The organism is Marinobacterium litorale DSM 23545, assembly GCF_000428985.1.
Taxonomy (GTDB): domain Bacteria; phylum Pseudomonadota; class Gammaproteobacteria; order Pseudomonadales; family Balneatricaceae; genus Marinobacterium_D; species Marinobacterium_D litorale.
The window spans coordinates 167,698-283,040 of record NZ_AUAZ01000003.1 but is presented as its reverse complement, the minus strand read 5'-3'; the positions used below and the strand labels follow the sequence as shown (position 1 = coordinate 283,040).

The 115,343-nt window shown below is 57.3% G+C and carries 115 protein-coding genes (2 of these 115 only partly in view); 47 read left to right on the top strand and 68 right to left on the bottom strand.

Translation table 11 applies throughout. From position 1 onward, the window contains the following. From G403_RS0104415 to G403_RS0104400, 5 genes are all read left to right on the top strand, one after another. Positions 1–1,022 carry the 3' portion of a DASH family cryptochrome gene (locus G403_RS0104415; protein WP_027852923.1) on the top strand. The gene continues 307 nt to the left of window position 1, outside the view, so the window shows 1,022 of its 1,329 coding nt (coding positions 308–1,329); the start codon falls outside the window, past its left edge; the stop codon is at positions 1,020–1,022. Positions 1,023–1,039: 17 nt separating this feature from the next. After that, complete coding sequence (locus G403_RS24825; protein WP_211232636.1) at positions 1,040–1,204, top strand: DUF2256 domain-containing protein; 165 nt, start codon at positions 1,040–1,042, stop codon at positions 1,202–1,204. Continuing rightward, on the top strand, positions 1,201–2,754 hold the full coding sequence (locus G403_RS0104410; RefSeq protein ID WP_027852922.1) for a cryptochrome/photolyase family protein: 1,554 nt from the start codon (positions 1,201–1,203) through the stop codon (positions 2,752–2,754). The genes G403_RS24825 and G403_RS0104410 overlap by 4 nt, the downstream gene beginning before the upstream one ends. A 62-nt stretch (positions 2,755–2,816) precedes the next feature. Beyond that, a complete protein-coding gene (bioA, locus tag G403_RS0104405) occupies positions 2,817–4,106 on the top strand; it encodes an adenosylmethionine--8-amino-7-oxononanoate transaminase (RefSeq protein ID WP_027852921.1) in 1,290 nt (429 codons plus the stop codon). 71 nt (positions 4,107–4,177) lie between these two features. Then, positions 4,178–4,615, top strand: coding sequence for an acyl-CoA thioesterase (locus G403_RS0104400; protein WP_027852920.1), 438 nt, complete (start codon positions 4,178–4,180; stop codon positions 4,613–4,615). Positions 4,616–4,651: 36 nt separating this feature from the next. Here the strand turns inward: G403_RS0104400 and dnaB are convergent, their stop codons facing one another. The 10 genes from dnaB to G403_RS22145 all read right to left on the bottom strand — a co-directional run bounded on the left by dnaB (position 4,652) and on the right by G403_RS22145 (position 12,995). Beyond that, the gene (gene dnaB, locus G403_RS0104395) at positions 4,652–6,031 is read right to left on the bottom strand and encodes a replicative DNA helicase (protein ID WP_051298545.1); all 1,380 of its coding nucleotides are present in this window, start codon (positions 6,029–6,031) and stop codon (positions 4,652–4,654) included. A 173-nt stretch (positions 6,032–6,204) separates the two neighbouring features. Continuing rightward, a complete protein-coding gene (rplI, locus tag G403_RS0104390; protein ID WP_027852918.1) occupies positions 6,205–6,651 on the bottom strand; it encodes a 50S ribosomal protein L9 in 447 nt (148 codons plus the stop codon). Positions 6,652–6,804: 153 nt separating this feature from the next. Continuing rightward, on the bottom strand, positions 6,805–7,035 hold the full coding sequence (gene rpsR, locus G403_RS0104385; protein WP_027852917.1) for a 30S ribosomal protein S18: 231 nt from the start codon (positions 7,033–7,035) through the stop codon (positions 6,805–6,807). An 18-nt stretch (positions 7,036–7,053) separates the two neighbouring features. Then, the gene (rpsF, locus tag G403_RS0104380) at positions 7,054–7,470 is read right to left on the bottom strand and encodes a 30S ribosomal protein S6 (RefSeq protein ID WP_027852916.1); all 417 of its coding nucleotides are present in this window, start codon (positions 7,468–7,470) and stop codon (positions 7,054–7,056) included. A 171-nt stretch (positions 7,471–7,641) separates the two neighbouring features. Beyond that, positions 7,642–8,049: an OsmC family protein gene (locus G403_RS0104375; protein WP_027852915.1), complete on the bottom strand. Its 408-nt coding sequence runs from the start codon at positions 8,047–8,049 to the stop codon at positions 7,642–7,644. 20 nt (positions 8,050–8,069) lie between these two features. Next, the gene (trpC, locus tag G403_RS0104370) at positions 8,070–8,879 is read right to left on the bottom strand and encodes an indole-3-glycerol phosphate synthase TrpC (RefSeq protein WP_027852914.1); all 810 of its coding nucleotides are present in this window, start codon (positions 8,877–8,879) and stop codon (positions 8,070–8,072) included. 10 nt (positions 8,880–8,889) lie between these two features. Continuing rightward, positions 8,890–9,918, bottom strand: a complete 1,029-nt coding sequence (gene trpD, locus G403_RS0104365) for an anthranilate phosphoribosyltransferase (protein WP_027852913.1) — start codon at positions 9,916–9,918, stop codon at positions 8,890–8,892. Positions 9,919–9,937: 19 nt separating this feature from the next. After that, positions 9,938–10,516: an aminodeoxychorismate synthase component II gene (locus G403_RS0104360; protein ID WP_027852912.1), complete on the bottom strand. Its 579-nt coding sequence runs from the start codon at positions 10,514–10,516 to the stop codon at positions 9,938–9,940. Positions 10,517–10,644: 128 nt separating this feature from the next. Next, complete coding sequence (locus G403_RS24340) at positions 10,645–12,462, bottom strand: diguanylate cyclase domain-containing protein (RefSeq protein ID WP_051298523.1); 1,818 nt, start codon at positions 12,460–12,462, stop codon at positions 10,645–10,647. After that, complete coding sequence (locus G403_RS22145) at positions 12,462–12,995, bottom strand: histidine phosphatase family protein (RefSeq protein WP_169719882.1); 534 nt, start codon at positions 12,993–12,995, stop codon at positions 12,462–12,464. Before G403_RS22145 ends, G403_RS24340 begins: the two co-directional genes overlap by 1 nt. Before the next feature lie 304 nt (positions 12,996–13,299). On the opposite strand from G403_RS22145, the gene G403_RS0104345 reads away from it, so the two are divergent. Beyond that, entirely contained in the window at positions 13,300–13,902 is a 603-nt protein-coding gene (locus G403_RS0104345) for a DUF938 domain-containing protein (RefSeq protein WP_027852911.1), read from the top strand. Between the two features lies 1 nt (position 13,903). On the opposite strand, the gene G403_RS0104340 is transcribed toward G403_RS0104345, so the two are convergent. Further along, a complete protein-coding gene (locus G403_RS0104340; RefSeq protein ID WP_084403925.1) occupies positions 13,904–14,872 on the bottom strand; it encodes a zinc metalloprotease HtpX in 969 nt (322 codons plus the stop codon). An 87-nt stretch (positions 14,873–14,959) separates the two neighbouring features. Here G403_RS0104340 and hrpB point away from each other — a divergent pair, with 87 nt between their 5' ends. The 4 genes from hrpB to G403_RS0104320 all read left to right on the top strand — a co-directional run bounded on the left by hrpB (position 14,960) and on the right by G403_RS0104320 (position 19,333). After that, positions 14,960–17,488 (top strand): ATP-dependent helicase HrpB, encoded by a 2,529-nt coding sequence (gene hrpB, locus G403_RS0104335; protein ID WP_027852909.1) that lies wholly within the window; start codon positions 14,960–14,962, stop codon positions 17,486–17,488. 45 nt (positions 17,489–17,533) lie between these two features. Beyond that, positions 17,534–17,695: an oxidoreductase-like domain-containing protein gene (locus tag G403_RS24820; RefSeq protein ID WP_245578196.1), complete on the top strand. Its 162-nt coding sequence runs from the start codon at positions 17,534–17,536 to the stop codon at positions 17,693–17,695. An 11-nt stretch (positions 17,696–17,706) separates the two neighbouring features. Then, the gene (locus G403_RS0104325; RefSeq protein WP_027852908.1) at positions 17,707–18,618 is read left to right on the top strand and encodes a LysR family transcriptional regulator; all 912 of its coding nucleotides are present in this window, start codon (positions 17,707–17,709) and stop codon (positions 18,616–18,618) included. 115 nt (positions 18,619–18,733) lie between these two features. Beyond that, complete coding sequence (locus tag G403_RS0104320; RefSeq protein WP_027852907.1) at positions 18,734–19,333, top strand: LysE family translocator; 600 nt, start codon at positions 18,734–18,736, stop codon at positions 19,331–19,333. On the opposite strand, the gene G403_RS22140 is transcribed toward G403_RS0104320, so the two are convergent. Further along, positions 19,330–20,253 carry a LysR family transcriptional regulator ArgP gene (locus G403_RS22140; RefSeq protein WP_036232472.1) on the bottom strand — a complete coding sequence of 308 codons (924 nt, stop codon included), beginning with the start codon at positions 20,251–20,253 and terminating at the stop codon, positions 19,330–19,332. The genes G403_RS0104320 and G403_RS22140 overlap by 4 nt on opposite strands. Before the next feature lie 114 nt (positions 20,254–20,367). Between G403_RS22140 and G403_RS0104310 the strand changes: the two genes are divergently transcribed. Then, entirely contained in the window at positions 20,368–20,991 is a 624-nt protein-coding gene (locus tag G403_RS0104310) for a LysE/ArgO family amino acid transporter (protein WP_027852906.1), read from the top strand. Here the strand turns inward: G403_RS0104310 and G403_RS0104305 are convergent. After that, positions 20,969–21,688 carry a DUF3108 domain-containing protein gene (locus G403_RS0104305; protein ID WP_169719880.1) on the bottom strand — a complete coding sequence of 240 codons (720 nt, stop codon included), beginning with the start codon at positions 21,686–21,688 and terminating at the stop codon, positions 20,969–20,971. The genes G403_RS0104310 and G403_RS0104305 overlap by 23 nt on opposite strands. A gap of 114 nt (positions 21,689–21,802) precedes the next feature. On the opposite strand from G403_RS0104305, the gene G403_RS0104300 reads away from it, so the two are divergent. After that, on the top strand, positions 21,803–22,738 hold the full coding sequence (locus G403_RS0104300; protein ID WP_027852904.1) for a p-hydroxyphenylacetate 3-hydroxylase reductase component: 936 nt from the start codon (positions 21,803–21,805) through the stop codon (positions 22,736–22,738). Positions 22,739–22,809: 71 nt separating this feature from the next. On the opposite strand, the gene G403_RS25760 is transcribed toward G403_RS0104300, so the two are convergent. Beyond that, on the bottom strand, positions 22,810–23,265 hold the full coding sequence (locus G403_RS25760; RefSeq protein WP_027852903.1) for a cold-shock protein: 456 nt from the start codon (positions 23,263–23,265) through the stop codon (positions 22,810–22,812). A gap of 299 nt (positions 23,266–23,564) precedes the next feature. On the opposite strand from G403_RS25760, the gene G403_RS0104290 reads away from it, so the two are divergent. After that, a complete protein-coding gene (locus tag G403_RS0104290; protein WP_027852902.1) occupies positions 23,565–23,759 on the top strand; it encodes a SlyX family protein in 195 nt (64 codons plus the stop codon). A gap of 6 nt (positions 23,760–23,765) precedes the next feature. Further along, the gene (locus G403_RS0104285) at positions 23,766–25,550 is read left to right on the top strand and encodes a 1-acyl-sn-glycerol-3-phosphate acyltransferase (protein WP_027852901.1); all 1,785 of its coding nucleotides are present in this window, start codon (positions 23,766–23,768) and stop codon (positions 25,548–25,550) included. On the opposite strand, the gene G403_RS0104280 is transcribed toward G403_RS0104285, so the two are convergent. From G403_RS0104280 to mpl, 5 genes are all read right to left on the bottom strand, one after another. Then, complete coding sequence (locus G403_RS0104280) at positions 25,520–26,320, bottom strand: class I SAM-dependent methyltransferase (protein WP_084403924.1); 801 nt, start codon at positions 26,318–26,320, stop codon at positions 25,520–25,522. The genes G403_RS0104285 and G403_RS0104280 overlap by 31 nt on opposite strands. Beyond that, on the bottom strand, positions 26,310–27,119 hold the full coding sequence (locus tag G403_RS24335) for an undecaprenyl-diphosphate phosphatase (RefSeq protein ID WP_027852899.1): 810 nt from the start codon (positions 27,117–27,119) through the stop codon (positions 26,310–26,312). The genes G403_RS0104280 and G403_RS24335 overlap by 11 nt, the downstream gene beginning before the upstream one ends. Further along, positions 27,116–27,802 (bottom strand): tRNA (adenosine(37)-N6)-threonylcarbamoyltransferase complex dimerization subunit type 1 TsaB, encoded by a 687-nt coding sequence (gene tsaB, locus G403_RS0104270; protein ID WP_027852898.1) that lies wholly within the window; start codon positions 27,800–27,802, stop codon positions 27,116–27,118. Before tsaB ends, G403_RS24335 begins: the two co-directional genes overlap by 4 nt. Positions 27,803–27,889: 87 nt before the next feature. Continuing rightward, positions 27,890–28,513, bottom strand: coding sequence for a flavin prenyltransferase UbiX (locus tag G403_RS0104265; RefSeq protein WP_027852897.1), 624 nt, complete (start codon positions 28,511–28,513; stop codon positions 27,890–27,892). Then, positions 28,497–29,873 carry a UDP-N-acetylmuramate:L-alanyl-gamma-D-glutamyl-meso-diaminopimelate ligase gene (gene mpl / locus G403_RS0104260; RefSeq protein ID WP_027852896.1) on the bottom strand — a complete coding sequence of 459 codons (1,377 nt, stop codon included), beginning with the start codon at positions 29,871–29,873 and terminating at the stop codon, positions 28,497–28,499. Before mpl ends, G403_RS0104265 begins: the two co-directional genes overlap by 17 nt. Before the next feature lie 167 nt (positions 29,874–30,040). Here mpl and G403_RS0104255 point away from each other — a divergent pair, with 167 nt between their 5' ends. After that, the gene (locus G403_RS0104255) at positions 30,041–31,030 is read left to right on the top strand and encodes a class 1 fructose-bisphosphatase (protein ID WP_027852895.1); all 990 of its coding nucleotides are present in this window, start codon (positions 30,041–30,043) and stop codon (positions 31,028–31,030) included. Positions 31,031–31,116: 86 nt separating this feature from the next. Beyond that, entirely contained in the window at positions 31,117–31,650 is a 534-nt protein-coding gene (ppa, locus tag G403_RS0104250) for an inorganic diphosphatase (protein WP_027852894.1), read from the top strand. 64 nt (positions 31,651–31,714) lie between these two features. On the opposite strand, the gene G403_RS0104245 is transcribed toward ppa, so the two are convergent. Both G403_RS0104245 and upp read right to left on the bottom strand, forming a co-directional pair. Then, positions 31,715–33,022: a uracil-xanthine permease family protein gene (locus tag G403_RS0104245; protein ID WP_051298520.1), complete on the bottom strand. Its 1,308-nt coding sequence runs from the start codon at positions 33,020–33,022 to the stop codon at positions 31,715–31,717. A gap of 27 nt (positions 33,023–33,049) precedes the next feature. Next, positions 33,050–33,676 carry a uracil phosphoribosyltransferase gene (upp, locus tag G403_RS0104240; RefSeq protein WP_027852892.1) on the bottom strand — a complete coding sequence of 209 codons (627 nt, stop codon included), beginning with the start codon at positions 33,674–33,676 and terminating at the stop codon, positions 33,050–33,052. 185 nt (positions 33,677–33,861) lie between these two features. Between upp and G403_RS0104235 the strand changes: the two genes are divergently transcribed. Then, on the top strand, positions 33,862–34,422 hold the full coding sequence (locus tag G403_RS0104235; RefSeq protein WP_027852891.1) for a hypoxanthine-guanine phosphoribosyltransferase: 561 nt from the start codon (positions 33,862–33,864) through the stop codon (positions 34,420–34,422). A 205-nt stretch (positions 34,423–34,627) separates the two neighbouring features. Here G403_RS0104235 and G403_RS0104230 read toward each other — a convergent pair whose 3' ends face one another. Both G403_RS0104230 and G403_RS0104225 read right to left on the bottom strand, forming a co-directional pair. Next, positions 34,628–35,404 (bottom strand): ParA family protein, encoded by a 777-nt coding sequence (locus tag G403_RS0104230; protein WP_027852890.1) that lies wholly within the window; start codon positions 35,402–35,404, stop codon positions 34,628–34,630. Between the two features lie 42 nt (positions 35,405–35,446). Continuing rightward, entirely contained in the window at positions 35,447–36,493 is a 1,047-nt protein-coding gene (locus G403_RS0104225; RefSeq protein ID WP_027852889.1) for a DUF2333 family protein, read from the bottom strand. Between the two features lie 398 nt (positions 36,494–36,891). On the opposite strand from G403_RS0104225, the gene accB reads away from it, so the two are divergent. The 16 genes from accB (at position 36,892) to G403_RS0104140 (ending at position 54,632) form a co-directional block, all read left to right on the top strand. Continuing rightward, complete coding sequence (gene accB / locus G403_RS0104220; protein ID WP_027852888.1) at positions 36,892–37,362, top strand: acetyl-CoA carboxylase biotin carboxyl carrier protein; 471 nt, start codon at positions 36,892–36,894, stop codon at positions 37,360–37,362. A 36-nt stretch (positions 37,363–37,398) separates the two neighbouring features. Next, positions 37,399–38,739 carry an acetyl-CoA carboxylase biotin carboxylase subunit gene (accC, locus tag G403_RS0104215; RefSeq protein ID WP_027852887.1) on the top strand — a complete coding sequence of 447 codons (1,341 nt, stop codon included), beginning with the start codon at positions 37,399–37,401 and terminating at the stop codon, positions 38,737–38,739. Positions 38,740–38,852: 113 nt separating this feature from the next. After that, positions 38,853–39,752, top strand: coding sequence for a 50S ribosomal protein L11 methyltransferase (prmA, locus tag G403_RS0104210; RefSeq protein ID WP_027852886.1), 900 nt, complete (start codon positions 38,853–38,855; stop codon positions 39,750–39,752). A gap of 4 nt (positions 39,753–39,756) precedes the next feature. Further along, a complete protein-coding gene (locus G403_RS24330; protein ID WP_051298518.1) occupies positions 39,757–40,716 on the top strand; it encodes a DUF3426 domain-containing protein in 960 nt (319 codons plus the stop codon). A 175-nt stretch (positions 40,717–40,891) separates the two neighbouring features. Continuing rightward, positions 40,892–41,866, top strand: coding sequence for a tRNA dihydrouridine synthase DusB (gene dusB / locus G403_RS0104200; RefSeq protein WP_027852885.1), 975 nt, complete (start codon positions 40,892–40,894; stop codon positions 41,864–41,866). Positions 41,867–41,882: 16 nt separating this feature from the next. Then, on the top strand, positions 41,883–42,179 hold the full coding sequence (gene fis, locus G403_RS0104195; protein ID WP_027852884.1) for a DNA-binding transcriptional regulator Fis: 297 nt from the start codon (positions 41,883–41,885) through the stop codon (positions 42,177–42,179). 50 nt (positions 42,180–42,229) lie between these two features. Beyond that, entirely contained in the window at positions 42,230–43,813 is a 1,584-nt protein-coding gene (gene purH, locus G403_RS0104190; RefSeq protein WP_027852883.1) for a bifunctional phosphoribosylaminoimidazolecarboxamide formyltransferase/IMP cyclohydrolase, read from the top strand. An 18-nt stretch (positions 43,814–43,831) separates the two neighbouring features. Beyond that, the gene (gene purD / locus G403_RS0104185) at positions 43,832–45,115 is read left to right on the top strand and encodes a phosphoribosylamine--glycine ligase (protein ID WP_027852882.1); all 1,284 of its coding nucleotides are present in this window, start codon (positions 43,832–43,834) and stop codon (positions 45,113–45,115) included. Positions 45,116–45,204: 89 nt separating this feature from the next. Further along, positions 45,205–45,819 carry a homoserine/homoserine lactone efflux protein gene (rhtB, locus tag G403_RS0104180; protein ID WP_027852881.1) on the top strand — a complete coding sequence of 205 codons (615 nt, stop codon included), beginning with the start codon at positions 45,205–45,207 and terminating at the stop codon, positions 45,817–45,819. A 14-nt stretch (positions 45,820–45,833) separates the two neighbouring features. After that, entirely contained in the window at positions 45,834–46,631 is a 798-nt protein-coding gene (locus tag G403_RS0104175) for a tetratricopeptide repeat protein (protein ID WP_027852880.1), read from the top strand. A 466-nt stretch (positions 46,632–47,097) separates the two neighbouring features. Next, positions 47,098–49,020: a PrkA family serine protein kinase gene (locus G403_RS0104170; protein WP_027852879.1), complete on the top strand. Its 1,923-nt coding sequence runs from the start codon at positions 47,098–47,100 to the stop codon at positions 49,018–49,020. A gap of 66 nt (positions 49,021–49,086) precedes the next feature. Then, on the top strand, positions 49,087–50,373 hold the full coding sequence (locus G403_RS0104160; protein ID WP_027852878.1) for a YeaH/YhbH family protein: 1,287 nt from the start codon (positions 49,087–49,089) through the stop codon (positions 50,371–50,373). Beyond that, a complete protein-coding gene (locus tag G403_RS0104155; RefSeq protein ID WP_027852877.1) occupies positions 50,370–51,893 on the top strand; it encodes a SpoVR family protein in 1,524 nt (507 codons plus the stop codon). Before G403_RS0104160 ends, G403_RS0104155 begins: the two co-directional genes overlap by 4 nt. Before the next feature lie 60 nt (positions 51,894–51,953). Beyond that, positions 51,954–52,322 (top strand): histidine triad nucleotide-binding protein, encoded by a 369-nt coding sequence (locus tag G403_RS0104150; protein ID WP_027852876.1) that lies wholly within the window; start codon positions 51,954–51,956, stop codon positions 52,320–52,322. A 178-nt stretch (positions 52,323–52,500) separates the two neighbouring features. Continuing rightward, the gene (locus G403_RS0104145) at positions 52,501–53,448 is read left to right on the top strand and encodes a bifunctional enoyl-CoA hydratase/phosphate acetyltransferase (protein WP_245578195.1); all 948 of its coding nucleotides are present in this window, start codon (positions 52,501–52,503) and stop codon (positions 53,446–53,448) included. A gap of 2 nt (positions 53,449–53,450) precedes the next feature. Further along, a complete protein-coding gene (locus G403_RS0104140; protein ID WP_027852874.1) occupies positions 53,451–54,632 on the top strand; it encodes an acetate/propionate family kinase in 1,182 nt (393 codons plus the stop codon). Here G403_RS0104140 and G403_RS0104135 read toward each other — a convergent pair. The 20 genes from G403_RS0104135 to rpoE all read right to left on the bottom strand — a co-directional run bounded on the left by G403_RS0104135 (position 54,605) and on the right by rpoE (position 74,091). After that, complete coding sequence (locus tag G403_RS0104135) at positions 54,605–54,871, bottom strand: hypothetical protein (RefSeq protein WP_027852873.1); 267 nt, start codon at positions 54,869–54,871, stop codon at positions 54,605–54,607. The genes G403_RS0104140 and G403_RS0104135 overlap by 28 nt on opposite strands. Before the next feature lie 28 nt (positions 54,872–54,899). Continuing rightward, the gene (rlmB, locus tag G403_RS0104130; protein ID WP_027852872.1) at positions 54,900–55,649 is read right to left on the bottom strand and encodes a 23S rRNA (guanosine(2251)-2'-O)-methyltransferase RlmB; all 750 of its coding nucleotides are present in this window, start codon (positions 55,647–55,649) and stop codon (positions 54,900–54,902) included. A 123-nt stretch (positions 55,650–55,772) separates the two neighbouring features. Further along, positions 55,773–56,426, bottom strand: a complete 654-nt coding sequence (adk, locus tag G403_RS0104125) for an adenylate kinase (protein WP_027852871.1) — start codon at positions 56,424–56,426, stop codon at positions 55,773–55,775. Between the two features lie 206 nt (positions 56,427–56,632). Continuing rightward, on the bottom strand, positions 56,633–59,242 hold the full coding sequence (gene ppc / locus G403_RS0104120; protein WP_027852870.1) for a phosphoenolpyruvate carboxylase: 2,610 nt from the start codon (positions 59,240–59,242) through the stop codon (positions 56,633–56,635). A gap of 73 nt (positions 59,243–59,315) precedes the next feature. Next, positions 59,316–59,699, bottom strand: coding sequence for a hypothetical protein (locus tag G403_RS0104115; protein WP_027852869.1), 384 nt, complete (start codon positions 59,697–59,699; stop codon positions 59,316–59,318). Between the two features lies 1 nt (position 59,700). Next, positions 59,701–60,507, bottom strand: a complete 807-nt coding sequence (gene mazG, locus G403_RS0104110) for a nucleoside triphosphate pyrophosphohydrolase (RefSeq protein ID WP_027852868.1) — start codon at positions 60,505–60,507, stop codon at positions 59,701–59,703. Continuing rightward, positions 60,504–62,768: a GTP diphosphokinase gene (relA, locus tag G403_RS0104105; RefSeq protein WP_027852867.1), complete on the bottom strand. Its 2,265-nt coding sequence runs from the start codon at positions 62,766–62,768 to the stop codon at positions 60,504–60,506. The genes mazG and relA overlap by 4 nt, the downstream gene beginning before the upstream one ends. 262 nt (positions 62,769–63,030) lie before the next feature. Beyond that, positions 63,031–63,930 (bottom strand): cysteine synthase CysM, encoded by a 900-nt coding sequence (cysM, locus tag G403_RS0104100; protein ID WP_027852866.1) that lies wholly within the window; start codon positions 63,928–63,930, stop codon positions 63,031–63,033. Between the two features lie 117 nt (positions 63,931–64,047). Continuing rightward, the gene (gene acpS, locus G403_RS0104095) at positions 64,048–64,425 is read right to left on the bottom strand and encodes a holo-ACP synthase (protein WP_027852865.1); all 378 of its coding nucleotides are present in this window, start codon (positions 64,423–64,425) and stop codon (positions 64,048–64,050) included. After that, positions 64,422–65,195: a pyridoxine 5'-phosphate synthase gene (gene pdxJ, locus G403_RS0104090; protein ID WP_027852864.1), complete on the bottom strand. Its 774-nt coding sequence runs from the start codon at positions 65,193–65,195 to the stop codon at positions 64,422–64,424. The genes acpS and pdxJ overlap by 4 nt, the downstream gene beginning before the upstream one ends. Beyond that, positions 65,192–65,878 (bottom strand): DNA repair protein RecO, encoded by a 687-nt coding sequence (gene recO, locus G403_RS0104085; RefSeq protein ID WP_027852863.1) that lies wholly within the window; start codon positions 65,876–65,878, stop codon positions 65,192–65,194. The genes pdxJ and recO overlap by 4 nt, the downstream gene beginning before the upstream one ends. Next, complete coding sequence (gene era / locus G403_RS0104080; protein WP_027852862.1) at positions 65,878–66,786, bottom strand: GTPase Era; 909 nt, start codon at positions 66,784–66,786, stop codon at positions 65,878–65,880. Before era ends, recO begins: the two co-directional genes overlap by 1 nt. Then, positions 66,783–67,472, bottom strand: coding sequence for a ribonuclease III (gene rnc / locus G403_RS0104075; RefSeq protein ID WP_027852861.1), 690 nt, complete (start codon positions 67,470–67,472; stop codon positions 66,783–66,785). Before rnc ends, era begins: the two co-directional genes overlap by 4 nt. Further along, the gene (locus G403_RS0104070) at positions 67,469–67,846 is read right to left on the bottom strand and encodes a DUF4845 domain-containing protein (protein WP_027852860.1); all 378 of its coding nucleotides are present in this window, start codon (positions 67,844–67,846) and stop codon (positions 67,469–67,471) included. Before G403_RS0104070 ends, rnc begins: the two co-directional genes overlap by 4 nt. An 11-nt stretch (positions 67,847–67,857) precedes the next feature. Further along, positions 67,858–68,676 carry a signal peptidase I gene (gene lepB, locus G403_RS0104065; RefSeq protein WP_036232468.1) on the bottom strand — a complete coding sequence of 273 codons (819 nt, stop codon included), beginning with the start codon at positions 68,674–68,676 and terminating at the stop codon, positions 67,858–67,860. After that, entirely contained in the window at positions 68,676–70,514 is a 1,839-nt protein-coding gene (gene lepA, locus G403_RS0104060) for a translation elongation factor 4 (protein ID WP_211232641.1), read from the bottom strand. Before lepA ends, lepB begins: the two co-directional genes overlap by 1 nt. Positions 70,515–70,616: 102 nt before the next feature. Beyond that, entirely contained in the window at positions 70,617–72,038 is a 1,422-nt protein-coding gene (locus G403_RS0104055) for a DegQ family serine endoprotease (RefSeq protein ID WP_027852857.1), read from the bottom strand. A 44-nt stretch (positions 72,039–72,082) separates the two neighbouring features. Continuing rightward, positions 72,083–72,517: a SoxR reducing system RseC family protein gene (locus G403_RS0104050; protein ID WP_027852856.1), complete on the bottom strand. Its 435-nt coding sequence runs from the start codon at positions 72,515–72,517 to the stop codon at positions 72,083–72,085. A 4-nt stretch (positions 72,518–72,521) separates the two neighbouring features. Next, positions 72,522–73,391: a MucB/RseB C-terminal domain-containing protein gene (locus tag G403_RS24325; protein WP_051298516.1), complete on the bottom strand. Its 870-nt coding sequence runs from the start codon at positions 73,389–73,391 to the stop codon at positions 72,522–72,524. A gap of 112 nt (positions 73,392–73,503) precedes the next feature. Continuing rightward, on the bottom strand, positions 73,504–74,091 hold the full coding sequence (gene rpoE / locus G403_RS0104040) for an RNA polymerase sigma factor RpoE (protein ID WP_027852855.1): 588 nt from the start codon (positions 74,089–74,091) through the stop codon (positions 73,504–73,506). A 243-nt stretch (positions 74,092–74,334) separates the two neighbouring features. Here rpoE and nadB point away from each other — a divergent pair, with 243 nt between their 5' ends. Continuing rightward, entirely contained in the window at positions 74,335–75,936 is a 1,602-nt protein-coding gene (gene nadB / locus G403_RS0104035) for an L-aspartate oxidase (protein WP_027852854.1), read from the top strand. Here the strand turns inward: nadB and G403_RS0104030 are convergent. The 3 genes from G403_RS0104030 to G403_RS0104020 form a co-directional block, all read right to left on the bottom strand. Next, positions 75,909–76,406, bottom strand: a complete 498-nt coding sequence (locus G403_RS0104030) for a protein YgfX (protein ID WP_027852853.1) — start codon at positions 76,404–76,406, stop codon at positions 75,909–75,911. The genes nadB and G403_RS0104030 overlap by 28 nt on opposite strands. Next, complete coding sequence (locus G403_RS0104025; RefSeq protein ID WP_027852852.1) at positions 76,360–76,614, bottom strand: FAD assembly factor SdhE; 255 nt, start codon at positions 76,612–76,614, stop codon at positions 76,360–76,362. Before G403_RS0104025 ends, G403_RS0104030 begins: the two co-directional genes overlap by 47 nt. A gap of 80 nt (positions 76,615–76,694) precedes the next feature. Next, positions 76,695–77,996 (bottom strand): NAD(P)/FAD-dependent oxidoreductase, encoded by a 1,302-nt coding sequence (locus tag G403_RS0104020; RefSeq protein ID WP_027852851.1) that lies wholly within the window; start codon positions 77,994–77,996, stop codon positions 76,695–76,697. Positions 77,997–78,126: 130 nt separating this feature from the next. Here G403_RS0104020 and G403_RS0104015 point away from each other — a divergent pair, with 130 nt between their 5' ends. Next, on the top strand, positions 78,127–78,675 hold the full coding sequence (locus G403_RS0104015; protein WP_027852850.1) for a helix-turn-helix domain-containing protein: 549 nt from the start codon (positions 78,127–78,129) through the stop codon (positions 78,673–78,675). A 6-nt stretch (positions 78,676–78,681) separates the two neighbouring features. On the opposite strand, the gene aguA is transcribed toward G403_RS0104015, so the two are convergent. Genes aguA through G403_RS0104000 form a run of 3 tightly spaced genes read right to left on the bottom strand, consistent with a single transcriptional unit; the run spans position 78,682 to position 82,073 of the window. Next, positions 78,682–79,776, bottom strand: coding sequence for an agmatine deiminase (gene aguA / locus G403_RS0104010; RefSeq protein WP_027852849.1), 1,095 nt, complete (start codon positions 79,774–79,776; stop codon positions 78,682–78,684). After that, the gene (aguB, locus tag G403_RS0104005; RefSeq protein ID WP_027852848.1) at positions 79,773–80,663 is read right to left on the bottom strand and encodes an N-carbamoylputrescine amidase; all 891 of its coding nucleotides are present in this window, start codon (positions 80,661–80,663) and stop codon (positions 79,773–79,775) included. The genes aguA and aguB overlap by 4 nt, the downstream gene beginning before the upstream one ends. An 18-nt stretch (positions 80,664–80,681) precedes the next feature. Beyond that, a complete protein-coding gene (locus G403_RS0104000) occupies positions 80,682–82,073 on the bottom strand; it encodes a glutamine synthetase family protein (RefSeq protein ID WP_051298514.1) in 1,392 nt (463 codons plus the stop codon). 321 nt (positions 82,074–82,394) lie between these two features. On the opposite strand from G403_RS0104000, the gene G403_RS0103995 reads away from it, so the two are divergent. The 5 genes from G403_RS0103995 to G403_RS0103975 all read left to right on the top strand — a co-directional run bounded on the left by G403_RS0103995 (position 82,395) and on the right by G403_RS0103975 (position 88,002). Continuing rightward, positions 82,395–83,741, top strand: coding sequence for a glutamine synthetase family protein (locus tag G403_RS0103995; RefSeq protein WP_027852846.1), 1,347 nt, complete (start codon positions 82,395–82,397; stop codon positions 83,739–83,741). A 208-nt stretch (positions 83,742–83,949) separates the two neighbouring features. Continuing rightward, on the top strand, positions 83,950–85,047 hold the full coding sequence (locus G403_RS0103990; protein WP_027852845.1) for an extracellular solute-binding protein: 1,098 nt from the start codon (positions 83,950–83,952) through the stop codon (positions 85,045–85,047). A 107-nt stretch (positions 85,048–85,154) separates the two neighbouring features. Continuing rightward, positions 85,155–86,288 carry a polyamine ABC transporter ATP-binding protein gene (potA, locus tag G403_RS0103985; protein WP_027852844.1) on the top strand — a complete coding sequence of 378 codons (1,134 nt, stop codon included), beginning with the start codon at positions 85,155–85,157 and terminating at the stop codon, positions 86,286–86,288. Further along, positions 86,285–87,187: an ABC transporter permease subunit gene (locus tag G403_RS0103980; RefSeq protein WP_051298513.1), complete on the top strand. Its 903-nt coding sequence runs from the start codon at positions 86,285–86,287 to the stop codon at positions 87,185–87,187. Before potA ends, G403_RS0103980 begins: the two co-directional genes overlap by 4 nt. 23 nt (positions 87,188–87,210) lie before the next feature. Further along, complete coding sequence (locus tag G403_RS0103975) at positions 87,211–88,002, top strand: ABC transporter permease subunit (RefSeq protein WP_211232640.1); 792 nt, start codon at positions 87,211–87,213, stop codon at positions 88,000–88,002. 79 nt (positions 88,003–88,081) lie between these two features. On the opposite strand, the gene G403_RS0103970 is transcribed toward G403_RS0103975, so the two are convergent. After that, positions 88,082–88,789: a glutamine amidotransferase-related protein gene (locus G403_RS0103970; protein WP_027852841.1), complete on the bottom strand. Its 708-nt coding sequence runs from the start codon at positions 88,787–88,789 to the stop codon at positions 88,082–88,084. A 197-nt stretch (positions 88,790–88,986) separates the two neighbouring features. On the opposite strand from G403_RS0103970, the gene G403_RS0103965 reads away from it, so the two are divergent. Next, positions 88,987–90,387, top strand: a complete 1,401-nt coding sequence (locus G403_RS0103965) for an aspartate aminotransferase family protein (RefSeq protein WP_027852840.1) — start codon at positions 88,987–88,989, stop codon at positions 90,385–90,387. A 158-nt stretch (positions 90,388–90,545) separates the two neighbouring features. After that, positions 90,546–91,385, top strand: coding sequence for a response regulator transcription factor (locus tag G403_RS0103960; RefSeq protein ID WP_027852839.1), 840 nt, complete (start codon positions 90,546–90,548; stop codon positions 91,383–91,385). 22 nt (positions 91,386–91,407) lie between these two features. On the opposite strand, the gene G403_RS0103955 is transcribed toward G403_RS0103960, so the two are convergent. Further along, entirely contained in the window at positions 91,408–92,889 is a 1,482-nt protein-coding gene (locus tag G403_RS0103955) for an aldehyde dehydrogenase (protein WP_027852838.1), read from the bottom strand. Between the two features lie 396 nt (positions 92,890–93,285). Between G403_RS0103955 and hmpA the strand changes: the two genes are divergently transcribed. Next, positions 93,286–94,473: an NO-inducible flavohemoprotein gene (gene hmpA / locus G403_RS0103950; RefSeq protein WP_027852837.1), complete on the top strand. Its 1,188-nt coding sequence runs from the start codon at positions 93,286–93,288 to the stop codon at positions 94,471–94,473. A gap of 82 nt (positions 94,474–94,555) precedes the next feature. Here the strand turns inward: hmpA and G403_RS0103945 are convergent, their stop codons facing one another. Beyond that, positions 94,556–95,257 carry a FadR/GntR family transcriptional regulator gene (locus G403_RS0103945; protein ID WP_051298511.1) on the bottom strand — a complete coding sequence of 234 codons (702 nt, stop codon included), beginning with the start codon at positions 95,255–95,257 and terminating at the stop codon, positions 94,556–94,558. A 116-nt stretch (positions 95,258–95,373) separates the two neighbouring features. Here G403_RS0103945 and G403_RS0103940 point away from each other — a divergent pair, with 116 nt between their 5' ends. The 3 genes from G403_RS0103940 to G403_RS0103930 are packed head-to-tail and all read left to right on the top strand — an operon-like array spanning position 95,374 to position 98,223. After that, positions 95,374–96,144, top strand: coding sequence for a (Fe-S)-binding protein (locus tag G403_RS0103940; RefSeq protein WP_027852835.1), 771 nt, complete (start codon positions 95,374–95,376; stop codon positions 96,142–96,144). 10 nt (positions 96,145–96,154) lie between these two features. Beyond that, complete coding sequence (locus G403_RS0103935; protein WP_027852834.1) at positions 96,155–97,558, top strand: LutB/LldF family L-lactate oxidation iron-sulfur protein; 1,404 nt, start codon at positions 96,155–96,157, stop codon at positions 97,556–97,558. Then, the gene (locus tag G403_RS0103930) at positions 97,555–98,223 is read left to right on the top strand and encodes a LutC/YkgG family protein (protein ID WP_036232465.1); all 669 of its coding nucleotides are present in this window, start codon (positions 97,555–97,557) and stop codon (positions 98,221–98,223) included. Before G403_RS0103935 ends, G403_RS0103930 begins: the two co-directional genes overlap by 4 nt. Positions 98,224–98,269: 46 nt before the next feature. Here G403_RS0103930 and wrbA read toward each other — a convergent pair whose 3' ends face one another. From wrbA to G403_RS0103900, 6 genes are all read right to left on the bottom strand, one after another. Then, positions 98,270–98,869: an NAD(P)H:quinone oxidoreductase gene (gene wrbA, locus G403_RS0103925; RefSeq protein WP_027852832.1), complete on the bottom strand. Its 600-nt coding sequence runs from the start codon at positions 98,867–98,869 to the stop codon at positions 98,270–98,272. Positions 98,870–99,006: 137 nt separating this feature from the next. Then, complete coding sequence (locus tag G403_RS0103920; RefSeq protein ID WP_027852831.1) at positions 99,007–99,423, bottom strand: hypothetical protein; 417 nt, start codon at positions 99,421–99,423, stop codon at positions 99,007–99,009. A gap of 68 nt (positions 99,424–99,491) precedes the next feature. After that, a complete protein-coding gene (locus G403_RS0103915; RefSeq protein WP_027852830.1) occupies positions 99,492–99,983 on the bottom strand; it encodes a hypothetical protein in 492 nt (163 codons plus the stop codon). Between the two features lie 55 nt (positions 99,984–100,038). Then, positions 100,039–100,995: a hypothetical protein gene (locus G403_RS0103910; RefSeq protein WP_027852829.1), complete on the bottom strand. Its 957-nt coding sequence runs from the start codon at positions 100,993–100,995 to the stop codon at positions 100,039–100,041. A gap of 123 nt (positions 100,996–101,118) precedes the next feature. Then, entirely contained in the window at positions 101,119–102,237 is a 1,119-nt protein-coding gene (locus G403_RS22125; RefSeq protein WP_084403923.1) for a DUF262 domain-containing protein, read from the bottom strand. A 1-nt stretch (position 102,238) separates the two neighbouring features. After that, the gene (locus G403_RS0103900; protein WP_027852828.1) at positions 102,239–102,832 is read right to left on the bottom strand and encodes a hypothetical protein; all 594 of its coding nucleotides are present in this window, start codon (positions 102,830–102,832) and stop codon (positions 102,239–102,241) included. Positions 102,833–103,337: 505 nt separating this feature from the next. On the opposite strand from G403_RS0103900, the gene G403_RS0103895 reads away from it, so the two are divergent. Beyond that, entirely contained in the window at positions 103,338–103,541 is a 204-nt protein-coding gene (locus G403_RS0103895; protein WP_027852827.1) for a hypothetical protein, read from the top strand. Positions 103,542–103,561: 20 nt separating this feature from the next. Here G403_RS0103895 and G403_RS0103890 read toward each other — a convergent pair whose 3' ends face one another. The 10 genes from G403_RS0103890 to G403_RS0103840 form a co-directional block, all read right to left on the bottom strand. After that, complete coding sequence (locus tag G403_RS0103890; protein ID WP_027852826.1) at positions 103,562–104,089, bottom strand: retropepsin-like aspartic protease family protein; 528 nt, start codon at positions 104,087–104,089, stop codon at positions 103,562–103,564. A 50-nt stretch (positions 104,090–104,139) separates the two neighbouring features. Further along, the gene (locus G403_RS0103885) at positions 104,140–106,464 is read right to left on the bottom strand and encodes a DNA polymerase II (RefSeq protein WP_027852825.1); all 2,325 of its coding nucleotides are present in this window, start codon (positions 106,462–106,464) and stop codon (positions 104,140–104,142) included. 2 nt (positions 106,465–106,466) lie between these two features. Next, positions 106,467–107,462, bottom strand: a complete 996-nt coding sequence (gene mvaD / locus G403_RS0103880; RefSeq protein WP_027852824.1) for a diphosphomevalonate decarboxylase — start codon at positions 107,460–107,462, stop codon at positions 106,467–106,469. A gap of 5 nt (positions 107,463–107,467) precedes the next feature. Beyond that, on the bottom strand, positions 107,468–108,418 hold the full coding sequence (locus tag G403_RS0103875) for a mevalonate kinase family protein (RefSeq protein ID WP_027852823.1): 951 nt from the start codon (positions 108,416–108,418) through the stop codon (positions 107,468–107,470). Beyond that, complete coding sequence (locus G403_RS0103870) at positions 108,396–109,400, bottom strand: mevalonate kinase family protein (protein WP_036232459.1); 1,005 nt, start codon at positions 109,398–109,400, stop codon at positions 108,396–108,398. Before G403_RS0103870 ends, G403_RS0103875 begins: the two co-directional genes overlap by 23 nt. Continuing rightward, entirely contained in the window at positions 109,400–110,566 is a 1,167-nt protein-coding gene (locus G403_RS0103865) for a hydroxymethylglutaryl-CoA synthase (RefSeq protein ID WP_027852821.1), read from the bottom strand. The genes G403_RS0103870 and G403_RS0103865 overlap by 1 nt, the downstream gene beginning before the upstream one ends. Before the next feature lie 15 nt (positions 110,567–110,581). Then, positions 110,582–111,610, bottom strand: coding sequence for a type 2 isopentenyl-diphosphate Delta-isomerase (fni, locus tag G403_RS0103860; protein ID WP_027852820.1), 1,029 nt, complete (start codon positions 111,608–111,610; stop codon positions 110,582–110,584). Then, on the bottom strand, positions 111,610–112,647 hold the full coding sequence (locus tag G403_RS0103855; protein WP_027852819.1) for a hydroxymethylglutaryl-CoA reductase: 1,038 nt from the start codon (positions 112,645–112,647) through the stop codon (positions 111,610–111,612). Before G403_RS0103855 ends, fni begins: the two co-directional genes overlap by 1 nt. 676 nt (positions 112,648–113,323) lie before the next feature. Next, a complete protein-coding gene (locus G403_RS0103845; protein ID WP_027852817.1) occupies positions 113,324–114,895 on the bottom strand; it encodes a tetratricopeptide repeat protein in 1,572 nt (523 codons plus the stop codon). 151 nt (positions 114,896–115,046) lie between these two features. Further along, on the bottom strand, positions 115,047–115,343 hold the 3' end of the coding sequence (locus tag G403_RS0103840; RefSeq protein ID WP_027852816.1) for an argininosuccinate synthase. The gene runs 930 nt beyond the window's last position; only the last 297 of its 1,227 coding nucleotides appear in the window; its start codon lies beyond the right edge, outside the window; it ends in the stop codon at positions 115,047–115,049.

Sequence of the window (115,343 nt, the reverse complement as noted above, 5' to 3'; positions counted from 1 at the left end):
GCAGCCATGCGGTAGCGAGCGATGAGCAACAGCAGCTGGAACAGATACGCGAGCGCCACCCGAGGCTCCATATCGCCCAGTTCTGGACCCACACTCTATTCTCTCCGGATCATCTGCCCTTTGACCTTCAACACCTGCCAACCACCTTTACTCAATTCCGCAAAGCGGTTGAATCTCTGCACATCTCTACCCCGCTGGCAGCACCGGGTCAGCTGCCACCACCGCCGATCGCCGTGGAACCCAGTCACTGGAATGAACTGCCTGACGCAACAGCAGATATAACGCTTTTCAGCGGCGGCGAAAGCGCTGCCCATGCTCGGCTTGAGTACTATTTTGCTGATCAGTTACCCGCCCATTACAAGCAGACCCGCAATTCACTGTCCGGTGGCGATACCAGCACTGGACTGAGCCCCTGGCTGGCCCATGGCTGCTTGTCGGCACGACAGGTTATCGATCGCCTCAAGCGCTACGAACAGGAACGGGTGCGCAACGATTCAACCGAATGGATCAGTTTTGAACTGCTCTGGCGCGAGTACTTTCAGTGGTATGCGCAAAAATTCGGTGTCGGCCTCTACCGGTTTCGCGGGATCACCTCAAAACCACCACTGACCAGTTTCTATCCCGGGCGTTTCCGCAAATGGATCGAAGGCGAAACCCCCTACCCCATTGTCAACGCCTGTATGAAACAGCTCGCCAGCACTGGGACGCTCTCCAACCGCGGACGCCAATTGGCCGCCAGCTGCCTCGTCAACGAGCTGTCACTGGACTGGCGCTATGGTGCTTCCTGGTTTCAGCAGCAATTGATCGACTACGACCCCGCCTGCAACTGGGGGAACTGGCAGTATATCGCCGGTGTCGGCGCGGATCCCAGGGGTGGCCGTCATTTCGACCTGGAGTGGCAAACCCGGCAGTACGATCCACTGCACCAGTACATTCAACACTGGGCCGGAAACAGCGAGCTGAAGCTGCTCGACCATGTGGATTATGTGGATTGGCCCATCGTTCCCGAACACCATGACTAAGCGACCAACAATCAAGGATGCGTATTTCGGTGCATGCTAAACCACACCTGCCTGAGAAAACCTGCCCTGTGTGCCAGCGGCCATTTACATGGCGCAAGCGCTGGGCACGCTGCTGGGATCAGGTGATCTACTGCTCTGAGCGCTGTCGCCGCTCGCCCGGTAAAAGGACCAAGCCGATTTGACCCAAGCCAAGACCCTGCGCCTGATTCTCGGCGACCAACTAAACGCCAACCACGGTTGGTTCAAGGAACTCAATCCAAACCGCCTCTACCTGATCGCCGAGCTGAAACAGGAAACCGGTTACGTCCGCCACCATGTGCAAAAGGTCTGCGCTTTCTTTGCCGCCATGGAACGCTTCGCCAAGGCGCTGGAACAGGCCGGCCATAAGGTGCTCTACCTTACCCTCGATCAAACAACCGAGTACGCCGATCTACCCGCCCTGCTTACGGACGTGATCGAAAGCCACGCAATTGGGGCCTTCGAGTTCCAACGCCCCGATGAGTACCGGCTGCTGGAGCAACTGCGCCAGTTTGCATCCCGGCTGGATATACCTGTCAGGGAGCAGGACAGCGAACACTTCCTACTCCCGTTTGATGAGATACCGCGCCACTTCCAGGCCAACAAAGCCCACCGGATGGAGATGTTCTACCGCCGCATGCGCAAACGCTTCGGTATACTGATCAAGGATGGCGAGCCCACAGGCGGGCAGTGGAACTTCGATGCCGACAACCGCCAGGCATTTAAAGCTGATGAAAGCCTGGCGGTGCCACCACCACGTCTATTCACTAATGATGTATCCGCCATACTTGAACGACTCGAGCGCCACAGCATCGACACCTTCGGTACCTCACAGGCGACACTGCCATGGCCGATTAACCGGGCTCAATCGAGGGAGCTGCTGGTCTATTTCTGCGAGCGCTTGCTGCCCGCCTTTGGCCACTACCAGGATGCGATGACCGAGAAAGGCGCAGCACACTGGAGCCTTTACCATTCCCGCCTCTCCTTTGCCCTGAACAGCAAAATGCTGCACCCCAGGCAGGTGATCGATGCCGCGCTGAACGCCTGGCAACAAAACCCGGAGCGCATTTCACTGGCGCAAATCGAGGGCTTCGTTCGTCAGATCTTAGGCTGGCGTGAGTTCGTGCGCGGCATCTACTGGGCCAATATGCCCAACTACAGCTCGTTCAACGCATTGCAGGCAGAACGCGCCCTACCCGACTATTTTTGGCACGGCGAAACAGAGATGAACTGCATGCGCCATGCTCTGGGCCAATCGCTGGAATACAGCTACGCACACCATATCCAACGCTTGATGGTGATCGGTAATTTCTGTCTGCTTGCGGGTATCGATCCGGATGAAGTGGATAACTGGTACCTGGGGGTTTACGTAGATGCCATCGAGTGGGTCGAGCAGCCCAACACCCGCGGTATGAGTCAATTCGCCGATGGCGGGCTGGTCGCCAGCAAACCCTATGCTGCCAGCGGCCAGTACATCAACCGCATGAGCGACTACTGCCGCAACTGCAGCTATCAGGTCCGCGAGCGCGTTGGCGATCACGCCTGCCCGTTTAACAGCCTCTACTGGTCTTTTCTCCACCGCCATCGTACCCGGTTCGAAAACAACCCGCGTATGGCGGTGATCTATAAGGGATGGGACAAGCGAGATGCCGAAGAGCGCCGGACGATACTGGATAGAGCCGATTGGTGTCTGAACCACCTGGAGGCGCTCTGATCAGTGCCGGCCAGTGTGCTAGACTCGCCCACCCGGTGAATAAAAGCGCACGAGGTAACCGCATGCCGATCAGCGAACAACAACTGGCCTTCGACCAACAGCATATCTGGCACCCCTACTCGTCGATGATCAACCCACCGCCCATGACGCCGGTGGACTCGGCATCCGGCGTGCGAATCAGACTCAGCGACGGGCGCGAGCTGATCGACGGCATGGCTTCCTGGTGGTCGGCGATCCACGGTTATAACCACCCGCGCTTGAACGCCGCCGCCCATGGTCAGATCGACAAAATGGCCCACGTCATGTTCGGCGGCATCACCCATGAGCCCGCCATTGAGTTGGCCAAAAAACTGGTTGCCATGACACCGGAAGGGTTGGATCGCGTCTTTCTGGCCGATTCAGGCTCTGTATCCGCCGAAGTCTCCATGAAAATGGCGATTCAGTACTGGCACGCCCGCGGTAAACCGGGCAAACACAAAATGCTGGCACTGAGGAACGGTTACCACGGCGACACCTTTGGTGCCATGTCGGTCTGTGATCCGGTCACCGGTATGCATGAACTGTTCAGCGGTGTACTCGCTCAGCAATTCTTCATCCCGCGCCCGGAAACCCGTTTCGGGGAGGCACTGCGCGATGGTGACCTGGATGCGCTTGAGCAGACACTGGCCGAGCATGGCGACGAGATCGCCGCACTGATTCTGGAGCCGGTCGTCCAGGGTGCCGGCGGCATGTACTTTTATTCGCCCGAGTGGCTCAAGGGCGCCCGTACACTCTGTGACCGCTACGAGGTACTGATGATCGCCGACGAGATCGCCACCGGTTTTGGCCGCAGCGGCGAGCTGTTCGCGTGTAATCACGCCGGTATCAGTCCCGATATCCTTTGCCTGGGTAAAGCGCTCACCGGTGGCTACATGACCCTGGCTGCCACCCTGACCACTGCCCATATCGGCGAGACAATCTCCAAAGGCGGTGCCGGTTGCTTTATGCACGGCCCCACGTTTATGGGCAACCCTCTGGCCTGCGCCGTGGCCAACGAAAGCCTGGCTCTGCTACAAGAGCAGGACTGGCAAAGCCAGGTCCGGCGGATTGAGCAACAGCTGAAAGAGAAACTGACCCCCGCCGCCAAGCTCAATAACGTTGCCGACGTTCGGGCGCTGGGTGCTATCGGTGTTGTTGAGCTGCACGAGCCTGTCTCGCTGGCCGAAATCCAGCCGCGTTTCGTTGAAGCCGGCGTCTGGGTACGCCCCTTTGGCAAGCTGGTTTACGTGATGCCGCCTTATGTGATGTCTGACGAAGATCTCACCTCGCTGTGTGGCGCAATCGTCAAGGTTTTGAGCGATCTATGTGAGTAACGCCCCTGCCCTTACGGCCGGGTTTTAAGCTACTCTATTTCCCTGGAAAGCTGTGATATCAGGAGAGGATTATGGCGCGAGTGCGGATTGATATGCCGGAGAATTACCTGTTCAGCACCGAAATTCCGGTACAGATCAGCGACATCAACTACACAGGACATTTGGGCAATGATGCGGTCCTGGCAATGGTCCATGAAGCGCGGGTGCGCTTTCTTCGCAACTATCACTACACCGAAACGGATATAGAAGGGGTAGGGCTGATCATGTCTGACTCCGCCATCATTTATAAGGCAGAGGGGTTTTATGGCGATAGTATCCAGATAGACATCGCCGTCTGTGATTTCAATAAATACGGCTGCGACATCTACTATCTGCTGACGAATAAGAAAACCGCGGTAGAAATTGCCCACTGCAAAACAGGCATCGTGTTCTTCGATTACGATACACGCAAGATCAGCCCTATCCCGAAAGCCTTCCGTGAACAAATGATAAAAGAGACTGAAGGCTGAGTCGGTTAGCTGCCTAACGGAGGTCGTTAAAGACGTTTATTCATCCGGCCCATAGTCATAGCTGTGGGCCAGGTTTTCAAAGCGAGTGTACTTACCGATAAATGCCAGTCTGGTGGTACCGATGGGACCGTTACGCTGCTTACCGATAATAATCTCCGCAACCCCCTTCTCCGGGCTGTCTTCGTTGTAGACCTCATCACGATAGATAAACATGATCACGTCGGCGTCCTGCTCGATGGCGCCGGATTCACGCAGGTCGGAGTTTACCGGGCGTTTGTTGGGGCGCTGCTCCAGAGAGCGGTTGAGCTGCGACAGCGCGATCACCGGGCACTCCATCTCCTTGGCCAGTGCTTTGAGGGAGCGGGATATCTCGGAAATCTCCTGGGTACGGCCCTCGTTCTTGCCGTTTTTCATCGACATCAACTGCAGATAGTCGACCATGATCATACCCAGTTCGCCATGCTCACGGACGATACGCCGGGCCCGGGCACGCATCTCGTTAGGGCTGATACCGGGCTGATCATCGATGTAGAGCGGCTTGTTCTTGAGCATATTGACCGCCGCCGTCAGCTTCGGCCAGTCATCCTCCTGCAGCTGACCGTTACGCACGCGGGTCTGATCGATCTTGCCCAGTGAAGAGAGCATACGGGAGATCAACTGGTCAGCGGGCATCTCGAGACTGAATACGAGGACCGGCTTCTCCGTGCCCATCAGGGCGTTCTCCACCAGGTTCATGGCAAAGGTGGTCTTACCCATGGAGGGACGCGCCGCTACGATAATAAGATCCGATTTCTGCAAGCCGCCGGTGCGATCATCCAGATCATCAAAGCCAGTGGTCACACCGGTCAGCGCATCGGCGTTATTAAACAGGGTATCGATCCTGTCCACCGCGCGCTTCAGCAACGGATTAACCGACTCCGGACCACCCTGATTAGGCCGGTTTTCAGCAATCTCAAAGATTTTCTGCTCGGCTTCGTTCAGAATCTCATCGGATGCACGCCCCTGTGGAAAAAAGGCGTTGTCGGCAATGGTATTGGCCACGGTGATCATCTGCCGCAGCAGTGCACGGTCGCGGACAATCTCGGAATAGGCGCGGATATTGGACGCGCTGGGTGTATTGCGTGCCAGTGAAACCAGGTACTCCAGTCCGCCGGCCTGCTCCAGCTCAGCAACGCGGTCCAGCTCTTCGGAAAGGGTCACCACATCGATAGGCCGCCCTTCGTCTACCAGTTTCTGCATGGTCCGGTAGATAGAACGATGACTGGCCGTATAAAAATGCTGGTCCAGCACCACCTCGGACACGGTGTCCCAGGCGTTGTTGTCGAGCATCAAGCCGCCCAGCACGGACTGCTCCGCCTCCATGGAGTGAGGAGGTATTTTCGCACCTTCCAGCGCTTCGTCGTTGAGTTCGGCCATATCCACAGCAGCAGTTCCGAGTCAGATGGGTGATCCAGCGCGACAGCCGGAAAGACGTAGTCTAATCGACGCAGGCGGATGACTGAAGAGTGCCTGCCCTATCGGTATCCAGAAACAAAAAAGCACCGCCCCTCATGTAGAGAGAGCAGTGCTTTTCTAAACCGACGAGCGGTTTATTCGCTGACGACAGTCAGCTTCATGTTCGCGATCACTTCCGGGTGCAGCTGGAGGGCGATTTCGTACTCACCGATGCTGCGGATAGTACCGGACGGCAGACGAACTTCGCTCTTGTCCACTTCGATACCGGCTTCGGTGATCGCATCAGCGATATCACGCGTACCGATAGAACCGAACAGCTTGCCTTCGTCACCGGCTTTAGCGACAACAGACAGCTCCAGATCGTTGAGCTGGTCAGCGCGAGCGTTGGCCGCAGTCAGCTTCTCAGCTTCAGCCTGCTCCAGCTCTGCACGACGCTCTTCGAAACGTGCGATGTTGATCTCAGTAGCCGGTACGGCTTTACCCTGCGGGATCAGGTAGTTACGGCCAAAGCCGCCCTTCACCGCAACCTTGTCGCCAAGCTGACCCAGCTTGCCGATGCTCTCGAGCAGAATTACTTCCATCTCGTAAACCTCATCATATCTGCAGCCCTGGCTGCAGGTTTAATTCCTATCCGGTTGACGGGCATGCCCCGTCTCACCTCTAACCTGTTCATCCGCGCGACTCACCTTGCGGGTTTATCGCGCCGGGCAGATCCGGCTCTGGCCGGACGAACCTTAGATGTCGTGGCTGTCAGTGTACGGCAGCAGAGCCACGTAACGCGCACGCTTGATGGCGGTGGCCAGCTGACGCTGGTAACGCGCTTTGGTACCGGTGATGCGGCTCGGAACGATTTTGCCAGTTTCGGTGATGTAGCCTTTCAGGGTGTCGAGATCCTTGTAATCGATCTCTTTAACGCCTTCAGCGGTGAAACGGCAAAACTTGCGACGACGGAAAAAACGTGCCATCTGAACTCTCCTTAATAATTACTCTTCGGCAGCTGCTTCGGACTTCTCTTCAGCAGGTTTTTCCTGCTTCTGCTCAGAGCTACGCTCTTCGCGGCGAGGCTTACGCTCTTCACGAGCTTCAGCGGCCTTGATCGGAGAGGCTTCAGTGATTGCTTCTTTACAACGGATAACCATGTTACGCAGCACAGCATCGTTGTAACGGAACAGGTTGGACATTTCGTCCAGGACTTCCTGGGTGCACTCAACGTTCATCAGCACGTAGTGTGCCTTGTGAACATTGTTGATCGGGTAAGCCAACTGACGACGGCCCCAGTCTTCCAGACGGTGGATCTGACCGTTATCGCCTTCGATGAGGGCTTTGTAACGCTCGATCATAGCCGGAACCTGTTCGCTCTGGTTCGGGTGAACCAGAAAGACGATTTCGTAATGACGCATTATTGCTCCTTACGGGTTAATAGCCTTCGCATCGGGTCGTTGCAAACCGCAACCACACCAACCGAAAGCAAGGAGTTAAGTAACTTTCAGTATGTGCCGAAATTATCGGACGCAAAATCATACCCGCCAACAGCGGTATTTACAACTACCGACGAGCATTAAAGACGGGACTTACTCAGCTTCAACAATCTCGAAACTGTGGCTGATCTCAACGCCGCCCTTTTCCAGCATCAGCGATGCCGAGCAGTACTGCTCGGCGGAGAGCTTTACTGCTCGCTCTACAGCTGCAGGCTTCAATTTACGACCGGTGACAACAAATTTTACGTGGATCTTGGTAAATACGGAGGGGACGGTGTCCGCACGCTCGGCCTCGATCTGTGCCACACAGTCGGTTACATCCTGGCGCGCCTTACGCAGAATGCTCATGACATCCACGCTGGTGCAACCGCCCAGGCCGGCCAGCAGCAGCTCCATGGGGCGGGGGCCCTGTTTCAGATCACGGTCGATCATTACATCAAAACCGGAGTCAGTGACCGCCTTGAAGCGCTCGTCACCATCCCAATGTACGTTGACGTTCATCGTCATGTCTGCTTGATTCCTTATGCAAAAAGTTCGGCCAGCTTCTGACCGGGTTCCGGCGCCCGCATAAACGCCTCACCCACCAGAAAGGCATTTACGTTGCGACTGCGCATGGCGGCCACGTCGGCCGGCGTCAGAATGCCGCTTTCGGTCACCACGATCCGATCAGCCGGAATGCCCTCAAGCATCCGGTAGGTATGATCCAGTGAGACCTCAAACGTATGCAGATTACGGTTATTGATCCCCACCAGGCGATTACCCAGCGGCAGCGAGCGCGCCAGTTCCGCTTCGTCATGTACCTCAATCAGCACATCCATACCCAGGCTCTGCGCCAGCTCGTTGAGTTCAGCCAGTTTAGCGTCACTCAGCGCTGCGACAATCAGAAGGATACAGTCCGCACCAATCGCCCGCGCTTCGTAAACCTGGTAGGGCTCAACGATAAAATCCTTACGAATCACCGGCAGCTCGCAGGCGGCCCGCGCTTCCATCAGGTATTCATCCGCGCCCTGAAAAAAATCCACATCGGTCAGTACCGACAGGCAGCTCGCACCGCCCTGTGCGTATGACCGTGCGATCTCCGCCGGATGAAAGGGGTCACGAATCACGCCCTTGGAGGGACTCGCTTTTTTAATCTCCGCGATAACAGCGGAGCGCCCTGCGGTCAACGAGGCTTCCAGCGCCTGAACAAAACCGCGTGGTTCCGCCGCGCTGCCCCGCGCCTTCTCGATACGCTCACTCAGCTGATCGATGGACACTTGAGCTGAACGCTCGGCTATCTCTTCATACTTACGTGCGATAATCTTCTTCAGCACGGTGGGGGTATCGGTCATGGGTCACCCGTCAAAGCTGCTGACTGAACTGGGCCAGCTGATTCATTTTCTCCAGCGCCGCACCCGAGCGGATCGCCTCCATCGCTTTCTCAACTCCGGCCTTGTGGGATGCCGCCTCACCGGACAGATAGATCGCGGCGCCGGCGTTCAATGCCACCATCGCCCGGGCTTTCTCCGCTTCTGCACCTTCGCCACCACTCAGCGCAGCCTGAATCAGGCCCAATGACTGCTCGGGGCTATCGACCACCAGACCAATCAGGCTCTGACTTTCGACACCCAGCTCCTCCGGCGTAATCCGATATTCGGTGATCTGGCCATCTTTCAACTCAGCCACATGCGTATGCGTGGCCAGGCTGATCTCATCGAGACCATCTTCCGCATGCACCACCATGATGTGCTCACCACCAAGCTGTTGCATCACCTCTGCCATGGGGCGGCACAACTTCTGAGTAAACACGCCGATCACCAGTCGTTTTGCGCCAGCCGGATTCGTCATCGGCCCCAGGATGTTGAACATTGTCCGCACGCCCAACGCACGCCGTGCACCGATCGCATGCTTCATCGCGCCGTGGTAACCTGGCGCAAACATGAAGCCAACACCGACCTCATCGATACAACGCGCCACCTGCTCCGCACCGAGATCCAGGTTGATACCTGCCTTCTCCAGCAGATCCGCACTGCCGCTGCTGGAGGACACACCCCGGTTACCATGCTTGGCAACGTGCACACCGCCTGCAGCCGCCACAAAGGCACTGGCCGAAGAGACATTAAACAGGTTGGCACCATCACCGCCGGTACCCACAATATCCACCAGCGGACCGCTGGTTGCATTTACTGGTGTGGCAAGCTCACGCATCACCTGAGCAGCCCCGGTGATCTCATCAATCGATTCGCTTTTCATTCGCAGCGCGACCAGAAAACCGGCAATCTGGGATTCACTGCACTGGCCGGTCATGACCTGACGCATCACATCGACCATCTCTTCGCGGCTGAGATCGATATGTTCGACCACTTTGGAAAGTGCCTGTTTGATATCCATGTTCTGTCCCTTATCTGATTCAGCGACTGAGAAAGTTCGCCAGCAGTTCATGTCCCTGCCGGGTCAGTATCGACTCTGGGTGAAACTGCACCCCTTCCACATCGAGCGATCGGTGACGGATGCCCATCACCTCATCCCGAGTACCATCCGCCCGCCGGGTCCAGGCCGTTACCTCGATCTCCTCGGGGAGCGAATCCGGTGCCAATACCAGTGAATGGTAGCGGGTGACTTCGAGCGGGTTTTCCAAACCGGTAAAAACGCCAACCCCATGATGATATACCGGAGAGGTTTTGCCGTGCATCACCTGTCGCGCGCGTACCACATCGGCGCCGAACACCTGACCGATCGCCTGGTGCCCCAGGCACACGCCGAGAATCGGTAACTGGCCAGCAAAGTGCTTCACCACCGCGAGGGAAATACCGGCCTCATTCGGCGTGCAAGGCCCCGGCGAAATAAGCAGATGGCTGGGCGCGGCCCGCTCGATTCCGTCCAGGTCGATCTCGTCATTGCGGTGAACCACCACCTCAGCTCCCAACTCGCAGAGGTACTGTACGATGTTGTAAGTAAAGGAATCGTAATTATCGATAACCAGGACCATGGCATTCGCTCCTGGCTGGCAACTCGGAAGGTATGTACATCGAGGTTGTCTTGCGCTTTAAGTTAAACGCGAAGCTTAACATAGATTTTCTGTGTTCGGTGGCGAGCTAATGAGGCGCGGTTCACTATTTATGGCGCGGAGGTTGGATCACCAAAATCGGCAAATTCAATACATCCCCGCCCCTGCCCTTTTGCGGCGTATAAAGCACGATCAGTCCGCTTCACCAGCGCCTCTCCCACTTCACCGGGCTCCGCCACAGCAATGCCGGCACTGGCTCCAACCCGAAGCGGTTCGGGCAACCCCTCCACCTTAACCGGGCCGGACAGGACCTCAACAACACGCTGGGCCAACAGACTGAGGGTGGCATCATCGTTAACGCCAGAGAACAGCAACGCAAACTCATCCCCCCCTAGCCGATACGCCGTATCGCCATCGCGAAGACAGTTGCCCAAGCGCCGGGCTATCTGAACCAACAGCTCATCACCCACCGGATGCCCGTAACGATCGTTGACCGGTTTAAAACGGTCCAGATCCAGCAGCATCAAAGCGAACCCACTGTTATTCGTTACCCCGCAGAGTTCATCAAGATCGGCATAAAACCGCCCGCGGTTACGCAACCCTGTCAGGGGATCACTGTAGGCAAGTACTTCAAGGCGCGCTTCCGTCTGCTTGATGAGGGACATATCCCGGAATACACCCACATAATAACGACGCACCCCCCGATCTTGTCCTTCTGCCAGCTCCAGCGCGTTAATCGTTAACCACTTGGGGTAGATTTCGCCATTTTTTCGCCGATCCCAAATCTCGCCCTGCCAGGCCCCCCGTTCGGTCAGGTCGGCCCACATTTTCTGATAAAAATCGCGGTCATGCCGACCGGACCGAAACATACGCGGGTTACGGCCCAGCACTTCATCGGCCCGATAACCGGAAAGCAATCGATGAGCTCGATTCACAAAACAGATTTCGGCATTATCATCGGTAATCAGGATCGCGTCGTCCGTGCATTCAAAGGCCTCTGCATAGAGGCGCAGGGTTTGCTCAGTCTGACGCCTGACTTCAACCTCCTTACTCAAGGCCTGAGTGCGATCAACCACCCGCTGCTCCAGTTCTTGGTTAATACGAACCAAAGACTGGGACGCCTCAGCCAACTCAACCTGGGTGTCGCGGTAGTCGATCAATGCCCTGCCCATTTCGTTGATCTCGGGGACATCGGCTGTGACTTTAAAACTATCGGGGAAAGGTTTACGTCTGGCCAAAGCAACCATGGCGCGCTGAATCTCATGCAGGGTGCGAACAATGCCGCCAGTATGGGCCAGTGAGATCAAAAACATGAACACAAGCAGGGCCATGATACTCAGATACACCCAAATCGCCTGGCTATGCAGCTGCGCAAGCATTCCATCCGATTCCAGCTTAACCTCGTGCGTGATCTCCTGGTTACGCTGGGTTATCAACTGCATCACCTCCAAAATAGCCAGCTCAGCCTCACGCTGGTACCGGGTAACCGCCTTCAAATCCACCGTTAACATCGCGATCACATCCGCTTGAGCCCAGTAGTAGCGGTCCAACGCATCATTCAGCTGCTGGCGATCCACCGCGCCCCCTTTAGGCGCCCAGGTCGTTTCGAACCCGCCGCCTTTGATCTCATTGATCAGATGATTGAGTCGGTCTAAATTCGCCTGTGACTGCTCGTAGAGATGCTCTGGGTCCTGATGCTCACTGGCATGGCGGATGGTATTCACGATATCGGCATGGGCTTGGTTGAGTTGCCCGCCATACTCGGTAAGCTGGTGAAGGACAGCGATGTCATCATCCACCAGATGGGTAACGATCTCGCCGTAGCGGGTGTTGAGGATTATCATCGTGACTACGGAGATCAACACCACGACCATGGCGCTGATTATCGGGAACAACAGCCGGGCCCGCAGCCCATAGCGCTTTCCCATTAGAGATCCCCCTCGATTCCGGCGGCTGCAAGCCGGGCCCAGTCGGCCGGAGAGAGCTCGCCAAACAACTCGGGCGCCGCACTGGGTTCAAAGACCACCATCAGGCCCTCCTGTCCGGGCCAGAAGCCGGTACTTTCCTTCAGGTTTGCCGTGTGCGATACGATAACCCGATTACCTGAAGGAACCGGCTGCGCGAGCAACTGATTCAAAAATTCCGTATTGGTGTCACGTTTGGCTGGCTTCTCGCCGAGAATATAGGAAAGACGTGGATCGACTATCGCCGTGATATCGGTAAATGCCAGGTCAGCCGTATCAATACACCGGCAGTAGGGACTTGAGTAGAGCTCCCCGACTGGCACCCCCAGCTCGCGAATCGCCTCACCCACCAACCGCGCGTCTTCTCGCCCCTGTGCCGACAGGTTCCGTTGCGCACTACAGTCATCATAGTTAAGGGGCCGTCGATCCCGCTGAGACCGGTCGGTATGCGCGTGACGCCAGTATATGACCAGCCCTCCCTCTCGCAGGGCTGACAAAACCTCGTCCGCCGATCTTTCCGCGGCGATTGGCTGCGCCGTACAAATCACCGACAAAATAAGCACAAGAAAGCCAAACAGGATCATCCGCCATCGGCGGGATGAGCCTGCCTCTCGAGCAAAATGGTGTGCCGGTCGCAAGGTGTCGCACACTTCTCGGAAAACCCTCATTTAACCTAGACACTATTCATACTCGATTGGAGACAAAAGTGCCAACCCGTCACAGACATCCTCGCATGGATCTGCCGATCCGATTATTCTCCCTGTGCGTAAAGGATTAACTTGATCGATAGAGAGCTGTGCCATGACCCCCGTAGAAAAGCCCTTTTCACAAGCCTGTGAAAACAACAAGGAGCCCATCCTGGCGATCCTAAAAACGGCATTTGCCGGATCGACCCGGGTTCTGGAGATCGGCAGCGGGACAGGCCAGCATGCCGTGCACTTCGCCGGAAACCTGCCCCATCTCCACTGGCAAACCAGTGATCTGCCCGAAAACCACGCGGGGATTGAACAGTGGCTACTGGACGCATCTCTATCCAATCTTTCAGCCCCGGTCGCGCTGGATGTTAGCCAGCAGGCGTGGCCCGTGGGCTTTGATGCGGTATTCACCGCCAATACCACGCATATCATGCCCTGGCCGGCGGTTGTCGAGATGATTGCCCGTATCGGCAGCCGACTCCCGGCAGGCGGCGTGTTCTGTCAGTATGGCCCGTTTAAATACAATGGCGATTACACCAGCCCGAGCAACGCGAGCTTCGACCGCTGGCTCAAGGAGATTGACCCGGCCCGTGGCATTCGTGATTTTGAAGCGCTCCGGGAACTGGCAGACCATGCCGGCTTGTCCCTGGTTGAGGACCACGCCATGCCCGCCAACAACCAGCTTTTGCACTGGGTAAAACGGGGCTAAGCTACCACCAGACACCCCATATCCGACGCCGCGGTGGACGTTGCGCCTCTGGCAGATCAAGCCGATGCAGCAGCTCCGCCAGGGGCAGTTTCGCGGATTCTCCCAGCTCCGCCTCAATCGCCTGAAGCCTCTCAACGCGCTCGGCGGTACTCGGATGGGTGCGTAGCAATGAGGGCTCAGGCACTCGCCGCCCCGGCATCAGAATATGCTCAAGCCACCCACCCTGTTCGCGCTCTATGCGCTGCAGCGCCAACGCAAGCCCCTCCGGGTCGCCGGTCAAGCGAGCGCCCTCCAGGTCGGCTGCATATTCGCGGGTACGTGACAGAGCCAGCTGGGCCAGGGCACTGACCAGCGGTGCGATAATCAGCAGCGCGATGATCCCCCAGTTGATCACGACCTCGCCCAACAGCAGCAGGGGCAGGTTGATAAACAGCAGCAACTGGCCGGTAAACGAAAGCAGGCTGGTTAGACGGCTGAACAGATCGGCAAGCCCCATCACCCAGAGATCATTGTGGCGGATATGGCTGATTTCATGCCCCATAACACCCACCAGCTCGCGTAGCGACAACCGCCGAATCATCGCATCGCTGAGCGCGATGGCGGATCCGCCGCGCGTCCCTACAGAAAATGCATTCATAACCCGGCTCGGTATCAGATAAAGCGTGGGTGTCCGACTCAGGCCTGCCTGCTCAGCGAGCCAATCCCGGACCTGATCCAGCGCCGGCACCCGACCGCGAGTCAGCTTTCGCGCTCCGTACAGACGCATCACCCAGTCCGGTGACAGCGCCGGATTAAACAACGTTGCCAAGGCGCCCAGAACCAGCAGGATCACGAGCCCACCGGCACCCCAGATCAACCAGCCCAAGAGAGCCAGAAAACTACCCATAAAGCCGATTAAAACGGCCGACTGCATCGCGTTGGAGAGCAAGTGCATCCTCACCGGATGGGCGTTTTTCCCGTCACCGTTCATCGATCTCTCCTGTCCACCATCTAACCGGGGTAGCGGACTTCACTATGATAGAATGCGGGGCTTTGAATCAAGCCCGCGGTTTGTATGATGGATGCGCTACCGATCGACCCACTCTTACCCGCTTTGGCCGAGACGCTCGCCACCCGCAACGAGGTGGTACTGGAAGCTCCGCCGGGCGCGGGTAAGACCACCCGAGTTCCCCTGACGCTGCTCGAGCAATCCTGGCTCGGAACGCAGAAAATCATCATGCTCGAACCACGCCGACTGGCTGCACGAGCAGCGGCCGAACAGCTGGCCCGGCAGCTCGGCGAACGCCCCGGCGAAACCGTGGGTTACCGTGTCAGACTGGATACCCGAGTCGGGCCACGCACCCGCATCGAGGTGGTTACCGACGGGATCCTGACCCGGATGCTACAAGCAGACCCGGGACTGGACGGGGTCGGCCTGCTGATTTTTGATGAGTTCCATGAACGCAGTCTCGACGCTGACCTGGGGTTGGCACTGGCTCTGCAAGGACGTGAGCTACTGCGCGAGGACCCGCCGCTTAAGCTGCTGGTGATGTCCGCCACGCTCGATGACACATCCATCGCTGAGCTGCTTGATCAAGCGCCCGTTATCCGCTCGGAAGGGCGCAGCTTTCCCGTCGATCTGCTTTACACCGGCCGCTATGAAGCAGGCACCTGGATAGAACCCCGCGTGGTCAGTGTTGTGCAACAAGCCCTGGCGGAGCAGCCTGGCAGCATCCTCGTGTTCCTGCCCGGCCAGGCCGAGATTCGCCGGGTGCAGAGCGAGCTGGAGCAGCAGCTGTCGAATCAGGACCGGATAACGGTTACCCCCCTGTATGGCGACCTGAGTCTGCAACAGCAGCGTGCGGCAATCGAACCCGCCCCCGCCGGACAACGTAAGATCGTGCTGGCAACCGCCATCGCCGAAACCAGCCTGACCATCGAGGGAATCAGAGTCGTGATAGACTCCGGCCTTTCCCGCCAGGCGGTATTCGACCCAGCCACAGGTATGAACCGGCTAACTACAACGCGCGTTTCTGCCGCTGCAGCCACCCAACGCGCCGGTCGTGCTGGACGTTTGGAGCCCGGCGTTTGTTATCGGCTCTGGTCGGAAGGACAGCAGGCACAACTCACACCCTTTACGCCACCGGAGATCCGGCAGGCAGATCTGGCCCCACTGGCACTGCAACTACTGAGCTGGGGTGTTAACGACCCGCATGAACTGGATTGGCTGGACCCGCCTCCGGCGGCTCACTGGCAGCAGGGGCTTGACTTACTGGCCCGGCTGGGCGCCACGGAAATCCTGGATCAAAACCGCCTGCGCCTGACTTCGCACGGAGAACAGATGGCCAGCCTCCCGACCCACCCCCGGCTGGCCCACTTGCTTCTGCGAGGGGCGCAAAAAGGACTGCTAACCCGGGCTGCTGAGATCGCCGCCCTGCTTAGCGAGCGCGACCCGTTACGCGGGGAGAACGCCGATTTAAGCCTCCGGCTGGAATGGCTACGAGGCGAGCGGGATGGCGCCAGCTCCGCTCAAAGAGCGCGTATCAGGCAGTTAGCAGAACAGTACTGCCGCCTGTTGGAGCAACACGCTGCGCCTCCGGAACACAACGCCGGTGATGAAGCCTACTGGACCGGCTTTCTGCTGGCCTGTGCCTACCCTGATCGCATTGCCCAAAGCCGTCGGCCCGGCAGTAGCCAGTATCGACTGTCCGCTGGGCGGGGCTGCCAAGTTGGAGAGCACGACCGACTCACCCGCTATGAGTGGCTGGCCGTGGCCGCGCTCAGCAGCCGCGCCCAGGATGCTCAGGATCGAATTCGGCTTGCCCTGCCGCTGGACCCGAAACTGTTCGATCATGAACTGACGGACCTGGTATCCGAGCAAGAGCGGGTTGAGTGGGATGATAACCAGCAGGGCCTGCTTGCCGAACAGCAACGCCGGATCGGTAATCTGGTTCTCACTGCCAGACCACTCGAGCAGGTATCACCTCAAGCCAGGACACAGGCACTGGTGGACCTTATCCGAAAGCGGGGCCTCTCGCTGCTGCCCTGGAATGAGGAGATTGACCACTGGCGTGCCCGGGTCGCTTTTTGTCGAAAGCACAGTGCCTGCGATGAATGGCCGGATCTTTCTGACGCGACTTTGCTTGCCGACCTTGAGAACTGGCTTTTACCCTGGCTCGATCCGGTGCGGCACATTAACCACTTCGCACGCCTGGACCTGACAGCCATCCTCAAAGCCCAGCTCCCCTGGCCACTGCCGCAGCAGCTTGATGAACTGGCGCCGGAACGAGTTCAGGTTCCCTCCGGTGCACGGCTCAAATTAGACTACAGCGAAGATCCACCGGTATTGGCCGTCAAGCTGCAGGAGATGTTTGGCTGTACCTCAACGCCCCAGATCGGCTTTGGCGTCAAACTGAAGCTCCATCTTCTATCACCTGCCCGACGACCACTGCAGGTCACCCAGGATCTGGAGAGCTTCTGGCAATCCAGCTATCAGGAGATCAAGAAGGAGATGAAGGGGCGATATCCCAAACATCCATGGCCTGATGATCCACTGGCGGCTCTGCCCACCGCGAAGACCAAGAAGTCGGGCACCAAAAACGGCTAGAATATAGAGCCCAGATGGCATTTTCGTGATTAAAGAGAGTACATAATGTTGGAGAAACCCACGCCCCCGATGGAGGGCGAATGCTGCGAAAGCGAATGCTCACCCTGCGTATGGGACACCTATTACGAGGAGATGCACGCCTGGCGAGAGGAGCAGGCGAGACTCAAAGCCCAGGCAACCCAAGCCGGCAAAAGCGGCGACGAATAAATGTGCCGGACATGGACCTCTCACGCATCAATTTGAATCTGCTCAGCGTGTTGTACCAGCTTCTGGAGGCGCGTAGCGTCAGCCGTGCTGCGCAGGCACTGAACCTGACGCAACCGGCGGTCAGCCGTTCTCTGGCGCAGTTACGTGAACTATTTGGTGATCCGTTACTGGTGCGCACCGGCAATCAGATGCAGCTAACAGCCCATGGTGAGGAGTTGAAGCGCCAGCTTCCGCCTGTCCTGCAACAACTGGAGGCGTTTTTTACCCCAGGCCAGTTCAGCCGGGAGAGCTTCCAGGGCCGCTTTAATATCGCTATCACCGACTATATCGGCGAGCATATTCTGCCCTCGCTGGTCGGCGAGCTGACACAAGAGATTCCTGGCCTGAGACTTCACTTTCATCTGTGGGAGCCGGGCATGATCACCGATCTGCGCGAGGGGCGTCTCGATATGGCAGCCTGCGTTCTGGATCAAGTGCCGGACGACATTCACGGCCGTCAGGTGGGCTCAGACGACTGGGCCTGTCTGATGCGAAACGGGCACCCGCTCCAGCATCAGCCCCTGGACCTGTCAGCCTATACCCAAGCCGATCACATAACGATCAGTGGGGGTGGCGACAAAAACCGCCTGGTGGACGAAGCTCTGACAGAGCTCGACCTGCGGCGCCGCATCCGAGTCAGCATCCCGTTTATCGAAGCCGCACTGGCATTCACCGCCCATAGCGATGCCCTGCTGACGCTACCTGCCCATATGGCGGCAAGCCTGGCGCCTTCGTTAAACCTGGTGATTAAGCCCTTACCCCTCACCCTCACGCCCGTGCAGTACTACCTTCTTTGGCATCGTCGTACCCAACATGACCCCGCCCACCGTTTTCTGCGCGAGCGCCTGTTCCGGGTATTGGAAAGCTCACCCTTCTCGCACTGACGACCACCACGGTTATAAGCTTTTGTAATAATCTAAATAACAACTCTCGATTGGAAGCCGCTAAATCTCGCCAATACACTCACTTTTCACCGCAACTCTATAAACGGAGGTTATTGTGCTGGATTGGTTGCTGTTTCTAGGTATCACACTGGGTGGCGCAATGGTCCCCGGGGCCAACCTGGCGATTGTCCTGCGCAACACCCTCAGTGGTTCCGTTCAACGCGGTTTTCTGACAGCTCTGGGCCTTGCCAGTGCGCTGCTTGTTCACGGCACCTTGTCACTGGCCGGCATTACCGCATTGATCCATCAATACCCCGCACTTTTCGAGGTCATACGCTGGGGCGGCGCCGGCTACCTGCTGCTACTCGGGTTCTGGCAGCTCCTGCACCGACAGGCCGGCAATAATGGCGATACCAACGCGCTGCACGCCGGGTCGCCCTTTCTGAGTGGCCTGCTGATCAGCCTTTTCAATCCCAAGGTCTTACTCTTTTTTATGGCGATTTTTGCCCAGGTACTAAGCCCTGAGCAGCCCCTGGCCGAGCAGGCGCTTTATGTATTGACGCCACCGCTGGCTGAGCTGATCTGGTTTTCGCTGGTGCTAACACTCCTGAGCCAGAATGGTCTGCGAGTGCGGCTTATGCGGGCGAAACGAAGTCTGGAACGTGTAATTGGCGGCGCGCTGATCGCATTGGGCATCAAACTGGGCCTGGGTTAGCCGGGACGGGTCAGCTCTGGATGACGATCGAACCCCTCCAATTGCCGGGTCGCCTCTTTAACCAAGGCGTCGGTGAGCTGGCGGATCAGCTCCGACCTCAGATTCCAGACATGCCAGTACAACGGCACCGAGAGGTATCGCCCCGGTGTCATATCCACCACGCGTCCTGCCTGGATAAGCGGCAACCCCTGCTGATCCGGCACCATGCCACAGGCCAGCCCGCGCTCGATCAGATCACAAAAAGCGGTCGATGAGGGAATCCGGTGACGGGGATACTCGTGCGGGCCAATCCCGAAAAAGCGTTGCAGGTATCGGTTCTGCAACTGATCCTTGTGACTGAACTCGGCAATCGGTGCCTGGCGAAACCTCTCCGCCTTCACCCCATCAGGGAAGTAGCGTGTCAGATAGTCCGCACTGGCCAGACAGCGGTAGGGAATCACGCCCAGGGGAACACACAGACACCCTGGCAGGGCTCGGGGGTTTGAGGTCACACAACCGATCACTTCACCATCGCGCAACAGTTGCTGAGTGGCATCCTGATCATCCACTTTCAGATCCACCAGTAACTGCGCCCGCTCCACAAGCTCGGCGATCGCTTCCGGAAACCAGGTTTCCAGGCTGTCGGCGTTAATACCGATAGCCACCCGTGTATAACCCCGCTCATCTCGCTGGGAAAGCGCCCCCAGAAGCTCCTGCTCCAGCAAACTCACCTGACGGAAATGTTTAATCACCTGATGCCCTGCTTCAGTGGCCCGAATGGGAACCGAGCGCAGCACCAGCGTCTGCCCAAGCCGCTCCTCTAGCTGCTTAACCCGTTGGGATACAGCGGATTGAGTGACATGCAGGCGCTGTGCAGCGCGCTCAAAACTCCCCTCCTCGACCACCGCCGCCAGCGCCGCCAACTGTCTCAGCTCGAGCATTATTAATTTCTCTTATTAGATATAAAAAAGATTAGTTTTACTTACCAGAGTTCAAACCGCAACATGCCGCTCAGATTCATTCACACAGACGAGGAGCACAGGGTGGGAGCAATAATGACTGTCGAATTAATGGCCTGGGGCAAGGGACTTGCCACCTCCGCAGGCCTGATCATGGCGATCGGCGCTCAGAACGCGTTTCTGCTTACACAGAGCCTCAAACGCCAGTTCCATTGGCCCATCGCTCTGCTGTGCATCCTGTTTGACGGCTTACTGATCACGGCCGGTGTTGCCGGGTTGGGCGTTCTGATCAACCAGTCGCCGGTACTGCTGGAGATCGCACGCTGGGGCGGAGCGCTGTTTCTGATCTGGTTTGGCCTGGGCGCGGCCCGCCGGGCCTTGAGTCGCAATACGCTGGAAGCCCGCGAACGCGGTGTTGCCAACCTGCGCACGGCACTGCTGACCACCGCCGCTGTGACGCTGCTTAACCCCCACGCCTGGATTGATACCGTGGTGCTGATCGGCAGCATTGGCGGACAGTATCAGGCGGATTTAAGAATCTGGTTCGCCGTCGGCGCGATCAGTTTTTCCGCAATCTGGTTTTTAAGCCTGTGCGCGGGCGCTCGCTGGCTGGAGCCGGTTTTCCGGTCTCCGCTGTCCTGGCGTGTGCTTGACGGCGCTATCTGCCTGATGATGTGGGCAATCGCCGCCAGTTTGTTCACCTATCAGGGCGTTTCTTGAGTTCCAGTTCCGCGGTTTCGCCGTCCTCCGTACGCACCATGCGGACAATCAGATGATCAAGCGCAGGGGCCAGCCAGATATGATCGATATGACCCCCGGCCTCGCCGCGCTCGAGCTTGACCGCATCAAATGTCCCCGCCTCGGTGGTCACTGATTCCGCGCCAAGCACCCGGTACCGGTACTCGCTGACATGGTCGTGCCGGGCGATTGTGTAGCGATATTCATCCTGCGGCGGCCCGCAACTCAGGTCGATGCGCATCTGAAGCTGGTGGTTGAGCAGATCAAACACGGGCGGCTCAACATCCAATACCCCATCTCCACGCGGCGAGAAATAACGAACCCGCCCAGGGCCGTTAAACTCCAGCCGCAGATTCCGCTTATCGCTCAGCCCATGGCGTTCATAGCGATAGGCTTCGCTTATCAGGTTCAACCCCTCCAACCGAAACCGGGTTTCCTCCTCAATCGACATAAACAGAAGGCTGCTGCGGTTGATCGCCTGCCAGCCCGTTTCAGTACGCTCAATGCGCCGCTCACTGTTCAGCGAAAACCCTTTCCACTGAACACCGTACTTCAGAGTCTCGCCGGCAAAGCGCTCCAGAAGCGCAAGTGAACAATTTGCAGCATCGGCCCGCACGGTCGCTACAGGCAACCAGAGCAGACAGCCGATAACCACCCAAGAGCCCGTTAAGCTGCGCAAATCTCGATCCTCCATGGGGACATTCTGTCAGGCAGTGCTATTGTTCATGCAAGGAAACCCTATCCGGCCATGGAACGCAAACGGGAACCAACCTGCGGGTTAAGGAGCATCGAGATGACTGATCAGCCTCTGGACTCTCACGCCTTTCGCCGGGCACTGGGCAATTTTGCCACCGGTATTACCATTGTTACTGCGCAAGCACCCAACGGTGACAAAATCGGACTGACCGTCAATAGCTTCAATTCGGTCTCACTGGACCCACCTCTGGTGCTCTGGAGCCTGGACAAACGCTCCGCGGACAGCCTGAGCGTTATCCAGAGTGCAGACCATTTTGCCATTAATGTGCTGGCAGCTAATCAGTTGGACCTCTCCAACCACTTTGCTCGTCCGCAAACAGACAAATTCGCCAACATCGATTACAGCGAGGGCCCTGGGCGGGCACCACTACTTGACGCCTGTGCCGCGCGTTTCCACTGCGCTCTGCATGAAACCATTGATGCCGGTGATCACTGGATTCTGCTGGGCCGTGTACTGGCGTTCGATGATTTTGGGCGATCGCCGCTGCTCTACCATCAAGGGGCCTACTCACTGGTTCTCCCTCACCCCCGGGTCGAGAAAAATCTGGCTGCGCAAGCGACGCTGCCCGGCCTTGAAAAATACCTTGAGAACAATCTGCTATACCTGATGCTGCAAGCCGTAAACGCTTATCAAACCAGCTACCTGCCCAAACAGCAGGCACTGGGCCTCAGCGTCAGTGAAGCGAGAGTACTGATTTTACTGAGTGTGATTCCGGATGCCGGCCTGGAAAGGTTGCAGCGCGAGTCCAGCCTACCGGGGTCGGAGATTCGCGAAGCGGTTGAAAATCTGCACGCAAGCGGACTACTGGAATCGACCACGGCCCCCTTTTCTCTGACCGCCGATGGTGCGCTGCGAGCCAGTGAGTACTGGGCACTGTCCGAGCAGGAACAGCACAAGGTGTTCGATGAGTTCAACGACAGTCAAATCCAGTTATTCAAAAAGATGTTAAACCGGGTTATCCAGAAAGCTTGATGTTTGCTCACTGTAACCGAGACAAAAACGGGAGCCACCTGGGCTCCCGTTTTTACTGCAGTCCGACCATGTCAGCTGCGTACCACAGAAACATCTTCCGCCTGCAGACCTTTTTCGCTTTGATGGACATTAAAGCGCACCACCTGACCCTCGCTCAGTGAACGATGACCTCGTCCGCGAATATTGCGAAAGTGCACAAACACATCATCACCGTTGGAGCGGGTGATAAAACCAAACCCCTTGGAGACATTAAACCATTTGACCGTGCCCTCTTCGCGATCATCTCCCTCTTCCGGCTCGTCGCTCTCCGAAGGCGCGCCACTCTGGCCGGAAGCCGGACGTGACTGTTCACCCTGGCCGCCCAGCGCGGAGATCACCGACGCTGCCAGTACAATAACAAAAGTGACGCCTAAAACCGCGACATTCAACGGGATCTCCACTGAGGTCAACTTGGATAGCACCGAAGGAATAGCAACCGCCGCAATGACACTGAGGACAATACTTTTAAAGACCTGAATACCACTCATCTATTCGATTTCTCTTCTAATTTTCAAAGTTAAAAACAGGAAACAGCCGCCGCCGAAAAGACAACGGGGCTAACCGACGAGGTATAACGCAACAAAGTTCCTTTTTCAACAACTTAGGCCGCTATTAACGGGTTAAATCCATCCCTCGCGCGACGGATTGCGCTGGATCAAGGCGCCAGTTCATGAGAGGCCCGCGCCGAAGCGGAATAAACTCCCACCGCCAACACAGAGATCAGTTTTCACTGGCCACCCCGTTAGCTATGCTTGGGACATCTATTTCATGCGCAAGGGAGGTTTCGATGACCGACAACGAGCGTTTCGCAGAACTCGAATCACGCATCACCTTCCAGGAAGATGCGATCGATAAACTCAGTGATATGGTGGCGCGACAGGAAAAGGACCTGGAACGCCTGACCCGTATGGTTCAGATTCTGGCCGGACAGCTCAAGGAAGCAGGTATTGAACCTGTCGACCAGCCACCGCCTCATTACTGATCACCCGTGAAGCCGCTTTTTTCCACCGTTCGCGGGCAACAAAAGAGCCACAGCACCCGGCGTCAGGCACTGATTACCCGGGTGCTCGCCGCGCCCAGAGTGCAGGCCGAAATTCAGCGCCAGTGCCAGGGCGGGCGAGATCGACTACAACTGGAACAGGAGGCACTGGCGGATCTGGAGGAGATCTGCAGCTGTATCGATCCGGCCACGGTTGAGCGCTTGAAGCCGCTCTTTAACCGCCTTCTCAGCCGCCTTTATCCGCGTCTTGAGGTCGAAGGACTGCAGTTCATAACCACGCTGCAGCATACCCATCAGTTGATCTTTCTACCCACGCACCGAAGTCATATCGATTACCTGCTGCTGTCGTGGATTCTGCATCGCAGGGGCTGTGACTTGCCCTACATCGGCGCGGGACGCAACTTAAACCTGCCGTTGATCGGGCCGGTTCTGCAGCGCGGTGGCGCGGTTTTCATGCGCCGAAGCTTTCTGGACGATCCACTGTACACCCAGTTGTTCAATGCCAACCTGGATGAGTTATTCGCACGCGCGCGACCCTTCGAATTTTTCCCCGAAGGCACCCGCAGCCGGACCGGTCGACTCTTACCCCCCAAGCTGGGACTGCTGGGGATGTGCCTGAGCGCCTGGCAGAACGTCGGGCAACGCCCTCTGGCTCTGGTCCCCATCGCGATTAGCTACGATCTCTGCCTGGACAACAGCCAATATCTGCGCGAACTGAGTGGAGGTACCAAACAAAAAGAAACCTTGGTCGGCACCCTGGCCTCTGCGGGCCGACTGTTACGCGATTGTGGCGGTGCCTATATTCGTGTAGCCCAGCCGCTTTTGCTCGAACAGGGAACACCCCCGCCCGATACGACCGCTCTCGCTGGCGCGGTGTCCCGGCGGCTCAACAGCGCAATTGTCAGCTCCGGTAGCGCCCGACTGGCATTACTACTGCTGGCCGGCAGCGAGCCGTCAACGCCAACAGCACGGGTAGAAGCCGGCCTGAATGCACTGAACCATCTGCTCGATCAGTTCAATATGCCGCGTCCGAATAACGACCTGGAACCCGCCACCATCATCGCCGAGACCGCCCGTCAGGGTTTGATCACCCAACAAGGCGCGACACTTTCGTTAACACAGCGTCAAGCAGCGGGGCTCTGTTTCTACCGCAACACTCTGCAGCACGGGTTGATACTGCCGGCTCTGACCCTGCTGCTGAGTGCCCGCCTGAAAACGCCCAGCAAGTCCACAGTCACCCGCCTGATCAAAGCCCTGCTGCCATACCTGGATGCGGAACTCACGCTACCCCCGGATCAACTGGATTCGGACTTCCCGGCGCGGGCCCGTCATATTCTGATCGAACAGGGTTTACTGGAGGCCAACCAGCACTGGCTAAAGACCCGCAACAACCCGCTGTGCCACGCCTTAATACACCTGGCCGAAACCCTGCTACTCAGGCAGTTTCTGCTATTAAAAGCCCTGCATACTCAAAGTGGGTGGCACAAAGGACTGCTGCTGGACACCGTCACGCGACTGGCCGTACACATCCATGGCTGGTATGGCCACCAGGCTCCGGACTACGGCGACAAGCGGTTACTGGAGCCGTTAATCGATCAACTGGAACGCCAACACCTGCTCGCTCTCACCGACGACCGGGTTGAAGTACGTCGCGACCTGACACCGATACTCCGCATCGGTGAGAAGCTGCTACCCGGTGTATTGATTCAGGAAAGCCAACGCTGGCTCAATGGGATGAGCAGTCAGTCGGCCTCCAGCCGACGCAACGCATAAATGTCGTAACGCCCGGATTTACCCTCCAGACGATATGAGGGGACGGGGCCTGCAATATCCGGCGCCTTACGCGGTCTTTTGACCACCACCCGACACTGGGCCACCTCCAGCGCTACAGCCAGTAGCTCCGCCGCATCCTCATCCGCACCCACCACGGAACGGAACGCCAGCATCTCTTTTTTAACCTGGGCACTCTTATCGGAGTGGGGAAACATGGGGTCCAGATGGATCACCTGCGGGCGATCCCGGTCCGGCAGCGAGCGCAACCAGTGACGGGCATCGCCGGAAAACAACGCCATCCGACTTACGATCTCTGCCACTTCAGGATGCTGGTGTGCCCGCATCAGGCCATCGGCAAGCAGTGCATGTACGATGGCGGAACGCTCAACCATCTGAACCTGACAGCCCAGCGAGGCGAGCACAAAGGCGTCGCGCCCGAGCCCCGCGGTGACATCAGCGATACGGGGCCGAAGCGACCCCTTTATGCCACAGGCTTTAGCGATCATCTGCCCCTTACCGCCGCCAAACTGACGCCGGTGCGCTACGGCCCCGGTCACGAAGTCGGCCATAATCGCCCCTGGACGCTTGCGTCCCGTCTCTTGCAGAGCAAGGCCTTCGTCGCCCACCAACAGGTAAAAATCGGTCGCGGTCGATTCCAGATCAGGGGATGGGTCAAACGCCAGTCGCAACTCATGGGCCAACGCCTGAGCCTGCGCCTCGTGATCAACATCCAGAGCCGCAACCTGGATTCGACTTTCATTACTGAGCAAACCAGACCCCCAGCAGAACCAGCCCCAGCACCAGGCGGTATATTACAAACGGCATCATGCCGATCCGGTCCAGCCAACGCAGGAACAGCGCAATACAGGCGAACGCACTGAGCGCAGCCAGCAAAGCACCGACACCGAGGGAAAGCCATTGCGCCTGAGCCCCGGCCTGCACCAACTCCAGGGTCTTAAGTGAACCGGCAGCCAAAATGATAGGTACTGAGAGCAGAAAGGAGAAACGGGCAGCAGCCTGACGTTCGAACCCCAGCATCAGCGCTGCGGTAATCGTGATGCCGGAGCGCGAAGTTCCGGGAATCAGCGCCACCGCCTGGGCCAATCCGATAATCCCCGCCTGACGCATATCGAGTCGGGCAAGGGTTTTATCGCGGGCCCCTCGACGATCCGCCACACCGAGCAGGGCGCCAAAAATCAGCGTCGTCGCGGCGATTACCAGTATCGACCGCCCGTATTCGTCGACCAGGCTACCGAACAGCCCGCCCACAACCACCGCCGGTAACGTAGCCAACACCACCAGCCAACCCAGTTTCGAATCACGGCTGTGATTGCCGCCCAAGGACGCCAGCGTGGACAGCGTCATACGCCACAGATCCTGACGAAAATAGGCAATCACCGCCACCAGCGTACCCACGTGGACACCCACATCGAAAGCCAAACCCTGGTCAGGCCAACCCAGTAACTGAGATGGCAAAATCAGGTGGGCTGAGCTGGAGATCGGCAAAAATTCGGTGATTCCCTGGATCAGGGCAAGTAGAACGATATGGATCCAGTCACTGAGCGTCACTGCTGATCCTTCTTCTTCCAGCTACCTTCGCGCAGGTACACCGGCGTCGCTTCAGCCGGGTCCAGGGCGCCCCCTTGATCGAGCAACGCCTGAGCCAGTGGCAGCATCGCCTCCGCGCGCGGATAGAGATCAAACTCTGGAGACTGGATCAGCTGCTGTACCTTCGACGGCATTTGCTCCCGGTAGCGCCAGCCACTGCCCACACCAATCCAGGCCGAATCTGCCGGCAGCTCAGCCTGCTCCGGTGCACGAACCGACTCCGCCATCAACGCCTCAGGCAGCACACCGGTGAGATCGAACGCCCCCCAGTAGATCTCATCCATCCGCGCATCCAGCGCCGTCGCGACCTGTTGCGCCTCAGGCATCCGCTGCTTGGCTTCCAGCGCCATGGCAGCCAGTGTGGAGACCGGTAATAGAGGAAGCTCACTCCCAAGCGCCAGCCCCTGAGCGGCGCCAGTGGCAATACGGATGCCGGCAAAGGAGCCAGGGCCACGGCCAAAAGCGATCGCATCGAGTGAACGCAGCGTAACACCGGCCTCGGCCAAAAGCTGCTCAATCATTGGCAACAAAAGATGGGTATGGCGGCGCGGCTCCACCCGGGTTTCTTGGAGAATCGTACCATCCAGCTGCAACGCCACGGAGCAGGCATCGGTGGATGTATCCAGCGCGAGGATTCGGGACATCGGGAATACCATCAAAAGGAAGTGCGGCCACATTGTAACCGCACCACCGCGTTCATCAAGCCAGGGACTGTTCGAGACAGCCTCCTCTTACAGAAGCGCCTCCCCCCAGCGCGGTACCATCGTCTGCTCAATCCCGATCTGGGATAGAATCCGCGCCACGATAAAATCCACCATCTGCTCCACGGTGGTCGGCTTCTGGTAAAAGCCGGGACTGGCCGGAATAATCACCGCACCCATGCGGGTGAGCTTAAGCATATGTTCCAGGTGAATCTCGGAGTACGGCGCTTCGCGCGGGACCAGAATCAGCTGCCTGCGCTCTTTGAGCGCCACATCCGCGGCGCGCTCTATCAGATTATTGCTGGCACCGCAGGCTATGGCAGACAGGGTCCCGGTGCTGCAGGGACACACTACCATAGTGGACGGTGCGCCAGATCCTGACGCCACCGGAGCCATCCATTGCTCTCGCCCAAAAACACGGATCTGCCCTTCGCGGGCACCAAAACACTGACTCAGATAATCTGCCTGGGCATCGGTTTGGCCGGGGAGCTGAACATCCGTTTCGGTGGCTATAACCACCTGAGCGGCGCGCGAGATCATCAGCAGAACCTGCACATTCTGCTGCACCAGGCACTCCACCAGACGTAAACCGTATTGCGCACCGGATGCACCGGTAATCGCCACCGTGACACGCCGCTCAAACTGCTCCGCCATGGCTACCCCGCTTTTCCAGACGTTCAATCAATTTGCCGTGAATGCCGCCAAAGCCGCCGTTACTCATGATCACCAGATGTGCCCCCGGAGCGACTTCATCCACCAACATCTGAACCAGCTGATCGATATCCCTGACCAAAGAGGCAGGCACGATACTTTGCGCGACAACAGAGTCCAGCGACCAGTCCAGATCGGCGGGTTGATACCAGAACACCCGATCGGCCTCCGCCGTTGAGGGCGCAAGTGCATCACGATGACTGCCCAGACGCATGGTATTGGAGCGCGGCTCGATAACCGCCACCAGCGGCGCATCACCGATACGTGCCCGCAACCCCTGCAGCGTCGTCGCAATCGCGGTAGGATGGTGGGCAAAATCGTCGTATACCCAGACCCCGTCAGCCTGACCCAGCAGCTCCATCCGACGCTTGACCCCACCGAAACCGGAGAGCGCCGCAGCACTGTGTTCCGGGGTTACACCCACATGCCGGGCGGCCAGCAGCGCATGCAGCCCGTTGGTGACATTATGTGCACCCGTGAGCGACCAACTGATGCGCGCGACTTCACGATCATTTTGTAAAACGGCGAACTCACTGCCATCGCCCTTTACCAACCGGACCCGCCAGTTGCTGCCATCACCGCTGCGTAGCACCTCGCTCCAGCATCCCATCTCCATCACCGTTTCCAGTGCGACATCTCCAGCCGGGAGAATCACCTGCCCACCACTGGGTACCGTACGGATCAAATGATGAAACTGACGCTGAATCGACGCCAGATCCGGGAATATATCGGCATGATCAAACTCCAGGTTGTTCAAGACCAGTGTCCGGGGGCAGTAATGAACAAATTTGGAGCGCTTATCAAAAAAAGCGGTGTCGTACTCATCCGCCTCGATCACGAAGAACGGCGTATTGCCCAGGCGAGCCGAGTACTCAAAATTGTTGGGGGCGCCGCCGATCAGAAAACCCGGCGTCAGGTTGGCATACTCAAGCACCCAGGCCAGCATACTGGCGGTCGTGGTCTTGCCGTGGGTCCCGGCCACGGCAAGCACCCAGCGCTCCTGCAACACTTCGTCGTGCAACCACTGAGGGCCCGAGGTGTACTTCAAACCTCGCTCCAGCACCGCCTCAACACAGGGATTACCCCGGGTCATGGCGTTACCGATGATAACCAGATCCGGCACCGGCTCCAGCTGTGCGGGGTCGTAGCCCTCCCACAACGCAATGCCGGCTCGCTCAAGCTGCGTACTCATCGGCGGATATACATTGGCGTCCGACCCGGTCACCCGATGGCCCAGCTCCCGGGCCAGCAGTGCCAGCGAGCCCATAAAAGTGCCACAGATCCCTAAAATATGGATATGCACGCAGATCTCCCCCCTGTTGGATGGAGGCATGATAACCTCTTTAACTCCAGCTGCGAACTACAGGCCCCTCCCGGCAATTTCGATGCGCCGCAACATGCAAGCGCGCGACACTTGACGTATAATTCAGCGGCCAATTTCGAGCCAAACCCTAAAGGTCAAATCACCCAATGCAGCTTCTCAGCGCCTACCTGAAACACCACGACACCGACAACGAACTGGTCGAACTGATTGAAATCCTGATGGTTGCCTGCAAGGAGATCGCCCTGCAGCTGCGTGAAGGCGCACTGGCAGGCATCCATGGCACCACCGAAGACACCAATATTCAGGGTGAGACCCAGAAAAAACTGGACGTTATCTCCAACGACATCCTGAAAGAGGTACTGCTGGGTAATCGTCTGGTGCGCGGCGTAGCGTCAGAAGAGGAGGATGATCCGGTGTTTGGCTACCCGGAAGGTCGCTTCCTGGTTACGTTCGACCCGCTGGACGGCTCCTCCAACATCGATATCAACGTATCCGTGGGTACGATTTTCTCGATCCTGGAAGTCCCGGATACCGACGCGCCGGACAGCGTCGATCTATTCCTGCAACCAGGCCGCAAACAGGTTGCATCGGGCTACGTTCTGTACGGCCCTTCCGCGGTATTGGCGCTGACCACCGGTCAGGGCGTGAACATGTTCACCCTCGCGCACACCGGCGACTTCCTGCTCACCCGCGAGAATGTGCAGATTCCGCACGCGACCAAAGAGTTCGCCATCAACATGTCGAACCACCGCCACTGGGAACCGGCCATGCGCAACTATGTCGGCGACCTGCTTGCCGGTAGCGAAGGCCCGCGCGAGAAAAACTACAACATGCGCTGGATCGCATCGATGGTCGCCGAAGTCCATCGCGTACTGACCCGCGGCGGTATCTTCACCTATCCGTGGGATTCCCGTGACCCACGTAAGCCGGGCAAGCTGCGCCTTATGTACGAGGGCAACCCGATGAGTCTGCTGATCGAACAGGCCGGCGGCCTGTCCACCACCTGCTACACCAACATCATGGATATCGAGCCTCAGAATATTCACCAGCGCGTTGCCGTTGCCCTGGGCTCCCGGGAAGAGGTGGAGTCACTGATGCAGTACCATCAGGACACACCATCGATAATTCAGCAGTAAGTATTATTCATCCCTGAGCGGCCCACTGCTTATAATGCCGCTCAGGAATCAGATCTGATCTTTAATCGACTAACAGGAAGAGACGCATGAGCTTTGCGAAAGTGCCTGCCGGCAAAGAGCTGCCGAATGACCTCTACGTGATCATCGAAATCCCGGCCGAGAGCTCCCCGGTCAAATACGAGATCGACAAGGATGCGGACGCGATTTTCGTCGACCGCTTCATGGCGGCTCCCATGTTCTACCCGGCCAACTACGGCTACGTGAACAACACTCTGGCTGACGACGGCGACCCGCTGGACGTGCTGGTTCTGACTCCGCACCCGGTGATGACCGGCTCCGTAATCCGCTGCCGCCCGGTCGGTATTCTGAACATGACCGACGAAGCGGGCGAAGACGCCAAACTGGTTGCCGTGCCGCACGAGAAACTGAGCCAGGCCTACAACGACATCCATGACGTGGACGATATTCCTCAGCTGACCAAGGACCAGATCGCCCACTTCTTCGAAAACTACAAGAAGCTGGAAAAAGGCAAGTGGGTTAAAGTGGAGGGCTGGGCTAACGCTGACGCTGCACGCGAAGCGGTGACCAAGTCCGTCGCTGCCTACGAAGCTCAGAAGTAAGCTTCACTGACGTAAAAAAGCCCGCTCTCGAATGAGGCGGGCTTTTTTATGCTTGAGCAAAGTTTCAACGACTGTGCTCGACCATATCGTCGACCACTGCCTCCTCTTCATGGAGGTCACCCGGCAAGGGGTCTGCACCGGGCAAAACCAGATTCAGCAGAATCGCGACAATACCGCACAGGCTCACGCCCTGCAGGTTCAGGTCGCCCACCCCGATTGCCATACCGCCAATCCCAAAGACCAGCACTGTCGCGACAATCACCAGATTACGCTGCTTACCCAGATCCACCTGCGCCTTGACCAGGGTATTCAGCCCCACCGATGCGATAGACCCGAACAGGAGAATCAGGATACCGCCCATCACCGGTGACGGAATGGTCTGCAGAAAGGAGCCAAACTTGGACACAAACGCCAGCAGTATGGCAAAGCCGGCTGCCCAAAGCATCACCACCGGATTGAATGCCCGGGTCAGCATGACCGCGCCGGTCACCTCAGAGTAGGTGGTATTGGGCGGACCTCCGAACAACGCAGCCGCACTGGTGGCCAACCCATCGCCAAACAGCGTGCGCTGCAGGCCCGGCCTGCGGATATAATCTTTGCCGGTTACATTGCCGATCGCGATAACATCACCCACGTGCTCGATAGCGGGCGCAATCGCCACCGGAATCATAAACAGGATCGCCTGCCAGTTCAGCTCGGGCGTGACGAAATTAGGCAGCGCCACCAGTGGTGCTTCGCGCACCACCGTCAGATCTACCATTCCCATGAAAAAAGCGGCGATATAACCGACGACAACACCGGACAGGATCGGTAACAGGCGAAAGATACCGTGCCCGAATACCGAAACCAGCAGCGTTGTCGCCAGAGAGATCATTGAAACGATCAGCGCCTCCCCGTACGGAAAGAGCTCGGCGGAGCCATCACCGGTTTTGCCCATGGCCATGTTGACCGCTATCGGCGCCAGCCCCAGCCCGATGATCATAATCACCGGCCCGGTTACCACCGGCGGCATAATACGGTGAATCACACCGGGCCCCTTCAGCTTAACCAGTAGCGCGAGAAACATGTAAACAAAGCCCGCTGCCATCAGCGCTCCCATGGTCGCGGGAATACCCCACGTCTGGGCGCTGTAGCTGATCGGTGCGATAAAAACAAACGAAGATGCCAGGAAGATCGGTACGCTCAACCCGGTGACCAGGTGGAACAGCAGTGTGCCAATACCGGCTGTGAACAGCGCGACACTCGGATCCAGCCCCGTAAGCAGCGGCATCAGAACCAGCGCACCAAACGCCACAAACAGCATCTGCGCCCCGGCGACCACTGTGCGCCAGCCCGACGTGACCGGGTCGCCCTGCAACTGTGTATCAGTCATGAATCACCTTTCCATTCAGAGTGGCTATCAGCGGGTGCCGAAGATTTTATCGCCCGCATCCCCAAGACCCGGGATGATGTAGCCGTTTTCGTTCAGATGGTCATCGATTGAGGCGCAGAAAATATCCACATCGGGGTGTGCAGCCTGAACCTTTTTGATCCCTTCAGGCGCCGCAACAAGCACCAGTGCGCGGATCGTGGTGCAACCCGCCTTTTTCAGGGTATCGATGGTCGCGATCATCGAGCCACCGGTGGCCAGCATCGGATCCACAATCAGCGAGATGCGCGCATCGATATCGCTGGCCAGCTTTTCAAAATAGGCCACCGGTTCCAGCGTTTCTTCATCGCGATAGAGTCCCACCACCGAGATCTTGGCACTGGGCACCAGCTCCAGCACACCATCGAGCATGCCCAGCCCCGCACGCAGGATCGGCACAACGGTAATTTTCTTGCCCTTGATGCGCTCAGCCTGAATTGGACCGCACCAACCTTCGACCTCGTAACTCTCCAGCTCCAGATCCTTGGTCGCTTCGTAGGTCAGCAAACAACCCACCTCGCCGGCGAGCTGACGAAAGCCTCGCGTACTCCGATCCACCGATCGCATTAATCCCAATTTATGCCGAACCAGCGGATGACGGATCTCATGTACACTCATCATTAACCCCTCTTTGACTCTTGGCGCACCCGGCCACGCAAGAAACTGACCAACTCATCAAAATTAACCGGCAAGACTAACCAATAGTGCCGTTTCTGTCACCCGAAACGGTTGCGGGCAACAAAAATCCCCTTTATCGTTTTGCGCTTTCAGCGATTTAACACGCGAGCGGAGCAAAATACCCAATGAGCGGCACCGATCTGGAGCACATTCGGCAGGTTTACATGGAGTCGGACCTGTTATTCAGCGAAAACGAAGTCAGAACGGCCATCGACCGCATGGCCCGCGATATCACGGATGCTCTGATTGATGCCGACCCGGTCGTGTTTACCGTCATGAACGGCGGGCTGGTGATCGCCGGACAGCTTCTGCCACGCCTGAATTTTCCGCTCGAAGCCAGTTACCTGCACGCGACCCGCTACCGAAATACTACCTCCGGACATGAGTTGGAGTGGAAAGTCCCGCCCATGGTCGAGTTTACCGGCCGACCGGTCCTGATTATCGACGACATACTCGACGAGGGGCACACGCTGGCAGCTATTATAGACTACTGCAAGGCGCAGGGAGCCTCTCAGGTCCAGTGCGCTGTGCTGGTCGATAAACTCCATGATCGCAAGGCGCGCCCTGACCTGAAAGCGGATTACGTGGGGCTGGAAGTGGAAGACCGCTACCTGTTTGGATACGGGATGGATTATCAGGGTTACTGGCGGAACGCACCGGGGATATTTGCGGTCAAAGGGATGTGAAAAAACGTGGTCAATTTTCGGTTGCCAGCGAGTAAATCTTCGCTAGAATCGAATAACCCCAACCAATGACAGGTTAAGCATGACTGAAGTCGTGATACTGACGCTCTCTGCTGCCGCACTCGGATGCTGGCTGATGAGTCTGCGTCGCAAGCCGGCGACCCGCCGCCAGCAGCGCTAACGCGCTGGCGGTCATTTCCGGCTCGGCCTACTTCTTCCCTTGATGTAACTCGTCATAGAGGCTCACGAATGCCTCGGTCAGGCGATGCTTGGGCGCAAGCTGGATCAGCGGTTTCGCTGCGGTGTGCGATTCTTTCATTTTGACTGACGCCGGAATCAGCGTTTCCAATACCGGCAGATTCTCTCCCCGCAGTTCGGCCACGATTTTCTGCGGCAGGGAGGCGCGCGGCTGATACTGGTTAACAACGATCCCTTCCACTTCCAGGTCGCGGTTATGATCTTCCCGCGTCTCCTGCACATTATTGAGCAGGCTATACAGTGCCTGACGCGCAAAATCATCGCAGTCAAACGGAATCAGGCAACGGTCCGCCGCGCACAGCGCCGAGAGCGCAAAGAAGTTAAACGCCGGGGGCGTATCGATATAGATCGCCTGATAACTCTCCATCAGCGTTTCCAGCGCATCCTTGAGCTTGTAGATCTTGTGCTTGGACTCCAGTTTGGATTGCAGATCACCCAGATCCGGATGAGAGGGTATCAACGCCAGATTCGCAAACGGCGTCCGGTGTACATAGCCTTCCGGATGCGTGGGTTTGAGCTGAAAGCTCAGGGTTTGTTCAAAAAAGTCGCGGATATCACTTTCAGGGTTATTAGCATCGTCCCCGAGCAGGTAGTGAGTCGAGTTGCACTGAGGATCCAGGTCCACCACCAGTGTCTTTACCCCCCGGGCAGCACTGATTGCGGCCAGGTTAACCGCGATACTGGACTTGCCCACGCCACCTTTCTGATTGAATACCACTCGACGCATTTCAACATCCTCTATTCGCGCTGTCCGCCCAAAAGGCTCCCATCACCCCTGCGAGAGCAGCTCACGCAGGTCGATAATGGCGGCATTGGCACGTGAAATATACGAAGCCATCACCAGGGAATGGTTGGCTAGAAAACCGAACTCGCTACCGTTGAGAATCACCGGACTCCAGATCATCGTCTGGGTCGCTTCCAGTTCGCGGATAATCTGATCGACGCTGACACGGGCTCCCTTTTTATCCAGGGTCTCACCGAAGTCGCGCTCCACCGCCTCTAACAGTTGGATCAGAGCCCAGGCGGTCCCCCTGGCCTCATAAAACACATCATCGATTTCAAGCCAGGGCGTCTGAATATCGCTCTGCTTCGCCGTAGCGGTAGACTGAGTGGCACCGGGGCTGCCCGCCAGATCGGTGTTCAGGCGACGCTGACCAACGCTCGCACTGAGCCGCTGCGAAAGACTGCCCAGACGGGTCGATACATCACCCAGCCAATCCCGCAGGTTATCCGCCCTGGCATAAAACTGTGTCGAGCTGGCACCACTGTCACCCAGTCCCGCCTGATAGGCACGCAGCGCTTTCAGCGCCTTGCGGTACTCGCCTTCGGTGGAGGGCAGAATCCAGCTGTTTGAATCAAAATGCAGCAGCGGCTCCGCTTCGGCCAGATCCGGGTTTTCCGTGGACTGGGATTGCGAACGGCTGAATGTTTTGCGCAGGGCACGCGCCATGTCGCGTGCCTGGACCAACGCACCAAACTCCCAATTCGGCATATTGTCGAGCCACAGGCCCGGTGGGAAACGATCATTACTCAGATACCCACCGGGTTTTTCAAGCAGTGTTTCACCAATGCCAATCAATGCCGCGGTCGTGTGATAACCCACCACGGGTTGCTGATTTCGCGCCTGCGCCTGCTGTTGAGCCAGCTCGTCGACGGAAAAACGCGATGGCTCGAAACTCCAGTAGATACCGATAATGACAGCGATCAGCAGATAGAGCACAACCAGCGCCAGCACCGCCTGCGCGATGCGCCCGCGCCCCAATCGCGCCACTACACCATCCCAGCACCTTAACCAGATTCGTTGCAGGCTATCCAAAACACCGTCCTTATCGTGCGTTCAAACCGATTTATGATGCGTTGCACTATGGCGAATTTCCCGTCACCGGTCAACGGACACACCCGCGCCGCAAACCGTTATGACGCACTCGCTCGACGGCAGCACCGAGTGTGGGCGCAGAACACAATCCTGATTGGGCAAAAAACAGACAATATCGAAAAAAAACAGCCGAAAACGTCGGCAAACTGCTGCTTAATGCAGGAAAGTGGTCACCGCAAATGGACAGCAAACGGGGTTTGATGCACACTTACCGTCAATTCGCGACCCGACGACTTTACAGGCCCTTGGCTCTGTCTGGTTGGGGTCCGGCAGGTCCGGTTCTCCGGCACCCGCCATCACCAACATCAATCCAGAAAACGTTCCGAGAATCTATTCTGATGGATATCCGCAAAGTCAAAAAACTGATCGAGCTGCTCGAAGAGTCCAATATTAACGAGATCGAGATCAAAGAGGGTGAGGAATCAGTCCGCATCAGCCGGGCTTCCGGCCTGGTTCAGCAGGCAGCCTACGCCCCGATGCCGATGCCCCAGATGGCGGCTGCACCTCAGCAGCCGATGCCGGCACCCAGTGCGCCGGAGGCTCCGGCCGCAGCGTCCGTTGATGCCGAGCCCACCGGACATTCGGTACGTTCACCGATGGTCGGCACTTTTTATCGCTCACCCTCTCCCACCGCAGCCCCCTTCGTGGAAGTAGGCCAGAGCGTTAAGGCCGGTGACGTAATCTGCATTGTCGAAGCGATGAAGATGATGAACCAGATTGAGGCCGATAAATCCGGCGTTATCGAAGCGATTCTGGTCGAGGATGGCCAGCCGGTGGAATACGATCAGCCGCTGATCGTCATCGCCTGAAGCCCGTCACGAACCTGATCCGAGGATATCTAAACGATGCTCGATAAAGTGCTCATAGCCAACCGCGGTGAAATCGCACTGCGTATCCTGCGAGCCTGCAAGGAGCTGGGTATCAAGACCGTGGCGGTTCACTCCGTGGCCGACCGGGACCTGATGCACGTCCGGCTCGCGGACGAAGCCGTCTGCATTGGCCCGGCTCCGTCCGCCCAGAGTTATCTCAACATCCCCTCCATCATCAGCGCGGCTGAAGTCACCGATTCGGTCGGCATTCATCCCGGCTACGGCTTCCTGGCGGAAAACGCCGGTTTCGCTGAGCAGGTGGAACAGTCAGGCTTTACCTTCATTGGCCCGCGTGCCGAAACAATTCGCCTGATGGGGGACAAAGTGTCTGCCATCGAGGCGATGAAGAAAGCTGGCGTACCCACCGTACCCGGTTCTGACGGCCCATTGCCGGAAGATCCCGAAACCCTGCATAAAGTCGCCAAACGCATCGGTTACCCGGTCATCATCAAAGCGGCTGCCGGCGGTGGTGGTCGCGGTATGCGTGTTGTCCACACCGAAGCCCACCTGACCAATGCGGTACAGGTCACCCGATCCGAGGCAAAAGCGGCCTTTGGCGATGAAACGGTCTACATGGAGAAGTTTCTCGAGAAGCCTCGCCACGTGGAGGTCCAGGTGCTGGCTGATGGCCAGGGCAATGCGATCCACCTCTATGATCGTGACTGCTCGCTGCAACGCCGCCACCAGAAAGTGGTGGAAGAAGCCCCCGCACCGGGTATCGACCCCCAGGCCCGGGCTGACGTGCTTAAGGCTTGCGTGGATGCCTGCATCGAGATCGGTTACCGTGGCGCAGGTACCTTTGAGTTCCTGTACGAAGATGGCGGCTTCTACTTTATTGAGATGAACACCCGTGTCCAGGTAGAGCATCCGGTTACCGAGCAGGTCACCGGCGTCGACATCGTCAAGGAGCAGCTGCGCATCGCCTCCGGTATGCCGCTGACGATCAAGCAGGAAGATGTCAAACTCAACGGTCATGCGTTCGAGTGTCGAATCAATGCCGAAGACCCGCGAACCTTTATGCCCAGCCCTGGCCGCGTCAGCTACTACCATGCCCCGGGCGGCAACGGTATCCGTGTAGACTCGCACCTCTACGGGGGTTACACAGTTCCTCCCCACTACGACTCATTGATCGCCAAACTGATCACCTGGGCCGAAGATCGGGAAACCGCGCTGAACCGCATGCAGAACGCACTGGACGAAATGGTAGTCGAAGGGATCAAGACCAATATCCCGCTGCACAACGATATCGTGCGCGATGCCAACTTTGCCCGCGGCGGCGTCAATATCCACTACCTGGAGAAAAAGCTCGGGCTCTGATTCTCAACCCGGACGCCGCGAAAAGCCCGCGCCAGCGGGCTTTTTTGATGGCACTCTGCACACCGGGTCAGTATAGGCGATACTGACCCTGTAAGCCGACAACGGAGTACCCCATGCCCTGGCTGCAATTAAAAGTCGAAACGCCCCCCGAACAGGCTGAACAATACGAAGATCTGCTGCTGGCCGCCGGCTGCGCCGCCGTGACCTATCAGGATGCCGAAGACAACCCGATTTTCGAACCCGAGCTGGGCACCACCCCACTCTGGCGCAAGACGGTAGTCACCGGTCTATTTGCCGCCGAACACGATCTGCAGGAAACACTGGCGCTGCTCACTGAAGCACAGCGCTCTATCAGTACCGCCGCCACCGTCGATCTACCCCAGTTTCACGCCGAAATTCTTGAAGATAAAGACTGGGAGCGCGAATGGATGGAGAGCTACCACCCCATGCAGTTTGGCAAGCGCCTGTGGGTTTGCCCCAGCTGGCGTGAAGCGCCGGACCCCGGGGCCGTCAACCTCCTGCTTGATCCAGGCCTTGCGTTCGGCACCGGCACCCATCCAACCACGGCACTCTGCCTCGAGTGGCTCGATGCGCAAGACCTGGAAGGTCAGCTGATTGTCGATTACGGCTGTGGCAGCGGTATCCTGGGTATCGCGGCCCTCCTGCTGGGTGCAAAGCATGTGATCGCCGTGGATATCGATACCCAGGCATTGACTGCAACCCGGGACAACCTGGCGCGCAACCATCTGACAGATGACAGGCTTGAAGCCTGGCTGCCCGAGTCTGCGCCCAAGGCCCAAGCCGATACACTGGTAGCCAATATTCTGGCCGGCCCCCTGGTCGAGCTCGCACCAACCCTGGAAGCGCTGGTTCGCCCCGGGGGTAAAATTCTGCTCTCCGGGCTCTTGGCTGACCAGGCTGAAGCGGTTTCCCTGGCGTATCAAAAATGGTTTGATATGGAGACACCGGTCGAACGCGATGGCTGGATTCGTCTGACAGGAAGCAAACGCTAGAGCGATGACAACGACGATCATCACCGAATGTCCGGATTGCCATTCGCGCTTCCGGGTTACCGAAGGACAGGTCAAACTTGCACAGGGCCAGGTGCGCTGTGGTAGTTGTCTTACGGTGTTTGATGCTCGTATCGAAGCACGCCGCCTTCAGAGACGTCTGGAGGCCGCCAGCAAAAACAAAACGAGTACCGTTGCGCAACCCTCTGCCCCCAAGCCGCGCGCAACAGGCGCGACCCCGGTTTCACGTGCACGACCGTCACCGGTGCCTCCCAAACCTGCCTCCGAGGCAACCTCCGAGGAGGCTAGCCCCAGACAACGCCAGAACCCGCCAGCGGATACGCCCTCCAGTACAGATCAAGGACAACCGGTTCCCGAGCCGATCGCGGCAGAGGCCACGCCGGCCCCACAGTCCGATACAGACCCCGATGGCATCCCGCGGCTGCAGGCAGAGCCGATCGTGCTGGAGATCAGTGAGGAGGAAACCGACCCCTTTGTCACCGCCGGCTGGATGCTCGCCTGTCTGCTGGCCCTCATGGCTCTGGGCGGTCAGTATTTCTGGTTCGAACGCGCCACCCTGGCTTTACGCCCGGAGTTACAACCGATCTACGTCCTTGCCTGCGAGCGGTTACCCTGCCAGCTGAATCATACCGCTGTTGACGCTATCGAAACCCAGCAGATGGTGGTACGTCCCCACCCAGCCTACGCCGATGCCCTGACTGTCGATATCCGTTTGCTGAACGACGCCGCCTTTTCGCAGCCTTTTCCAGCCCTCGAGCTGACATTCACCGATGTAAAAGGGCAGCGGGTCGCACAGCGTCTCTTCAGACCGTTCCAATACCTCACAGCTGAAAGCTACCCGGATCGACTGATGCCCGCTGGCACACCGATCGAACTGCAACTGGAGATCACTGACCCGGGGGCTCAGGCCGTAAGCTATACCCTGGACCTGAAGCCCGATATCTAAGCGCCGCCTGACTACCAAACGCCCAAATTCAGCTCCGGGTCAACCCCGATATCGATCAAAAAACCAACAAAAACGGGTTGGAGCCCACCCCCCGAAAGAGTATCATTGGCCGCCTTCCAAATAACCCGGTCCCCGCGGCCAGGGTCAGTAATTCTTTCGTTTTGGCAGGTGCGAGATGATTCAGATCGGCCCTTACACCATTGACAGTCAGGTTGTACTGGCACCGATGGCAGGGGTTACAGACCGTCCGTTTCGCGCCCTCTGCCGCCAAATGGGAGCAGGGCTGGTCGTCTCCGAAATGGTGACCTCCGACACACGGCTCTGGAACTCACGCAAATCCGCTCAACGACTCAACCATCAGGGTGAGACCGAACCCCGCTCGGTCCAGATCGCCGGTGGTGACCCCGAGATGATGGCCAACGCGGCTCGCATGAATGTGAAACGCGGTGCTCAGATCATCGATATCAACATGGGCTGCCCGGCCAAAAAAGTCTGTAACAAGGCTGCCGGTTCTGCCCTGCTGCGTGATGAAGGGCTGGTCGATGAGATTCTGCAAGCGGTCGTGGAAGCGGTCGAGGTACCGGTGACACTCAAGATTCGCACGGGCTGGTCACCGGATATGCGCAATGGAGAGCGCGTTGCTCAACTGGCACAAAACGCTGGCATAGCCGCACTGGCGGTCCACGGACGAACCCGGTCAGACCGATATCAGGGCGAAGCGGAGTACGACACCATCGCGCGCATATGCCGCCAGGTCTCGATCCCGGTTTTCGCCAATGGCGATATCGACTCGCCGGAGAAAGCGCGTCGGGTATTGGATCACACCGGCGCCACGGCGGTTATGATCGGTCGTGCGGCCCAGGGGCGTCCCTGGATTTTTCGCGAGATCGATCATTTCCTGCGCAACGAAACGAAGCTGCCCGAACCACAACCAGCCGAGATTCTGGATATCCTGATCTCTCACCTGAACGCTCTCCACGCGTTTTACGGTGACTACATGGGTGTGCGCATCGCGCGTAAACATGTGGGTTGGTACCTGCAGCAACATCCGGACGCTGCCGGGTTTAGGAAGCACTTTAATCAACTAGAAACAACACGTGATCAAGTCCTCGCCGTAACGCGGTTTATGGCGGCATCGGCGGCGGCTTGAATCCAGGATTGGGTACATGAGTACAGTGGATAGCAAAGATTTGGAACAGTATGCACAAACCACCCAGCCGCAGTCCGGTATGCCGGCTCAGACTCTGCGTGACACCGTTCACCAGTCGCTGACCAGCTACTTCCAGCAGCTCGATGGTCAACCGGTTACCGACGTGTACCAGATGGTCCTGTCTGAAATCGAAGCACCGCTGTTTGAGAGCGTGATGGCTTACACCAAGGACAACCAGACCAAGGCATCCGAAGTACTCGGGCTCAACCGCGGTACACTGCGTAAGAAACTAAAGCAGTACGGCCTGCTCTGATCGAGAGCAATCGAGAGCAATCAGCGAACAGAGAGAAGCGACCCAAGACCATGTCTGAGCAGAACACCACCCCGATTCGCCGCGCGCTGATCAGCGTGTCGGATAAAACCGGTATTGTAGAGTTCGCCCGCGCCCTGACCGCGCGGGGCGTTGAAATCCTGTCCACCGGCGGCACCTTCAAGCTGCTGCAGGACAGTGACATTCCGGCCACCGAAGTCTCTGATTACACCGGTTTTCCGGAGATGATGGCTGGCCGTGTCAAAACCCTGCACCCGAAAGTCCACGGCGGCATTCTTGGCCGTCGCGGCACTGACGACGCGGTTATGGCGGAACACGGGATCGATCCGATCGACATGGTCGTGGTCAACCTTTATCCCTTTGCCCAGACCATTGCGCGCCCGGATTGTGACCTGCCGATGGCGATCGAGAACATCGATATCGGCGGTCCGACCATGGTTCGTTCAGCGGCCAAAAACCACAAGGATGTCGCCATCGTCGTCAATGCGACTGACTACGACAGCATTCTTAAAGAGCTGGAAGCAGACGGTGGCCTGAGCCAGAACACCCGTTTCGACCTGGCCGTTAAAGCGTTTGAACATACGGCCGCCTACGACGGCATGATCGCCAACTACCTGGGTGCCATCGTCGAAAGCGAAGATGAAGAGCCCGCGGATTTCCCCCGCACCTTCAATACCCAGTTCCTCAAGGCGCAGGATATGCGCTACGGTGAGAACCCGCATCAGCGCGCCGCCTTCTATGTGGAAGCGAACCCGGCCGAGCCCAGCGTGTCGACAGCGCGTCAACTGCAGGGCAAAGCGCTGTCCTACAACAACGTGGCGGATACCGACGCGGCACTGGAGTGCGTTAAGCCGTTCAAAGAGCCGGCCTGCGTGATCGTCAAGCACGCCAATCCCTGTGGCGTCGCCGTTGGTGACGACATCCTGGAAGCCTATAACCGGGCCTTCCAGACCGATCCGACTTCGGCGTTTGGCGGCATTATTGCCTTCAACCGGGAGCTGGACGGCGACACCGCCAAAGTGATTGTCGAACGTCAGTTCGTGGAAGTGATCATCGCCCCGAGCGTAACCAAGGAAGCATCCGACATCGTCGCCAGCAAGCCCAACGTGCGTCTTCTGGAGTGCGGTGAGTGGGATGCCCAGCGCGCCCATGCTTTCGACTACAAACGCGTTAACGGCGGTCTGCTGGTGCAGGATCGCGATCTGGGTATGGTGGATGCCTCCCAGCTCAAGATTGTTACCAAGAAGCAGCCCTCAGAGCAGGAGATCCGCGATCTGCTGTTCTGCTGGGAAGTGGCCAAGTTCGTCAAGTCCAACGCCATTGTCTACGCCAAAGACGGCCAGACCATCGGTATCGGCGCGGGCCAGATGAGCCGCGTTTACTCCGCCAAGATCGCCGGCATCAAAGCGGCCGATGAAGGGCTGGAAGTCAAAGGCTCCGTCATGGCATCCGACGCCTTCTTCCCGTTCCGCGATGGTATCGACTCTGCGGCCGAAGCCGGCATCACCGCCGTCATCCAGCCCGGTGGCTCCATGCGCGATCAGGAAGTGATCGACGCGGCGGACGAGCATGGTATGGCCATGGTCTTCACCGGCATGCGCCACTTCCGCCATTAAGAACAGGGATATAAGACGATGAAGATTCTTGTAATCGGTTCCGGCGGACGGGAGCATGCACTGGCTTGGGCTGCAGCGCGCGATGCGGCGGTGGAGACCGTCTACGTGGCGCCGGGTAACGCGGCAACCGCTCAGGAGAACAAGCTCCAGAACGTCGATATCGACGTGATGGCGCTGGACGATCTGGCCGCTTTTGCCAGGGACAACGCTATCGATCTGACCATCGTCGGCCCGGAAGCTCCTCTCGTGGCCGGCATTGTGGACAGGTTCAACGACCAGGGTTTGCGCGTCTTTGGTCCCACGGCGGGCGCGGCTCAGCTGGAAGGCTCCAAGGCGTTCACCAAGGATTTCCTGGCGCGCCACCAGATCCCAACCGCCGAGTACCAGAACTTCACCGAAATCGAACCTGCTCTGGCCTATGTGCGTGAGAAAGGTGCGCCGATTGTGGTCAAGGCCGACGGCCTGGCCGCCGGCAAGGGCGTTATCGTCGCCATGACCCTGGAAGAGGCTGAAGCGGCGATCCGCGATATGCTGGCGGGCAATGCCTTTGGCGACGCCGGTCACCGCGTGGTTGTCGAAGAGTTTCTCGACGGTGAGGAAGCCTCCTTCATCGTTATGGTCGATGGCGAACATGTGCTGCCCATGGCGACAAGCCAGGACCATAAGCGCGTCGGTAACGGCGATACCGGCCCTAATACCGGTGGCATGGGTGCCTATTCACCTGCTCCGGTGGTGACCCCGGAGATCCACAACCGCATCATGGATGAGGTCATTCTGCCCACCGTGCGCGGTATGGCTCAAGAAGGTAATGAATACACCGGCTTCCTGTACGCCGGTCTGATGATCATGGCCGATGGCACACCGAAAGTGATCGAATACAACTGCCGTTTTGGTGATCCTGAAACACAGCCCATTATGCTGCGCCTGAAATCCAGTCTGATCGAGATGTGCAACGCCGCGCTCGATAAGACCCTGGACCAGGTCACCGCGGAATGGGATCCGCGCCCGTCGGTTGGCGTCGTTATGGCGGCAGGTGGCTATCCCGGCAGCTACGGCAAGGGTGATGAGATCAGCCTGCCGACCGAGACACCCGCGGACAGCAAGGTGTTCCATGCCGGAACCAAGCTGGTCGATGGCAAGGTCGTCACGGCCGGCGGCCGCGTACTCTGTGCAACTGCACTGGGAGACAGCGTCACCGATGCTCAAAAACGCGCTTATGAACTGGTGAGCCTTATTAACTGGAAGGACGCCTACTTCCGCACCGATATCGCCTACCGTGCTATTGCACGGGAAAAAAGCTGACTAACAGGACAGCAAACCGATTCTGTGCTAAAACAGCCGCCTTCGGGCGGCTGTTTCTGTTTATAGAGTTCCACTTTTGGAGAGTAAAAATGGCGATTGAAGTCTGGCTCGCACTGCTCAGCGCGTCAATTCTTATCAGCCTGTCACCCGGTGCAGGCGCCGCAACGGCGATGAGTTACGGGCTAAGTCACGGTGTTCGCGGCGCGGCACCCGCCGTGGCCGGACTGATCGCCGGTTACGGTACCCAGCTGTTGATCGTCGCTGTAGGTCTGGGCAGTCTGGTAGCAACCTCACCAACCCTGTTCCAGGCCATCAAATGGATCGGCGCCGGTTACCTGATCTGGCTGGGTATCGGGCTCTGGCGGGACAAAGGCAAACTAAGTTTGCGTCGCACCGATGAGATAAAGAAACACCGCCACTTCATCAGCGCTTACCTGGTCAATATTACCAACCCGAAGGGGATGGTTTTTTTGGTCGCTCTGGTGCCTCAGTTTATGGACCCAAGCCTGCCGCGTGGCCCCCAATTACTGGTTATCGGCGCGACCCTGCTGATAGTCGACTGGAGCGTAATGACCGGCTACAGTGGTCTGGCTTCTCGGCTGAGCCGACTGATGCAAAGCCCTAAAGCCATGCGCTGGCAGAACCGGTTATCCGGTAGTGCACTGATTATCGCGGGGCTGGTTCTCTCTACCGCAACGTTATAAACCGGAGATCCCGAATGATCGTTCTCACACGGACTGTGTCACGCCCCCTTCTGTTACCCGCTGTCTTCGGCGTGCTGTTAGCAGGCTGCGCCGGGTCATCCTCGCACCGCCAGGCGCAGAGCGAATACTGTCTCAAGGCCGGTAAAAACCAAGCCTACGACTGCCAGGCGACCGAGACATCAGTCACCGGAGAAACGCTAAGGATTCGTCCCCTGCCGATAGACGACGAAACGCTCTTTGCCCGCGTTGAGGCGATCAAACACTGGCTGGCCGAGGAAAAGCAGCGCTTGTCCGAAAACAGCAATACACACTCAAATCCACCACCATCCCTTGTCAGCCCGGCCCCCGAAGCCAATAAACCGCCTTCGGTCGAACAGGAGACCCTGGCCGCCGCGATCACCCTGTTCCAACGCGGCAACCAGGCGGACGCATTGTCACTGGTACAAAACTACCGACAGCTCAACCCAGAGTCGCTGGATGGCATTCTGGTCCACTCACGCCTGTTGATTGGGATGGATAAATCATCAGAGGCAGAAGCGCTATTAACCGACACGCTCAAAGATCATCCTGATCAGGCCGCTGTGTACAACAATCTGGCCGCCGCGCAAGCCGCTCAGGGCAACCTGGGAGGCGCGGTGGAAACCCTGCAAAAGGCCTTTGCCACCGATACCACATTTGCCCGTATCCAGGAAAATCTCAAACAGCTCTATCGCACCACCGCACAACGTGCTCTGGCCACCGATATCGAAGTGCCTACCCCGACGCTGGAGCTGATCGACACGCCCCGTCACGGGTCATTACCCGGAAACTAGCTGGGCAACAAACCGCTTTACGCACTAATTCGGTGCAATCACTTTCCCTTTTCACTCCGCGGGTGAAGCACTCGTTTGTCGATTACCTGACACACCCGCGCATTTGCCGGTGGGTTGCGGCAAAAAAAGAAAACCCTGCTCGATTCTGCAACCTGACGCCGGATCCAGGGTCAAACACTTCGAAAGCCACACCCGCCCTCCCCCTCACTAAACTGATCCAGATCATCGGGCGGCACGTTTAATGCAGTTGACTTTCGCAGTACGGCTTGTTCAAGCCGTGTATATCAACCGGATGAGACGCAGCCGCAATGAACAGGGAAGATTGCCAAAAGAAGTGAAACCCAAGCCTTGCACTGGGCAGCTTTGGACTACACTGAAACAGAACGCGGCACAGAACGCTGTGACAACAACTTGAAAATCAGGTTGTTATGCGACGAATCAGCGTCCGAGTACAGGAAGGTGAGCAATGAGTATCTTTGATCATTACAAAGCGCGCTATGAATCGATTCAGCAGGAAGAGATGAGCCTGCACGAGTATCTCAACCTGTGCAAGGAAGACCCCCTAACCTACGCCAACTCGGCCGAGCGGATGCTGAAGGCGATCGGCGAGCCGGAGCTGGTCGATACATCGCTCGAGCCGCGACTGAGCCGGATATTCTCCAACAAGGTGATCAAACGCTACCCGGCGTTCAATGAATTTTACGGCATGGAGGAGGCTATCGAGAGTATCGTCTCCTATTTCAGACATGCAGCTCAGGGACTTGAGGAGAAGAAGCAGATTCTGTACCTGCTGGGCCCAGTGGGTGGCGGTAAGTCTTCATTGGCCGAGCGTCTCAAAGCGTTGATGCAACATATTCCGTTCTACGCCATTAAGGGTTCTCCTGTCTTTGAGTCTCCTCTGGGCCTTTTCAATCCCAAAGAGGATGCGGAGATTCTGGAGCAGGAATACGGCATCCCCCGGCGCTACCTGCGCGGCATCATGTCACCCTGGGCCGTCAAGCGCCTGCACGAGTTCGGAGGTGATATTTCGCAGTTCCGGGTGGTTAAGCTCTACCCGTCGATCCTGAACCAGATAGGCATCGCCAAGACCGAGCCCGGCGACGAAAACAACCAGGATATCTCAAGCCTGGTCGGTAAGGTCGATATCCGAAAACTGGAAGAATACCCGCAACACGACCCGGACGCGTACAGCTTCTCCGGTGCCCTCTGTCGCGCCAACCAGGGTCTGATGGAGTTTGTGGAGATGTTCAAAGCGCCGATTAAGGTGCTGCACCCACTGCTTACCGCCACCCAGGAGGGGAACTACAACAGTACCGAAGGTATGGGTGCCATCCCTTATGACGGGATTATTCTGGCCCACTCCAACGAATCCGAGTGGCAGACGTTCAAGAACAACAAGACTAACGAGGCGTTTATAGACCGTGTCTATATCGTCAAGGTGCCTTACTGCACCCGGGTCACCGAAGAGATCCATATCTACGAAAAACTGCTGGAGAACAGTTCGCTGAATCAGGCGCCCTGTGCACCGGATACACTGGATATGCTCGCGCAGTTCACCGTTCTCTCTCGACTCAAGGTGCCAGAAAACTCCAGCATCTACTCAAAGATGCGGGTCTACGATGGTGAAAACCTGAAAGATACTGACCCGAAAGCCAAATCGATGCAGGAATATAAGGATGCAGCGGGTGTCGATGAGGGCATGGAGGGGCTCTCTACTCGCTTCGCGTTCAAGATTTTGTCCAAGGTATTCAACTTTGATCCGGCGGAAGTGGCCGCGAACCCGGTTCACCTGCTCTATGTACTGGAGCGTGAGATCGGTCAGCAGCAGTTCCAGACCGAGACTCAGGAGCGCTACCTGGGCTATCTGAAAGAGTACATAGCACCGAAATATATCGACTTCCTGGGCAAAGAGATTCAGACCGCTTATCTGGAGTCCTACTCCGAGTACGGCCAGAATATTTTCGACCGCTACGTCACCTACGCCGACTTCTGGATTCAGGACCAGGAATACCGCGATCCGGAGACCGGCGATATTCTCGACCGTCAGGCGATCAACGAGGAGCTGGAGAAGATCGAGAAGCCCGCGGGTATCAGCAACCCGAAAGACTTCCGTCACGAGATCGTCAACTTCGTGTTGCGTGCCCGGGCCAGCAATATGGGTAAAAACCCGGCCTGGAACAGCTACGAGAAGATGCGCACCGTGATCGAGAAGAAGATGTTCGCCAATACCGAGGATCTGCTGCCGGTTATCTCGTTCAATCCGAAAGCATCCTCCGACGAACAGAAGAAACATGGCGAGTTCGTCAAGCGGATGATCGAGCGCGGCTATACCGAGAAACAGGTTCGCCTGCTCTCCGAATGGTATATCCGCGTACGTAAGTCCCAGTAAAAACAGGGCCTTCTCATTGATGGCGGAACCTCTCCGCCATCTGGCCCGCCCACGGGAGTTTTCCGTATGAGCTACATCATCGATCGTCGCCTCAATGCCAAAAAGAAAAGTACTGTCAACCGACAGCGCTTTCTGCGGCGTTACAAGCAGCACATCAAGCGTGCCGTAGAGGAGGCAATCCATGACCGTTCGATCTCCAATATCGAACAGGGCGGCGAGGTCACCATTCCTCGTCGGGATATCTCGGAGCCTGTATTCCATCACGGTTCCGGCGGCAAAAATACGCGCATCTACCCGGGTAACAAGGAGTTTGTGACCGGTGACGAATTCCAGCGCCCGGAAAGCCAGGGTGGCGGGGGCAGCGGCCAGGGCAAGGCCAGTAATCAGGGCGAAGGCGAAGATAACTTCACCTTTACAATCAGCCAGGAGGAGTTTCTCGACTTCATGTTTGAGGATCTGGAGCTCCCCTATCTCGTGCGCAAGCAGCTCAAGGATGCAACCTCTTTTGAGACACGCCGTGCCGGGTACAGCACCAGCGGCTCTCCGGAAAAACTGCATATCGTGCGCTCATTGAGAGCAGCCCACGCCCGTCGGATCGCCCTCGGCGGCGAAGAGCGCAAGGAGATCCGGGCCCTGCGCAAGGAACTCTGGGCGATGGAAGCATTACCCGCCGGTGAAGCATCCAGAGAGGAGATGCAGGCGCTACGAGAGCGCATCGCCGATCTCGACAAAAAGGCCAAGCGATTGCCGTTCATCGACGATTTCGATCTGCGCTACAACAACCTGGTTCGGGTACCCGTTCCCTCCAGCAAAGCGGTGATGTTCTGCGTGATGGACGTTTCGGGCTCCATGACCCAAACCATCAAGGATATCGCCAAACGATTTTTTATACTGCTTTACCTCTTCCTTGAGCGGAACTACAAACAGATAGAACTGGTATTCGTACGCCACCACACCCACGCCAAGGAGGTGGATGAGCAGGAGTTTTTCTACTCCCGCGAAACCGGTGGCACCATTGTTTCCAGTGCGTTGCAGCTCACGGCCGATATTATCGATCAGCGCTACTCGCCGGCGGACTGGAACATCTACATCGCCCAGGCTTCGGATGGTGATAACTGGGATGGAGATTCGGCCGCCTGCTCTGAGCTACTGATGAAACGGATACTGAAGAAGGTGCAGTATTACGCCTATGTGGAGATCACCACCGGTCCGCATCAGAACTTGTGGTATGAGTACGAGCATGTACAGCAGGCGTTCCCGGACGAGTTCGCCATGCAGCATATTGTCGATGCCAGCGAGATCTACCCGGTCTTCCGCAAGTTGTTTGAGAAGCGCACGGAGGGTGCCGCATGAGTGCAGTCAAAGAGCGCACACCAATCTCCACCAGCTCGGAATGGACCTTCGACCTGATCGAAGAGTACGACCGCGAAATAGGCCGGGTCGCCAAGAACTTCGGCCTGGATACCTATCCCAATCAGATTGAGGTGATCACCTCCGAACAGATGATGGATGCGTATGCCTCTATCGGCATGCCGCTTAACTACAGTCACTGGTCATTCGGCAAACAGTTTGTCGAGACAGAACAGAACTACAAACGCGGCCGCATGGGACTGGCCTACGAGATCGTTATCAACTCCAACCCCTGCATCGCCTATCTCATGGAGGAGAACACCATCACCATGCAGGCGCTGGTTATTGCCCATGCCTGCTATGGTCACAACTCCTTCTTCAAGGGCAACTATCTGTTCCGCACCTGGACCGATGCATCGGCCATTATCGACTACCTGCTGTTCGCCAAGAACTACATCAGCGAGTGCGAACAGCGCTACGGCGTTGATGAAGTTGAGCAGCTGCTGGACTCCTGTCATGCCCTGATGAACTACGGCGTGAACCGCTACAAGCGTCCACGTCCGCTCACGGCAGCGGAGGAAAAAGAGCGTCAGATGGCGCGCGAAGAGTATATTCAGCGCCACCTGAACGATCTCTGGAACACCATCCCCAAAAAAGAGATTTCCCCTGAGGAAGCGGTGATCCGCTACCCCAAGGAGCCTGAAGAAAACCTGCTCTACTTTATCGAGAAAAACGCGCCACTGCTGGAACCCTGGCAGCGGGAGATCATCCGTATCGTGCGCAAGGTCGCACAGTACTTTTATCCCCAGAAGCAGACCCAGGTAATGAACGAAGGCTGGGCCACCTTCTGGCATTACACGCTGCTGCATCAGCTCTATGACGAAGGACTGGTCACCGACGGCTTTATGATGGAGTTTCTGCACTCTCACTCCAGCGTCATCTACCAGCCGCCGTTCGACAGCCCCTACTTCAGCGGTATCAACCCCTATACCCTGGGCTTCAACATGATGAGCGATATCCGACGTATCTGTGAGAATCCCACCGATGAGGACCGGGAGTGGTTCCCGGATATTGCCGGCTCCAACTGGATAGAGACGCTCGACCATGCCATGCGCAACTACAAGGACGAGAGCTTTATCATGCAGTTTCTCTCGCCCAAGTTGATGCGGGAACTGCGCCTGTTTGCCATTTTGGATGATGCAGAGCGTCCCACCCTGCGTGTGGATGCGATCCATGATGAAATGGGCTATCGCCAGTTGCGCGAAGAGCTGTCCGCCCAGTACAACCTGGGTAACCGGGAACCCAATATCCAGGTTTACAACGTCAACGTCCGTGGCGACCGCTCCCTGACATTGCGCCACTACATGCACAACCGTCAGCCTCTGGGCGATTCCACCGACGAGGTGCTCAAGCACGTGCACAGACTCTGGGGCTTTAATGTGACTCTGGAGTCGGTGACCCCGGATAACGAAGTGCTCAAGAGCTATCATTGCCCGCCCCGCGAGTCACTCGAGCTTGCTTGAGTGTCGCGGGCGGCGCTCGCTATACTGACGCCCACCATTCGCGTTCAACCGAGAGTCGTCATGGATTGCCTATTCTGTAAAATCGTCAACGAAGAGATACCCGCCGAGATCCTCTACGAGGATGAGAAAGTCATGGTATTTCGTGATATCAACCCGCAAGCCCCCTTTCATGCGCTGGTCATTCCGCGCGTGCACATACCGACCCTGAACGACATGGCCAATGAAGACTGCGAGCTGGTGGGCTATATGCTCAAAGTCGCTGGCGATGTGGCCATGGAGCACGGTTTCGCCGAAGATGGCTACCGCACTGTGTTCAACTGCAACAAACACGGCGGCCAGACCGTCTACCACATCCACCTGCACCTGCTCGGAGGCAAGCCCATGGGCTGGCCGCCCTACCAGGAAACCCTGAAGACACCGGTCGACTGAGGCCGGTTTCACGTCTGCGGCCCGCACAGGGACGGTTTGCACTTGTAATTTTGCTGCATTGCATCATGATTCAGTCATATCAATCCCTTACTTTTAGCCAGCTAAAAGGCCGGGCCGACGATCTGCATACGTTCATCAGACTCTCGGCCCACAAACCAAGGATCCGGAGTGCTCTACTATGGCGATGATCGATGCCCAGCAACCCCCAGCCCATGACCAGCTCGAGTTTTTCATCGAGCAGGCCCGCGCTGCCAGACCCATCCGTACCGCTGTCGTCCATCCGGTGGACCACAACAGCCTGACCGGCGCCATAGAGGCCGCTGAACAGGGCCTGATTGACCCCCTGCTGGTTGGGCCTGCCCATAAGATCCAGGCCGCCGCGGAGCAGGAAGGGATCGATATCTCTCAGTATGAGATCGTCACCACCGAACATAGCCATATGGCCGCCGAACGGGCCTGTGAGCTGGTACGTATGACCCAGGCGGAAGCGCTGATGAAAGGCAGTCTAGGCACCGCCGAACTACTGGGCGCCGTGGTTCACAAAACCCGCGGCATTCGCACCGAGCGCCGCCTGAGCCATGTTTTCGTCTTCGATGTCCCCAATTATCACAAACCCCTGGTCATTACCGACGCGGCGATCAATGTAGAGCCCGACCTGATGACCAAGCGTGACATCGTGCAGAACGCCATCGAGTTCTGCCGGTCACTGGGCAACCCAGCGCCCAAAGTCGCGGTCCTGGCGGCCGTAGAGAAGGTCAAACCCAATATGCAAAGCACGTTGGATGCCGCCGCACTGTGCAAGATGGCAGACCGTGGTCAGATCAAGGGCGGTATCATCGACGGCCCGCTGGCATTCGATAACGCCATTTCCCAGCAGGCGGCCATCGATAAACATATCAACTCACCGGTTTCCGGCGAGGCCGATATTCTGCTGGCGCCCGATCTGGAGTCGGCCAACATGATCGCCAAGCAGCTGATCTATCTGGCCAACGCCAAATCAGCCGGTATCGCCGTTGGCGCGCGGGTACCGATAATCCTGACCAGTCGTGCCGAGGGAGCGCTGGGCCGCCTGGCGTCCTGTGCCCTGGCGTCCTACATGGTGCTTCATCCGGCCCGGGAGATTTAATCATGGATACGATTCTGACAGTGAATGGGGGTTCCTCCAGCCTCAAGTGCGGCCTCTATACCTACCGCGAGGATGGACTGCACTGCCTGTACCACCTTAAGCTCGGTAATCTGCTCGGTGATACGGCCCGGTTCGATATCATGGATGAAGAGGACGCACCTCTCGAGCATATCGACCTGGATTTCGCCCGCCTTGATCCGGAGCAGCGCCACGAAGCCGCGCTCCAGCACATTCTCGACTGGCTCGACGAACATCTGAGCGAGGTTAATCTGATCGCCACCGGTCACCGAATTGTTCACGGCGGTGACCGCTACAGTCAGCCTATCCGCATCACATCCACGGAAATTGAACAGCTACAGCAGTACATCCCGCTGGCCCCGCTGCATCAACCCTATAACCTCAAGCTGGTGGAAGCCTGCGCCAAACTGGCGCCCGAAATACCCATGGTGGGCTGTTTCGATACCATGTTCCACAGCCAGCAACCCCGGCTCGAGAAGATCTACGCCATTCCACGCGATCTAACGGAAGGTGGCGTTCATAAATACGGGTTTCATGGCCTCTCCTACGACTATATACAGCATCAGCTCGTCGCACAGGGTCTGGGCGGCCTCAATACCGTTGTCTGTCACCTGGGCGCAGGCTCTAGCATGTGCGCGATCAAGAACGGTATTTCCATCGCCAGCTCAATGGGGTTCACCGCTGTCGATGGCCTGCCCATGGGCACCCGCTGCGGCAATATCGATCCGGGTGTCATCCTGTATCTGATGCAGGAAAAGCAGATGGATCTATCGGCACTGGAAAAGCTGATCTACAAAGAGAGTGGCTGGTTAGGTGTTTCCGGTATCAGTTCCGATATGATCACGCTGCATCAAGACGGCAGCGCCGAGGCCGAGGAAGCAATCAATCTTTTCGCCTACCGGATCTCCCTGGAGCTGGGTCGCCTGTCAGCCGCGTTGGAGGGGCTCGAACAGATCGTCTTCACCGGTGGTGTGGGCGAGAACGATTCCGACCTGCGCAAACGCGTGCTGGACCGCTGCCGCTGGTTGGGCGTTTCGCTGGACGACGCAGCAAATCGCGATAACGCCGGCCGTATCCATGCCGAAGGATCCGCAGTGCAGGTCCGCGTTATCCCCACCAACGAAGAGGCGATGATCGCTCAGAGGGTATCGGAAGTCCTGGGCTGACCTTCATCAGCCCCGTCATCCAGACAGACCGGGTCCACCGGCTGGCCGTTGATATTCAAACTCCAGCTGCTGCGGTCCGGTGTCGGTGGCGATGCAAAGGCCCCACATTCCAGGCAGCGATAGAGCCGATGGTCGCCAAATCTTAATGTCTGACGCAGAGCCCCATGAGGGGGGGCAACCATCAGGGATTTTTTGATCAATAGCTCCCGACAGTCACTACACAGATAGCGGTGTGGCATTTCAACATTCCCTGTTGCCGGCATCCTGTTAACGCAAAAGCGCTTGCCGTCTTCTTACAATTTCGAACAGACAAACCCCCGTCGCTACAGACACATTCAGGCTACTTACCTGTCCTGCCATGGGGATTTTAATTAACTGATCACAATGCTCTCGGGTCAAGCGACGCATTCCCTTACCTTCGGCCCCCATCACCAGCGCCATCGGTCCACTTAGATCGGCCTGGTAAACATCCTGCTCTGCTTCACCGGCGGTACCGGTAATCCAGATACCGTACTGCTGCAGCAGTTGCAGCGTGCGCGCCAGGTTTGTCACCTGAATGTAGGGTACAGATTGGGCGGCGCCACAGGCCACCTTGATAGCTGTCGCGTTTAGCGGAGCCGACTTATCCTTGGGCGCAATCACAGCCTGCACACCGGCCGCATCGGCTGTACGCAGACAGGCCCCCAGATTGTGAGGGTCGGTTACACCGTCCAGCACCAGAAACAGCTTCGTCCCATCGGTAGCTTCAAGCAACTTTTCCAGATCGGACTCGCTGCCCGCCTGTAACGGTGCGCTTTCCGCCACTATTCCCTGATGCACACCCCCTCCGGTCAGATCATCCAGCCGCGCCCGCGGTAATGTTTTAACCGGAATTCCGCGTTCACGTGCCGTGTCGACCAGCGCTTTGACTCTGCGTTCAGAGCGCCCTTCAGCGACCAGCAGCCGCCTGACCGAACCACTGTCCGCGTCCAGCAAGGCACTGACCGCATGAATACCGAAACTGATGTCCCCTTTCATTTCACTCCCGTGAACGCCTGATTAAAACAGGGCCCGATTATCAACGAACACACTCAGAAAGCCCAGCCCGAAAACAAAACAGGCCGCCCCCAGGCGACCTGTTTCATCGTAACGAACGGCGTATCAGGCGAGACCTTCAAACACCTTATCGCGAATATCTTCAACGCTACCAATGCCCGGCACGTACACATAGCGCGGTGCATTTGCCGGATCTTGCTCATTCCAGCTGCGGTAGTAAGTGATCAGCGGCTCGGTCTGATCGTGGTAGACCTTCAGGCGCTGACGGACAGTGTCTTCCTGATCATCTTCACGCTGAACCAGATCATCGCCGGTCACGTCATCCTTGCCCTCTACCTTGGGCGGATTATAGACCACGTGGTAGGTACGGCCGGAATCCGGGTGCACACGACGACCGCTCATACGCTTGATGATCTCTTCGTCCGCCACATCGATCTCTACAACCGCATCGATGCTTACACCTGCTTCCTTAAGGGCATCGGCCTGAGGAATCGTGCGTGGGAAACCGTCAAACAGAAAACCGTTAGCGCAATCGGATTCAGCAATGCGCTCCTTGACCAGACCGATAATGATGTCGTCTGAAACCAGACCACCTTCATCCATTACCTTTTTGGCCTGCAGCCCCAGGGGGGTACCGGCTTTTACCGCTGCACGCAGCATATCACCTGTGGAAATCTGCGGGATGCCGAATTTCTCGGTGATAAACTGGGCTTGAGTCCCCTTACCGGCACCGGGGGCGCCAAGAAGAATAATACGCATTGAAGACAATCTCCTGATTTTTACTTTAAGCCTTGAAACCGTCATGCCGGCGTCGCCACCGGCATGTTGTTGTAATCTTTATTAGTCGGACCTTAGCCGTAGAAGGTAGCCCCCACAATTCGACATTCGGACTAACGCTGACGCTCTTTTGGTCAGACCGGAGCGGCAGATTACGCTATGTCGCGGGCTCTATTCAACCACGGCCATTAACCGGTGTTACGCATCCCGGCGGAAATACCCGCCATTGTCACCATTAACGCTTGCTCCAGACGCTGATCCGGCTGGTTGCGATCCCGATAAAGAAGCTCCGCCTGCAAAAAGTGAAGCGGATCGATATAGGGGTTGCGCACATCGATAGACTGCCGGATGACCGGGTTCTGATCGAGCAGCTGATCTACGGATTTTACCTTCTTAACCTGCGCCACTGTTTCCAGCAACCGACTACGCAGACTGGAGCCCAGCGTCGCCAGCTCCTGAGACACCAACCGGTGCTCATAATAGGCGGATATATTCACATCGCTCTTGGCCAGCACCATCTCCAGCATATCCACATAGGTACGGAAAAACGGCCACTCCTCGTACATCTGAGTCAGCAGCTTGAGTTCACCGTTCTCGATGGCACCCTTGAGGGCCCGATCCGACCCCAACCAGGCCGGTAACATCAAACGGATCTGGGTCCAGGCGAAAATCCACGGAATCGCGCGCAGCGACTCCACACCGCCATCAGCTCGGCGCTTGGCCGGACGTGAACCCAGTGGCAGTTTGGCCAGCTCCTGCTCCGGTGTTGCGGCACGGAAATAGGGAACGAACTGGGGATCTTCCCGAACGACGGCCCGGTAGGCATTCAAACCCGCCTCGGCCAGCTTATCCATCTGCGCCCGCCACTCCGGCTGAGGTTCAGGCGGTGGTGCCATGGTCGCCTTAAGAACCGCCCCGGTGTACAGCTCCAGATTTCGAATGGCGAGCTCCGGCACACCAAACTTAAACCGAATCATTTCACCCTGTTCGGTAACCCTCAGACTACCCGCCACCGAACCGGGCGGCTGAGCCAGTATCGCGGTGTGACTGGGACCACCGCCACGCCCCACGGTGCCGCCTCGGCCATGGAACAGTGTCAGTTTTACGCCCTGCTCTGCACAGAGCTCCGTCAGCGCCTGCTGGGCCCGATACTGCCCCCAGGCCGCTGCCAATTGCCCGGCATCCTTGGAGGAGTCGGAGTAGCCGATCATCACCTCCTGATGCCCACCGGCATAGGCCCGGTACCACTCGATATCAAACAGCGCACCGATACAGGCACGGGCATTCTCCAGGTCATCCAGCGTTTCAAACAGCGGCGCAATACGCATGTTGTGGCTGATACCGTGCTCCTGCAATAACAGGATTACAGACAGCACATCGGAGGGCTGACTAGCCATGGAGATCACATAGGAACCCAAGGCACGGGGGTCTGCCTCCGCCACCGCCTTACAGGTGTCCAGAACCTCCTGAACCTCCTCCGATGGCACCCATTGGCGGGGCAACAACGGACGACGCGAGCTCAGCTCACGCAGCAAAAACGCCTGCTTGTCCGACTCACTCCACTGGCTGTAACGACCCAGGCCATAAAAGCCGGTCAACTCATCGATAACGGCGGAGTGGCGATCGGCGTTCTGGCGAATGTCGAGGCGCACCAGAGTCAAGCCGAAACAGGCAACGCGGCGAATCAGATCCTCCAGCTTACCGGCGGCAATGCTTTCCATGCCGCACTCGATCAGAGAGCGGTGGCAGAGCATCAGCGGATCAAGTAGCTGCTCGGTGGTCGTCACAGGCAGGGGCATATCCGGCGGGTAGCCTTCAAGCTGAGCTTCAATACCTTCGCGTGTAATCAGCAGATCGTGCTTCAGATCGCCCAGCAAAGTCCGGTAGGGTTCGTCCGCTTCACCGACCTGGGCACGCATTTCAGCGCTCGCGCGAAACATGGAAAGCTCGCCGCGCAGTTCATCGATCGCACGACTGTAGAGATCCACAGCCATCCAGCGAGACAGCAGCAAAACCTCCCGCGTTACGCCCGAGGTCACATTCGGGTTCCCGTCGCGGTCACCCCCCATCCAGGAGGAGAAGCGGATTGGACAACAGTCCAATGGCAGCCCTTTGCCCAGTGTTTTCTTGAGCTGACCATCCAAGCCACGCAGAAAACGCGGCACCGCCGCCCATAGCGAATTCTCGATAACGGCAAACCCCCACTTCGCCTCGTCGACGGGTGTAGGGCGCTGCTTGCGAATTTCGTCGGTGTGCCAGATCTGACTGATCAGCTCATCGACGCGGGTCAGGCAAGACTCGCCGCGGTCGAGACGCTTGAGGCATTCGGTGATCCCGTCATACTTCTGGATAAGTGTGCGGCGATTGACTTCAGTGGGGTGAGCTGTGAGAACCAGATCGATATTCAGGCCGGTGAGCGTTTCCAGCAGTGTATCGGCATCATGGCCCGATTCCATCAGCCGCTGCAGCAGAACATGAAGGCTATCCGGCGTTTCCCTGGCCGCTGCGTTATCCAGTCGACGGCGAACGCGATGATGCTCTTCAGCGATATTCGCCAGATTGAGAAATTGTGTGAACGCGCGCGCAATCGGGAGCACTTCATCTTCATGCAGCTCGCCAATCGCATCCAGTAACTCCTGATGCTCCGGCTCGTTCTCGATACGCCCGGCCTTCGCCAACTGGCGGATGTGCTCGACCCGATCCAGAAACTCGGCCCCCAGATCGCTGGAGATGGTGCGTCCAAGACTCTCTCCAAGCATGCGAACATCGTCGCGCAGGTCTTCATGCAGATCACTCATACTTCGCTCTCCCGGAAGATTTCCCTACATCCTAACCCAAAGGAGCGCGCTGCCAACCCCCCGAGAGAACCAATCATCGATCTTTCACAAAGGGCAACAAACGTTCCCGGACCCGCCTTGCCTGCCATTCATCACCAAAATGAACCGCCTGATCCGGTAGTCCTTCCACCTGCAGCGTAATGCCGTAGGTGCCCTCTGACTCGGGCCGGTCCTTATGGGTCACCTCGATCCCCCGTAAGCGCTCAAATGCGAACCGCTGGAGATCGGATACCCCCACCAATGCGATCTCCGAGCCTTGCTCATCGATCAATATTTCGGGGCTGCCGCCCAAGGATTCGGAACGTTCAAAACCCGCGTTCGCCAGACTCTGCTTGTGGGCCGAGGTGCGCTGATGCTGCCAGAACGCCACAACGGCGACCAGTAGCACCACACCAATGATTATGACCGGAGTGGACATTTTAGAGTCCCTGATTCTTGGCTTCATCCCACCAGGCGTCCAACTGTTGCAGCGTGAAATCGCTCCAGACTCCACCGGCAGCTTCAACCTTTGATTCAATAAAGCGGAAACGGCGCTCAAATTTGGCATTGGTGCTGCGGATTGCCTGTTCCGGATCCACCTCCAGATGGCGTGCCAGGTTAACCTGGGCAAACAGCAGATCACCCATCTCGTCGCGAATACGGTCACTGTCGCCGGAGAGAATCGCTTCTCTCAGTTCACCAATCTCCTCCTCGATCTTGTCGAGTATCGGCAGCGGTTCACCCCAGTCAAAACCGACCTTGGACGCCCGCTTCTGGAGCTTGGCAGCCCGGCTCAGCCCCGGTAACGACAGCGGAATTTCATCCAGCACACCCGGACGCTGTTTGTCTTCCCGCTCGCGCTGCTTGATCGCTTCCCAGGTCTCACCAACAGCGCGCGTGTCAGTCTCTTCCTGACGGCGCTCACCGCGCAGGGTTCCATCCGGAAAAACGTGAGGGTGACGACGAATCAGCTTATCCACAAGCTGATCGACAATCCGATGAAAATCAAACAGCTGCACTTCTTCACCCAAACGGGCGTAGAAGATCACCTGAAACAGCAGATCTCCCAGTTCATCCTGCAGGTGGTTCCAATCCTCGCGCTCGATGGTATCGGCCACTTCATAGGCTTCCTCCAGCGTATGCGGCACGATGGAGGCAAAGTCCTGCTCCAGATCCCAGGGGCAGCCACTGTCCCGGTCACGCAAACGGCGCATCAGATAGATCAAGTCATCCAGCGTATAGCTCATCCCTGAACACTCCGTCGCTCCCGATGAACATCCATTACGTTCTGGATCTGATTGATTTTATCCATCACGCGACCGAGCATATCCAGCCGGGTAATTTCGATGGTTAACGACAGCCGTGCCATATTGCTTTTCTGATCAGTCTGAGTGTGGGCGGCAAGCACGTTGACCCGCTCGTTGGACAACACCATCATGACGTCGCGCAGCAAACCGGAGCGGTCAAACGCTTCGATCTGAATATCCACCGGATAGGTGGTACGCGCTTCGGTACCCCACTCCACACCGATCACCCGATCCGGTTCCTGATCGCGCAGAGCCAGCAAGTTGACGCAATCCTCACGGTGGATAGAAACCCCGCGCCCCTGGGTGATAAAGCCCATGATCGGGTCACCGGGAATCGGCTTGCAGCAGGACGCCAGCGTCGTTAGCAGGTTGCCCACCCCCAGGATACGGATATCACTGTCGGACTTACGCGGCGCTGACTGCGTTCCCGTGGGCAGTGCCAGATCGAGCTGTTTTTCGGAGCGATCCGGCTCCACCTGACGCTGTAACTCGTTGATAATCTGCGACAGTCGCAGATCACCGGCGCCCAGTGCGGCGAACATATCTTCGGAGTGTTTGAAGTTCAGCGCTTCGGCTACCGGTTCCATCTGCAGATGACCATCGAGGGCCAGACGCCGGACTTCACGCTGCACGATCTCGCGACCGGCTTCCGCATTCTGATCCTTGGCCTGAAGCTTGAACCAGTGTGCCACCTTGGCCCGTGCACGGGAGGTGGTGACATAGCCCAGGTTGGCGTTGAGCCAGTCTCGACGCGGACGCTCCTCGCCGGTCAGGACCTCCACCTGATCACCGGTTTGCAGCGGGCGGTTTAGCGGCACAATACGGCCGTTGATCCGGGCTCCCCGACAACGATGACCAATCTCGGTGTGAACACGGTAGGCGAAATCCACCGGCGTGGCCCCCGTCGGCAGATCCACCACATGGCCGTCGGGCGTAAACACATACACACGATCCTGAACCGCATCGCCACGCAGGATCTCGCCAAAAGCTTCGCTGTCGCCCAGCTCGTCATGCCACTCCAGCACCTGACGCAGCCAGGAGATCTTCTCCTCGTAGCCATCCTTGCGAGCCTTGGTATCGGTGCCCTTATAGAGGTGGTGCGCGCACACGCCCAGTTCCGCTTCTTCGTGCATGTTGAAGGTGCGGATCTGTACCTCCAGCACTTTGCCATCGGGCCCGAATACCGCCGTATGCAGGGATCGGTAACCGTTTGGTTTTGGGGAGGCTATGTAATCATCGAACTCATGCGCGATATTGCGCCAGAGTCCATGCACGATGCCGAGCACGGTATAACAATCGCGGATTTCGGGCACCAGAATACGCACTGCCCGGACATCATAAACCTGGCTGAAATCGATGTTCTTGCGCTGCATTTTGCGCCAGATACTGTAGATATGCTTGGCGCGCCCCATCACCTCGCCATCGATGCTGCTTTCGGCCAGGCGTTCGCGCAGCAGCTCAACCACCTGGTTGATGTACAGCTGGCGATCCAGACGGCGCTCATCGAGCAGGCGGGCGATATGCTTGTAATCGTTGGGCTTGAGGTAGCGAAAGGAGAGGTCTTCCAGCTCCCACTTGATATGGCCAATACCCAGACGGTGGGCCAACGGCGCGTAGATATCAAACACTTCACGCGCCACCAGGTAGCGCTTTTTGCGCGAGCCGTCCTTTACACGACGGATAGCGCAGGTACGCTCGGCGATCTTGATCAGGGCGACGCGGACATCGTCGATCATGGCCACCAGCATTTTGCGCAGGTTATCGACCTGGGTAACGCCGGTACCGAGTACATTCTGCCCACTGCGGGGGTTAGTCCGTGAGCCGATCGCCGCCATCTGCTGGACACCATCGATCAGACCGGCGATGGTATCACCAAACTGACTGCGGACTTTTTCCAGTGACAGTTTTTGCTCGCGAACCGCGCGATAGAGAACCGCGGCAACGATGGTCTCCTGATCCTGATTCAACTCCGCCAGAATCTGGGCCATCTCCAGCCCCGTCAAAAAGCTGCCGATGGTGGTTTCACCCCAGCTGTCCTCTTCGCGGGGGACATCTGCATGCGCCTGCCGCGCCAGCTCACAGGCCCGTCGGACCTGCTCCACATCGGTCAGCGCTACTTGCTCCTCCAGCCGCTCCAGCCAGAGGTCCAGATCCACACTGCCATCATCCTTGATGGGATGGTCTTCTCGAACTTTTACCATGGGGTCACGCCGCTCCTGCCAGTCCCGTTTGCCGCCGTAACAGAAAGGCAAGCTCCTGCTACAACTACTGCCCAGCACCTGCATCAGCACATGCGAGAAGGGTTACGGCCGATTCCGCGTCTCGGATCGAGCCGACAGGCGGCATATTCTAGTCTCTTCGACCGCCAGAGGCGAGCAAGTTCAAAGTTGACCGTCAGGAAAGCCGGGCTGGCACGCCCAAAAAACCTGCGCGCCTAACCCTGAAACAGAAAGGAAACAGCGATCAAGCGGTGTTATAAACACCGGTGGAGAGATAGCGATCGCCCCGGTCACAGATAATGCAAACGATGGTGGCATTGCTCACCTGCTCGGCGAGCTTCAGTGCTCCAGCCACCGCGCCGCCCGAGGAGACCCCACAAAAGATCCCTTCCCGGCGCGCCAGTTCACGCATGGTCACTTCCGCATCCTGCTGACTGATATCGATCACCCGGTCCACGCGTACAGGCTCGTAGATGCGCGGTAGATAGGCTTCGGGCCAGCGGCGAATACCGGGAATCTGAGACCCCTCAGCGGGCTGAAGCCCGACAATCTCAATCGCAGCGTTCTGCTCTTTTAAATAACGCGAGGTGCCCATGATGGTACCCGTGGTCCCCATGGAGCTGACGAAGTGGGTCAGACTGCCCTGAGTCTGCTGCCAGAGCTCAGGGCCGGTGGTTCGATAATGCGCTTCCGGGTTATCAGGGTTGGAGAATTGATCGAGTACACGCCCCTCGCCCGCTGCCTGCATCTCCAGCGCCAGATCGCGAGCGTATTCCATCCCCTGTTCCTGAGTCACCTCGATAAGCTCAGCCCCGTACGCCGTCATCGCCGACTTGCGTTCCGCGCTCATGTTGGCGGGCATAATCAGCTTCATCCGATAGCCCTTGATGGCGGCCGCCATCGCCAGGGCAATACCCGTATTACCCGAGGTCGCTTCAATCAACGTATCGCCGGGCGCGATCTCACCACGCTCCTCCGCCAACGAGATCATACTCAGCGCCGGACGGTCTTTAACGGAGCCCGCCGGGTTATTCCCCTCGAGCTTACACAGGATGAGATTACCGTTGGGTGCGTCCATCCGTTGCAGGCGAACAAGCGGCGTTTGACCGACGCAATCGGCGATTGTCGGGTATTCGATGGCCATGCTGTTATGATCCGAGCAGAGGTTTATAAAACTAAAAGGAATATAAAATGGTTACGTTATTCCCAACCAGTCTCATCGGATCATATCAGGGGTGTGGGGAGGCCACAATAGAGTGGATCAGGACGCACAGGCCATAACAGTTGCCACCACGTAGTGGCGTTCGTCACTGTAGGATATCAGCCAACGGCTGATGCCGCGCTGCTTTGCGACGTCGGCGGCAAAACCGCTCAAGCGCAATTGAGGCGGGGATGCACCATCGGACTCTATGCTGAACTGCTGCCAGCCGATCCCGCGCCCGATTCCTGTGCCCAACGCTTTCACCGCCGCTTCCTTGGCAGCAAAACGCTTGGCCAGAAAACGGGCCGGATCACGTACTTCACGGTATCGCGCCAGTTCCACCGGGCACAGGATACGCTCGGCAAACCGGGGGCGACGCTCTAGCGCCCCGGAGATTCGCTCAATCTCAACAATATCGGTACCCAACCCGACAATCATCGGCGGACCGCATCCCGACGCGCCTGGACCCGGCTCTGCGCCCGATCCATCAGCTCACGCATCTCGACAACCGCCTGCTTGATGCCCACGAACAGCGCGTGCGCGATCAGGCCGTGACCGATATTCAGCTCATGCAGCTCCGGAATCTCAGCCACCTGCTCTACATTGTGGTAGTGCAAACCATGACCGGCATTCACAATCAATCCCAGGTCCCGTGCGCGGCGAGCGCCCTGGCGCAGACGCTCCAACTCGGCCTTTTGTGCTTCGCTATCCTCGGCATCGGCAAAAGCGCCGGTGTGCAGCTCGATGACCGGTGCCTGAGCGCGCGCAGCCGCTTCGATCTGCGCCACATCGGCATCGATAAACAGGGAGACCTCGCATCCTGCTGCCGCCAGACGCTTGCACGCCGCTGCAACAGCATCGAAATTACCGGCCACATCCAGGCCACCTTCAGTCGTCAGCTCCTCGCGTTTCTCCGGAACCAGGCACACATGCTTGGGACGGATCTCCTCAGCGAAGCTCAGCATCTCCTCGGTGACCGCCATCTCCAGATTCATCCGGGTGTTGAGAGTCTGCGCCAGCAGACGCACATCACGCTCCTGTATATGACGTCGGTCTTCACGCAGATGTACCGTGATACCGTCGGCACCGGCCTCTTCAGCCAACAACGCGGCATGGACCGGATCCGGGTAGCGGGTGCCACGGGCCTGACGCAGTGTCGCCACATGATCGATATTCACACCCAGCAAAAGGCGATTCGGGTCGGTCACTTTTCTCTCCTCGATTTAATAAACAGTAAACGGCTGTTAAGCGGCTTATCACCCAGCAGCTCCTGCAGCACCTCTCGCATCAAGCGCTTGGCGGACAAACGGACGTCCGCCTCCCGGTAGTCATCGTTTGCAATCGCCAGCAGGTGGCGGCCGGGAATGCCCTGCCCCCCAGCCACCATCACCAAGCCCTGTTGAGTCTGATAACGATAGTAACGATCATCGATCGCCTGCTCCAACCCGAGATCGAAACCCAGCTCACGCAGCAACTGGCGTTCAAAGGTGCGCAGCGCGCCCTCGAGGTCAACGCCCGCAATCAGCTCGTTAAGCACATATCGATAGTATAGAAACAGTCTTGGGAAGGGTTCGCCCACGGGCAACAGACGCTGCAGCAGCTCGTTCACGTAAAGACCGCACAGCAGTGCACGCCCCTGAAGCGGAGGTTGGATTTCGCTGGTTTCCGCCTGGGACAGGTTTTTCAGTTCCGAGCGCCCCTGCCAGCCCATATGCAATGACTGGAACGGCTGCAGCGTGGCCCTCATGCGCGAACCCGCACGCCGGGCGCCCCGTGCAACAGCGCTGATCTTACCCTGTTCCAGGGTAAAGAGATCCACCAGCAGACTGGTTTCGCGGTAAGGTCGGCTATGAAGAACGTAGGCTGCCGAAGCGTCGACGCGTTGCGCCATCACTCATGCCTGTAACCCAGGCTATGCAGGGCCCGCTCATTATCGGCCCAGCCGCGCTTCACCTTGACCCAGAGATTGAGCATGACTTTGCAGTCGAACATCTGCTCCATATCCTTGCGCGCATCCCGGCCTATCACTTTGAGGACTTCGCCTTTGTGTCCAATGACGATCCGCTTCTGGCCGTCACGCTCCACCAGAATCAGAGCGCTAATGGTCAGCAGCCCTTCGTCGAACTTGAACTCTTCGATCTCCACGGTCGTGCCATAGGGCACCTCTTCGCCCAGGTTACGCATCAGCTTTTCGCGCACCAGTTCAGCGGCCACAAAGCGTGAGCTGCGGTCGGTGACCTGATCTTCCGGATAAAGATGAACACCCTCGGGAATGTAACGCTCTACAGTGGCTTCCAGCGTATCGACGTTATGCCCCTTCTCGGCGGATATGGGCACGATCTCGGCAAAGTTGCCTTTCTGCGCCAGAGATTCCAGCTGAGGCAGCAATTTACTCTTGTCCTTGAGCAGGTCCACCTTGTTCACGGCCAGTATCACCGGACAGCTGGCAAACCTGAGCTTCTCCAGCACCGCCTCATCCTCGTCGGTCCAGGCGGTCCGATCGACCATAAAGACGATCAGGTCCACGTGTCGCAGCGCCTCGCTGGCGGCCTGGTTCATATACCGGTTCAGGGCTTTGCCTTTGTCATCCTGATGTAACCCCGGGGTATCCACGTAGATCACCTGCAGATCCCCCTCGGTTTTAATACCCAAAATCTGATGCCGGGTGGTCTGCGGCTTTTTCGACGTGATACTGAGCTTTTGACCCAGCAGGTGGTTCATCAATGTGGACTTACCCACATTGGGGCGGCCAACGATGGTGACGTAACCACATCGCGTCTGTGAATGCGTGTCGCTCATGCACGACCTCCGCGAGTTTCCAGGGTTTGCAAAGCGGCTCTCGCCGCTTCCTGCTCCGCCTGCCGACGACTGCTACCCACCCCCTCAGTCGGCTGCTCGAGCAGGGCTACCTCGCAGCGGATATGAAAAGTCTGGGCATGGGCCTCGCCATCCACCGAAAGCAGTTCATACTTGGGCAGCGCTTCGCGACGGGACTGCAGAAACTCCTGCAACCGGGTCTTGGAGTCTTTCAGGCTTTCATTCAGATCCAGCGATTTCAGGCGCCCGTCAAACCAGCTAAGGATATAGTGGCGTGCCGTCTCCATGCCGCTATCGAGATAGATTGCGCCGATAATCGCTTCCACCGCATCGGCCAGAATTGAATCACGACGGAACCCGCCGCTTTTCAGCTCGCCGGAGCCCAAACGGAGGTAATCACCGATATCCAGCTCCCGGGCAATCTCGGACAGTGTCTCACCTTTAACCAGACGCGCCCGTAAACGGCTCATCTGTCCTTCACGGGCGGCTGGAAACTGGCTGTAAAGTGCTTCGGCAATGACGAAATTCAGGATGGAGTCCCCCAGGAACTCCAACCGCTCGTTATTACGCTTGCCGCAGCTTCGGTGGGTCAGCGCCAGTTCAAACAGGGCTGGATCAGAAAACGCGTGCCCGAGTCGTCGGGCTAATTCAGCTGTGGGTTTTATCAAGGCTTTACGGCTTCAAAATGCTCTTCAAAATTTACCACGGCGTCGACATTGCCAAACATCGGTACGCGGCGCTCGTATACCAGATCAAAGTAGATCACACCCTCTTTGAGCTCGATCTTCAGTGCATCCTTACTGGGCAGGCTGACCTGGTTAATATGGAGTTTCAAATCGATATCACGACGGATATCGTGAACCTGTTTCTTGATCTCTTCGTCGTCCGTGGCCGCTGTTTCCACCACTGACTTGATTGTGGCGTGGTCCCAGTACGGGGTATAGAGTTTGAACCCGACCGTAAAGAAAATCCCGGCCACAATAATCACCAGCAAGCTGGACAGCAGGGAAGCCCCGCGCTGACTTTTACCGAACCCGCTCATCCCTTTCTCCTTTAGTTTATAGATCGTACAGCCGTGATATCGGGCCAGGAGAAGAACTCCGCCCAATGCAACCAGACAGCAACGGCACGACCAACCAGCAGTTCATCGGGGACCATACCCCAATAGCGGCTATCGTTGCTGTTATCCCGATTATCGCCCATTACGAAGTAGTGTCCATCCGGCACCCGCCATTGAGCATTCAGCGTAGGCCGTCCCACATCCCGATAGATCTCATGGCTGACATCCCCAAGCTGCTCTTCAACCAGTAACTGCTCGGGGTTCAACGGTGGAATCCGGGCCAGCAACTTCTGCCCCTGCGGCTCACCGTTAATGTAAACCACCTTGTCCTTATAGGTCACCAGATCACCGGGGACACCCACAACGCGCTTGATATAGTTAATCGACGGGTTTTTCGGATACTTGAAAACAACCACATCACCACGCTCCGGCGTGTTGTTTTCAACAAACTTGGTATTGAGGACCGGTAAGCGCAGACCGTAGTGGAATTTATTGACCAGAATATAGTCACCGATCTTCAGCGTCGGCAGCATGGATCCGGACGGAATCTCGAAAGGCTCAAACAGAAAAGAGCGCAGCACGAGCACCACCGCCAGCACCGGGAACATGGAGTGCCCGATATCGCCCAGCACGCTCGGCTTCAGCAGCTCCGCCTTGGCACTATCAGGCAGCTCGCCCCCCGCCTGGCGCTGGGCATCCGCTACGCGCTGACGTCGTTTGGGCGCCAGCAGTATCGCATCAAACGCCCATAGCACCCCGGTAATCAGGGTGGCGAGCACCAGAATCAACGCAAAATCAAAATCGGTCGGCATCAGTTATCCACTTTCAGTACCGCAAGGAAGGCATCCTGTGGAATCTCCACCCGGCCGACCTGCTTCATCCGTTTTTTACCCTCTTTCTGTTTCGCCAGCAGCTTCTTCTTGCGGCTTACATCGCCGCCGTAACACTTGGCCAGTACGTTCTTACGCAACGCCTTTACCGTGGTACGGGCGATCACCTTGCCGCCAATCGCTGCCTGGATCGCCACATCGAACATCTGGCGCGGGATCAGCTCCTTCATTTTTTCACAAAGCTGCCGACCTCGGTACTGCGCATTATCCCGGTGCAGGATGACAGCCAATGCATCAACCCGCTCACCGTTAATCAAAATATCCAGGCGTACCAGTTTTGCCGCTTCAAAACGCTGAAAGCTGTATTCCAGGGATGCATAGCCCCGGCTGACCGACTTCAGGCGATCGAAGAAATCGAGAACCACCTCAGCCATCGGCAGTTCATAGTGGAGCTGAACCTGGTTACCGACAAACTGCATGTTCTTCTGAACACCCCGCTTATCGACACACAGGCCAATCACCTGGCCCAGGTGCTCCTGGGGAACCAGGATGTTGGCCTGTACGATCGGCTCGCGCATCTCGCGGATAGAACCCAGATCCGGCAGTTTGGAGGGGCTGTCGATATAGATCGTCTCACCACTCTCCATCTCCAGTTCATAGACAACCGTCGGCGCCGTCGTCACCAGATCCAGATCGTATTCCCGCTCCAGGCGCTCCTGGATAATCTCCATATGGAGCATCCCCAGGAAGCCGCAGCGGAAACCGAAACCCAACGCATCGGAACTTTCCGGCTCGAAGAACAGGGAGGCATCGTTCAGCGTCAGCTTATCCAGCGCCTCACGGAAATCCTCGTAGTCATCGGCACTGGTCGGGAACAGGCCCGCGTAAACCTGCGGCTGCACCTTTTGAAAGCCGGGCAGCATCGGCACATCCGGGGTCTTGGCATGAGTCAGGGTATCGCCCACCGGAGCGCCGTGGATATCCTTGATACCGGCCACGACAAAGCCCACTTCACCGGCCCGTAAAATGCCGGTTTCTTTCTGTTTGGGGGTGAAGATACCCACCAGATCGGCCTGATAGGGCTGACCGGTGGATTTCACCATGATCTTGTCTTTCTTCTTCAGCGTGCCCTGCTTGACACGAACCAGCGAGACAACACCCAGGTAATTATCGAACCAGGAGTCGATAATCAACGCCTGCAGCGGGGCATCCACATCCCCTTCAGGCGCCGGAATGACCTTGATCAGCGCTTCGAGCACATCCTTGACACCAAGACCGGTTTTAGCGGAGCAGGGAATGGCATCGGTTGCATCGATACCGATGACTTCTTCAATCTCCTGACGCACCCGCTCGGGCTCGGCCTGGGGCAGATCCATTTTGTTGAGGATCGGCAGAACCTCCAGACCCTGTTCGATGGCGGTATAACAGTTGGCCACAGACTGGGCTTCAACGCCCTGAGCCGCATCGACCACCAGCAGCGCGCCCTCACAGGCGTAAAGCGAACGTGACACCTCGTAGGAGAAGTCCACATGTCCCGGGGTGTCGATAAAGTTCAGCTGGTAGACTTTGCCGTCGTCGGCAGTGTAATCAAGCGTAACGCTCTGGGCCTTGATGGTAATGCCGCGTTCGCGCTCGATATCCATGGAATCGAGCACCTGCTCGGCCATCTCCCGATCGGTCAGACCTCCACAGGTCTGGATCAGGCGATCCGCCAGCGTGGATTTGCCGTGATCGATGTGCGCAATAATTGAAAAATTACGAATATGGTCCAGCTTGGTCACAATAATGCTACCCGGTTTGAACAGCCGACTGAGAGTCATCGGAATGAATTGAGCGCGCAAGTGTACCGTATTTCCCCGGTTTCAGCACGTTGAGCGCTGATCCACAGGCACAAAAAAGGGGCGTTGCGCCCCTTTTCAGTGTTACTCGCTACCGAGTTTCAACGGAATAAACAGCGGACTGCCGCGCCGAACGATACGCATGGGAACCGAGCGATCCTCCGGCAGCTCTTCGACCACCCGGGCAAACTGATCCACGGTCTCGATCTGCTTGCCGTTAAGCATGGTGATCACATCACCGGAAACCACACCGGCACGGGCACCGGGGCCATCGACCACGTCTGCAACCAGTACACCGGAGCGCACATTCCACTGATCACGCAGGGCTTCGGTCAGGGGTTCGATCTTAAGTCCAAGCCGGTTGGACTGAGCGGCCTGAGGGCCTTCCGACCCGCTACTTGCCTGCTGCTCCTCTTCCGGCAGCAAACCAACCACCACATCCAGGGAGGTCCGTTCACCATCGCGAATCACTTCGACTTTCACCTCAGTGCCAGGCTTCACACGGCCAACCATGTGCGGAAGATCTGAAGACAGCGCGATATCACGGCCATTGAAGCGGGTAATCACATCCCCTTCCAGCAAGCCGGCCGCCTGTGCCGGGCTATCCGGCAACACTTTGGCCACCAGCGCACCGGCCGGTTTTTCCAGACCAAAGGACTCCGCCAGGTCACGGTTCACTTCCTGAATCACGACGCCCAGCCAGCCGCGGGACACATAGCCCTGAGACTTGAGCTGATCCGCCACATCCATGGCCACATCGATGGGAATCGCAAAGGAGAGCCCCATGAAGCCGCCGGAGCGTGTGTAGATCTGGGAGTTGATACCGATCACTTCGCCATCAAGATTGAACAGCGGCCCCCCCGAATTACCCGGGTTGATCGCCACATCGGTCTGGATGAACGGAACGTAGGTCTCGTTGGCCAGCGCCCGCTCCTTGGCACTGACGATGCCCGCAGTAACGGTATGATCGAAGCCAAACGGCGAGCCGATTGCCAGCACCCATTCACCGACTTCCAGTTCCCGGGCTTTACCAATCCGCACCACCGGCAGATCGTCTGCCTCGATCTTGAGCAGCGCCACATCGGAGCGGGCATCGGTACCGATGATTTTCGCTTCCAGTTCACGGCGATCATTGAGTCGCACCATCACCTGATCGGCACCATCCACCACATGGTTATTGGTCAGAATGTAGCCATCCTCGGAAATGATGAAACCCGAACCGAGTGACTCCGGTGCCCGACGAGGGCGCGAGTCAAACTCCGGCATATTGCGGAAAAAATGACGGAATATCTCCGGAATCTGCTCCGAGTCAGGGCCGTTAAACTGCCCCAACGGGCCAGAGCCTTCCGGGTCCATCGACTGCACGGTACTGATGTTGACCACAGCCGGCGAAGACTCTTTAACAAGATCCGTGAAATCCGGTAGCTCAGCCGCCATCGACAGCGGCGCAACCAGCGCCAGCAGCCAGAACAAGAACAACGCTTTACATCGATTAATCATGACCATAGATCGTCTGCACAACCTCTACAGCTTGAACGAATTGAGCCTGATCAGGCTAAACGGAGGAGAATTGGCTGATAACAGCCGGTATCGGAGGCACGCGAACCCAGCGTTTTTGCGCCCACAAAACCCGCCGCCAAACCTGTCAGACCCGCCAGAATCTGAATGCTTTCACTGCTGCCCAAACCTCGGGCGATCACAGCAAACAACACCAAAGTAAACAGTGGTAACAGGTAGACCAGCAGAGAGGCCCGGATCAGGCTTCCCTCCTCCAGACCCACCACAACACGTTCCCCGACCTTGGGCAGCAGTCCGGTGGGATTGAGCACCGTCAATTCCACACTACTGCCAGACATCCAGTCAGACAGCGCACCCTGACCACAGCTCTTTTTTGAACTGCAGGAGCCACAGGCACTCTGCCGACTCGCCTCTACCCAGATATCACCACCCTCAACACGGGAAACCTGCACCACTTCTTCGATCATCGCACTACCTGACCTGTTCGACGTTGCTCGCTATCCGATCGGCAATCATCAGCGGCACATCACCCACCACTGTGACAAATCGATCGCCCTGTTGACGACCAACTGCAAGAAGTCCGCCAGAGCGAGCCACACCGGCCGGGGAGCGCTGGTAACCCAACTCCTCGACAGTAACCGAGAAAGTAGCCTGACCATCGGAGAACATCATCACCTCACCGTGCGGCAGCAACTCATGACGTACCGGCTTATAGCCCTCCGGCAGCCAGGTACTGCGCCAGCGCGGCTGATTGACGCTAACCAGCTGCCGGTGCTGATCAATGTAATCGTTAAGCCCCTGAGACAGGCGAATAACCTCGGCGCTACCCGCCTCACTGCGATTGCCGGCCGGCGCCACGCGGTCACCAAAGCCGGTACGCACCAGATCTGCCGAAGCAGTAGCAGGCATGGACGGATATTGAATTTGTGGGTTTTGCGACGACTGCGCCAGCTCCGACGAGGCAGGCTCGCCCACCGGCGCAAAATTGTTGGCCCCGAAGATCACAATCGCGGTGACCGAAGCCGCCACTGCCATGCTGGCAAGGGTACGGCGCACGCCCGAAAGGCGCTCGACCACAGAGGGTGCTGACCGGGTCGCTGCTGCCGGCTGCTCGAGACCATGGGCCGGCTCCTCTGCCAGCGCCAGACTGAGCCGTTCACTCAGGTCCATGTCATGACGGGCCAGGGCCTCGCCCTGCATCACCGAGCGCGCCAGGTGGTAGCGGCGCCAGGTTTGACCCAGAGCCGGATCGTCATCCACCTGTTGCAGAAGACGCCGAGTCTCAAAATCACTGGTCTCGCCATCCATCAGAGCCGACAGGCTTTCCTTACACTCACTCATGACTGTTTCCTCAATATGAAACGCATTCGCGGATAAATCACACCACAGATGAACTGTCTTTTCGTTTTTATGGCCGTTGAAGCTGCTCGGCTTTTCAGCACGTTTCCAGCACTCAGTTTTCCATCAACGGCTGAATCTCTCGGTCGATCGCCTCACGCGCCCGGAAGATTCGCGAGCGCACGGTGCCGATGGGGCAATCCATGATGCTGGCGATATCCTCGTAGCTCATCCCTTCAAACTCGCGCAGGGTCAGCGCCACACGCAGGTCCTCCGGCAGCTGGTTGAGCGCATCACGCACGACGCGCTCCAGCTCATCGCGATACAGACTGTTTTCCGGCGTTTCGATCTCTTTGAGCTCGCTATCGCCTTCAAAATAGTGCGCATCGGCCACATCCACATCGGTATCCGGCGGGCGACGTCCCCGCGCCACCAGATGATTCTTGGCTGTATTGATCGCGATGCGGTACAACCACGTGTAGAACGCGCTCTCACCACGAAAGTTGGGCAGTGCCCGATACGCTTTGATAAACGCTTCCTGAGCGACATCCAGCGCTTCGCTGTGATCATAAACATAGCGGCCAATCAGCCCAATAATCTTGTGCTGATACTGTTTCACCAGCAGATCGAATGCGCGTTTATCGCCCGCCTGCACCCGTTCTACCAGTTTTTGGTCCGCCGCGGCCTGACTCTCGTTCGCCACACAGAATCCTTTACATTACATCTAGCTTTTTACCTGCGCCGCCATGGCGCATCGACTGCTGAAAAGTATGTGGTCCACTGCTAACGCATTGCAACAAGAATCCCTGACCGGCGATGACTAATGGCTATGAGTTTGCCGCTCCGTCGAAGTTCCGCGACGTTGTGAAATTTTTGGCTTTGCCGGCGCAGTGGTATGCTTTCCGCCTAAATACTAAAACTTTCGTCTAAAAGGGTAGGATACCGCATGCGTGAGGTGGATGTTCTTATTATCGGTAGCGGCGCTGCGGGCCTCACACTGGCCCTGAACCTGCCCCCCCGCACCCGAATCTGCATCTTGAGCAAAAGTACGCCCGACAACGGCTCCACCTGGTATGCACAGGGCGGAATCGCGGCGGTACTGGATAATGAAGACAGCATCGAGTCTCACATCGACGATACGCTGGTGGCCGGGAGTGCCCTGAGTAAACCGGACGCGGTAGAACACACCGTAGCCGGTGGGCGCGAAGGGATCGACTGGCTGATTGAACAAGGCGTTCCCTTTACCCGCGAGGAGGACCACTATCACCTCACCCAAGAGGGCGGTCACTCCCACCGACGGATCATTCACGCCAACGATGCCACCGGCGAAGCCGTGGGCGAAACGCTGATCCAGCGTGTGCAGGCCGCCGCCAATATCGAACTCTGCGAACACCATATCGCCATCGATCTGATTACCCGCAGCAAACTGCGCCTGGGTAACAACCGCTGTGTCGGTGCTTACGTGCTTAATGCGCACACTGGCCATGTGGAGGTGATCAAGGCACAACAGGTAGTGCTGGCCACCGGCGGCGCCTCCAAAACTTACCTTTATACCAGCAACCCCGATGGCGCCACCGGGGATGGCATCGCCATGGCCTGGCGTGCCGGCTGCCGGGTGGCGAACCTGGAATTCAACCAGTTTCACCCCACCTGCCTGTTCCACCCCAAGGCGAAGTCATTCCTGATCTCCGAAGCGGTTCGCGGTGAGGGCGGTATTCTGCGGCTACCCGACGGCACCCGTTTTATGCCTAACTTTGACGAGCGTGCGGAGCTCGCTCCCCGCGACATCGTAGCGCGCACTATCGACCACGAGATGAAGCGCCTGGGCCTGGAATATGTCTATCTGGATATTTCGCACCGTCCGGCGGAGTTCATTAAGGCCCATTTCCCGACCATCTACGAACGCTGTCTCAGCTACGGCATCGATATGACACGGGAGCCGATCCCGGTGGTACCGGCGGCCCATTACACCTGCGGCGGCGTTATGACCGACCTGGCCGGACGCACCGACCTGCCCGGTCTATACGCCATCGGTGAAACCGCCTACACCGGGCTGCACGGCGCCAACCGGCTGGCCTCCAACTCGCTGCTGGAGTGTGTCGTCTACGGCCGTTCCGCAGCCCTGGCGATCGCCGACGCTTTACAGGAAACCCTGCCTCCCCTGCCCCAGGTCCCCGCCTGGGACGAATCTCAGGTCACCGATTCCGACGAGGATGTGATCATTGCCCATAACTGGGAAGAGTTACGTCGCTTCATGTGGGATTACGTGGGCATTGTCAGAACCAACAAACGGTTGCAGCGGGCACAGCACCGGGTCGATCTGCTGCAACAGGAGATCACCGAATACTACAGCAACTATAAGGTCAGCCGGGATCTGATCGAACTGCGCAATCTGGCCACGGTAGCGGAGTTGATTATCCGCTCGGCGCTGCTGCGCAAGGAAAGCCGCGGGCTGCATTACACACTGGATTATCCCGAAACCGGCCCTGAACTGCAGGATACCATCCTGGCGCCGATCAACTACCCCTGGCCGGAAGCGTCTCGCTGAGGCTCAACAACCGGTGGCGCCCAACTGAGAACTACGCTCAGCCGGCGCCACTGATCCGCACTCACCTGGTCGCGGCAAAGCATCACCCAGACCGGACGCGTTTGGTTCAACAGTTTAAGATTGACCGCGATTAGCCAGGGTGTGATGCGCACTTCACGGATCTGGTCCACGGTGAAAGCATCGGTGAGTGTTAAAACCCGGTACTCACGCTGATCCGGCATCAACCGCAACCCCTGAATGGGCGCATCAGCGATACGGTTGACCGCACCTCGAACCGCACCCACCGTTAACAGTACACAGAGCACGCCAATGGCGGCCAGTTTGGCCCAGGGCTGCAGCCCCGAAACCAGGACTGCCGTGATTGCCGCCAGCGCAATACTCCAAGCGATTACCGCCCAGCGGCGGCCTGGCTTAAACCGTATCTCAAGCGGGCTGAACCCGTTTGAGAATGATGTCGACGATGCGCGCAAGATCCGGGTCCTTCGGTGTGTCACGCTGCATGAACCAGATAAACAGATCCTGGTCCTCGCACTCGAGCAGTTTTACAAAGCGATCCTGATCATCCGGTTCCAGATCGCGAAACGCCTCTTCGACGAAGGGGACAAAGAGCACATCGAGCTCCAGCATCCCACGCCGACTCTGCCAGGCCAGTCGCCTGATATCTTCTTCGCTATACATGTTCACTCCTGTTAAGGGCACAGTCTCGCCGGGGTGCTATTTAACAGGCTTTGGCCGTTATCTGCCAGTGACAGTGATCATCAGAGCAGGTCTTTCAGACGGTGATAGAGCATACCCAGCGCCAGCAGTGGAGAGCGCAGGGCCGGCCCACCCGGGAAGGTCATATGTTTAACCGAAGCGAAGATATCAAAGCGCGCTCCATCTCCCTGGATATAATCAGCCAGAATCCGGGCCGCCATATGCGTGGCGTTAACACCATGTCCCGCATACGCCTGCGCAAAAAGGATATTGGGCGAGCCGGTCAGGCTGCCCACCTGGGGCAGGCGGTTGGCACCAATACCGATCATTCCACCCCACTCATAGTCGATTCGCACCGACTGAAGTTGCGGAAATACACGCTCCAGGTTGGGCTTGAGCGCCGCGGTAATATCCTTGGGATCTCGGCCGGAGTAGTTGCACAACCCCCCAAACAGCAGACGCCGGTCAGCAGACAAATGATAGTAGTCCAAGGCCACGCTGAGATCAGCGAACGCCATATTTTCTGGGATTAGCTGACGAGCGACCGCTTCGTCCAGCGGCTCGGTGGCGATCATATAGCTGCCGGCGGGCAGCACTTTCCCGCCCAGTTCCGGCTCCAGTGAGTGGCCGATATAGGCGTTACCGCAGAGTACGAGGTAGTTGCAGGTCACCTTGCCGCGTGGCGTTTCGACCTGGGGCCGCTCCCCTTTGATGATCCGTTGTGCCGGGGAATACTCGAACAGTTTCACACCCGCTTCACGTGCCGCGCGAGCCTCGCCCAGTACCAGATTCAACGGATGCAGATGCCCGCTTCCCATATCGACCATGCCCCCGATATAGCGGTCAGAGCCAACCACCTGATGCATCTGATCACGCTGCAGAATTCGGGTTTCATGGCGGTAGCCGATTCCCTCCAGGAAGCGTTGATCCTCCTCCAGCTCCCGCATATGCCGCTGTTTCAGCGCCAGGTCACAGTAGCCCATCTGCAGATCACACTCGATTTGATAGCGTGCCACGCGCTCGCGCACGATCTCCACCGCTTCAACCCCCATGCGACCGATGGCGTCTACCCCGTCCTGTCCGATATCCTTGGCGAACTGTTCAACGCCATGACCGATACCCCGGATCAGCTCACCGCCATTTCGCCCCGAAGCGCCCCATCCGATACGCTTGGCTTCCAGAAGTGCCACGCTGTAGCCGCGTTCGGCCAGCTCCAGCGCCGTATTCACGCCACTGAAGCCGCCGCCGACAACACAGACATCCACATCCAGCTCTTCTTCAAGCCGAGGGTGCTCCGTCACCTCGCGCGCTGTCGCCACGTAGAAAGAATCGGGGTAGCGTTCGCTGTGAACCGGGCTTTTCATGGTGGGCTCCCTATTATCTGTCCATTAAATTTTACAGGTGTTCAATATTTTGCTTTCAATCGCTTATAATAACGTTTTCGCCTGCTGAGCTGTCATCAAACGGCGCAGCCAATCGGAGGCTCGACACCCCTTGGATATCGGTGCCACGCTTAAAACCGTACGCAAGGCCCGGGGCCTGTCTCAGCGAGAGCTGGCAAAGCGCGCCGGGGTAACCAACAGCACCATTTCCATGATCGAGAAAAACAGCGTCAGCCCCTCGGTCAGCTCACTGGAAAAGGTGCTCTCCGGCATTCCGCTGTCGCTGCCGGAGTTCTTCGCGTCTGCCAGTTCCAACGGCTCTGGACCCAAAACCGTCTACCTGGCCGATGAGCTGCCGGATGTGGGCCACGAAGGCGTCATCCGCCAGCTGGTGGGGGCCGACCTGCCCTTCCGTTCACTGACCCTGATCAATCACCACTATCCGCCCCAAAGCGGGCCCAGCCGCTTTCAACAGCGGGATGGCGAGTTAGCCGGAATTATCATCGAGGGGCGTCTGGAGCTCAGTATCGATCAGGAGCGCCACACCCTGGGTCCCGGTGACTGCTTTTACATGGAAAGTGATCGTCCTCACCGGTTACGCAACCCTTTCGATCAACCCTGCCGCCTGGTTAGCGCCTCGACGCGAACCGGCACCGGCTAATGCCGATCACGGCATCGGCTGCTGCTGGGTAATGCAGTGTATGTTGCCACCGCCGAGCAGGATCTCCCGCCCCGGAACCACCACCACCCGACGTTGCGGGTAGAGCTGTTCCATGAGTTGCCGGGCCGGCTCATCGGCCGGATCATCGAACGACGGCATAATCACCCCGCCGTTGACCAGCAGATAATTGACATAGGAGCCTGCCAGCCTCACCTCGGGCTCCCGGGGCTGACTGGTCAGGCTGCTATCAACCCCGTCACACTCGTCAGGCGTTGCATGAATCGGCCCCGGTATCGGCATTTTATGGACCGTTAATGCACGCCCCTTGGCATCGGTTGAACCTTCCAGCACCGACAGAGCCGCATGGCAGCGGTCATAGTTCGGATCCGCAGGGTCATCGGTCCAGGCCAGCATCACCTCAGTGGGACCGACAAAACAGCAGAAATTATCCACATGACCGTCGGTTTCATCGTTGTAGAGGCCCTCGGGTAACCAGATGACCTTGGATACCCCCAGGTTTTGATCCAGTATCTGCTCGATCTGTTCACGACTCAGGTGCGGGTTACGGTTCGGGTTTAACAGGCACTCCTCGGTGGTCAGCAGGGTCCCCTCGCCATCCACATGGATCGATCCGCCTTCAAGCACAAAACCCTCGGTTCGATAGCGTGAAACACGTTCCATAGCGGCCACTTTCCCCGCCACCTGGTCATCCAGATCCCAGGGTTGATAAAGGCCGCCGTCGAGCCCGCCCCAGGCGTTGAAGGTCCAGTCGATCGCCCGGAGCTCGCGCCCGTTGGTCACAAAGGTGGGGCCTACATCACGCATCCAGGCGTCGTTGCTGGAGAGCTCCACCACACGAATCGCCGGGTCAGCCAACCGATAGCAGGCATTCTCGTACTGCGCCTGACTGACGCCTACCGTCACCGGCTCAAACCCGGCAATCGCCCGGGCTACGGCGGCAAACGCCTGTTGCGCCGGTTTCCCGCCGTTGCGCCAGTTATCGGGGCGCTCCGGCCACAGCATCCAGATCTGCTGTTGTGGTTCCCATTCCGCAGGCATACGGAATCCATCCCGGGCCGGCAGGGTTGTCAGGGGCTTCATACCGTTTTCTCCTGTATCTTGCCATCCAGCGTGCCCAGCGCGCCGTAGAGTTCGGGACGGCGGTCGCGGAAGACGCCCCAACCGCTGCGGACAGCCTCGATCTTATCCAGATCGAAGCTGTGTACCAGCACCGCTTCGGCACTTCGGTCCGCTTCGGCTACCTTCGCGCCATGGGCGTCGGCGATAAAGGATGATCCGTAGAAGGTGGTTTCAATCTCCTCCTCACACTCCACACCGATTCGGTTGGAGGCGATCACCGGTGTCAGATTTGCGGCAGCGTGGCCCTGCTGGGTGCGCTGCCAATGATCCCGGGAATCCAGTGTCGGATCCTGAGGCTCACTGCCGATGGCCGTGGGATAAAAGATCAGCTCCGCCCCCATCAACGCCAGCGAGCGAGCCGTTTCCGGGAACCACTGATCCCAGCAGATACCCACACCGATTTTGGCATAGTGCGTTTGCCATACCCGAAATCCGCTGTCGCCCGGGGAGAAATAGAACTTTTCACTGTAGCCCGGGCCATCGGGGATATGACTTTTGCGATAAACACCGGGTAGCACGGTGCCATCGGCATCGATCACCACCAGCGAATTGAAACGCGCCTGACCCGCGTGCTCGTAAAAGCTGATTGGAAGAACCACCTCCAGTTCGGCCGCCAACCGGGCAAAATGGCGGACCGCCGGATTGTCTTCCACACGCGTTGCCAGCTGCAGGTATTCCGCCTTCTGCTTCTTGCAGAAATAGGGAGTCTCGAACAACTCCTGCAGCAGAATGATCTGTGCTCCCTCATCCCGGGCCTGTCGCACCAGACGTTCGGCGCGTTCGATATTCTCTTGCCGGTTTTCACCGCAGGCCATCTGCGTGGCAGCAACAGTCACAATCCGGGACATGGGGTCCTCCTTCAGTTGTTAGACGGTATGCAGGTACCAGGAGTATTCGAGATCGGAGATGGTGCGCTCAAACTCCGTCAGTTCGCTCTCCTTACAGGCGATAAAAACATCCAGAAACTCACTGCCCAGGTATTCGTTCATCACCGGTGATGCAGCCAGGGCGCGCAGCGCGTCGCGCAGGTTGTTGGGCAGCGTCGGGTCGAACTGATCGTAGGCATTGCCGCTCACCGGAGCCGGTGGTTCGATGCGGTTGGAAATTCCGTAATGCATGGCTGATAACATGGCCGCCATCATCAGATAGGGGTTCGCATCGGTACCCGCCACCCGGTGCTCGATCCGCGTCGCTTTAGGGTCACCACCGGGAATACGCAGTGCCGTGGTGCGGTTTTCGATACCCCAGGTTGCGGCCATGGGTACGAAAAACTCGGGGCTGAAACGACGATAGGAGTTGATATGGGGACAGAGAATCGCGAAATACTGATCCAGCGTCTCCAGCATACCGCCCAGAGCCCAGCGCAACATATCGTTGGGCTCCTCCCCCTCCTCCATGGCAAAGATATTGTTACCCTTGTCATCCACCAGACTGATATGCAGATGCATGCCATTGCCCGCCTGGTCGGCGTAGGGCTTGGCCATGAAGGTGGTATCCATCTCATGGTCGTAAGCCACACTTTTGATGACACGGCGCAGCAGAGTAGCGTTATCACAGGAGCGCACCGGATCATCCACATGCATCAGGTTGATCTCGAACTGCCCCGGCGCCGACTCGGCGACGATGGTATCGGCAGGCAGGTTCTGGGCCCGGGCGGTGGTAATCACATCCATAAGCAAATCGGTGTACTCATCCAGTTCATCGATGGAGTAAACCTGGACACTTTCCGGGCGCTTGCCCGAAATGGGCGAGCGTGGTGGCTGCGGACGGCCGGATACGTTCTCCTGGTCAATCAGGTAGAACTCCAGCTCAAATGCGGTCACCGGCGTTAATCCCAACTCTTTGAACTTCCTGACGATGCTTTTCAGTATCATGCGCGGATCTGCAAAGAACGGGGTTTCACGGTCCTCATACATTGACATCAGACACTGGGCAATGGGCCGCGCCTGCCAGGGCTCCATGGCAAGTGTACCCGGCACCGGCAGACAGATTCGGTCGGAATCCCCGATCTCCAGCCCCAACCCGGTTTCCTCCACCGTGGTGCCCTGGATATTCAACCCATAGAGCGATGCGGGCAGCGCCACGCCGCTGGTAAACGCCTTCTTCAGAGCCGACCGGTCAATCCGCTTTCCGCGCACAATACCGTTCATATCGGCGATCAGCAGATCAACAAACTGCAGATCCGGATGCTGCTCCATAAACGCCTGGGCCTCATCCAGGCTGGGAAGATCCACATCCTCAGAACTTAGATTACTCATCGAACGCACCCGTATATGTAAATAATTTCAATCAGTTATAAAACAGAAAGATGCGGAGGCTCGAGGCAACAGCTGATTACCCGCCGACCATATATGCACCATATGTGCACCCTTGAATCCACACCCGCACCAGAGTGATGCTTTACGATTCTGATTTAAAAGAATTTTTCGGGATATACCACCCAGGGGGTATTGTTGATGATCAGCGTCCGGCGGGATTATGGATCTATCGTCATATGTAAAAAATAGCGAACACCGTGTTGAGCCATTCAGGCACTAAAAAAACAACGCGGTCGGTTCAAACCCAACAGGACAGATATCATGGAAGCGGAGCTAGAACGCTGGCTGAAAGAACAGGGCATCACCGAGGTGGAGTGCGTGGTCAGCGACCTGACCGGCATCGCCCGAGGCAAGATCTCACCGGTGGATAAATTTATCGCCGAAAAAGGGATGCGATTGCCGGAGAGTATTCTGCTGCAAACGGTCACCGGAGACTATGTTGAAGATGACCTCTACTATGCACTTCTCCACCCCGCCGATATCGACTTCATCTGTAAACCCGATCCACAAGCTGCCTACCTGATTCCCTGGACCCTGGAAAAAACCGCGCTGGTAATTCATGACACCTACGACCGTCATGGCAACCCAATCGCCCTCTCACCGCGCAATGTATTGAAAAAGGTACTCGCTCTCTATGCGGAGAAAGGCTGGCAACCGATCGTGGCACCGGAGATGGAGTTCTACCTGACCGCCCGTTCAGCCGATCCTGACCTGCCGCTGCAACCGCCTATTGGCCGTTCCGGCCTGCGCGAGAGCGGTCGTCAATCCTTCTCTATCGATGCCGCCAACGAATACGATCCGCTGTTCGAGGATATGTATGACTGGTGCGAAGCTCAGGGGCTGGATATCGATACCCTGATCCATGAGGAAGGCACCGCGCAGATGGAGATAAACTTCCTCCATGGGAATCCGCTGCAGGTGGCTGACCAGGTGTTCGTGTTCAAGCGCACGTTGCGCGAAGCGGCTTTAAAACACAATGTTATAGCCACATTCATGGCCAAACCCGTGACCAACGAACCCGGCAGCGCCATGCATATTCACCAGAGTATTCTCGACGCCCAGGGCAACAATGTCTTCTCTACAGCGGACGGTGGTAAAAGCGATCTGTTCCTCAGCCATATTGCCGGGCTACAGCGCTACATCCCCAGCCTGATCCCGATGTTTGCACCCAACGTCAATTCATTCCGTCGTTTTCTGCCAGACACCTCGGCACCGGTTAACGTGGAGTGGGGTGACGAGAACCGCACCTGCGGCCTGCGCGTGCCGGTCTCCTCGGCCGCCAATCAGCGCGTGGAAAATCGCCTGGCCGGCGCTGACGCCAATGTATATCTGGCGATCGCCGCAAGTTTGCTGTGCGGATACATCGGCATGATCGAGGGCCTGACCCCCACCGCTCCGGTAGAGGGCCGTGCCTATGAGCGCCGCAGCCTCCGACTGCCCCTTACGCTGGAAGCCGCTAACGAGCAGATGGAGCAGTGCCCGGTGATCCGCAGCTACCTCGGCGACCTGTTCGTGGATGGCTATATCGCAACCCGGCGTGCCGAGATGGAAAACTTCAAACGGGTAATCAGCTCCTGGGAACGGGAATTCCTGCTGGTTACCGTCTAACAAAAAATCAAAACAGAACTCAGGTTTCCGCCCACAACAGTAATAAGAAGGAGCCACACATGAGTCAATGCAGTCCCCCTCGAGGCCACCCTGAAACGGGTCGGCATGGTCCGGTAATCGAACCCGACCGGCAAACGATAACCCCGGGCACAGAGCCCGGTGCACAGACATTCCGGTAACTACGGACATCTACCACTGAGGAGGCAACATGAAGCCATCGATTCGTAAAACACTACTGGCCGTCACCCTGGGCGCATTGACCTGTACCGGTGTTCAGGCTGAAGAAAAAACCCTGCATGTTTACAACTGGTCGGACTACATCGCCGAAGACACGCTGGCGAACTTCGAGAAGGAGACCGGGATCAAGGTCGTCTACGACGTATTCGACAGCAACGAAGTACTGGAAGCAAAACTGCTCTCCGGGCACTCCGGCTACGATGTAGTCGTACCCTCCAACAGCTTCCTGGCCAAGCAGATCCGTGCCGGAATTTTCATGGAGCTGGACCGCAGCCAGTTGTCCAACTGGGATAACCTGGATCCAACGCTGCTGAAACCGCTGCAGGCCGCCGACCCGGGTAATAACCATGCCTTCCCCTACCTCTGGGGCACCACCGGTATCGGTTACAACGTGGACAAGGTGAAAGAAGCGCTGGGTGTGGACAAGATCGACTCCTGGGCGGTGGTGTTTGAGCCGGAAAACCTGGCCAAACTCGAATCCTGCGGTGTTTCCCTGCTCGACGCACCGAGCGAGATCATTCCGGCCGCACTGAACTACCTGGGCGAAGACCCCAACCCCACCAGCCGCGATGCCGTAAAGAAAGCGGAAGACGTACTGATGGCGATCCGTCCTCATGTGCGTTACTTCCACTCCTCCAAGTACATCACCGATCTGGCCAACGGCGACATCTGCCTGGCGGTAGGCTGGTCCGGCGATATCCTGCAGGCTGAAGCCCGCGCAATCGAAGCTGATAACGGTGTCAACGTGGCCTACAGCATCCCCAAAGAGGGGGCGGGTACCTTCTTCGACATGCTGGCGATTCCGGCCGACTCCAAGAACAAGGAAGCCGCCCACGCATTCCTGAACTACCTGCTTGAACCCGCCGTTATCGCGGAGATCACCAACTACGTGGCCTACCCCAACGGCAATGCGGAAGCGACCCCACTGGTTGACGAAGCGATTCGCAACAACCCGGGCATCTACCCAAGCAAGGAAACCAGCGAGAAGCTTTACACCTTTGCTGACCTGGATCCCAAGGTAATCCGCGCCATGACTCGCACCTGGACCCGGGTTAAATCGGGCCAGTAAACCGGTGCGGCGCCGCACTCCAGGCGGCGCCGCCTGTTGACCAAGCATCACCAAGCACCGGATCGAACCGTTGAAAACGATCCCGTATTCCGTTTTGGAGAGTATTCATGGCCGCTTTAGAAGCCACCGCCGCCTCGCAGACCACCACCGAGACCAAGGAGATTCTGAGGATCGAGGGTGTCAGCAAACTGTTTGAAGAGGTCCGCGCCGTTGACGACGTTTCACTGAACATCAACCGGGGAGAGATCTTTGCGCTCCTTGGAGGCTCAGGCTCGGGTAAATCCACACTGTTGCGCATGCTGGCCGGATTTGAGAAACCCTCCCAGGGGCGCATCTATCTGGATGGGGAAGATATCACCGACCTCCCCCCCTACGAGCGCCCCATCAACATGATGTTTCAGTCCTATGCGCTCTTCCCGCATATGACCGTGGCCCAGAATATCGCTTTCGGGCTCAAACGGGACAAACTGCCCAAGGCGGAAGTCGAGGCCCGGGTGGATGAGATGCTGGGGCTGGTGGACATGAAAAAATACGCCAAGCGCAAGCCGCATCAGCTGTCCGGTGGACAGCGCCAGCGTGTTGCCCTGGCCCGTTCTCTCGCCAAACGCCCCAAGCTGCTGTTACTCGATGAGCCCATGGGCGCACTGGATAAAAAACTGCGCACGCGGATGCAGCTGGAAGTGGTCGAGATCCTGGAGCGCGTGGGCGTGACCTGCGTCATGGTGACCCACGATCAGGAAGAGGCGATGACCATGGCCGCTCGCATCGCCATCATGGATGAGGGCTGGATCGCGCAGATAGGCAGCCCGATGGATATCTACGAAAGCCCGAACAGCCGGATGATTGCCGAGTTCGTCGGCTCCGTGAATCTGTTTGAGGGCGATATCGTGGCCGATGAGACCGACCACGCCATCATCCAGTCGCCCGCGATCCCGCAACCCTTCTATGTCAGCCACGGTGTCTCCACCAACGTGGAAAACAAGCATGTCTGGCTGGCCGTCCGGCCCGAGAAAACACTGATCAGCCGCGAACAACCCCAAGACCAGTACAACTGGGCGCTGGGCAAGGTGCATGACATCGCCTACCTGGGCGGTTTCTCCGTGTTCTACATCGAACTGGAGGGCGGTCAGATCGTCCAGAGCATACTGGCCAACCGGGAGCGCCGCGCTGACTACCCCACCTGGGAGGAGTCGGTGTATGTGAGCTGGGAAGCGAGCAGCGGGGTGGTATTGCGCTCATGAAAAAACTGACCTGGAAGAAGCCCAACGGGCGCATTCTGACGATCGGTGTGCCCTACCTCTGGCTGCTGCTGTTTTTCGCACTGCCGTTTCTGATCGTCCTCAAGATCAGCCTCTCCAACATGGCGATTGCCATACCGCCCTACGAGAGCCTGGTCAGTTATGTCGACGAGATGCTGCAGATCTCGCTGAACCTGGGCAACTACCTGCTGTTGCTCGACGACTCCCTCTATGTAGCGGCCTATATCAACTCGCTGAAGATCGCCTTTTTCTCAACGCTGGGCTGTCTGCTGCTGGGTTACCCCATGGCCTACGCCATGGCGCGCTCCTCCGGGCGAGCGCAGACTATTCTGTTGCTGCTGATCATGCTGCCCTCCTGGACCTCATTCCTGATCCGGGTGTACGCCTGGATGGGTCTGATCAGCGACACCGGCCTGATCAATAATTTTCTGCTCTGGCTGGGTGTAATCGATTCCCCCCTGCGAATCATGAATACCGATATTGCGGTTTATATCGGCATTATCTATGCCTACCTGCCGTTCATGGTACTGCCGCTCTACGCCAACCTGGTCAAGCTCGATAACAGCCTGCTCGAAGCGGCAGCGGATCTGGGCTCACGCAGCCTGCATACCTTCTGGACTGTCACCCTGCCCCTGTCCAAGGGCGGCATCATCGCCGGCTCCATGCTGGTGTTTATTCCGGCGGTGGGTGAATTCGTGATTCCGGAGCTACTGGGTGGCCCCAACTCCCTGATGATCGGCAAGATTCTCTGGCAGGAGTTCTTCAATAACCGGGACTGGCCGGTAGCCGCAGCACTCGCAATCGTCATGCTGGCCCTGCTGATCATACCGATCTCCCTGTTCCACCGTTATCAGTCGCGCTCCATGGAGGCCGAATCGTGAAAAAGCCCTCCTTTTCAACCGTAATGCTCTGGATCGGCCTGCTGTTCCTCTACGTGCCGATGCTGATCCTGGTGATCTACTCCTTCAACGCGTCCAAGCTGGTAACGGTCTGGGGTGGCTGGTCGTTCAAATGGTATGGCGAGCTGCTGCAGAACAAGCAGATTCTGGGATCGGTCTGGACCAGCCTGGTGATCGCCTTCTACAGCGCCACCATGTCGGTGGTTCTGGGCACCATGGCGGCGTTCGTCATGACCCGTTTCCGTCACTCCTGGAGCAAGATGACCCTCTCCAACATGATCACCGCACCACTGGTTATGCCGGAGGTGATCACCGGTCTCTCCCTGCTGCTGCTGTTCGTGCATATGGCGGACTTTATCGGTTGGCCCATGGAGCGCGGCATGACCACGGTCTGGATCGCGCACTCCACCTTCTGTGCCGCCTATGTGGCGGTGGTGGTTTCATCACGTCTGCGTGAGATGGACCGTTCCGTGGAGGAAGCGGCCATGGATCTGGGCGCAACACCCCTGCAATCTTTCTTTCTGATCACCATCCCGGTGATCGCGCCCTCACTGATTGCGGGTTGGCTGCTGGCGTTCAGTCTGTCGCTGGATGACCTGGTTATCGCCAGCTTTACCTCGGGCCCGGGCTCCACCACGCTGCCGATGGTGGTGTTCTCCTCGGTACGCCTGGGGGTATCGCCGGAGATCAACGCCCTGGCCACACTGATTATCCTGGCGGTGTCTCTGGTGGCGTTTATCGCCTGGTACCTTGCGCGGCGCTCGGACCGCAAACAGAAGGCCACAATCGAAGGCTAGAAATGGAGTAAAAGAAAACGCGGCGGCTGTGGCTCGGTGATCACCGGGTTACAGCCGCCGCTGTTCGAAGAAAGCCGCGTCACTGACGGGTCAGAAAGCGCTCCATCCACTGGGCGACTATCGCCGAGTCTATTCGAGCATCGTCGGTAAGCGTAGCCAGCCCTGCATCGGCCACCGCATCGGGCACGACAGCCCCCTTGCGCGCCATCACCAGATCGCGCTCGTAGGCGATAGTAAACTCCGGGTGCGCCTGCAATGTCAGGATGCGGTCGCCGTAGACAAGCCCGGCATAACGACAAAAGCTGGAGGTCGCAAAAAGCTCGGCGTTCTCAGGTAGCTCAAGCACCTGATCCTGGTGCATGGCGTTGATGGTAAAGCTGGGTTCACTGGGAACGAGGAAGCTGTGCTCACCCTCGATATTGTAGCTATGCAGCCCCACGCCCCAGCCACCGCTGTATTTCTCAACCCGGGCACCGAAAGCCGACGCGATTATCTGATGGCCAAAGCAGATGCCTACCAAAGGCAGATCCGCCTCGTAGATCTCCATAATCAGCTGCTTAAGCGTGCGCATCCAGGGCAGATCGTCATACACACCGCATTTGGAGCCGGTGATAATCCAGCCATCGCACTGGCCGGCCCCATCCGGGAAATCGCCCTCGCGCACATCGTAAACCGCATAGCTGTGCTTATCCGGCCCCAGCAGGTCGATAAACATCTGTGCGTACGTACCGTATTGATCCAGCAGTTCATCCGGCGTGATGCCGGTGGCGAGAATCCCGATTTTCATCCTCTGTCCTCTAAAGCCTGTTTAGCGATGTCTGCCTACACTATATCGATGATCCCAACGTCAAAATATCCCCGGGTAGGTATATTCGAGCCTCTGCCGGCCCCGCTAATGTTACTCCAACCTAGACGCCCGACTCTGGAAACGGTGTAGCACAAATCCAGCGACGGGAGGAACCTAACAGTCATTGGAGATAGCCCATGAATGCGATCAACCAGGAAGCGGTCCACAGCGAAGAGATTCGCGCTCTGGATGCGCAGCATCACCTTCACCCGTTCACCGATACTCAGGCCCTTAATTCGAAGGGTGCCCGGATTATTGAGCGTGCCGAGGGGGTTTATCTCTGGGACAGTGAGGGCAACAAGATTATCGACGGCATGGCGGGCCTCTGGTGCGTCAATATCGGCTATGGTCGCAAGGAGCTGGCCGAAGCGGCTCAGCGCCAGATGAATGAGCTGCCCTACTACAACACCTTTTTCCAGACCACCACCAACCCGGCCACTCAACTGGCCAACGAACTGGCCGCGCTGACCCCGGGTGATCTTAACCATATTTTCTTTGCCAACTCCGGCTCCGAAGCGATCGATACCGTCATCCGTATGGTACGTCGCTACTGGGAAGTGGCCGGCAAGCCCTGGCGCAAGATCCTGATCTCCCGTGAGAACGCTTACCACGGCAGCACCATCGGCGGCACCAGCCTGGGCGGTATGGGTGCGATGCACAAGCAGGGCGGCCCGATGCTGCCGGCGATTGAGCATATCCGTCAGCCCTACTGGTATGGCGAAGCCGAAGGTCAATCCCCCGAAGAGTTCGCTCTGACCTGTGCCAAGGCGCTGGAGGAGAAGATTCTGGAAGTGGGCCCGGACAACGTGGCCGCTTTTGTCGGTGAGCCGATTCAGGGTGCAGGTGGCGTGATCGTCCCGCCGGAAGGCTACTGGGCGGAGATCCAGAAGATCTGCCGCAAGTACGACATCCTGCTGGTGGCCGATGAGGTGATCTGCGGCTTTGGCCGTACCGGCAACTGGTTTGGCAGCCAAACCCTGGATATCAAGCCCGATATGATCTCCATGGCCAAGGGGCTATCCTCCGGCTATCTGCCGATCTCAGCTGTGGCTGTGGGGGACCGTATCGCCAAGACACTGATCGAGAAAGGCGGTGAGTTCTACCACGGCTTCACCTATTCCGGCCACCCGGTTGCCGCTGCCGTGGCACTGGAAAACCTGCGCATCCTCAAAGAGGAAAAAGTGATCGAGCAGGTGCGCGAGGAAACCGGCCCCTACCTGCAACAACAGCTGCGCGAGCGTCTGGGCAACCACCCGCTGGTCGGCCATATCGAAGGTATGGGACTGGTCGCCGGTATGGCGCTGGCTCAGGACAAAGCCAACCACAAGCTGTTCGACAGTGATCTGGACGTGGGCACCATCTGCCGTAACCACTGCTTCGCCAACGGCCTGATTATGCGCGCCTGCGGCAACCGCATGGTGCTTTCACCACCGCTGGTGATCTCCAAGGCGGAGATCGATGAATTGATCGATAAGGCACTCAAATGCCTTGATCTGACCGTTCGCTCCCTGGAGGAACAGGGGGTTCAGCTCGGCTGATCCCTCCCGTGCCTCGGCGTATCACGACGTGCCCTGCGGGGTGAAAGTTGTGGTACGCCTTTTTTTTGTGTAAGAGTACGTCTTGTATAAGTAATAACTAAAGCGATGAATTTACGCGCCCCCTCCGCATCAGCGACTCAAAAAAATACGGTATTCCGATGTCTGATTCATTCCGGACGATCAATATTCAGGACGGCTGGCAAAAAAACCTGGCCCTGCTGATCGACCACGTTCGCCTGCCCAGCTTTCCCCGGGTACTGATCGATATGCTGGCAACCTACTGCCACTTCGACACCTCCCTGATTGTCACCTACAAGAAGTCGTTTAAACCGGTGGTGATACACCCCATCGACCCGGCGGAGCACAGCAACACATTGCGCTCGTTTCTCGATAACGGCTACTACCTGCTCGACCCGCTGTTCAACGCCATCCAGGGAGATGTCACCTCCGGTGTAACACGCCTGGCCGAGTACGCACCGGACTCGTTCGAGAGCAGTGAGTTCTACCAGAACTGCTATCAGTATTTTGGCATTGTCGATGAGATCGTACTGGTGATTCAGCTGGACCCGAAAGTCACCTGCACCATCTCATTGAGCCGTAAGGAAGCGCTGGGCACAGTGACCCGTGCGGAGATGAAAGCGTTACAGGAGATCTACCCGGTGATCAGCGCCCTGTTTCGCCAGTTCTGGCTGGCCCAGTCGGGCGAGTACATCCAGTACGAACAGTCGGATGACGCAGTCAAACAGGCACTGAAAAGCTTTGGTAGCGGGGTACTAACTCAACGTGAGCGGGAGATCACTCACCTGATTCTGAAAGGTAACTCTTCGAAGGCGATCGCCGATCAGCTTAATATCAGCGTGGGTACAGTGAAGGTTCACCGTAAAAATATCCATGCCAAGCTCAACACCTCCACTCAGTCCGAGATTTTCACCCTGTTTCTCGGCCACCTGAAATCACTGCCGGCTGAGACACCGGCAGCGGTGATGGAAACGGCCTGAGCCGTTTCCATCATCCTGCGGATTACAGCGAGATCCAGACAGATTTCAGCTCACTGTATTTCTCCAGTGCATGCAGCGACTTGTCGCGCCCGTTACCGGATCCCTTAACGCCGCCAAAGGGCATGGTGGTATCGCCTTCGCCCCAGCCATTGATCCAGACCATACCGCTCTCCAGCTCCCGGCTAACCCGGTGCGCGCGGGAGAGATTGGCGGTCCAGACCGACGCGGCCAGGCCGTAGATGCTGTCGTTGGCCAGGCGCATCGCCTCCTCCTCGGTATCAAACCCCGCCACGCAGAGCACCGGACCGAATATCTCCTCTTTTACGCAGGTCATACTCTGGCTGGTACCGGTAAGCAGCGTAGGTTGCGGATAGAAACCGGATGCAGGTTCGCTGATACCGCCCATGACCACATCGGCGCCCTCTTCCACGGCCAATCCGATGTAACGGTTAACGGTATCAAGCTGTGCCCGATCCACCATCGGCCCCATTTTAACGCTGGGATCCAGCGGATTTCCCGGCACATACTTGGCCGCATGGCGCTTCAGCGCCTCCATAAAGGGTTCACGAATACTGTTCTGAACGTACAACCGGGAGCCGGCGATACACACCTCGCCCTGGTTGGTCAGAATCGCCTGGGCGGCGCCCAAAGCGGCGGCGTCGATATCCTCGCAGTCATCAAACACCACCACCGGTGATTTACCACCGGCCTCAATCCAGACCCGTTTCAGATTGGACTGACCGGCATAACCCATCAACATGCCCGCCACCCGGGTTGAGCCGGTGAAGGCCAGCACATCCACATCCATGTGCAGAGCCAGCGCCTTGCCCGCCGTATGGCCAAAGCCCGGTACCACATTCAATACGCCATCGGGCAGCCCCGCCTCGGCAGCCAGTTCAGCAAAGCGTAGCGCGCTGAGCGATGCTTTCTCCGAGGGTTTGAGCACCACACTGTTACCGGCCGCCAGCGCGGGCGCCAGCTTCCACATGGCCATCATCAGCGGATAGTTCCAGGGGGTAATGGCACCCACAACGCCCACCGGCTCACGGGTGATCAGACCCAGGGTGCTGGCTTTGGTGGGGGCAATCTCGCCGTAGATCTTATCGATCGACTCCGCGGTCCAGCGCAGACAGTCGATGCTATCGGGCACATCGATCCCCATCATCTCGGAGATCGTCTTGCCCATATCGAGCGTATCGGTCAGCGCAAACTCGTCTGCGTGCTGCTCAAGCAGATCTGCCAGTTTCAGCAGCACCTTTTTACGCTGCGCCGGTGCCCGTCGGGACCAGTCTCCCGCCTTGAACACCCGCCGCGCCGCCGCAACGGCACGATCCACATCCGCCGTGTCACAACTACTCACATCGGCAAGATGGGCTTCGGTAGCCGGGTTGATGGAGGGAAAGGTTTCACCGCTGACCGAACTGTGAAAGGCGCCATCGATCCAGGCCTGGCTCCGAAACTCGATCGTCTCCGACAGTGCGGTCCATTCAGCGAGTGTGCGCATGAAAACTCCTCGGCTCTAAGCTGATTTTAAAAGCTCAGCCTAGAAGGTTGGCCCCGCCAAACCAATACACCCGAGGGGGTAGTCGAAAGCTCATTGAATCACAGTGATTCATGCTTCCCTGTTGAAAACTGAAAGCGCTTTTTCCCCAAGCCTTGTCAGCAACCGGTTGAAATTGCCCGGGCCCGATCCGAGACAGCCGATAGCATCGAGTCAGCCATATCGAGCAATGTCATTGTGACAATCTCATTGTTTATTTAACAAAGAAAACAGATGTCATAATGACAATATTGCAATAAAAGATCCTTTATAGATCAATCTTTTAAAGACTGGCACGGTTCCCGCTTACTCCATGACAACAAGAAACGACCTATCGGTCTATCAATACAGGAGAGAACTATGCTGTCTGCACAATCCCGGGAAATAATTGACGCCACTCTGCCGGCGGTTAAAGAGAACGCTCGGGCCATTACTGAAGTGTTCTACCCGCTGATGTTCGATCGCTACCCGCAGGTCAAAGCCTATTTCAACGAAGCACATCAGGCTCAAGGCACCCAGCGTCAGGCACTGGCCAACGCTGTCGTTGCTTATGCCAGCAACCTGGACCGACTGGACCAGCTCGGCGATGCGGTTTCTCTGATCGTGCACAAACATGCTTCCCTCAACATCCTGCCCGAGCACTATCCCATTGTGGGTGAGTGCCTGCTGGCCGCGATCAAGGAAGTGTTCGGCGATGTGGCAACCGAGGATGTCCTTAACGCCTGGGGCGAAGCCTACCAGCAGTTGGCGGATATTCTGATCACCGCTGAGGAGGGGGTTTATCGTAGCAACGAAGAAAAGCCGGGTGGCTGGCGTGGTGAGCGGGAGTTCCGCCTGGTACGCAAAGAGCGTGAGAGCGACGTGATTACCTCATTCTACTTCGAGCCTGTGGATGGTCAGCCCGTGGCTGCATTCCAGCCGGGCCAGTACACCACCATCATTCTGGAGGTCGACGGCGAAACCACACGGCGCAACTACTCGCTGTCCGATTGCCCCAGCCAACCGCACTACCGGATCAGTGTCAAACGCGAGCCTGCCGGTCGCGTCTCAAACCACCTGCACGACAACGTTAATCCCGGCGATATTGTCCGACTGACGCCGCCCTGTGGCGATTTCGTGCTGAATAACAGTGAACGTCCCCTGGTACTGCTCTCCGGCGGCGTCGGCCTTACACCAACAATTAGCATGCTGCGCCCTGCCCTGGAGTCGGGCCGCCAGGTGCACTTCATTCATGGAGCACTGAACAGCAAAACCCATGCATTCAAAACGATGGTCGACCAACTGGGTCGCGAGTACGACAACCTGAACGTCAGCTACTGCTACAGCGAGCCTCTACCGGAGGATCAGGGGGTCGCGGCAGGCTTTCTCGACCAGTCGCGTCTGGAGTCGCTGCTCCCCCTGCGACAGAATCCGGATATCTATTTTCTCGGGCCAAAGGCTTTCATGCAAAGCTGCTACCGCAGCCTGACCGCACTGGCAGTGCCTAAAGAGCAGATCCGCTACGAGTTCTTCGGCCCTCTGGAAGCGCTTGAAGAAGCATCAGCCTGACACTCTTTATAACTAAAATGACAGCGGGACGCTGGAATAGCGTCCCGCCCATCACTACATTTTCCCACGCAAAGCCTGCTCGTTACTCCCCGGCCAACAATCCCCTTGTATAGAGAATATGCTCCCGCGCAATGCGCCGCGCCCCGTCCGCATCCCGCGCCTGAATCGCCCGGTGGATCTGGGCATGCTGACCTCTGATGCCCTGTGGATAACGGCCAAACTTTTTTAACGTACGGGACAGGACACCGTAGATAGCGTTGAAGTAGCGCTCGTAAAACAGCTGGCTGAACGATACCAGCAGCAGGTTGTGACTGGAGCGGGCGATCAGCATATGAAACTGAAGATCGGCCCGGGCGCGTGCCAGCGTGGTCTCCTGCTTGGCGCGGGCGTGCATCCGGGCATACTCCTGCGCTAAGGCTTCCAGCTCCTGATCATCGGCCCGCTGGGCGGCATACCAGGCACATTCGCCTTCCAGTAACGCCCTGACTTCCATCACCTGGAGCTGAAAATCCAGATCATCACCCAGCCCTTCCAGCGGAAGCTGAAGGTGGGGAGAGAGCAGGTTACAGACCCGGCTCGCCCGCCCCGGGGCCGACTTGATCAATCCTTCGGCCTGAAGGCGGGAGAAGGCCTCGCGAACGCTTTCCCGGGAGATCGACTGCTCCTGTGCGATGACACGCTCCGAGGGTAGTTTTTCACCCGGGGCCAGATCGATCTCGGCGATCTGCTTGAGCAACTCCGTATAGAGTCTTTCGCCTGGCCCTCTATCTGCCTCGTCGGCCACTCCAATGCTCCTAACGTTTCTTGGTCAGACCAGTTTGCCCGACTACATTTTCAATATCGACCCCCTCGCCTATCTTTCAGGGCAGACGATAAACAGAAAACAGAGATAACCCCACTATGGCTCAACCTCGCCCCCGCGTCGGCCTGTTCGTGACCTGTCTGGCTGACATGTTTCGCCCCGAAGTGGCTTTCGCCAGCGTGAAGCTGCTGGAGCTGGCCGGCTTCGACGTTAAGGTTCCTCAGCGCCAGACCTGCTGTGGACAACCCGCCTTCAACTCCGGCGACCGGGAGGATACGGCGGATATCGCACGCCAGACCATCGATGCGTTCGATGGCTTTGAGTATGTGGTTGGCCCCTCCGGCTCCTGCATCGGCATGCTGCACCACTACCCGGAGCTGTTCGAGGAGAACGACCCCTGGTATCAGCGCGCGCTTAACCTGAAATCCCGCGCCTTCGAGATCACCAGTTTTCTGGCCGAGCATCTGAAGCAGGAAACACTTGAGGGAGCGTTCAAAGGCACCGTCACCTACCACGACTCCTGCTCCGGCCTGCGCGAACTGGGCGTCAAAAAACAGCCCCGGGAGCTGCTGTCCCGAATGCCCGGGGTTCAGATCTGCGAAATGGAAGAAGCGGAAACCTGCTGCGGTTTTGGCGGCACCTTCTGCGTGAAGTACCCGGATATCTCCAACCGCATGGTTTCCAACAAGGTGGAGAACATTCGTGCCACCAACGCGGACTTGTTGCTGGGCGGCGACTTGGGTTGTCTGCTCAATATGGCGGGCAAGCTCAAGCGCGAAGGGGTTGAGATTGAAGCCCGCCATGTGGTGGAAGTCCTGGCGGATATGATCCAGACACCGGCTATCGGTGACGCCGAACAAAGCGCCTGAGGAGGAACCGATGCAAGTCAGAAGCCCGGAATTTAAAGAGAGCGCACGCATTGCGCTCACCGATGCCAACCTCCAGAAAGCGCTTGGCAACCTGAAGGCCGGCTTCCCGGCCAAACGCGCCACGGCGGCCGCCCGCCTGCCGGAGTTTGAAGCACTGCGTGATCAGGCCCGCGATCTGAAGAACCATATTATCGAGCACCTGGATCTCTATCTGGAGGAGTTCGAACGTAATGTGACGGCCAATGGCGGCACCGTGCACTGGTGTCGTACCGCCGAGGATGCGCGCCAGACTATTTTACAGATCTGCCGTGAGCAGGGCGCCAAGACAGTGACCAAGGGCAAGTCCATGGTCACCGAAGAGATCGGCCTTAACGAATATCTGGAGAAGCAGGGTATCGAGCCGGTGGAAACCGACCTGGGCGAATACATTCTCCAGCTACGTCAGGACCACCCCAGTCATATCGTCGCCCCGGCGATCCACCTGACGCTGGATGATGTAGCCGATGCCTTCCATGAGCACCATAAGCGCCCGCGCAGCGAGGATCCGGCGGTACTGATGCAGGAAGCGCGGGAGATGCTGCGCAAGAAGTTCGTCAGCGCCGATGTGGGGATCACCGGGGCCAACTTCCTGATCGCAGAGACCGGCTCCACCATTATCTGCACCAACGAGGGAAACGGCGACCTGACCCAAACCCTGCCCAAGACCCACGTGGTGGTCTCTTCTATCGAGAAGGTGGTTCCGACGCTGGAGGATATGACCCTGTTCCTGCGCCTCCTGGCCCGCTCGGCCACCGGCCAGGAGTTCACCGTCTACAACACCCTCTCCACCGGCCCGCGCCGCCCGGGCGACACCGACGGCCCCGAGAACTTCCACGTGGTACTGGTGGATAACGGGCGCAGCGAGATGGTGGGCTCCGAGTTCCAGGAGATGCTGCGCTGTATCCGCTGCTCCGCCTGCATGAACCACTGCCCGGTTTACGGCGCCGTGGGCGGGCAGACCTACGGCTGGGTCTACCCCGGCCCAATGGGCTCGGTGCTAACACCCCAGATGGTGGGTATCGAGCAGGCAGGCCTGCTGCCCAACGCCTCCACCTTCTGCGGCAAGTGCGAAGAGGTATGCCCGGTACGCATTCCACTGCCCAAACTGATGCGCCACTGGCGCGACAAAGAGTACGAAAAGCACCTGAGCCCCGCGGCGGTGCGCTACGGACTGAAGTTCTGGGCGTTCTTCGCCAAACGACCCGGGCTGTACCGCCTGCTCTCCGCCAGCTCCAACCGTTTTCTTAGGTTGATGGCCGGTAAGAAAGGACGCGCTACCCGACTACCCTTGGCCGGTGGCTGGACCGACCACCGCGATATACCCGCACCCAGTGGCAAAACCTTTATGCAGCAGTGGCAGGAGCAGAACCGATGAGCAAGGCAGAAATCTTTAACCGCATCCGCGCCGGGCTGCATGTCGCCAAAGATGATGAAGTGCGCCGCCAGGCGGTGCGCAACCGTTTGCAGGCGAAAGCATCCAACATTATCCCCAAACGTGCCCAGTTGCCGACAGCCGAGATGATGTCGCTGTTTCTGGAGATGGCAACAGAGAGCGCAGCGGAAGTGATCGAGCTGAGCGGGCGCAATGAGCTGGCCCAGGCGGTGGAAAACTGGCTATCGGTAAACGGCATCGACCACTTGGTAACCGCAAACGATAGCAACCTGACCGAGCTGTCCTGGTCGACCGATACCACCCTGATCCGCGAGCGGCGCCCGGCACAGGTGGGCGATGAAGCCAGCCTCACCAACGCCTTCTGCGCCATCGCCGAAACCGGCACGGTAATGCTCTACTCCGGCGAACATTCACCGACTACGCTCAACTTCCTGCCGGATTGCCACCTGATCGTAGTCTCGGCCAGCACCTTGGTCGGCCCCTACGAGGACGCCTGGAGCCGACTGCGTGAGAAATTTCCTGAGAGCATGCCGCGTACTGTGAACCTAATCACCGGCCCCTCCCGCAGCGCCGATATCGAGCAGCGCCTGCAGATGGGGGCGCATGGGCCACGGCGGTTGATTATTTTTATGCTGCACGACGAGTAGCGGAGAGAACCCTGCTACCCGCCGGGACCGATCACTGCGGCGGGATTTACCCGAACAGTTTGGCGGCCAGCTTCGCCACCAGCTCACCCTGGTGGCGGGCAAGATCGAGCTCGCGGGAGTCCGGCTGTCGGGAGCCATCGCCACCGGCAATCGTTGACGCCCCATAGGGTGTGCCGCCTCCGACCTGAGAAATATCGAACATCGCGGAGTTGGTATACCCCGGTGGCACAATGATCATGCCGTGGTGCGCCAGCGTGGTCCAGGTGGAGGTAATGGTCATCTCCTCGCCGCCACCGGTACCGGTGGACGTAAACACACTGGCCAGCTTGCCCGCCAACGCGCCCTTCGCCCAGAGTCCGCCGGTCTGATCAAGAAAGTTACGCATCTGACCGGACATATTCCCAAAGCGCGTGGGCGTACCAAAAATAATGGCGTCATACTCGGCCAACTCGTCGACCTTCGCTTCCGGCGCCTGCTGATCAACCTTGCCACCGGCATTCTTGAAGGCCTCAGCCGGCATCGTCTCCGGCACACGCTTAACCGTCGCCTCCACCCCGGCAACGCTACCGACACCCTCAGCCACCTTATGTGCCATCGTCTCAATATGACCGTACATGGAATGATAGAGCACCAAAACCTTTGCCATCTTCGTTCTCCTCGACATTGCTGAAATTGGATTCGGAATTGCTAAGCGTGGCTAAAGGGTAGATCAAAATTGGACGACTCGCGGAAGGGACTTGATGCGGCCAGGCCCCTGCCTTTAACGGTGCACCATAGTCAAAACTAGGTTGTATGAGTGCGCCACCTGTACACGATGACTACGCGCCCGATTTCTATAGCGCCCAGCAAAGCCAGTGACAGAAAAAAGCCGAGCTCAATGTCCAGCTTGGCGAAAAGGAAAAACAGTGGGTAAAGGGTCGGAACGACGAATATAAGGCGAAGCGGCGACTGGACATAATTAAGCCAGGCAACTTTTCTCCATCGAAATACCAAAGCGAAGCCACAAACAAGTATTGAGAGATAAAACAGGATTATCGCCGCGAACTGTACTTCAGGAAATGGGAGCCCGAACGCAGCCAAGCTGCTCCAGAGCAACGCCAGCTCGCCACGCTCTGCTGAGAGCGTGTTGAAAACGAGCCAGGCAAAATAACCCATATCCAAGGTGCCTATTGCGATTATGACTTTCTCTAGAGTCTTCATGTATTGCACTAGTTGTGGGTGCTAAGGAGTGGCCACGGCGAGAGAAACACGTCGTCGTGACTGCACTCTTATATTTCGTTTTTCTGATCTACTAAACCTTCACGGCCAGCGCATGATCTATATATTTCTACAATATCAAATATAGTAATCATATATATCCCCTTTTTACTTTGAAACTCCGAATTAACGAGAAACCCCACTAAGCTGTTATTGCTAGCAAAAGGGATGAGATGGTGACTATGTATAAACTGATTGCAGATATCTCTTACAGAGACCAGTTCTTTTTGGCTGTTTTCATGGTCATACGGTACGAATTCATCAAACTCATCCTGAATTATATTTCCCCTCTGAAACATTAGCAATTCGTATTTTTTATGAGACAATTTATTAAGAGAATTATCTGACTCAATTAACTTTCGTACTGCGTAAAACCCTATAAACAATTCCTTTTCCAAACAAAACCATGATCGCTTTGACCACTTCTTCTGCACCAATCGCTTTAGCAATTTGTTTGCTGTTTTAGCGATATCTTCTTTCCATAATTCAGTTTCGGTAATCATGATTCGTCTTAGAAATATAACGTCTAAATCAGGTGCGCCGTAGGCGTCGACTGTATTATTTGTTAGCTGCCTCTAGCCTGTATTGATATTTTATCGTATTTTCAACGATTTGCGTAACGATCGGAAATAGGTTGAACCAAAGGATTTTCGTGGGAAATTCAGTACCTTTATGAAATAATTTATTTCTAGCACTTGTAATACACTTTATAGTATCAATGGTTATCGGATGGGTTCCTTGCATATTAAAAATCTCTTTAACTTCTAATTCATATAAAAACTCTAAAAGCTTCTTATTTCTAAACTCTGATGTTCTTGTTAATACCGAAAGAAGAGCATTCTTTTTATCATTTCCGAATGAGCCTGCTAGTTCTTTTATACTTTCTTTTTCTTCGTTGGAGAACATCGTACCGCTTGGAAACATTTCAGAATAGCGTTCACTACCCTCCAAGGATTCGACAATCAAAAACCAGTGAAAAAATTTAGATTTTTCACTCTCTGCTCTAAGCCCATTGTAATAATATCCCAAGAGTTCATTGTGATGTATCAATTCGATGCTGGCGTGATTAAATCTTATGCTTCTAGTTGACTCTATTGATAGCGAGTCTGAAACTCGGATAAATGATGTTAATATAGCCTCATTGTCAATTATTTCTTGACTTCTAACCTCAACAGGTCTGGCTTTAAATGTGCCGAATTTAATGTTTATATACGGCGTACCATAATGTCCATTTTTTTCATCCTTCGCTGCAATAAATGACAAATAGCTTGCCAGCTTGCCTAAATACAATATTTGAGATTCTTGATTAGTTAGGTCGAAAGAATTTACTTTAACTTTAAATACTGGCTTATCTGAGGCGATAATTTCAATTTCTGTATTGGGCAATCCTAGCGGGCACCCCTTGGATTCAATGCCTTCAACTAACTTGAAAACATTACCACCTTCAAACCCTACTTCGCTTATCCCATGAGAGGACTCAATTTCCAAGTCGCACTCAATGATGTACTTCTTCATAAGTTCCTCTTGCTATGCTGGGGCAACATAAGCTAACGCCGTTGTTCAGCTGTGCCCTCGTAGCGCAGCGAAAAGGGCATCCGGTGGAGGGCCTTCAGGCCCGGAACAAACTGGAATTACTTGTTAAGATTCATCATCGTGATACTCCTGATCAAAAAGACCCTCTTGCAGAGGAGTCATTTTTGACGCGGGCACTTCCTGAGTAGCCACTTCGAGTATAGGATCCAAGACCTCGCAAAGTGCCAAGTGCCTCCTTTTTCTGTTGCCAAGATCCGAGGATGCCCTAATAGATCTTCCATAGGTTACGACCTGCGGTGAGAATTCTTCATCATCTGCGTCAGAGCTAATATAGCTATTGACCTCCTTGGAAAATCTATCGAGAGCTTCTCTAAACTCTCCTCTTTTTTCTAGAGTCAACGGGAGACGATTATGATGCGAGGCTAGGTAAAGAAATAGCGAGTAAAAATCCGTCTTCTTTTTCCATCGAGTATTTTTTATATCCGGGAGCAATTGCTCAAGCTCATAAATCACTGTTCTAAATATCGAAACCAATTCATCCCTTTGTTCGAAATCATCTTCATACTCTTGATAATATCTATCAATAGTTTCTTTCTTATTTTGATGTCCGTGTATGACAGCGATAGCCAGTTCAGATATAAATTCTACATCCATCATTCGACGAACATTAAGTGGAGTAAATATCCCTGTGGTACTCCAGTAGTTGTAGTTAGATATTTCCTGCATTGTATTTATAAAAGGCCCCCAGTAAGTAGCTTGTCTAAGCTCTTGCTTGTTTAGGGCAACAACGTTCTTGTTTAACCTTTGAAAAATACCACGAATAGCATCATCAGACATTTCTGGCAATATTCTGGCGATAAATATATAACCAAAAATCTTCTTTTTATCTTCTCCTGACAGGTCATCAAAGGACATGCCGCCCCATGTGGGGGATTCATCCTCTTTTATAGAGAATTTTCCCTCGATAAAATCTAAGCAAGTTCTAATTCTCTGTTGCCCGTCGATAATAATGTGCTGTTCATTACCATCTTCATCAACAAACTCCTGCATATAAATTTCAGGAACAGGATACCCATTCAATATGCTGTCTATAAGGTAACTTTTTTGTGGCCAAGTCCAAACCGGATTCCTCTGAAATGGTGGCTTCATCTGAAGATCACCAGCGTCATTTGTTTTTTTAAACCAAACAACAGTCCTATTTGTCGTATTCAGAAATCTGGACATATCACAACCCCTTTTCTAATTCTTGAGCTCTTAGGTTCTTCAAATTATTGACTTGGTAAGACCTAAGGCTATCGAAATCTCTATAAACTCTGATTTTTATATCGCGCCCTACGGTCGGAGCGATTTTAGACATGTCATCCAGTGCCTCTAGCCACTTCTTCCCAAATGGCAGGTACGGAAGCAGTTTATCCGTTGCAATTGTGCCCCAATAGATGTACTTATGGACATGATCGCGCACAGACTGCTTGGCTGGCTGAGGCAAGCCGTGTATGCCAGAACCTAAGTTTCTCAAATAGCGCCAGGATAAAGTGAAGAAATAATCCGAAATAACTGCAACATCTATATCGGAGTGGCGGTTAAACTCGCGAAAATTTTTGTTTGGATTCAAACTAACTCCAAATGCGCCACTTCCAGTAATAACGATCTCAGAAGAGTCTACTTCAATTCTTTGCGCTAGCTCGCGACGCCAATTCTCATATAGTCGTGTATCACCATCAAAAGGGTATGGTGTGCGATTTAATATCCACCCTGACGCCACCAAATCAGGTGGTGTACTTACCAGATCCTCTAAAAATTCTCTTTTCACTTCATCCATAAACCATCATTTTACTGGTGGATTTCTTTCCGAATCTTAACAGCTAAGCATTTATACGGTCTGATCCGCAGACCGTATAAATATCTGTTGAACTCAAGCGCCCATCCGCATGGCAACGGCATCTATTATTAAGGGAAAAGCTTTTCAAGGGTATGTGGCCACAGGATGCTTGCAGCATCATGTAACCTTCTATGACGGTGTTCCCTGAGCCTTCAATGGCCATGTCGCGCTTCCTGTTTCTCCTGAATACCTCAAATCTAGCGCGGTTTTACAACAACGTCCATGATACTGGCAGCACAAAGCCCGGCACTACCTCAGTAGACCGTGATGTCAGAGCCCGCCCAACCTCAGTCCGACATTATCGTCGGCGGCGACTCCAAAGATGACGATCGCAACATTGTAGAACGCCCCGGTCTCAGGGCTCGACCTGACTTTTTTATAAGATGTTTTTCAGATACACTTTAAGGTGTATTCTGTTTACATCTTAAAGAAAGGGGACAGAGCTATGGTGCAGTGGAGCCAAACTGAGATCGCGGTGTTTATCGTGCTGATGCTGGCAATTGCCTTTAAGATCTGGTCGGTCTGGCATGTTCAGATCTGTGCCAAGGCGTCGCGGGAGGGGAAGCTGATCTTCTTCGGGCTGGTGTCGGGTCTGACGGCGTTTGCCGTTGCGGCCAAGTTTTTTATCAGTTATCAGATGGCGATCTGACTTTCTTGAGCAGCCACAAATTAGCGGGCTGAGTCCGGCACGCGCAGGGTGAGTGTGCCCTGGCGCTGGGTCAGTTCCAGGTGTTCCATAAAACTCATACCCAGCAGAACGATCCCTTCATGCATGCCGGGGTTGATGGCTGCATCCACGTCATGCATCCGGATTCCGCCCAAGGTCACTGTATCCAGGGAGGTCTGGTAGACGGTGACGATGCCGTTGGCGGTCATTGAGCGCAGTGGGCGTCCGCGTTCCAGCCCCAGTCGATCTGCCAGGGCCTCGGGGATGCTGACGGTGGTGGCTCCGGTATCGAGCAGGAAGCGCACACGCTCGCCGTTGATCTCGCCCGGTGCCAGGTAGTGGCCCGACTTATTACGCTGCAACACCACTTCCGGCTCGGAGCCGGACATCAATGCCAGAGAGGCATTAGGGTTCTCCTGGTGATCCAGGTAGTTGTTGAAGTAGAGGGTGAGCATCGCCAGGATCACCACCCAGGTCAGGTGGGTCATCAGGCGTGCCATGCGGCGTCGGTTTCGGTCGGGGTCTGACATGGGTGGGCGGTTTCTCCTCTCTCTGTTTACCCTATCTTACGCCAGCGGACTCAAAAGAGACCAATCTGGGGCGCGGTGAGTGTCTCGAATCCTTCCCCGATAAAGGGCAGTATGCTGTCTGCCACGGGTAAAAGCTGCTTGTCGATGTAGTGTTGGTAGTCGATGGGCGAGCTGCGGCTTTCCGCCGGTTCCGGCCCGTTTACGGTTATCACGTAGCCGACACTGTCCCCAACCTGAAAGGCGGGCGGTAAGCCTTGCGCCTGCCGCTGTGCCTCTAGTCGGCGTGCCGCTCGCACATGGGGCGGCTGGTTACGCACATAGGCATCCAGCGGCTGTCGCAAGCGCCGATGGTAGACCAGCGCATCATCACACCGGCCCGCCTGTAGATCGGACACCGTCCGGTGGATAAGTTCCTGATAGGGCCGGTCATGGAAGATACGGTCGTACAGTTCGCGCTGAAACTCTCGCGCCAGCGCGGTCCAATCGGTACGCACCGACTCCAGTCCGCGAAACACCAACTCCGGCGGGCCACTCGGCTGCCGCTTCAGTCCGGCGTAACGCTTTTTACTGCCCTTCTCGCTATGGCGCATCCGTGGCATCAGGAAGCGTTCGTAATGGGCTTCAAACTGCAGCTCCAGGGCGCTTTCAAGCTGAAACCGCTGCTGTAGTTGCTCGGCCCACCAGCCGGTCAGATCCGCCGCCAGTTTCTGGCCATAGTCGGTCGTATCTTGGTCATGCCAGTCATCTCCCAGCCAGACGAATACCGAGTCGGTATCACCGTAGATCACCTGATGGCCGTGGTGGACCTCGATGCGTTCGGCAGTCTGGGTGAGGATCTGATGGCCGCGCCGGGTAATGGAGCCGGAGAGGCGTTGATCGAAAAAGCGGCAGATACGTGAGCCCAGCACCCCGTAGCAGGCGTTCATCTGGATTTTGATCGCCTGGGAAAGCGCGCTGTTACCCTCAGCCTTGGCCCTGTCCCTCGCCTGCCAGAGGCGTTCGATAATCGTGGGGAGCAATGCGCGGGAGCGGGAGAAGATTGCGCCGTGGTATCCCGGCACCAGATCCTCGGGACTAGCACTCTCAAGCAACCCCTGGGACAGGCCCAGCGGATCGATGCAGAAGGTGCGGATAATACTGGGGTACAGGCTTTTAAAATCCAACACCAGAATATGCCGATAGAGCCCCGGTTTGGAGTCCATCACAAAACCACCGGGTATCTCCAGATCGGAGCGACCGGATGCGTACTGGGGGGCGACATAGCCTTCACGGTGCAGGTCCGGCAGGTAGAGGTTATCGAACGCCTGCTGGGAGCCACCCACTTTATCCAGTGCAAGACCAGTCAGGCGTGCGCGCTCAACCAGGTATTCGATCAGACCGGCCTTTTGGAATATCTCCGTTACCAGGCGGCAGTCTTCCAGGTTGTAATGCGCCAAAGCACGCCGATCTTCCCGGTACAGGCGCTGAATCTCTTCGCCACGGTCGTTCACCTTCTCTATCGCCTTACCCCGGCCCAGCAGCTCGCGGGCCACGTACTCCAGGCCGTAGCGCTCAAAACGCCAGGTGGCGCCTTTCAGGGTATCGATGCCGTCCAGCACAACGCGGCCGGGGATGCGGGCATACCAGCGCCCATTGGCGGCACGGTCGACCAACGGCGTGGAGCCATCGCGCCCCAGTGTCAGTGATACATTGCAGGCCTCGGCACGGGCCTGAAGCACACGCAGATCAAACCCGATCACATTCCAGCCGATCAACAGATCCGGATCGTATGCGGTGATCGACTCCACCACCCGTTGCAGCAGTTCGCGCTCATTGCGGCAGCCGTAGACGCCCTCTACCCGAGGCGCGGCACCATTGATCCAGACCTGCTCCAGCCCCTCCCCCTGCAAGGCGACCGAGAGGATGCGGTCTGCCCGCAGGGTGGTTTCGATATCCAGTGAGAGTGTACGAAAACGCGGTACGTAGTCCGAAGCTGCCAGCCGCACCCGGCCATCCTGCTCCCCTGCCCGCGCCCCGCCGTTGATGTAGCGCTCCATCAGGTAGCGATCCACCGGACGGATATCCTCCTCCATGGTGGGAATATGGGCTTCTGCGAGGCGGGCTACCGCCTCCCGCCAGAGTGCCAGGGTGGTGCAGTAAAGCGCTGAGACAGGACGTTGTTGAAGATCACGCAAAGGTAACGGGTTAAGACGCCAGCCGGTGCGACCGGACAGACAAGCCGTTGCCTGTTCCTCATACTCGGTGGGCAGGAAGAATACAGCCTCCTCGCCCTGAACCCTAACGCAGTGGGCACCTTGATCGGTCAGCAGCCAGTAACTCAGCTCAAGCCGGTTGCCTTCATCCCGTTGGTGGCGGGTGAGGATAAATCCATCCACACCTAGTCGCCGAACGGCTTGATGACTTCCAGGCCAGGAAACGCCGCTTCCACCGCCGCCTGCGAAGCGGATTCGAACAGTAATTTAAGGTTGGGGCCTGCATCCATGGTGAAGTAGAGCGCCAGCCCCTCTTCGCGCAGCGCCCAGACCCTGTGCATGGCCGCCACGGTATCCGGCTGCCAGTAGAGCAGCGGCGGCCAGGAGGCGATCATGGTGGCGTGCATCGACAGCGCATTCTGTTCTGCAACTGCCCCCAGCAGGCCAAAGTCACGCTCGTCCAGCGCATTGTGCAGTTTAGCCAGATCGGCCCCGGCCTGAAGCGGCCAGCTCTGATAGAGGTGAGCGGTCTCCTTGGTGCGCTGCATCCCGGCGCGGGAATCCACCCGCTTTTCACGCTCATCCACCTTAACCAACCCAACACAGAGCCCGGGCCAGGGCTTATCAACCGGAATGGCATGGCTGTCCAGACCATCTTCCCGCACGCCCATCTGCCACTCGACAAACCCTTCGAACAGAGACCGGCAGGCACTGCCGCTGCCCAAGCGGGCGATAACGGAAAGCTCGGTGTCGCTCATCCCCAGGCCATAGGCTTCATCCATCGCCCGGGTCAGTGCTGCGAAGCCCGATGCAGAGGACGCCAGCCCCGCTGCGGTGGGGATGTTGTTGTCGGTATCGACCCGGAACATCTGCTCCGGTTGGCCCATGCGAAACAGATCGATAAATGCACTCACCCGCTGGGCGAAACGGCTGTCCGCGCCCTGCAGGCGACCGTTCAGGTAGACGCTGTCCTGGGGCGCATCCAGCGGCTCGACCCGGGTCCGCGTTCCCAAATGTCCCAATGACACCGAGAGCGAGGCGTTGACCGGGAGATTGAGCTGGGCGTCCCGCTTGCCCCAATATTTGCACAACGCAATGTTACTGGGTGCAAAGTGTTCACGGCTGCCACGCACACTACCGACAGCGGGCAGATGAGCCTGCATGAACTCGCGCTTATCCATTGTGCTTAATCTCCCGCTTCAACGGTGGTAATACGAACGCCGGGCGCCGATACGCCAACCGCGATCCGCTCATAGGGCAAGTCCAGATCACCGGCTTCCCCCAGGCACACCACACAGTCACCCAAACCCGACCCCGATATTTTAGCGCCCCAGACGCCGTCCTGTGCACGCAGGGCATAAACCAGCTCAGACAACCGGGCGTCATTGACCCCCAGTGCATCCATCAGCCCCTGATACAGATTCATCAGCTCACCGGTGGCACTCCAGTCTTCGGCATCCACCGCCTGGGCGGTTTTTTCACTGCACTGGGCCATCAGCCGATCAAGCCCCTCGTACAGGCTGGGATAACGTTGGCTTTTGCGCTCCACCAGCGCCAGCACCTCTGGTGTTTTCATCTTGTATCCCACGTACCACAAGCCCAGCGTCGGCAGCCCTTTCAGGGGCCGTAACTGGCGCGGGTTCACGCGGTACGCGATCACGCCGCCGTAGAGGCTGGCGGCCAGATCGGTGCCGGAGCCCCGGCCGTTCTGAACCTGGTGGATTACCTTCAGGGCACGATCGAACTGCTGCTCGCGGGTCAGTCCGGTACCGGCGAAACGATCGAGCAGCGCCGTCAGCGCCGCCACCACGGCGGCGGATGAGCCCAGCCCCAGGGTATGGGAAAACTCTGATTGGATACTCAGATCAAAACCGCCCGGCAGTACCTCTCTCCAGGACTGCAGCGCCGCTACGACAAAGCTGAGGTGTACATCATCCGGAAGATGCTCCAGCGTGGCGCTGTAGTCACCCAGAGCGCTGCTGATATTGACCTGACGGTCATTGCGCGGCGCCAAACGGATATGGATATAGCGGTCTACGGCACAGGCCAGTGCCGTGGCGCCTCTGAGTACGGCATGTTCGCCCATCAGCATAATGCTGCCGGGGGCGCTGGCTTCAAGTATCGATGACTCGGACACCTGACTTCTCCTCTTTCAGCTCACCCCAATGCCAGTCCGGTAACAGGCTCAGATCCGCAGGCGTCCCTTCCGGCAACCAGAGCAACATCAGTCCGCCGCTGTCGCCCGACACGGACCCGGCGCCGGCGATCTTGGCCGCTCCGCCGTGTTGCTCAACCTGCTCGGCGAATCGCACCAATGGCGCCGGTACCACTCCGATCCGCGTCAGCAGCCGGTGGTTGGCACGAATCAGCTCCATAACCGGCTCTCCTGACAGCAGGGCCGTCTCGATCTGTTGTGTGATATCACTGTATTCAGACCAGATGGCGGAATGCTCGAAACCGCGACGGACACGCTCCACACAGGCACCGGTGCTCGATGCTGGCGTGCCGGTAAACACCCAGAACCATCCTTTCCCCAGATCCATCGACTCCGTATCCAGCCGGGATATCTTTCCCTCCTGAAGCCGGACCAGCCCGCCGCTGCAGACCGTGGCTGCATCGATCAGGCTGCCCCGGCCATGCTGCAGCCGTTCGCAATGATGCACCTGCCTGATCAGTTCATCCAGATCATCGACCTGGCCAAAGAGTGTCAGTAGCGCGGCAATCAACGCCGCCGATGAGCCCATACCGGCACCGATGGGTATATCGGAATCGATGCGTACACTGCCGCGCGGAAGATGCTCCAGCCCTGACAGCATCCGTGCCATATCCACGGCGTAGAACGCAAGCTCAGCGGGCTTGCGCAGGATCTGGGTAACGGAGAGCTCTCCCCGGAGATAGCGGTCAAAATGGCTGTCCAGGCGTCGACGCAGGGCGGAGAATTTATCAAGCCCCAGCACGTGGGTGCGCTCCTGAGCGTGCCAGCTCAGGCGCGGCAGTTTATCCGGCTCGTAGTAGACCCGCATATGGCGGTCTACCGCCAGCGCAAGCGCCGGCGCACCGTAAACCACAGCATGTTCGCCGCTCAGGATCACCTTGCCTGGAGCGCAGGCAACTCTCATCAGCAGGGCACGTATTCGCGTTTGTGGTGGGAAATGGCCGCCAGACGGAAACGCCCGCGGGTCACATGGGGCATCTCATGTTCACCGCCGTCGGTGGGGTTCGGGTAGTGATAAAGCTTCAGGTATTCTTCATGGCTCAGGCTCTCGCGGGCATCCAGCATCTGGCGATGACGCTCACGATGCAGATGCTCGGCATACCCTTCACGCACGGTTCCACTGAAGAACTCGGCCACGCAGCCAGAGCCGTAACTGAAGAAGCCGATACGCTGACCGGAGAGGTTATCCCGGCAGGTTTCCAGCAGTGAGCAGAGGCCGATATAGAGCGAGGCGGTGTAGCTGTTGCCGATGGTCCGGTTGTAGCTCAGGGTCGGCTCAATCTGGGCTTCTACCTGCTCTGGCTCAAGACCGACTTTATTCAGTTTCGCCAGGTGCTGATGGGCTTTCTGCGCCATCCGGCTGAACGGCAGGTGGTAACAGAAACGGGACAGATCAGCGAACTCCAGGCGGCTCGCCTCTCGGAAGCTTTCCCAGGCCTTTTTCAGTGACTTTAGGTAGATCTTGGTGGAGTACTTACCATCCACCAGCGCGGTGCCCCGGTAGTTGGGCCGCCAGAAATCCATCACGTCTTCGGTGTAATTACCCACTTCCGGATCGATACTAACCAGACGCGGGTTAGCGCTGATCAACATGGCGACGGCACCACAGCCCTGGGTTGCTTCACCGGGGGTACCCAGATCATAGCGGGCGATATCGGAAGCGATCACCAGCACCTTGCGCTGCGGCTCACGGGCCACCAGGGCACAGGCCATCTGCAGAGCAGCCGTGGCGCTGTAACAGGCCTGCTTCAGCTCGACAACACGGCAGTTGGCATTCAGGCCCAACAGACGATGCACATAGACACCGGCCGCTTTGGACTGGTCGATACCGGTTTCGGTGGCGAACATCAGAGTACTGATGGCATCCGTACCCACACGCTCGATCAGCGGCAGAGCAGCGTTGGCGGCCATGGTGACGATATCTTCGTCCGGCGCAGCCATCCCCATCTTTTCCTGACCGATACCCACATAGTACTTTTCTGGATCGGTATTCTGGATTTCAGCCAGCGTCCTGAGATCAAAGTAGTAGCTGGACGTGTAAAAGCTTATTTCGTCTATACCCACGGACATCTTTGGCTTGGATCCTTAACGCTCTTCCACAATCAGCGCGCGGTTGTTGCGCAGGGTGGCAACATCCGGCATGCCGAGTAGAAACATCGCCGTTATAAATTCACGTCTGAGCCGTTCGATCACATCGACAACGGCATCGGCAGACTCGGTGGCCGGTCGCAGGAAAGGCGCGGCCAGACCGCAAAGCGAGGCGCCGAGTATAACAGATTTGGCCATATCAATCCCATCTCTGAGCCCGCCACTGGCGATCAACGTCACCCGATCCAGCCAAGGCTCGGCACGCTTGAGAGCCAGAGGGGTCGGCACGCCCCAATCCTGAAAGCGCAGGCCGATATCACTGCCATCGTTACGCCGGTGATGCTCGATCCGACTCCAGGAGGTGCCTCCCGTCCCGGCCAGATCGAAATAGCGGACGCCCTGGGCGTAGCCGCTGGCGATATCGTCCGGAGAGAGGCCTACACCCACCTCTTTGAGCAGTACCGGTACATTTAAGCCCTGCTGTATCTCGCCGATCCGATCCGCCACACCGGCAAAGTTGGTATCGCCTTCCGGCTGCACCGCTTCCTGCAGCGGGTTCAGGTGCAGATAGAGGCCATCCGCTCCCAAACAATCAACCGCCTCCTGACACTGCTCCAGGCCAAACCCGTAGTTAAACTGAACGGCACCCAGGTTACCGAGCAACACTGTAGTCGGCGCAAACTGGCGCAGATCGAAGCTGGCCCGGGCTTCCTCCTGCAGGAACATCACGCGCTGAGAGCCCACCGCCATGGCGACGCCGCAACGTTCGGCGGCTTCTGCCAGGTTACGATTGATCCGGCGCACCAGATCATGGTCGCCCCCAGTCATCGATGAGATCAGCAGTGGAAAGCTGAGGCGTTTGCCCAGAAATTCGATGGCGGTATCGATCTCGGAAAGATCCAGATCAGGCAGTGCACGGTGTTCCAGCATGATGCGATCAAAGTAACGGCCGCAACGGTCCGTGGCCGAATCGTTTTCGATCGCCCTGATATGTTCGATTTTGCGCTCGTTGGTCGAATCAGACATCAGCGCTCCAGTTTCAGGTGGGCATCCATCAGCTCGCCCGGATTGGTCTGCGCCGCCATCAGGGACAGCTCACCACACAGCACGGTGGCAGCACATAGAGCAGCCAGACGCCGGGCGTTGGCACCGGGCTCACGCTCCTCCCGGCAACCGAGGCGTGCCAGATTCTCTTCGACAAAGTCGATCCCCTTGCCATTGCCAACGGACCCGACGATCAGGTTGGGCAGCGTGCAGGAAAAGTAGAGATCGCCATCGCGTACTTCGGCGTGGACAACACCCTGCGACCCCTCGATGATATTGGCCGCATCCTGACCCGTGGCCAGGTAAAAGGCCAGCAGCATATTGGCATAGTGCGCATTCGCGCTGCGCAACCCGCCAGCCATCAATGTGCCGATCAGGTTTTTCTTGATATTCAGGTCGACCACTTTTTCAGGCGTGGTCTTCAGACGCCGCTCGCAGATAGCACGCGGAATCAGGATCTCGCTGACCACATATTTGCCGCGCCCGAGGATGCCGTTAACCGCTGTCGCTTTCTTATCGGAACAGTAATTTGCCGAAATGGAGCTATAGCGCAGCTGTGGATACTCAGCCAGAATCCAGGGAAAGAGCTTGTCCGCGGCGTTGGTCACCATGTTGTGACCGGATGCATCACCGGTGGTGAATTCGAGTCGCAGGTAGATCAGGTTGCCGACGATCTGGCTGTGCATGTCGATCAGGTTAGCGAAGCGGCTGCTTTGTGCCACCACCGCATTCAGATCATCCCGACGCGCCTTGATCGATTCCACCGCCTGGTGAGCGGCCAGCGCATCGTCTGCCTCAAGCAGGATCGAGCGGGTCATGCGCTCATCCACCAACGTGGTTTTAATACCCTCGTCGCACAGCATGGAGACCCGGGCGCCACGCCCCACCGAGGGCCAGAGCGGTGTCTCGTAAGTTGCCAGCGGGACGCTGATTTCGCCCTCTGCCACATTACCGCTGATTCGCAGCGGCCCCACCCAGCGCATCGGGATAGGCGCTTCAACTATTTTGTGCGACTTCATGGGGGTCCTTTATAAAACGAAAAAGGGTTGCACACCCGGCAACCCTCTCTGGCTTGTTCCGACGAACCTGCTCGGAGCAGATCCTGGCTGCGCCGGATTGTAGCCACCACAATCCGGCGATGCAATCAGGCTCAGGATGCGCCGCTGTCGCCTTCCATCTCACCGGCCCATCTCACCGGCCTTCTGCTCAGTGTTAGGGAAATGCCTCCTACGGCATCGATTTGCCAGACTGGTAGTTGACCCAACCAATCGTAAAGAAGGAACCCATCATGGAAATTATGCGTATTGATCTCAACTTCGCCAAGAATGTTTTCGAAGTCTCTGGGGTTGATGAACGGGAACGACCGGATCTGCGCGAAACGCTCAAGCGAAATCAGCTAATAAAATTCGTCACTCAGCTCCATCCTTGCGTTGTCGGAATCGAAAGCTGTAGTAGCGCTCACCATTGTGCGCGAAGGTCACGCAGTTTGGGCCATAAAGTCCAGATGATGTTGCCACAGTTCTTGGCTCCATACCGAAAGAGAGATTAAAGCGATCACAATGACGCTGAGGCCCTTTGTGAGGCCATCGTCAACTCCGTATATCATCAGGGATGACGAGAACGAAGTGCCTTCGGTCGCGAGAAAGGCATTTGATCCGCTTTACCGACCTTCCTCAGTGGCGAAGACGACCTGTTTTAGAATGCCCCGACAAAGTCGGTCAGGCGCTGTGAGAGCCCCAGATAACGCTGCTGCTGTTTCGGCGTCAGGGCCGCATATTGAATCGAGTACAAGCAGTGATCACAATCGGCCAGAATCCGGCGCGATGGCTTATCGGAACGACGCAGCTGCTCCAGCCCCGCCTGCACCAGATTAAGTCCTATGCTGGGGTTGCCGGGCTGTTGCCGGTAGGCGCTGGTGAATGCCTGGTAGGCTTCGTCGAGTTCGCCCTTTCGGTAGTGCATCATCCCCTTCAGATTATCGCGCCCCCAGTGCAAACGCGCTGACTGCCGGGTCAACTCCTGACGTCCCTCCTGGGCCAGCTTGGCAACCGGCGTTCCCTCCAGCCCTTCAATCAACTGGTCCAACCACATCGCCTGTTCATCCAGTGATAAAGACTGAAACAGTTCAAGCGCTTCGCTGGCCATCTGATCCCCTCTGACCCGGTCTCCCGCACGCCGATAGACCTCGTTGGCGATCAACTTGGAGCGAAAATGAATCACGGGCTGATCCAAAAAATCCCGCTGCGACTGCTCCAGGGTTCGAATCGCTTCCTCTTCGGCGGCCCGGGCCGCATCATCGCCTGTACCATTGATCCGCTGCAACAGCATACGCACCAAACCAAAATAGTAATCGGGGTGCTGGAACGCGGAGTAACGACTGAAACGAATCGCTGAACGAAAGGAGTCCACCGCCAAAGCGGCATCGCCATTCATGGCTGACAGGTTCGCCAGATCACCCTGCAGCAGAGCAACGGTGGGCTGCAAAACGACAGCCCGGCGCAGCAAGCCTTGAGCGTCAGCCAACTCACCTGCCAGACGGTGCAGCCGGGCACGCCAGACAAAAGCCTCAACACAGATCTGCTGCTGGGAAATCACGTGATCCAACTGTTCACGTGCGCTGGCAAAAACCCCGCTACGACACGCGGCGATCGCCAGACCGATTCGAATCCAGGGCTGATCCCGGCCCTCCAGCAGATTGCCGAAGATTCGGTAGGCCTCTTCGGGCTGATCCAGGTGAAGATGGGTAATCGCCTTCAGCCGCTGCAGATAAACACGCAGGCCCGGGTAGAGCTGTTCCTGACGGTCACACTGCTCCAACGCCTCCTGCCACTCACTCTGGTCGAGCAGCTGCTCCACAGGCTTCACGCTCTGTTTAAGGCGCATCAACTTTTCCAGCTGCTGCGACAGGCGGGCTCGATCGTAGGGTTTGGAAACGTAGATATCGGGGGCATTTTCGGGGGAGCCGAGCAACAGCTCCGACTTTTCCGGCTCAATTACCAGCACATGGCAGGCGCTATAACGGCGCTGCTCCTCTTCCTGCAACTCGAGCAACAGCTGGAGGCCGTTCTTTTCGCCGCGACCCAGTTCATAGCTGAGAAAGCTCACATCCACCGGACGTTCGCGCAGCATACTCAGCGCCATGTTCACTGAAGAGGCCACCTGAACATCACCGAAGCCCAGGATTCCCAGGATGGAGCGCAGGGACTGCAGATCCTCCAGCTTTTTGTCGAGTATCAGTGTCGACTTTCCCGAGAAAAGCGTTTCCATAACCTCAGTGACTGCCTAATTTAGGCAAAAGTACCATGTGAATCAGCAAATTAGCAAAAGCTATGAACAACGCTCAGCCCCCGGACACAAAAAGACCCGCAGACACTGTGCCAGCGGGTCTTGATATCGAGCGCTAAGCAGAAGCCATGACTCAGTCCTTCAACAGGTCACGCCCTTTGCTGGCCGCAATCCGCATGCGCAGCGCGTTGAGCTTGATGAAACCCTCAGCATCCTTCTGATCGTAAGAACCAGCATCGTCTTCAAAGGTAGCAATGCTCTCGTCGAACAAGCTGTCTTCCGAACGGCGACCAACAACGGAAACAGCGCCCTTGTACAGTTTCACCCGCACGTCACCGTTCACATTACGCTGGCTGTAGTCGATCATCTGCTGAAGCATCTTGCGCTCCTCAGACCACCAGAAGCCGTTGTAGATCACCTTGGCGTAACG

Excerpts from the sequence above, each read along its gene's own strand:
- G403_RS24825 (WP_211232636.1), top strand. The coding sequence starts at position 1,040 with ATGCGTATTTCGGTGCATGCTAAACCACACCTGCCTGAGAAAACCTGC.
- bioA (WP_027852921.1), top strand. The coding sequence starts at position 2,817 with ATGCCGATCAGCGAACAACAACTGGCCTTCGACCAACAGCATATCTGG.
- G403_RS0104400 (WP_027852920.1), top strand. The coding sequence starts at position 4,178 with ATGGCGCGAGTGCGGATTGATATGCCGGAGAATTACCTGTTCAGCACC.
- dnaB (WP_051298545.1), bottom strand. The coding sequence starts at position 6,031 with ATGGCCGAACTCAACGACGAAGCGCTGGAAGGTGCGAAAATACCTCCT.
- rplI (WP_027852918.1), bottom strand. The coding sequence starts at position 6,651 with ATGGAAGTAATTCTGCTCGAGAGCATCGGCAAGCTGGGTCAGCTTGGC.
- rpsR (WP_027852917.1), bottom strand. The coding sequence starts at position 7,035 with ATGGCACGTTTTTTCCGTCGTCGCAAGTTTTGCCGTTTCACCGCTGAA.
- rpsF (WP_027852916.1), bottom strand. The coding sequence starts at position 7,470 with ATGCGTCATTACGAAATCGTCTTTCTGGTTCACCCGAACCAGAGCGAA.
- G403_RS0104375 (WP_027852915.1), bottom strand. The coding sequence starts at position 8,049 with ATGAACGTCAACGTACATTGGGATGGTGACGAGCGCTTCAAGGCGGTC.
- trpC (WP_027852914.1), bottom strand. The coding sequence starts at position 8,879 with ATGACCGATACCCCCACCGTGCTGAAGAAGATTATCGCACGTAAGTAT.
- trpD (WP_027852913.1), bottom strand. The coding sequence starts at position 9,918 with ATGGATATCAAACAGGCACTTTCCAAAGTGGTCGAACATATCGATCTC.
- G403_RS0104360 (WP_027852912.1), bottom strand. The coding sequence starts at position 10,516 with ATGGTCCTGGTTATCGATAATTACGATTCCTTTACTTACAACATCGTA.
- G403_RS24340 (WP_051298523.1), bottom strand. The coding sequence starts at position 12,462 with ATGGGAAAGCGCTATGGGCTGCGGGCCCGGCTGTTGTTCCCGATAATC.
- G403_RS0104345 (WP_027852911.1), top strand. The coding sequence starts at position 13,300 with ATGACCCCCGTAGAAAAGCCCTTTTCACAAGCCTGTGAAAACAACAAG.
- G403_RS0104340 (WP_084403925.1), bottom strand. The coding sequence starts at position 14,872 with ATGAACGGTGACGGGAAAAACGCCCATCCGGTGAGGATGCACTTGCTC.
- hrpB (WP_027852909.1), top strand. The coding sequence starts at position 14,960 with ATGGATGCGCTACCGATCGACCCACTCTTACCCGCTTTGGCCGAGACG.
- G403_RS24820 (WP_245578196.1), top strand. The coding sequence starts at position 17,534 with ATGTTGGAGAAACCCACGCCCCCGATGGAGGGCGAATGCTGCGAAAGC.
- G403_RS0104325 (WP_027852908.1), top strand. The coding sequence starts at position 17,707 with ATGGACCTCTCACGCATCAATTTGAATCTGCTCAGCGTGTTGTACCAG.
- G403_RS22140 (WP_036232472.1), bottom strand. The coding sequence starts at position 20,253 with ATGCTCGAGCTGAGACAGTTGGCGGCGCTGGCGGCGGTGGTCGAGGAG.
- G403_RS0104310 (WP_027852906.1), top strand. The coding sequence starts at position 20,368 with ATGACTGTCGAATTAATGGCCTGGGGCAAGGGACTTGCCACCTCCGCA.
- G403_RS0104300 (WP_027852904.1), top strand. The coding sequence starts at position 21,803 with ATGACTGATCAGCCTCTGGACTCTCACGCCTTTCGCCGGGCACTGGGC.
- G403_RS25760 (WP_027852903.1), bottom strand. The coding sequence starts at position 23,265 with ATGAGTGGTATTCAGGTCTTTAAAAGTATTGTCCTCAGTGTCATTGCG.
- G403_RS0104290 (WP_027852902.1), top strand. The coding sequence starts at position 23,565 with ATGACCGACAACGAGCGTTTCGCAGAACTCGAATCACGCATCACCTTC.
- tsaB (WP_027852898.1), bottom strand. The coding sequence starts at position 27,802 with ATGTCCCGAATCCTCGCGCTGGATACATCCACCGATGCCTGCTCCGTG.
- G403_RS0104265 (WP_027852897.1), bottom strand. The coding sequence starts at position 28,513 with ATGGCGGAGCAGTTTGAGCGGCGTGTCACGGTGGCGATTACCGGTGCA.
- G403_RS0104255 (WP_027852895.1), top strand. The coding sequence starts at position 30,041 with ATGCAGCTTCTCAGCGCCTACCTGAAACACCACGACACCGACAACGAA.
- ppa (WP_027852894.1), top strand. The coding sequence starts at position 31,117 with ATGAGCTTTGCGAAAGTGCCTGCCGGCAAAGAGCTGCCGAATGACCTC.
- G403_RS0104245 (WP_051298520.1), bottom strand. The coding sequence starts at position 33,022 with ATGACTGATACACAGTTGCAGGGCGACCCGGTCACGTCGGGCTGGCGC.
- upp (WP_027852892.1), bottom strand. The coding sequence starts at position 33,676 with ATGAGTGTACATGAGATCCGTCATCCGCTGGTTCGGCATAAATTGGGA.
- G403_RS0104235 (WP_027852891.1), top strand. The coding sequence starts at position 33,862 with ATGAGCGGCACCGATCTGGAGCACATTCGGCAGGTTTACATGGAGTCG.
- G403_RS0104230 (WP_027852890.1), bottom strand. The coding sequence starts at position 35,404 with ATGCGTCGAGTGGTATTCAATCAGAAAGGTGGCGTGGGCAAGTCCAGT.
- accB (WP_027852888.1), top strand. The coding sequence starts at position 36,892 with ATGGATATCCGCAAAGTCAAAAAACTGATCGAGCTGCTCGAAGAGTCC.
- accC (WP_027852887.1), top strand. The coding sequence starts at position 37,399 with ATGCTCGATAAAGTGCTCATAGCCAACCGCGGTGAAATCGCACTGCGT.
- prmA (WP_027852886.1), top strand. The coding sequence starts at position 38,853 with ATGCCCTGGCTGCAATTAAAAGTCGAAACGCCCCCCGAACAGGCTGAA.
- G403_RS24330 (WP_051298518.1), top strand. The coding sequence starts at position 39,757 with ATGACAACGACGATCATCACCGAATGTCCGGATTGCCATTCGCGCTTC.
- dusB (WP_027852885.1), top strand. The coding sequence starts at position 40,892 with ATGATTCAGATCGGCCCTTACACCATTGACAGTCAGGTTGTACTGGCA.
- fis (WP_027852884.1), top strand. The coding sequence starts at position 41,883 with ATGAGTACAGTGGATAGCAAAGATTTGGAACAGTATGCACAAACCACC.
- purH (WP_027852883.1), top strand. The coding sequence starts at position 42,230 with ATGTCTGAGCAGAACACCACCCCGATTCGCCGCGCGCTGATCAGCGTG.
- purD (WP_027852882.1), top strand. The coding sequence starts at position 43,832 with ATGAAGATTCTTGTAATCGGTTCCGGCGGACGGGAGCATGCACTGGCT.
- rhtB (WP_027852881.1), top strand. The coding sequence starts at position 45,205 with ATGGCGATTGAAGTCTGGCTCGCACTGCTCAGCGCGTCAATTCTTATC.
- G403_RS0104175 (WP_027852880.1), top strand. The coding sequence starts at position 45,834 with ATGATCGTTCTCACACGGACTGTGTCACGCCCCCTTCTGTTACCCGCT.
- G403_RS0104170 (WP_027852879.1), top strand. The coding sequence starts at position 47,098 with ATGAGTATCTTTGATCATTACAAAGCGCGCTATGAATCGATTCAGCAG.
- G403_RS0104160 (WP_027852878.1), top strand. The coding sequence starts at position 49,087 with ATGAGCTACATCATCGATCGTCGCCTCAATGCCAAAAAGAAAAGTACT.
- G403_RS0104155 (WP_027852877.1), top strand. The coding sequence starts at position 50,370 with ATGAGTGCAGTCAAAGAGCGCACACCAATCTCCACCAGCTCGGAATGG.
- G403_RS0104150 (WP_027852876.1), top strand. The coding sequence starts at position 51,954 with ATGGATTGCCTATTCTGTAAAATCGTCAACGAAGAGATACCCGCCGAG.
- G403_RS0104145 (WP_245578195.1), top strand. The coding sequence starts at position 52,501 with ATGGCGATGATCGATGCCCAGCAACCCCCAGCCCATGACCAGCTCGAG.
- G403_RS0104140 (WP_027852874.1), top strand. The coding sequence starts at position 53,451 with ATGGATACGATTCTGACAGTGAATGGGGGTTCCTCCAGCCTCAAGTGC.
- G403_RS0104135 (WP_027852873.1), bottom strand. The coding sequence starts at position 54,871 with ATGCCACACCGCTATCTGTGTAGTGACTGTCGGGAGCTATTGATCAAA.
- rlmB (WP_027852872.1), bottom strand. The coding sequence starts at position 55,649 with ATGAAAGGGGACATCAGTTTCGGTATTCATGCGGTCAGTGCCTTGCTG.
- adk (WP_027852871.1), bottom strand. The coding sequence starts at position 56,426 with ATGCGTATTATTCTTCTTGGCGCCCCCGGTGCCGGTAAGGGGACTCAA.
- ppc (WP_027852870.1), bottom strand. The coding sequence starts at position 59,242 with ATGAGTGATCTGCATGAAGACCTGCGCGACGATGTTCGCATGCTTGGA.
- G403_RS0104115 (WP_027852869.1), bottom strand. The coding sequence starts at position 59,699 with ATGTCCACTCCGGTCATAATCATTGGTGTGGTGCTACTGGTCGCCGTT.
- mazG (WP_027852868.1), bottom strand. The coding sequence starts at position 60,507 with ATGAGCTATACGCTGGATGACTTGATCTATCTGATGCGCCGTTTGCGT.
- relA (WP_027852867.1), bottom strand. The coding sequence starts at position 62,768 with ATGGTAAAAGTTCGAGAAGACCATCCCATCAAGGATGATGGCAGTGTG.
- cysM (WP_027852866.1), bottom strand. The coding sequence starts at position 63,930 with ATGGCCATCGAATACCCGACAATCGCCGATTGCGTCGGTCAAACGCCG.
- acpS (WP_027852865.1), bottom strand. The coding sequence starts at position 64,425 with ATGATTGTCGGGTTGGGTACCGATATTGTTGAGATTGAGCGAATCTCC.
- recO (WP_027852863.1), bottom strand. The coding sequence starts at position 65,878 with ATGGCGCAACGCGTCGACGCTTCGGCAGCCTACGTTCTTCATAGCCGA.
- era (WP_027852862.1), bottom strand. The coding sequence starts at position 66,786 with ATGAGCGACACGCATTCACAGACGCGATGTGGTTACGTCACCATCGTT.
- G403_RS0104070 (WP_027852860.1), bottom strand. The coding sequence starts at position 67,846 with ATGAGCGGGTTCGGTAAAAGTCAGCGCGGGGCTTCCCTGCTGTCCAGC.
- lepB (WP_036232468.1), bottom strand. The coding sequence starts at position 68,676 with ATGCCGACCGATTTTGATTTTGCGTTGATTCTGGTGCTCGCCACCCTG.
- lepA (WP_211232641.1), bottom strand. The coding sequence starts at position 70,514 with ATGACTCTCAGTCGGCTGTTCAAACCGGGTAGCATTATTGTGACCAAG.
- G403_RS0104055 (WP_027852857.1), bottom strand. The coding sequence starts at position 72,038 with ATGGTCATGATTAATCGATGTAAAGCGTTGTTCTTGTTCTGGCTGCTG.
- G403_RS0104050 (WP_027852856.1), bottom strand. The coding sequence starts at position 72,517 with ATGATCGAAGAAGTGGTGCAGGTTTCCCGTGTTGAGGGTGGTGATATC.
- G403_RS24325 (WP_051298516.1), bottom strand. The coding sequence starts at position 73,391 with ATGAGTGAGTGTAAGGAAAGCCTGTCGGCTCTGATGGATGGCGAGACC.
- nadB (WP_027852854.1), top strand. The coding sequence starts at position 74,335 with ATGCGTGAGGTGGATGTTCTTATTATCGGTAGCGGCGCTGCGGGCCTC.
- G403_RS0104025 (WP_027852852.1), bottom strand. The coding sequence starts at position 76,614 with ATGTATAGCGAAGAAGATATCAGGCGACTGGCCTGGCAGAGTCGGCGT.
- G403_RS0104020 (WP_027852851.1), bottom strand. The coding sequence starts at position 77,996 with ATGAAAAGCCCGGTTCACAGCGAACGCTACCCCGATTCTTTCTACGTG.
- aguA (WP_027852849.1), bottom strand. The coding sequence starts at position 79,776 with ATGAAGCCCCTGACAACCCTGCCGGCCCGGGATGGATTCCGTATGCCT.
- aguB (WP_027852848.1), bottom strand. The coding sequence starts at position 80,663 with ATGTCCCGGATTGTGACTGTTGCTGCCACGCAGATGGCCTGCGGTGAA.
- G403_RS0104000 (WP_051298514.1), bottom strand. The coding sequence starts at position 82,073 with ATGAGTAATCTAAGTTCTGAGGATGTGGATCTTCCCAGCCTGGATGAG.
- G403_RS0103995 (WP_027852846.1), top strand. The coding sequence starts at position 82,395 with ATGGAAGCGGAGCTAGAACGCTGGCTGAAAGAACAGGGCATCACCGAG.
- G403_RS0103990 (WP_027852845.1), top strand. The coding sequence starts at position 83,950 with ATGAAGCCATCGATTCGTAAAACACTACTGGCCGTCACCCTGGGCGCA.
- potA (WP_027852844.1), top strand. The coding sequence starts at position 85,155 with ATGGCCGCTTTAGAAGCCACCGCCGCCTCGCAGACCACCACCGAGACC.
- G403_RS0103980 (WP_051298513.1), top strand. The coding sequence starts at position 86,285 with ATGAAAAAACTGACCTGGAAGAAGCCCAACGGGCGCATTCTGACGATC.
- G403_RS0103975 (WP_211232640.1), top strand. The coding sequence starts at position 87,211 with ATGCTCTGGATCGGCCTGCTGTTCCTCTACGTGCCGATGCTGATCCTG.
- G403_RS0103970 (WP_027852841.1), bottom strand. The coding sequence starts at position 88,789 with ATGAAAATCGGGATTCTCGCCACCGGCATCACGCCGGATGAACTGCTG.
- G403_RS0103965 (WP_027852840.1), top strand. The coding sequence starts at position 88,987 with ATGAATGCGATCAACCAGGAAGCGGTCCACAGCGAAGAGATTCGCGCT.
- G403_RS0103960 (WP_027852839.1), top strand. The coding sequence starts at position 90,546 with ATGTCTGATTCATTCCGGACGATCAATATTCAGGACGGCTGGCAAAAA.
- G403_RS0103955 (WP_027852838.1), bottom strand. The coding sequence starts at position 92,889 with ATGCGCACACTCGCTGAATGGACCGCACTGTCGGAGACGATCGAGTTT.
- hmpA (WP_027852837.1), top strand. The coding sequence starts at position 93,286 with ATGCTGTCTGCACAATCCCGGGAAATAATTGACGCCACTCTGCCGGCG.
- G403_RS0103940 (WP_027852835.1), top strand. The coding sequence starts at position 95,374 with ATGGCTCAACCTCGCCCCCGCGTCGGCCTGTTCGTGACCTGTCTGGCT.
- G403_RS0103935 (WP_027852834.1), top strand. The coding sequence starts at position 96,155 with ATGCAAGTCAGAAGCCCGGAATTTAAAGAGAGCGCACGCATTGCGCTC.
- G403_RS0103930 (WP_036232465.1), top strand. The coding sequence starts at position 97,555 with ATGAGCAAGGCAGAAATCTTTAACCGCATCCGCGCCGGGCTGCATGTC.
- wrbA (WP_027852832.1), bottom strand. The coding sequence starts at position 98,869 with ATGGCAAAGGTTTTGGTGCTCTATCATTCCATGTACGGTCATATTGAG.
- G403_RS0103920 (WP_027852831.1), bottom strand. The coding sequence starts at position 99,423 with ATGAAGACTCTAGAGAAAGTCATAATCGCAATAGGCACCTTGGATATG.
- G403_RS0103915 (WP_027852830.1), bottom strand. The coding sequence starts at position 99,983 with ATGATTACCGAAACTGAATTATGGAAAGAAGATATCGCTAAAACAGCA.
- G403_RS0103910 (WP_027852829.1), bottom strand. The coding sequence starts at position 100,995 with ATGAAGAAGTACATCATTGAGTGCGACTTGGAAATTGAGTCCTCTCAT.
- G403_RS22125 (WP_084403923.1), bottom strand. The coding sequence starts at position 102,237 with ATGTCCAGATTTCTGAATACGACAAATAGGACTGTTGTTTGGTTTAAA.
- G403_RS0103900 (WP_027852828.1), bottom strand. The coding sequence starts at position 102,832 with ATGGATGAAGTGAAAAGAGAATTTTTAGAGGATCTGGTAAGTACACCA.
- G403_RS0103895 (WP_027852827.1), top strand. The coding sequence starts at position 103,338 with ATGGTGCAGTGGAGCCAAACTGAGATCGCGGTGTTTATCGTGCTGATG.
- G403_RS0103890 (WP_027852826.1), bottom strand. The coding sequence starts at position 104,089 with ATGTCAGACCCCGACCGAAACCGACGCCGCATGGCACGCCTGATGACC.
- mvaD (WP_027852824.1), bottom strand. The coding sequence starts at position 107,462 with ATGGATAAGCGCGAGTTCATGCAGGCTCATCTGCCCGCTGTCGGTAGT.
- G403_RS0103870 (WP_036232459.1), bottom strand. The coding sequence starts at position 109,400 with ATGAGAGTTGCCTGCGCTCCAGGCAAGGTGATCCTGAGCGGCGAACAT.
- G403_RS0103865 (WP_027852821.1), bottom strand. The coding sequence starts at position 110,566 with ATGTCCGTGGGTATAGACGAAATAAGCTTTTACACGTCCAGCTACTAC.
- fni (WP_027852820.1), bottom strand. The coding sequence starts at position 111,610 with ATGTCTGATTCGACCAACGAGCGCAAAATCGAACATATCAGGGCGATC.
- G403_RS0103855 (WP_027852819.1), bottom strand. The coding sequence starts at position 112,647 with ATGAAGTCGCACAAAATAGTTGAAGCGCCTATCCCGATGCGCTGGGTG.
- G403_RS0103845 (WP_027852817.1), bottom strand. The coding sequence starts at position 114,895 with ATGGAAACGCTTTTCTCGGGAAAGTCGACACTGATACTCGACAAAAAG.